Genomic DNA, 109448 nt, shown 5'->3' with positions numbered 1-109448 from the left:
ACATGATTCCTCCTTATGTTCTCGGTCAACACACCCACTCTCCTTGTGCATACAGGGTCAAAAGCCCTTGGCTACCGTCCAGTGTTTGGTATGGTGTGGGAACGAGGTGAAGGGCTTAATCTACCTTCCAAGGTCGAGCCTTAAGGGTGGGCTCAAGCTGGTCTTCACCTCAATTGGTGGTAGCTAACCACCAATGAGAACAAGATACAAGGGTGGGCGGGGTGATTTCGGCCAATGGCCGGAATCACAAGCGCCCACGCGTTGATAGTTGCGATATGAACAGCCGCACGGGCTGCAGTACTGTGATTTGACCGCGTGGGCGGGAGACCCGCCCACCCTACGGATGCGCGGTGGCTCTTAAGTGACCGGCATAAGAGCCTGAGCGCGTGCTGCTTCCTGACATTCCGAAGCTCACACCCGGCGCTTGCCCCCGCACCGTACGACACCGGCCAGCGCAATGGCAAACAAGGCAATGGTCGAAGGTTCCGGCACATTGCCAAGTTCGACCGGGTCGGCAAGGGGCGCGGCGAATTGCAGCCCTTGCGTGCCGGCCACGAAGTTGCCGTCGGCGCCGATCGCGCCGACAGTCGCCGTGAACGTGTTCATCGCATCGACGCCGGCGCCGAATTTGGCCCAGATACTGAAATAGGCCTCGACAAAATAGGTCCGGTCTTTTTCCAGCGAAAATTCAATGGTCCAGTCGAGCGGATCGTCGAGCCACTGGTAATAGTCGCTGCCGTCATGGCGGTAATCTGCACGCTTCGACGCTGCCAATTCGAAGTTCGGATAACCCCTGGACGAGGGCTCGTAGCTGAAACTGTTGCTTGTCAACGAAAACACCGATATCACAGCCAGGACACGGCTCCCCGGCTCCCAGGGATCGAACTCAAATGGGTCCTTGAGGTAGGTCGCGTCAAAGTGCAGGTGGCCGCCGATTGCACGCTTGCTGTCGCCGCTGCCGTCCCAAGTAAAGCTCTGCAGGGCAACTGCCTGGGTGGATACCCGAGCGTAGGGCGTATTGGAAAAGGCTGCCTGCTTCACCACCAATGTGCCCGCAGCGCCCGATGCATCGATGACTCCCTGCGTTCCGCGTCCCAGCGGATTGTGCGTCACCACGCTCGCATTGAACCCGCCATACTGGCTGTCGAAGCGTTGGTCGACGATCGTGCCTTCCATGTCGGTGCCGGTGTAATCGTTGCAGCGTGTCGGCACCGGACTGCCACTGGCACGCGCGTCGGCGGTACGGCAGTCGCGAACGGTCACTGCCGTGTACGCCGCATTGGCGATCTGGATAGGCGCCGCACCGGCCGTGCCGGCGAGGATCGAGAACGTCAGGACGAACAGGGATTTCATGCTGCGTTTCATGGTCAGCTCCAGGCAAATGCGATGGAGTGTGCCAAAGCAAGGGCCATACCTGCCAAGAAAATCAAGCAGTTAGCCTGTCTCGGCGCGGCGCTTGTAAGAAGTCTCGACAGCGCCCGCCCGCCTGCCGTGGCCTGGCTTACACCCAGACCCAGCTCGCCACAGCGGCGGAGCCGTCGCCGGGCGCCAGGTAGCTGCCGTTGCGCACCTCGAAGCGATTCTCCTGGAACGTGATGCCGGTGCCGCCGTGTTCGACGCACCAGGCCCCCGCGGCCTCGGGGGTGTTCTCGTGCGGGGGCTGCTTCGGATCGTAGCCCTCCGGGTATTCGCCCAGATGGTAGCCGACGATATCCTTGCTGAAGCGACTCTTGTAGCGTAGGCGGCGCAGGTTCAGGCGCAGCAAAGTATCGGTGGTGCCCCCGCCCGTGCTCGATCGCACGATGTCATAGCCGGCAGTGATCAGCCGTGCGATCAGCTTGTGCACGGTTTCCTGGTCCGACAGGATGTTCGTCTCGAAAAGCAGCTCGTGCGGCCATTGCACCCGCTCGGCACAGTTGAAGAAATCATTGAGGATCACAGTGTCGTGGCCTTCGGTGTCGGTCTTGAGCAGATAGACGCCGTCGACATCGTGCTGGTCCATCAAGGTCTTCAGGCGCAGGCAGGGAATCGGCTGTTCAACCACCACGTCCTCCCTGCGCAGGCCGCGCTCGCGCAGCATGATGTCGATCGAGGCGTGCGGGGCGCCGATGGCGTTGCAGCCGCGCACCCAGGCTGGGAGGCCGAGGGTCGCGATACGCTCGGGTGGAATATAGTAGGCAAGTGTCTCGCCATCGTGGTTCGAGATCGCCGCCGCCAGTTTGGTGCACTTGGCCGGCTGGGGCAAGCGGTCGAGATAGAGCTGGATCGGGTCGACCGACAGGCCCACGGTATGGTCGTCTGCCTGCTGGATCAGCGTATCGAAGTCTGAGGTGCCGATCTCGATGAAGTCATGAAACATATGGGTCCCTTGCTGGATGAACGCATCAATAATTAATCGTTCGATTGTACAGCGGAGGAATGTTGATGAGATGCAATAAATTGTCGTGGCCGAATGAAATGCGGCCCAGAACGGACAAGGCCAGATACGCTGTCGCTGTATCTGGCCTTTCGAATTCTGTGGTCGGGGTGAGAGGATTCGAACCTCCGGCCTCTACGTCCCGAACGTAGCGCTCTACCGGGCTAAGCTACACCCCGACGGTTCGAGACTTCGTTTCCGAAATCTCGGGAAGGCATTACTATAGTTGTCTCAATGGTTCCTGTCAACAGCGAAACCGCAGAGCTGGAGCAGGCTCGCCTTGTAGGCGCTGTCCGGCAAATCCGCGATGGCCTCGCTTGCGCGCGCGGCGGCTTGTTCCGCCTGGTGGCGGGTGTAATCCAAGGCGCCGCTCGCGCTCACGGCCGCCAGCACCGCCTCGAACTTTTCTGCGTCGCCATGTTCGATGCAGCTGCGCACCAGCTGGCGCTGTTCCGGGGTGCCGTTTTCCATGAGCCAGATCAGCGGCAGGGTCGGCTTGCCTTCGCGCAGGTCGTCGCCCAGGTTCTTGCCGATCTCGGCGGCGTCGCCCGCGTAGTCCAGCACATCGTCGATCAACTGGAAGGCCGTGCCCAGCGAACGGCCGTATTCGCCGGCCGCGGCGATCTGCGCCTCGCTGGCGCCGCCCACCAGGGCGCCCAGCTCGGCCGCCGCCTCGAACAGCTTGGCCGTCTTGGAGCGGATCACGGTGAGGTAGCTTTCGTGGGTCACGTCCGGGTCGTGCATGTTCAGCAGCTGCAGCACTTCGCCTTCGGCGATCACGTTGGTGGCGTCGGACAGGATGCGCATCACGCGCATGTCGTCGAGGCTGACCATCATCTGGAAGGAACGCGAATACAGGAAGTCGCCCACCAGCACCGAGGCGGCGTTGCCGAACAGGGCGTTCGCCGTCTGGCGGCCGCGCCGCATCGAGGATTCGTCGACCACGTCGTCGTGCAGCAGGGTCGCGGTGTGGATGAACTCGACCACCGCCGCCAGTTCGTGGTGCGCCCTGCCTTTGTAGCCGTAGGCATTCGCCAGCAGCAGCACCAGCACCGGGCGGATCCGCTTGCCGCCCGCGCTGATGATGTACTCGGCGATCTGGTTCACCAGGCTCACTTCCGAATGCAGCCGCTGTCGGATCACCGCATTCACGGCCTCCATGTCGGTGGCGATCGATTGGGCGATGGTGTTCTGGGCGTGTTGGGTAGCGGCTGACAAGGCGAACCTGCGATAAACGGTGGGTATGTGCGCAAAGGCGTGGATTTTGTGGCGCGATTATACGTCATGCAAGAGCTGGGCGTCCCACAGATGGCGCCGGGGGAGCCCGATTGGCCGGACCGCATGCCTGCCGGGAATGTTGGCATTACTTTACTCCTGCAACATGGCCAGCCGGAATCGTCAAGGCCTTTTGACGCCCTGCCGCAACTTATGTATAATCGCCTGTTCCCCGGCTTCCTCACAGTTCAGCGTTTCGACGCCGGTGGGAATCTTTTAAACATTTGATGAGGTTTCAATCATGTACGCGGTCATAAAAACCGGTGGCAAGCAATACAAAGTTGTCGCTGGCGAAAAACTCAAAGTAGAACAGATACCTGCTGACATTGGTTCCGAACTCACCATCGATCAAGTTCTCGCGCTCGGCGCGGGCGACAGCATCAAGTTTGGTGCTCCGCTGGTCGAAGGTGCCTCGGTCCTGGTGAAAGTTGTTTCTCACGGTCGCCACGACAAGGTCCGCATTTTCAAGATGCGCCGTCGTAAGCACTACCAGAAGCGTCAGGGCCATCGCCAGAACTTCACCGAAATCCAGGTGGTGTCGATCAACGGCTAATCCCCGTTCGATTCACCAAGTTCATTCATCAAGGAGCAAATAAATGGCACACAAAAAAGGTGGCGGTACTACCCGCAACGGCCGTGACTCAGAAAGCAAACGCCTTGGCGTGAAAGTCTACGGCGGCCAGGCGATCAACGCCGGCGGCATCATCATCCGTCAACGCGGCACCCCGGTGCGCGCTGGCACCAACGTCGGCACCGGCAAGGATCACACCCTGTTCGCGCTGGTCGACGGTACCGTCAAGTTCGTCAAGCAAGGCGTCGGTTCGAAGCAGTACGTGACCGTCGTTGCTAGCGAAGCAGTCGCTGCTTAATCGCACTTGCGCCGCTTTGATGCGGCGCTTCTTTGCAAGGCGCAAGCCTTCCATCGAAAGGCTCTGCCCACGGTAGGGCCTTTTTAGTTTTTATCGGTCACCATCATGAAGTTTATCGACGAAGCAAGAATTGAAGTCATCGCCGGCGACGGCGGCAACGGGTGCGCCTCGTTCCGCCGCGAGAAGTTCCGCCCATTCGGCGGCCCGGACGGCGGCGACGGCGGCAAGGGCGGCTCGATCTACGTGGTGGCCGACCGTAACATCAACACCCTGGTCGACTTCCGCTATTCGAAGACCCACCACGCCCGCAACGGCGAACCGGGCCGCGGATCGGACTGCTACGGCAAGGGCGCTGAAGACGTCACCATGCGCATGCCGGTGGGCACCCTGATCATGGACGACGTCAGCGGCGAGATCATTGCGGACCTCACCGAGCACGGCCAGACCGAGCTGCTGGCCCAGGGCGGCGAGGGCGGCTGGGGCAACATCCACTTCAAGACCTCGACCAACCGCGCGCCGCGCCAGAAGACCGAAGGCAAGGAAGGCCAGCGCCGCACCCTGCGCCTGGAACTGAAGGTGCTGGCCGACGTGGGCCTGCTGGGCATGCCGAACGCCGGCAAGTCGACCTTCATCACGGCCGTGTCGAACGCCAAGCCGAAGATCGCCGACTACCCGTTCACCACCCTGCATCCGAACCTGGGCGTGGTGCGCGTGTCGCACGAGAAGAGTTTCGTCATCGCCGACATCCCGGGCCTGATCGAGGGCGCCGCCGAAGGCGCGGGCCTCGGCCACCAGTTCCTGCGCCACCTGGCGCGCACCGGCCTGCTGCTGCACATCGTCGACCTGTCCTCGTTCGACGCCAACGTCGATCCGGTCAAGGAAGCCAAGGCCCTGGTCAAGGAGCTCGAAAAGTACGACGAAGAGCTGCTGAACAAGCCGCGCTGGCTGGTGCTGAACAAGCTCGACGTGGTCGAGGAATCCGAGCGCAAGAAGCGCGTCAAGGATTTCGTCAAGCGCATGGCCTGGAAAGGGCCGGTGTTTGAGATCTCGGCATTGAATCGCGAAGGCTGCCAGGACCTGGTCAACGCCATCTATCTGCACCTGGAAGAGAAGCGCCACAGCGAACAGCGCGCCGAAGAAACCTCGATGACCGAAGAAGCGCGCGGCATCAGCTCGATCGACCCGGACGATCCACGTTTCAAGATCCAGGAAGATTAAGTGGCTGCAGCCGCTGTAAGGCGCGGCTGGCTGCGCAGCCAGCTGCTGCAAGTGCTCGCCACCGCCAGTTCGCTGGCGGCGCTGGCGGCCATGCTCGATCCCGACCGCATTGCGTCGGCGATGGGCATCTTTCTCGTCGGCGTGAATGGCTACAGCCAGTTCTACGCCGTCTACGTGGGCATGCGCCTCGCTACCGCGATGCTGGCGCTGCTGGCAGCAAGAGGCGGCGACCAGCCCCTCCTTGTCGACCTTACCGCATTGTTCCTCCTGGCCCAACCGGCCGGGCGCCTGGCCGCGGCTTTCGCGATCGGCTTGCCGAAGGGGGTATTATTAGCCGTCTGCGCGGTCGAGTTGTTGGCAGGACTTTCCCTGCTGGCCTTACGGCCGCGAGGAAAATTCCTGTCGCCATGAACTCTGTCCTGCAACAAGCGTCCCGCATCATCGTCAAGGTCGGTTCCTCCCTCGTCACCAACGAGGGCAAGGGCCTGGACCAGTCCGCCATCGCCCGCTGGGCTGCACAGATCGCCGCCCTGCGCGGCCTCGGCAAGGAAGTCGTGCTCGTGTCCTCGGGTGCGATCGCCGAAGGCATGCTGCGTCTCGGCTTCGGCGCGCGCCCGACCGACATCCACGAACTGCAGGCCTGTGCCGCCGTGGGCCAGATGGGCCTGGCGCAAATCTATGAAACGAGCTTTCGCCGCCACGGCATCGGCACGGCCCAGGTGCTGCTGACCCACGCCGACCTGGCCGACCGCGAACGCTACCTGAACGCGCGCTCCACCCTCACCACGCTGCTGCGCCTGGGCGTGGTCCCGATCATCAACGAGAACGATACCGTCGTCACCGACGAGATCAAGTTCGGCGACAACGACACCCTGGGCGCCCTGGTGGCCAACCTGATCGAGGCCGACGTGCTGGTGATCCTCACCGACCAGCGCGGCCTGTTCTCCAGCGATCCGCGCAAGGACCCGGACGCGCGCCTGATCCAGCAAGCGCAGGCGGGCGATCCGGCGCTGGAAGCAATGGCCGGCGGCGCCGGTTCCAGCATCGGCCGCGGCGGCATGTTGACCAAGGTGCTGGCGGCGCGCCGCGCGGCCCGCTCGGGCGCCCACACCGTGATCGCCTGGGGCCGCGAGGACGAGGTCTTGAGCCGCCTGGCCGCCGGCGAGGCGATCGGCACCCAGCTCAGCGCGCCCACCGGGCGCCTGACGGCGCGCCGCCAGTGGATGATCGACCACCTGCACACCACCGGCGAAGTCGTGATCGATGCCGGCGCCGCGCAGAAACTGACCAATGAAGGCAAGTCGCTGCTGCCGATCGGCGTGCTGGCCGTGCGCGGCGAGTTCGGCCGCGGACAGGTGATCACCTGCCTCGACGAGGCGGGCAAGCCGCTGGCGCGCGGGCTCACCAATTACACCAGCAGCGAAGTGCGGCGCATCATGCGCCATTCCTCGGCCGAGATCGAGCGCATCCTCGGCTATGTCGAGGGACCCGAGCTGGTGCATCGCGACAATCTGGTGCTGTTGTGAGCCGATGCGCTCCACGGTAGTGCGCACGTTGCTGATGAGCTACATTCACCGCTAAGTCACTCGCCGCATACTGCGGGTAGGTTTTGCTTGGCGGCTACAAACCACGTAAACTACCGTGCCCTCGCAGCGCTATCTGCTGCTCACATGAAAACCGCCCATGAAACTCAGTCGTAAGCTTCCTCTCGGCTTTGCCGCCGTCACCCTGGTCGTCGCCTGCGCCGGATTCTTCGGCATGAGCCGGATGAACCAGGCGCTGGACACCTACAACGCCGCCGTGCTCCAGTCGCAGCATGCCCAGCGTGTGGAAGGCCTGCTTTCGCAGTTCCGCCTGCAGACGCAGGAATGGAAGAACACCCTGTTGCGCGGCAGGGACGAAGAGCAGCGCCTCAAGTACTGGAACGCGTTCCAGAAAAACGAGGCCGCGCTGGCAAGGGAAGCAGGGGAACTGACCGCCGCCATGCCGGCCGGCGAAGTGCGCGAGCTGCTGAGCCGCTTCGCCCAGGCCCACGCGAAGATGGGCGAAGGCTATCGCCGCGGCTACGCGAATTTCACGGCAGCGGACTTCGATCCGGGCGCCGGCGACAGTGCGGTCAAGGGCATGGACAGGGCGCCGGCCGAGCTGCTGGCCCGGGCGCACGACGCCATGGCAAAACAGGCGCTGGCCACCGTCGCCGACGCCGAAGCGGTCGGCAAGCGCGCCACGCTGCTGAGCTACGTGTTGATGGTGCTGGGCGCTCTTGCCGCCGTGATCGCCGGTGCCTTCGTGTCGCGCTCGATCACGCGTCCGCTTGGCGAAGCCGTCGAAGCGGCGCAGCAGGTTGCCGCAGGCGACCTGCGCGCCGCGATCGACGTGCGCACGGATGACGAAACCGGCCAGCTGCTGCGGGCCCTGCACGACATGACCGGCAGCCTGCAGAACATCGTGGCCCAGGTGCGCAGCGGTACCCAGCACATTGCCGAAGCATCCGATGAAATCGCGCGCGGCAACCTCGACCTGTCGAGCCGTACCGAGCAGCAGGCCGGCGCGATCGAGGAGACCGCCTCGTCGATGGAGGAGATCACCTCGACCGTGCAGCAGAACGCGGAGAATGCGCGCCAGGCCAACCAGCTTGCCATCTCGGCCTGCGAGGTCGCGGCCAAGGGCGGCCGGATGGTCGAGCAGGTGGTGGGCACCATGGCCTCGATCAGCGAGTCCTCGCGCAAGATCGTCGAGATCATCAGCGTCATCGACGGCATCGCCTTCCAGACCAACATCCTGGCGCTGAATGCGGCCGTGGAAGCGGCGCGCGCGGGCGAGCAGGGCCGCGGCTTCGCGGTGGTGGCGGGCGAAGTGCGCACCCTGGCGCAGCGCTCGGCGATGGCCGCCAAGGAGATCAAGGAACTGATCAACGATTCGGTGGCGCGCGTCGATGCCGGCAACCGCCTCGCCGGGGACACCGGCGCGACCATGGACGAGGTCGTCACCAGCGTGCGCCGCGTGATGGACATCATTGCCGAGATCAGCACCGCCAGTGTGGAGCAGGGCGCCGGCATCGCACAGGTCAACGTCGCCGTCGGCGAAATGGACACGGTCACGCAGCGCAACGCGGCCCTGGTGGAGGAAGCCGCGGCTGCCGCACAGCACCTGCGCGAGCAGTCGCAGGCCCTGAACCAGCTGGTCGCGGTGTTCAGGCTCGAGGATGCACCGCAGGGGCGCAAGGCGCTGCCCGGCCGGTCTCCTGCACGGCTGAGCGCGTAGGGTGTTCGGCTTTGCCGAACGCGCGTTCAGCCACATCATGCGCTGGCACTACGCCTCAGGGATTGAACGCGCGGTCAGCGCAGCTGGCCACCCTGCGGTAAGATGAAAAACGCGCCAATTATCGGCGCGTTTTTTCCATCACCCCACGGAGACCATGAACACGACTTCCCCCCTCGCCGTCGTCCAGGCCCAGCTCGACGCCTACAATGCCAAGCACATCGACGCCCTGATGCAGACCTATGCCCCGGACGCCCAGCAGTTCGCACTGCACGGCGCGCTGCTGGCGCAAGGTCACGAGCAGATCCGCCCGCGCTACCAGGAACGCTTCCTCGAACCCGACCTGCACGCGCGCCTGCTCACGCGTTCCGTCGCAGGCAACTTCGTCACCGACCTCGAGATCGTTACCCGCAACTTCCCGGAGGGGCGGGGCACCGTGGAGATGTTGTGCGTGTACGAAGTGGTGGACGGGCGCATCGTGCGCGCCTCGTTCGCGACCGGGGAAAAACGCCTCGGCTAGCCGAGTTCCGCCGCCTGGCTGGCCAGGTCGGCGGCCGGATCCATCGCGCCGGCAGGGGTTGGCGTCTTGTCCCTGAATTCGCACAGGTCATTGATCAGGCAGTTCCAGCACTTGGGCTTGCGCGCCACGCAGGTATAGCGGCCGTGCAGGATCAGCCAATGGTGGGCATCAATCAGGAAGTCCCTGGGCACGAACTTGAGCAGCTTCTGCTCCACGATGTCGACGTTCTTGCCGGGCGCGATCCGGGTGCGGTTCGATACGCGGAAGATGTGGGTGTCGACCGCCATGGTCGGCTCGCCGAAGGCCGTGTTGAGCACCACGTTGGCGGTCTTGCGGCCCACGCCGGGCAGGGCTTCCAGCGCCTCGCGCGAGCGCGGCACGTCGCCGCCGTGCTGCTCCACCAGGATGCGGCAGGTCGCCATCACGTTGGCGGCCTTGGTGTTGTACAGGCCGATCGTCGAGATAGTGGACTTGAGTTCGTCCAGGCCCAGGTCGAGGATCGCTTGCGGCGTGTTGGCCACCGGGTAGAGGCGGCGCGTGGCCTTGTTCACGCCGACGTCGGTCGACTGCGCCGACAGCAGCACCGCGATCAGGAGTTCGAACGGCGTCGTGAATGCGAGCTCGGTGGTCGGCTTCGGATTGGCGGCGCGGAAGCGCGTGAAGATTTCCAGGCGTTTGGCGGAATTCATGGGTGTCGCTCAGGTTTTGTCCGGCGGGCTGTCGGGCGCATTCGCCGCAGCCTTCTGGCGTGCGCGTTCCATCGCCGCGGCGATGATGGCGCGCTTGCGCTCTTTCTCCGCCAGTTCTTCCGGGGTATTGGTGACTTCGGCCGTGACCGCGCGCATCTTCTCCAGCGCCTTGGCGGCCAGGCGCGCGTCGTTTTCTTCGCGTTCGCGGCGCAGGCGTTCGGTGCGGAAGTCGTGGCGGGCACGGGCCGCGTCGGCGGCTTCCTGCGACCACGCGGCCCAGCCGGTCGCGGTCGTCACCGGCAGCATCGAGATGCAGTCGACCGGGCAGGGCGCCACGCACAGGTCGCAGCCGGTGCACAGGCTCGGCAGGATGGTGTGCATCTGCTTGGCCGCGCCCATGATGGCGTCCACCGGGCAGGCCTGGATGCACAGCGTGCAGCCGATGCACAGCGACTCGTCGATGTAGGCGACCGGGCGCGGGCGCTCGATGCCGTTGGCCGGATTGATCGGAATCACCGGGCGGCCCGTGACGCTTGATAAGCGCTGTACCCCCTCCATGCCGCCGGGCGGGCACTGATTGATCTCGGCTTCGCCGCGCGCGATCGCCTCCGCATACGGACGGCATGCGGGATAGCCGCATTTCGTGCATTGCGTCTGGGGCAGCTGGTCTTCGATCTGGTCGGCGAGGGTCTTGGTCACGGCGCAAAAATAGGTGTAACCGCGGGCGGTCAAAGCCGACATTATCCGCCAAAACCGGGGGCGGTGCGAAGCTGGGGCATCCGTGCTGGAGCGAACAGACTGCGCCGTGCGCGCGTGGTGTACTGGGGCCTCGACGCTGACTCAGGAGCTCACATGAACAAACTCATCGTTCCGGTGCTGGCCGCCGCGGTGCTGGCCGGTGGCGCCGCGGCCCAGGCGCACCAGCGCGGCGAACAGGAAGCCCGCGCGCAGCAGGCCAGGGCCGTCAAGGCCGGGCCCTACCGCAGTGTGGAGGCAAGCGGCCAGCTCAAGCGCGGCGAACAGCTGCCGCCGCGCTATCGGACGCATCACTACGTGGTGGAGAACTGGCGTACGCACCGTCTGACGGAACCGCCGCCGGGGCACCAGTGGGTGCAGGCGGGCAGGGATTATGCGCTGGTGGGGATTGCCACCGGGGTGGTGCAGGAGGTGCTGGTAGGGCGCTGAAGACCGGCTGCCCAAACAAAAATGCCGGAGCAAGCTCCGGCATTTTTACGCGCATCAGGCATGCGCCCGGATGAACTCCCCGATTTTCGGGCAGATGATCTCGCGCCAGCGGCGGCCCGAGAAGATGCCGTAGTGGCCGCACTTGGGCGCCACGAAATCCAGGTGCTTCTCTTTCGGGATGCCGCTGCACAGGTCGTGCGCGGCCTGGGTCTGGCCTGCGCCCGAGATGTCGTCCAGCTCGCCCTCGACGGTGAACAGCGCCACCGTTTTGATGTCCTGCGGACGCACCAGCTGGCCGCCGACTTCCCAGGTACCCTTCGGCAGGCGGTGTTCCTGGAACACCGTCTTGATGGTCTCGAGGTAGTACTCGGCCGGCATGTCGAGCACGGCGTTGTACTCGTCGTAGAACTGGCGGTGCCCCTCGGCCGAGTCGTCGTCGCCCCGCACCAGGTGCTGGTAGAACTCGCGGTGGCTCTGGGCGTGGCGGCCCGGGTTCATCGCGATGAAGCCGGCATGCTGCAGGAAGCCCGGATACACCTTGCGCCCGAAGCCCGGATAGTTGCCCGGCACCGAGTAGATCACGGTGTTCTCGAACCACGAGAACGGCTTCTCGACCGCCAGGTCGTTGACCGCGGTCGGCGACTTGCGCGGGTCGATCGGGCCGCCCATCATGGTCATGGTCTTGGGCAGCTTCGGATCCTTGTTGGTCGCCATCAGGGAGATGGCGGCCAGCACCGGCACGGTCGGCTGGCACACCGAGATCACGTGCACGTCCGGGCCCAGGTGGCGGATGAAGTCTTGCACGTAGTAGACGTAGTCGTCGAGGTGGAACGCACCCTTGGACAGCGGCACCATGCGCGCGTCGATCCAGTCGGTGATGTAGACGTCGTGCTCGACCAGCAGGGCGCGCACCGTATCACGCAGCAGGGTGGCATGGTGGCCCGACAGCGGCGCCACCACCAGCACGCTCGGCTGCTTCAGCGCAGCGAAGTCCTTGTCGTTCAAGTCCTTCTTGAAATGGATGAGTTTGCAGAACGGCTTCTCGACCACGGTGCGCTCGACGATGCCGACCTCGCTACCCTGGATGGCTACGGTCTTGATGCCGAAGGCCGGCTTTTCGTAATCCTTCCCGAGGCGGTACATGAGCTCGTAGCCGGCGGCGATACGCTGCGAAAAGGGAGTGTGCGCAAAGGGCGACACGGGATTCGAGAACAGTTTCGAGGACGCATCTGCCCACTGCATCAGCGGGGTCAGGAAGGAGCGTTGCATCTCGTGCAGTTGGTAAAGCATAAAGTATTCCTTCGGATGGACTAGCGTCGCAATGGTTTGTGCGTGCTCTCAATTGATTATAGGGTATAGTGATTTACTTGTGGAAACATCCGTTTTCACTTCCCTTACTGCATAGGTCAGTTGTAGCATATTTGTGCACAACCGTTCGGTGAGGCGGACCACATAAACAGGTAGGCCTTGTCTGACAGGAGATTTCCGTTGCATGGCACTAACTGAACACCACCCGGATGTCATGCTGTGCCTTTAATGAAAAATGCCGCCAGGCTTGCACCAGGCGGCATTTTTTTACCAGTCGGTAAAATTAATCGAAGACCGGGGTCTCGACGCCGAGGATCTTGTGCAGTTTCGGCGAGGTCGTCGTGTACTGCATGTGGATCTTTTTGTCCGGGAAGATGTAGGGCGCAGCGCCGAAGGCGGCCAGCGCGGCTTCGTGGAAGCCCGACAGGATCAGCTTCTTCTTGCCCGGATAGGTATTGATGTCGCCCACCGCGAAGATGCCCGGCACGTTGGTCTCGAACTTCTCGGTGTCCACCACCTTGAGCTGCTTGCGCTCGATGTCCAGGCCCCACTCGGCGATCGGGCCCAGCTTCGGCGACAGGCCGAAGAACACCAGCAGCATGTCCAGCGGCACGCGGCGGGTGACGCCGTCGGCGCCGGTGACCTTCACTTCGCTGAGCTGGCCGGCTTTTTCTTCGAAGCCGGTGACCTGGCCGATGATCAGCTGCATCTCGTATTCGTCGCACAGGGCCTTCATCTTGGCCACCGAGGCCGGGGCCGCGCGGAAGTCCTCGCGGCGGTGCAGCAGCACGACCGACTCGGCCTTGCCGACGAAGTTCAGGGCCCAGTCCAGGGCGGAGTCGCCGCCGCCGCAGATCACCAGGTTCTTGCCTTCGAACAGGACCGGATCCTTGACGCGGTAGAACAGCTGGGTGTTGTCGAACTTCTCGATGCCGTCGACCTTCATGGTGCGCGCCTGGAACGAACCGACGCCGGCGGCGATGAAGATGGTCTTGGTGATGAAGCGGGTCCCGAGCGAGGTCTCGACGTTGAAGCGGCTGTCTTCGCGGCGCTGCACGGTGGTCACTTCCTGGCCCAGGTGGAAGGTCGGCTCGAAGGGCTCGATCTGCTTGAGCAGGTTGTCGGTCAGTTCCTGGCCGGTGCACACCGGCACGGCCGGGATGTCGTAGATCGGCTTGTCCGGATACAGTTCCACGCACTGGCCGCCGACGGCCGGCAGCGAATCGATGACATGGGCCTTGATCTCGAGAAGGCCGAGTTCGAAGACCTGGAACAGGCCGACCGGACCGGCGCCGATGATCACGGCATCGGCTTCGATCGCGCCGGCGAACGAGCTGTTGGAAGCGATGCTGCCCGCTTCGTGGGAGGCACTGATAGTCATGCGCTTGTACTTTCTGAAGATAGTGTGGAGACGAATGGGACGATGGCCGCTAGTGTGCCATGCTCGACGAACCCGTGCCGACGGCAGCCCCGGGCGGGGCCGCGCGCGTCACGCTCAGCGGGCCAGCTGGTCCAGCTTGTCCTTGACGTCTTTCCACTCGTCGGCGTCCGGCAGCGCCGGCTTGGTCTTGGTGATCGACGGCCAGAAGCGCGCGAGTTCCACGTTGAGCTTGATGAACTGCTGTTGATCCGACGGCACGTCTTCTTCCGCGTAGATCGCGTTCACCGGGCACTCGGCCACGCAGACGGCGCAGTCGATGCACTCGTCAGGATCGATGGCGAGGAAATTCGGGCCTTCCCGGAAACAATCTACCGGGCATACATCGACGCAGTCGGTATAACGACAACGGATGCACGATTCGGTGACAACGTGGGTCATAACAGTCCTATTAGTTGGTGTAGTGTCGCTGCACAGGCGCTGAATGGGCCGGCGGGACTTGCAAAGCACTGTATTTTAGGGCAATTCGGGTTTTCCTACAAATCAGGCTTATACACAATATATATAAGCAAATGTGGCCCGTGGCGGCGCGGCGCAGGGCGGCGACGGTCCTGCACTGCCCTGCAGGGTTCAGGCGCGCATCCTCAAGCGGTCGAGCAGGGCCTGCCAGTCGCCGCCGCTGCCGTCCTCGCGCAGGAACACGGTATGGCAGCGTCCGCCATCTTCGACCGTGATTTCCCAGCGCGGCAGGTCGGCCCCGAGCGGGCAACTGGGCGCCGCCGCAAAGAAGTCGAGCCGCCGCAGGAGGTCCTCGAGCTCGCCGCCGCCCGGATCCACGGCGGTGTCGAGATCGTAGGCCTCGGCCAGCCCGGCAAAGCCGCCGCAGGCGCGTGCGCTGATCTTCATGCCCCGTCCGCTGCTACCGGCAGCACGCCGGCGGGCGGCGCGACGCACTCGCCGAGGCGGCCGTTGGCAGCGCACCAGCGCGCCAGCGCCCGGGATTCGCCGTCGAGCACCCGGTCCACCCGGTAGTACTCGGGCAGGTTCATGGTGCCGCAGCAGGCGCGCCGGTCCTGGCGCGCGCCGGGCGCGTCGCATACCTTGGCGGCCAGCGGCACGCAGGGCGCCAGGGCGTCGGGCGCGGCGGCCGGGACCGGGGTGGGTTGCTCGACCACGTCGCGGCGTGCGAACTGGTTGCGGATGAAGGCAGCGTAGATGGGCGGCTTGCCGTCGTCCTGCACGATGCGCAGCATCGCGTTGGCCACGTCCACGAAGCTCGCCGCGCTGTCGGGCGCGGCGATCAGGGCGCGCAGCAGCAGGCTGCGCAGGTAGGCGGCCACCCGGTGCAGCACGGCGGCGCAGTCGTCGACGTGCGGATTGCGTTCGTAGGCGAACATGTCGGCCAGTACGTCGTACATGGCGCCGGTGAAGACCTGCGAGATCGCATGCACCTGGGCGCCGGCCTGTCCGAGGGTCAGGTCGTTGTCGGCGTTGCGCAGGCCGCTACTGCCGCCCAGCGCCATCCCGAACTCTTCGGCGATGTCGGCCAGGTAGGTCTTGTCGTGCAGGTGGGCCTTGGTCTGGGCCACCACCGCTTCGCACTGGTCGAGCTGGGACAGGGCCAGGAAGATCGCGGTGAGGTCGCCGAAGGCTTCGTGCAGGCCGCCGGTCTGGGGCGGGGCGTCGGCCAGCAGCCATTGCGGCTTGAGGCCGTCGAGCACAGCGTGGGCCGCCTCGTGGGCCACGATGTCGAAGGAGCGGCAGGTGTACACGCGCGCAGCCTCGCCGCCGTCGCCCCCCGCGCTTGTCCCGGTCGGAATGAAGTCGCCGAACTTCAGGCAGGCCTGGGTGCGGCTGTAGAAGGCGTTCATCACGTTCGGCAGGCCATGGGGATAGACCGCCAGCGGACGGGTGTCCATGCTGGTGTTCCACTGCCAGGGCAAGGGCATGTCCATGCCGGCGTTCAGCAGGGCGCGCTGGTACATGGTCAGGGTCTGGCGCACCACGGCGAAGGTGTGCACCGCGTCGAACTGCGGGGTGTCGGGCCGGGTGACGAAGTCGCCGAAGGCGTTCGGCTCGACCGGGTCGATGCCGGGGCTGCCCGGCGCGATGCGGGCGTCGCGCGGACCGGCCAGTACCGGGCCGGGCAGGTAGGCGCGGCGGGTGCCGATCTCGCCCACGGAAGGGTCCTGCTTCCACATCAGCACCCGGGCGCCGAAGGCATGCGGCAAGGGCGGCGCTTCGGCCGATGCGCCTTCGTCGGCGCCCGGTTCAGGCAACCCGGCAGGGGCCGACTCGGCACCGGCCGGCCCGGCAGGCTGCGCGAGCAGGCGGGCCAGGCGATGCTGCTGCTGGTCGGGGGCGCTGGGCGTGGGGATGAAGCGGACCGGCGGCTGGTCACTGTCGGGCGTGGCCAGTTCGTCCGGCAAGAGGGCACCTGGTTCCATGACGGCTCCTTGCGAAATGTCGGGCGGCAGCTCCATGGTCGCGCGCCCGGCAATGCTGGCATTGACTAAAATCAATTGATTTGGAACGGACGGAATCCGCCGCGAGACTGGCCTACTCAGCCGTCAGCTGGCATCATGGCGGACTTCATTGCAACCGCCAGAAACGAATAGAAAGAAGGATTGCCCAGCATGTCGGAAATCAGCATCGTCCAGGAACACAACTTGAGCCCGCAGCAGGCGCGTGAAGCGGCCCAGCAGGTGGCGCAGCGGATCGCGGCCGAATACGGCCTGGCGTGCCAATGGGAGGGCGACGTGCTGCGTTTCGAGCGCAGCGGCGTGGAAGGCGCCCTCAGCCTGGAAGGCCAGCGCGCGGCCATGCGGATACGGCTGGGATTCTTCATGGGCGCATTCGCCCCGGCCATCGAGGCCAAGGTGGCGGAAAAGATGCGCAAGGTGTTCGCACCCGCTTGAACGGCAGGGAGGGGCCGCCCTGGGAGGGCGGCCGGGGAGGGCATCAGCCCTTCAGTTCTTCGATCAGGTCGATGTACTGCTGCATTGCGTCTTCCTGCGAGGTGCCCTTCAGGGCCGCCCACGCGTCGAACTTGGCGCGGTTGACGAAGTCGGTCATGCCCGGGCGCTCGCCGGTGGCGTCGCCGCTCGAGCCCTGCTTGTACAGCGCGTAAATCTTCAGCAAGGTCATGTTGTCCGGGCGTTCCGGCAGATTCTTGGATTCGGCCTGGGCCTGGGCGAACTGTTCCTGCAAGCTCATGAAAACTCCTGTGTGGGTTGCGTTGGCATCTTGGTCATGCAAGAGGCGATCTTAGCGCAGGAGGGGCGTGTCCACCGCCAAATGGCGCGAACTTTAGAGGGGATGCTCGGGCGTAGGGGTGGTCCAGTCCAGTGGACTGGACCACGCTCTGCCGACCGCGCGTTCAAGCAGTCGCCGAAAAATCGCGCTGCATGCCGGCATACGTGATCTGGACGCGCGGTCGGCGAAGCCGACCACCCTACGTTTGGCGAAGTGCTGCGGTTTAGACCGCCAGCAGTTCGACGTCGAAGATCAGCGTCGCATTCGGCGGGATCACGCCGCCGGCGCCGCGGGCGCCGTAGCCGAGGCTGGCCGGGATGGTGAGGCGGCGCTGGCCGCCGACCTTCATGCCCTGCACGCCTTCGTCCCAGCCGCGGATCACGTGGCCGGCGCCCAGCGCGAACTGGAACGGGTCGTTGCGGTCCTTGCTCGAATCGAACTTGGCGCCCTGGCTGCCGTCGTCGTTGCGCAGCCAGCCCGTATAGTGGACGGTAACCTGCTGGCCGGCTTTCGCCTCGGCGCCGCTGCCGGCGACGGTGTCTTCGTATTGCAGGCCGGAATCAGTAGTAATCGTGGACATGGTTTTCCCTGTTGTTCAAGTTGAACGGCGATTGTAGTGCATCGCTCCGGGGCACGCCAAACGGCAACACCTGGGGCCTTGTGCGTAGAATGGCAATATTGAATCCAAACAAGGAGCCGCGATGCCGTGCAATGAACGCCCCGACTTCCCTCGAGACTTCGCGACCGGCCGGGTGCGCGCATGAACGGCGTCGGCCTGGCCTACCGGCGCGCGCTGCGCGCCCAGTTCTCGCGCCGCATGCTGGTGCTGTCCAGCGCGCCGCTGGCGCTGTCGCTGCTGCTGTGGGGCGCCGTCCTGTGGACCGGCCTGCAGCCGCTGCTCGACTGGTTGCAGGGCGCGTTCGCCGACTACGGCCTGTTCCAGTCGGGCGGCAGCATGCTGGCGATGCTGGGCCTGGGCGTGCTGAAGGTGATGGTGGTGCCGCTGGTGGCCATCGCGCTGCTGCTGCCCCTGATGATCGGTTCGGCGCTGCTGTTCATGGGCGTGATCGCGATGCCGGCCATCGAGCGCCACGTCGGGTTGACCCAGTATCCCAAGCTCGAGAAGAAGGAGGGCGGTTCCTTCATCGGCAGCATTGCGATCAACGTCGGCAGCACGGCCGTGTTCGCCGTGTTGTGGCTGCTCACCTTGCCGCTGTATGCGGTGCCGCCGCTGGCCTGGCTGGTGCAGGCCTGCTTGTGGGCCTGGGTGACCTCGCGCGTGATGAGCTACGACGCCCTGGCCGCGCACGCCAGCGCGGACGAGCGGCGCGCCCTGATGCGGCGCCGCCGCGGCGCGCTGCTGGGGATCGGCTTCGCCTCGGGCCTGGCCGGAGCGCTGCCCGGGATTGCCTGGATGGGCGGAGCGCTGCTGTCGATCGTGCTGTTTCCCTTCCTGGCCATGCTGTCGCTATGGCTGTACATCATGATCTTCCTGTTCGCCGGGCTGTGGTTCCAGTATTACTGCCTGGGTGCGCTGGAAGAGTTGCGCGCGGGCACGCCGCAGGCCTGAGCCGTTCATTTATTTCGAGTCACTGTCCACCTGGAACGCACCCTGAGCGTTGATAAACAGGTGGAGCCTGCCTTCCCCGCGATGCAGGTCGTACTGCAGCGCTGCATGGTTGGATTCCGACCTTTGTAGGACTGCATGCCGTCCTGCTAACTCAGCCGTTGTTTTTTTGCGAAAATACATCGCGCGCATCAAAATTGTTAAACCCTGTCTCGCGCGTGTCGTGTTGATGTGGTGGAATGATACCTGTGGAGGTGCAATCCTGAGTGAGTTTGCACCGCGCATTTTTGCAAGCTGACGAGGACAAATCACTCGAACACACCAGGGCAAGGATGGCGGGCAGGTCGGCAGGGATTGAGCGCGTTTTGATTCGAACCAGTTGAGCCATCATGGAAAGTATTCGCCGCAACCAGCGGCCCAGTAATGTCATCCGCGCCTTGGGCGAGTGGTTGCGGCGGCCTGCCCAGGCCATGGCCGGCGGCGCACCCGTCCTCGCGTCTGCGGGCGCCAATGACCTTCCCCTGTACGAAGCCTATCCGCACCTGGCGGCCGGCGGCGGTGCGCCCGGCGGCGCCCCACGGCCGCCGCAGCGTCCGGACGACACGCCCGAAGATGCGCCCGAAGATGCGCCCGAGCCGGCGCCGCGCAAGCGCCGCGCCAGGACCTGGTTCTACCTCGGCCTGCTGATCGCGCTGGTGCTGCTGGCCGGCTGGGGCGCCCTCGAGATACGCAGCTCGCGCCTGCAGGCGAAGATCTTCGCCGAGATGGCGGACGACCTCACCTACCGCATGGAGAAGGGGCCGAGCAATGCGATCCGCTTCCCGGCCGCCAGCCCCTATGACACCCGCCTGGGCTACGCCAACCTGCCGGCCTACCTGCAGAAGCTGCAGTCGCGCGGCTACCATATCGACGCCCAGGCGCGCATGTCGCCCGAGATGGTCGAGATGGCCGACCGCGGCCTGTACGCCACCTACCACGAGAAGACCAAGGTCGGCCTCGAGATCCTGGACTGCCGCGCCCAGCCCCTGTTCGCCTCCCGTTTCCCCGAGCGCTTCTATCACAAGTTCGACGATGCGCCGCCATTGCTGGTGCAAAGCCTGCTGTTCATCGAGAACCGCGAGTTGCTCGACCCGGCCTATCCGCACCGCAACCCGGCCGTCGAGTGGGACCGCTTCTCGAAGGCGGTGTTCGACAAGACCCTGAGCAGCATCGGCCTGGGCGGCGAAGGCCGCGTGGCCGGCGGCAGTACCCTGGCGACCCAGATCGAGAAATACCGCCATTCGCCGGAAGGGCGTACCGGTTCGTTGGGCGACAAGTTGATCCAGATGGCCTCCGCCACGCTGCGCGCCTACCAGGATGGCGAAGACACCACCGGGGCGCGCCGCCAGATCGTGCTCGATTACCTGAATACCGTGCCGCTGTCGGCCAAGCCGGGCTACGGCGAAGTCAACGGCATCGGCGACGGCCTGTGGGTCTGGTACGGCCGTGACTTCGACCGCACCAGCCGCATGCTGAAGGGGCCGATGAACACCCCGGACGCCGTGATGGCCTACAAGGAAGCGCTGTCCCTGATGATCGCGCAGCGCCGTCCCGCGTATTACCTGGGCGATGGCGAACAAGACCTGGAAACGCTCACCAACAGCCACCTGCGCGTGCTGGCCCAGGCCGGCGTGATCACGCCGCAGCTGCGCGATGCCGCGCTGAAGCTGACGCTGCATCCGGCCCAGGGCTCGGGCGTGGCTCCGCCGGGCGCCGATGCCTTCGTCTCGCGCAAGGCCGCCAACGCCGTGCGCAACCACCTCGGCTACCTGGTGGGCGACAACCGCCTGTACAACCTCGACCGCCTCGACCTGTCGGTGGTCTCGACCCTCGACGCCGGGGTGCAGAAAGCCGTGACCGACACGCTGCGCCAGCTGTCCGACGCCGAGGTCGCGAAAGCCGCCGGCCTGACCGGCAAGGGCCTGCTCGGCAATGGCGACCCGTCCCAGGTGGTGTACAGCTTTACCCTGTATGAACGCGGCGAGCACGTGAACTACCTGCGGGTCCAGACCGACAACTACGACCAGCCGCTCGACATCAACGAAGGCGCCAAGCTCGACCTGGGCTCCACCGCCAAGCTGCGCACCCTGGTGACCTACCTCGACATCGTCGACCAGCTGCACAAGCGCTTCGAGCCGATGGACGAGATCGGCCTGATGGGGGTGGAAGTCGATGCGAAGGACCGCATGTCGCAATGGGCGCTGGAATACTTCCGCACGCTGCCGAAGGGCGCCGACCGCGGCCTCAAGCCGATGCTGGACGCAGCCATGGAACGCAAGTATTCGGCTAACCCCGGCGAATCCTTCTTCACCGGCGGCGGCCTGCACACCTTCGGCAACTTCAGCAAGCTGGACAACAGCAAGATCATGACGGTCACCGAGGCCCTGCGCCAGTCGACCAACCTGGTGTTCGTGCGCATGATGCGCGACGTGGTGCGCTACTACATGTTCCAGCTGCCGGGCTCCTCGGCCCAGCTGCTGGCCGATGCCGACGACCCGCGCCGCCAGATGTACCTGGCCCGCTTCGCCGACAACGAAGGCAAGGTGTTCATGGCCAAGTTCTGGAACAAGTACAAGGGCAAGACCCCGGCCGAGATCGAGGCGCTGCTGTTCTCCGGCGTGCGTCCGTTCGCGTCCAAGCTGGCCGCCGCGCACCGTACCGTGTTCCCGGGCGCCACGCTGGCGCAGTTCGGCGACTTCATCACGAAGTCGCTGCCGGCCGGGAGCGACATGGACCCGGAGCGCATCCCGAAGATGTACGAGATGTACGACCCGCGCAATATGTCGCTGGCCGACCGCGGCTACGTGGCTTCGGTGCACCCGCTCGAGCTGTGGCTGGCGGGCTACCTGCGGACCCATCCGAAGGCCGGCTGGACCGAGGTGACCAATGCCAGCGTCAAGGAGCGCCAGGAAGTGTATTCGTGGCTGTTCAAGACCCACCGCAAGCACGCGCAGGACAACCGCATCGCCGGCCTGCTCGAAGTGGAAGCCTTCCTCAAGATCCATGCGCAATGGAAGAAGATGGGCTACCCGTTCGACTCGCTGGTGCCGTCCTACGCGACCACGCTGGGCGCCTCGGCCGACCGTCCGGCCGCGCTGGCCGAGCTGATGGGCATCATCGTCAACGGCGGGGTGCGCAAGCCGGTCGAGCGCATCGACTCGCTGCACTTCGCCAAGGCCACGCCTTACGAGACCCTGGTCAAGCGCAGCAAGGGCGGCGGCAAGGAGCAGGTCCTCTCGCCCGAAGTTGCTCGTGTTGTGGCCGACGCCATCCAGGGCGTGGTGACCGACGGCACGGCCAAGCGCGTCAAGACCGCGTTCACGCAGGCTGACGCCAGCGTGATCGCCGTGGGCGGCAAGACCGGTACCGGCGACCAGCGCTTCGAAGTGTATGCGCGCGGCGGGCGGGTGATCGAATCGCGCTACGTGAACCGCTCGGCCACCTTCGTCTTCAACATCGGCGAGCGCTACTTCGGCAGCATGACCGCGTACGTGGCAGGGCCGCAGTCGGGCAACTACGACTTCACCAGCGCGCTGCCGGTGCAGTTGCTGACCAACCTGGCGCCGAGCCTGATGCCGATGATCGAACCGCCTCCGGGCAGCGTGGCCGCCCAGCGCCAGTGCGTCCGGTAAAACCGGATGGCGCGTCCGGCGCCGGCGCTGCCCGGGGTGGCAGCATCCTGCGCGCCGTGACCCGGGTGCGCCAGTTCAGCATCGTGTCCCTGCGCGACCTGCTGGTGGCGAGCGGGCCGACGCTGCTGGCGGCGATCGCGGTGGCGGTGCTGGCCTATATCTGGGTCGATCCTGCGCCGCCGCGCCAGCTCAGCATGGCCACCGGCCAGTTCAATAGCGCCTACGAGGAATTCGGCCGCCAGTACGCGGCCCGCCTGGCGCGCGACGAGATCAAGCTGAGCCTGCAGCCTTCCCTGGGCTCCCATGAGAACCTGGAACGCCTTATCGAAGGCAAGGTGGATGCTGCCTTCGTGCAGAGCGGCTCGACCGAGGACGGGCAGGCTGTCCGCGCCGGCCTGGTGTCGCTGGGCAGCCTGTTTACCGAACCGGTCTGGCTGTTCCTGCGCGAGTCGGCCGGGGTGGCGCAGCTCACCGACCTGCGCGGCAAGCGCATCAACCTCGGGCCCGAAGGCACTGGCGTGCCGCGCCTGTTTCGCCAGGTGCTGGACGCGAACGGCATCGACCCAAGCGAGCTGCAGGTCGGCGCCCTGGAGAACACGCCGGCGACGATGGCGCTGCTGGCCGGGAGCATCGATGGCCTGGTGTTCAGCTCCGCACCGGAAGCGCCGCTGATCCAGATGCTGCTGCAGACGCCCGGTATCAAACTCTTCAACTTTGCCCAGGCCGACGCCTATACACGGCGCCTGCCGTTTCTCACCCACGTCGTGCTGCCGCGCGGAATCGTCGACCTCGGGCGCGACATCCCGGCCCAGGACTACCACCTGATCGCGCCCACCGCCACGCTGGTGGCGCGGGAAGACCTGCATCCGGCCCTGGTGGGCCTGCTGGTGAGGTCGGCCGGCGAGATCCACGGCAAGGCGGGATGGTTCCAGCAGCAGGGCCAGTTCCCCTCGCCGAAGTACACCGAGATCCCGGTGGCCGATGCCGCTGCGCGCTACTACCGCGACGGGCCGCCCTTCATGCAGCGCTACATGCGCTTCTGGCTGGCCAACCTGTTCGAGCGCCTGTGGGTGGTGGCGGTGGCGCTGGCGGCGCTCCTGATCCCGCTGTCGCGGATCGTCCCGCCGATCTACGTGTGGCGCGTGCGCTCGCGCGTGTACCGCTGGTACGGCGAGCTGCGCAAGGTGGAACAGGAACTCGAAGCGATCCCGCTGGACGACCGCGAGGCTGCACGCGAGGGCCTCCTGCACCGCCTCGACGACATCGAGGAGAGCGTCAACCACATCTCGATTCCGCTCGCGTATGCGGAGGAGCTGTACCGCCTGCGCAGCCACATCAACTTCGTGCGCGAACGGGTGCGCGGGACCATCGACCGCAACGGCATGGCGGTGCCGCGCACGACATGATCGTGCAGGAATAGTAATTCCAGTTGGAAACGGATTACACTGGCGGTCTTTGTCCGTCTTTCCGGGAACAACCATGATCCGTCGTCCTTTTTCCGCCATCGCGCTGGGCATGATGCTGGCCTGCAGCGCAGGCGTCACGGCCAGCAGCCTCGCAGCCCAGGCCGATGCACCTGCCCAGAAGCGCAGCCCGCGCGAGGCCTACACCAAGTACGAATACCGCATCCCGATGCGCGACGGCGTGAAGCTGTTCACGACGGTGTACGTGCCCAAGGACGGCGCCAGGCCCTATCCCTTCCTGGTGCAGCGCACCCCGTACAGCGCCGGCGTGCACGCGCAGGGCCAGCAACGCTACGGCGTGGACTGGTATCCCGAATCGCTCGGCCCCTCGCGTGAGCTGGAAGATGCCGGCTACATCTTCGTGACCCAGGACGTGCGCGGCCGCTACATGTCGGAAGGGGCGTGGCAGGAGATGACCCCGCACGCCAAGGCCAAGCGCGAGAAGGGCGAGGGGCAGGAGAGCGAGGATATGTACGACACCGTCGAGTGGCTGCTCAAGCACGTGCCCAACAACAACGGCCGGGTCGGCATCTGGGGCATCAGCTACCCGGGCTTCTACACGGCGGCCAGCATCATCGACTCACACCCGGCGATCAAGGCGGCCTCGCCCCAGGCGCCGATCGCCGACCTGTACATGGGCGACGACTCTTACCATGGCGGCGCCTTCATGCTGTCGGCGAACTTCGATTTTTACGCGTCCTTCCTGCCGCAGAAGAATCCGACGCCCGGCAACAAGGAGCGTTCCCGCTTCGAGTACGGCGAGGCGGATGCCTATGATTTCTTCCTCAAGCGCCTGACCCTGCCGAACATCCTCGCCACCATGAGCGCGGAGCAGCGCGCGCTGCTCGAGCCGACCATCGTGCACGACACCTACGACGAGTTCTGGCGCTCGCGCGCGATCACCCCGCACATGAAGAACGTGAAGGCGGCGGTGCTCACGGTAGGCGGCTGGTTCGACGCCGAAGATCCGGCCGGCCCCTTCGCGATCTACAAGGCGGTCGGCAAATACAACCCGTCCACCCCGAACGCGCTGGTGATGGGGCCGTGGGTGCACGGCGGCTGGGCGCGCGGCGACGGCGCCCGCCTCGGCCATGTGAGCTTCGATGCGAAGACCAGCGAGTACTACCGCCGCGAGATCCAGTTCCCCTTCTTCGAACAGCACCTGAAAGGCGTGAAGCCGGCGCGCGCGCTCCCAAGCGTGACGGCCTTCGAGACCGGCACCAACGTGTGGCGCAGCTATGCGGCCTGGCCGCCGGCCCCGGCAAAGGCGCGCACGCTGTACTTCGGTCCGAACGGCAGCCTCGGCTGGCAGCAGCCAGCCGAAGGTGGCAAACATGCAGGCGCCGGCTACGACGAGTACGTGGCCGATCCTCGCAAACCGGTGCCCTTCATCGGCTACCCGGCCACCGGCGTGCCGCGCGAATACATGGTGTCGGACCAGCGCTTCGCGGCCACCCGTCCGGACGTGCTGGTGTACCAGAGCGAGGTGCTGGAAGAAGACGTGACGGTCGTCGGTTCGGTCGTGCCGAAGCTGTTCGTGTCGACCACCGGGACGGACGCCGACTGGGTGGTCAAGCTGATCGACGTGTACCCGAACGAGTATCCGACACCGGCAGCCGAGCGCAAGGGCAACGACGTGGGCCCGCCCAGCGTGAACCTGGGCGGCTTCCAGCAGCTGGTGCGCGGCAATCCGCTGCGTGCCAAGTTCAGGAACAGTTTTGAAAAGCCGGAGCCGCTCACCCCGGGCAAGCAGGAAGCGGTCAGCTTCGACATCGGCGACGTGAACCACACCTTCCGCCGCGGCCACCGCATCATGGTGCAGGTGCAGAGCTCGTGGTTCCCGCTGGTCGACCTGAATCCGCAGACCTTCACCCACATCCCGAAAGCGAAGCCTGAAGACTTTATCAAGGCGACCCAGCGCGTGTACCGCGCGCCGGGCGCGGCCTCGGGCCTGCAACTGATGGTAATGCCGTAGGGTGGTCGGGGGAAAACAGTCCAGTGGACTGTTTTCCCGACCGCGCGTTCAAATCACATATAACGGCCTGCGCGATGATGCTTTCGCTAGCTGAACGCGCGGTCGGCCGAGCCGACCACCCTACGTTGCAAGCATTCAGCGGCGCTTCAGGCGCCGATCCAGGGCAGTCCCGCCTTGCACCAGCCGCCAATGGTCTTGCGGTGCCCCTCGGCATCGCGGTCGCCCTCGAAACCTTCCAGGATGTCGTAGGACTCGGCAAACCCCCGTTCCGTGGCCACGCGTGCGCTGTGGCGCGAGCGCACGCCCGAGCGGCACAGGAACAGCAGCACCTCGTCCTTGCGCGCCACTTCCTCGAGCTGGTCGCCGAATTCCGGGTTAGGCACGCCGCCAGGGTAGGTGGCCCATTGGACTGCCACATGCTGGGCCTCGGGCAAGGCGACCCGCCCGACCCAGTCGCGCTCGGCATTGGTGCGCACGTCGACCAGCTTCACGCGCGGATCGCTCCGCAGGAGCGCATACGCTTCGTCGGGCGTGACGGCGCCGGCATAGGGCTGTCCGGAGGCGCGCTGGCGCGCGGCGGCAAGGATCGATTCGATGGTGGTCATGGCGTTTTTCAGTCCAGGCAAGCGATTAAAGGCAAAAGAGAGCGTTGCACCAACTTGGTTCGGTGTATCCTGCGCTGCGATGGTGCATTGCGCATCGGCTTGCACCAAGTCGGTGCGACTGTGCGACAGTGCACGCGCATGGTGAAGGTCGATTGTAGGACCAAAATCCAGTGCTTTCCAAGGAAGCATTGTGCATTTACTCATAACCGCAGGTTGGCACGGTTCATGCTTTGAAGTAAAGCAAGTTGCTGCGCTGTGGTCTTCCCGGCGCGGCACCCCCTTTTCACTCAGGAGAGATACGAATGGCAAAGACGGCTGCAGACGTAATGCAATTGATTAAAGACAACGAAGTGAAGTTCGTTGATTTACGCTTCGCGGATACCCGCGGCAAAGAGCAGCACGTGACCGTTCCTGTCTCGCACTTCGACGAAGACAAGTTCGAGTCGGGCCACGCCTTCGACGGTTCGTCGATCGCCGGCTGGAAGGGCATCGAAGCTTCCGACATGCTGCTGCTGCCCGACCCGGCCACCGCCAACCTCGATCCCTTCATGGAAGAGACCACCCTGTTCATGCAGTGCGACGTGATCGAACCGTCGGACGGCAAGGGCTACGACCGCGACCCGCGCTCGATCGCCAAGCGCGCCGAAGCCTACCTGAAGTCCTCGGGCATCGGCGACACCGCCTTCTTCGGCCCGGAACCGGAATTCTTCATCTTCGACTCGATCCGCTGGAAGATCGACATGTCGGGCTGCTTCGTGAAGATCGACTCGGATGAAGCCTCGTGGTCGACCGACAGGGAAATCGAAGGCGGCAACAGCGGCCACCGTCCGACCGTCAAGGGCGGCTACTTCCCGGTCCCGCCGGTCGACAGCTTCCAGGACATGCGCTCGGAAATGTGCCTGATCCTCGAATCGATGGGGATCCCGGTCGAAGTGCACCACCACGAAGTGGCCGGCGCCGGCCAGAACGAAATCGGCACCAAGTTCTCGACCCTGGTCGAGCGCGCCGACTGGACCCAGAACATGAAGTACGTGATCTGGAACGTCGCCCACAGCTACGGCAAGACCGCGACCTTCATGCCGAAGCCGATGAACGGCGACAACGGCTCGGGCATGCACGTGCACCAGTCGATCTGGAAGGACGGCAAGAACCTGTTCGCCGGCGACGGCTATGCCGGCCTGTCGGACACCGCGTTGTTCTACATCGGCGGCATCATCAAGCACGCCCGCGCCCTGAACGCGATCACCAACCCGGGCACCAACTCGTACAAGCGCCTGGTGCCGGGCTACGAAGCGCCGGTCAAGCTGGCCTACTCGGCCCGCAACCGCTCGGCCTCGATCCGCATCCCGCACGTGGCCAATCCGAAGGGCCGCCGCATCGAGACCCGCTTCCCGGATCCGCTGGCCAACGTCTACCTGTGCTTCGCCGCCCTGATGATGGCCGGCTTGGACGGCATCCAGAACAAGATCCATCCGGGCGAAGCCGCCACCAAAGACCTGTACCACCTGCCGCCGGAAGAAGACAAGCTGATCCCGACCGTGTGCGCCTCGCTCGAGGAAGCACTCGAGGCCCTGGACAAGGACCGCGAGTTCCTGACCCGCGGCGGCGTGTTCAGCGACAGCATGATCGACGCCTACATCGAGCTGAAGATGCAGGAAGTGCAGCGACTGCGCATGACCCCGCACCCGGCCGAGTTCGACATGTACTACTCGTCGTAATCGAATGGTCAACAGAACCGTTGCGCACATGCATCAACCTGCGTAAGGGTCTGTAACAAAGGCGGGGAAAGCGAGGGCTTTCCCCGCCTTTTTTCATCCTTGCTGTACACTCGGCCCGTTCTACAATACGTGCACGTTTATTGTGCAGATCGATTCCTGATGCGTACGACAATTAGCTATCTCCGCCACCTTGCTGCAGGCTGCGCGGCCATGCTGCTGCTCCAGAACGGGGCGCAGGCACAGGGCGCCGTCTACAAGTGCGTGGACGACCAGGGCCGCGTCGAATTCACCGATACGGGCCGCAAGGGCTGCAAGTCCCTCGACCTGCCGGGTTACGCGCCGCCTCCGCCGCCGCGCGCCTCGGCGCCGGTCCCGGCCGTGGGTACGCCTGCCGTGCGGCCTGGGAACGGCCCGGCCCCGGTCGCCAGCCCGGCCAGCTTCCCGCGCGTCGACACGGCCCAGCAGCGCGCGCGCGACGACGACCGCCGCGAGATCCTCAACGACGAACTGCGCATCGAGCAGAAGAAGCTGCAGGAGCTGCGCCGCGACTTCAACAACGGCGAACCGGAACGCCAGGGCAACGAGCGCAACTACGCCAAGTACCAGGAGCGCGTGGCCTCGATGCGCGACGAGATCGGCCGCACCGAGCGCAACATCGAGGCGCTGCAGCGCGAGATCACCAGCATCCGATGACGGCGCCGGCGACCCCTGCCGCCCACGGGCGTTTCGCCGGCCTCGACCTGCTGGCGTCGAGCGTGCTGCTGCTGGGGCCGAACGGCGAGGTGCACTACGCGAACCCGGCTGCCGAGAACCTGCTCGAACTCTCGCTCAAGTCGCTGCAGCGCGCGCCGCTGCCCGAGCTGTTTGCCAACGGCGCGGAACTCGCGGCCCTGTGCGCCCAGGCGCTGGCCCACCAGTACGCCGACCTGCGCCAGGACCTGACCCTGCAGCGCACCGGACGCGAACCGCTGCACGTCAACAGCATCGTCAGCGCGCTCGGGGAGGGCGAGCTCCTGATCGAGCTGCGCGAGAACGTCCAGCAGCTCAAGCTCGACCGCGAGGAACGCATCCTCGACCAGAGCCAGGCCAACAAGGAGCTGATCCGCAACCTGGCGCACGAGATCAAGAACCCGCTTGGCGGCATCCGCGGCGCGGCCCAGCTGCTCGAGCTGGAACTGCCGCCGCAGCACCCGGCCGACCTCACCGAATACACGCAAGTCATCATCAAGGAAGCCGACCGCCTCCAGACCCTGGTCGACCGCCTGCTGGCGCCGCACCGCAAACCCCACATCGTCGGCGACGTCAACATCCACGAAGTCTGCGAGCGCGTGCGCAGCCTGATCCTGGCCGAGTTCCCCGCCGGGCTCACGATCCGGCGCGACTACGATGCCTCGATTCCCGAGTTTCGGGGCGACATGGAGCAGCTGATCCAGGTGGTGCTGAACATCGCCCACAATGCCGCCCAGGCCCTCAAGGGGCGCATCGCGGCGGGCGACGCCGAGATCGTGCTGCGCACCAGGGTGGCGCGCCAAGTCACCCTGGCCAAGGTCCGTTATGGGCTGGCATTAGATTTGCATATCATCGACAATGGACCGGGCATCGCACCCGAGATCCGCGACCGCATCTTCTATCCGCTCGTGTCCGGGCGCGAAGGCGGCAGCGGCCTCGGATTGACGCTGGCGCAGACCTTCGTGCAGCAGCACCTGGGTGTGATCGAGTGCGAAAGCCGGCCTGGACTCACGGATTTCCGCATCCTGCTGCCCCTGCCATAAGCGGGGACCACGGGGGTGGAAGATAAAAGACGAGTTCCCGAACCAGCCTTATTGCGGGAAGCACGAACACATGAAACCAATCTGGATTGTCGACGACGACGCATCGATCCGCTGGGTGCTGGAAAAAGCCCTGGCGCGCGAAAGCCTGGAGACCCGCAGCTTCGCCAACGCGCAGGATGCCCTGGCCGCTTTCGAAAGCGACACACCGCAGGTGCTGGTGTCGGACATCCGCATGCCGGGCGAATCCGGCATCGAGCTCCTCGGCGCCGTCAAGGCGCGCCATCCCGGCCTGCCGGTCATCATCATCACCGCCTTCTCCGACCTCGACTCGGCGGTCGCCTCGTTCCAGGGCGGCGCCTTCGATTACCTGGCCAAGCCCTTCGACATCGACAAGGCGGTGGCACTGATCCGGCGCGCCCTGGAAGAAAGCCTGCGCGAGGCCAGCGTGGAAGCGGCGCCCGCCGAGACGCCCGAGATCCTCGGCCACGCCCCGGCCATGCAGGAAGTGTTCCGCGCCATCGGCCGCCTGTCGCAATCCAACGTGACGGTCCTGATCACGGGGGAGAGCGGCACCGGCAAGGAGCTGGTCGCGCGCGCCCTGCACAAGCACAGCCCGCGCGCCCAGCAGCCCTTCATCGCGCTGAACACGGCGGCGATCCCGAAGGACCTGCTGGAATCGGAACTGTTCGGCCACGAGCGCGGCGCCTTCACCGGCGCCCAGGCCATGCGGCGCGGCCGCTTCGAGCAGGCCGAGAACGGCACCCTGTTCCTTGATGAAATCGGGGACATGCCATTTGATTTACAGACCCGTCTTCTGCGCGTGCTGTCCGACGGCCACTTCTACCGCGTCGGCGGGCACCAGCCGGTCAAGGCCAATGTGCGCGTGATCGCCGCCACCCACCAGAACCTGGAACAGCGCGTGCGCGACGGCCTGTTTCGCGAAGACCTGTATCACCGCCTGAACGTGATTCGCCTGCGCCTGCCGTCCCTGCGCGAGCGCAGCGACGACATTCCGATCCTGGCGCGCCACTTCCTGGTGCAGAGTGCACGCCAATTGGGCGTCGAACCGAAGCGCCTGTCCGAACCGGCGATGCGTTTCCTGGCCGGCCTGGAACTGCCGGGCAACGTGCGCCAGCTCGAAAACCTGTGCAACTGGATCACCGTGATGGCGCCCGGCCAGACCGTCGAGGTCAAGGACCTGCCGCGCGACCTGACCCAGGGCCAGCCGGCGCCCTCGACCTTGCAGGAACCCGGGGCCAACGCCACGCCGCAGCCGGCGCCGGCCGCATCCGCGCCGGCGGCGGACGCGCCGGCCACCCCCGGGAGCTGGATCGCGCTGCTCGAACTGCAGGCCGCCGGCATGCTCAGCGCCGGCCAGACCGACGTCATGGACACGCTCGGGCGCCAGTTCGAATCGGCCCTGATCAAGACGGCGCTGCGGCACACGCACGGCCGCAAGAACGATGCCGCGGTGCGGCTCGGGATCGGGCGCAATACCATCACGCGCAAGATCGTGGAACTTGGGATAGATGGCGCACGGGAAGAATGATTCCGATGGTGTAAGCTGGCGGATCATTTCGTTTCGCCTTTTACGCCATCGTCCATGCTGATCAACTGTGTCGCCTACCAGGAAGGCAAGAAGCTGTCCGACATCCCCGTCGAGGACATCAGCGAATACCTGAAACAACCCGAGACCTTCGTCTGGGTCGCCCTGCGCGACCCCGGCAAGGAAGACATCGCCACCATGCAGGAAGAGTTCGAGCTGCACGAACTGGCGGTGGAAGACGCGACGCGCGGGCACCAGCGCCCCAAGATGGAAGAGTACGGCGACAGCGTCTTCATGACCCTGCACATCATGGAGCTGGGCGGCGACGAGCTCTCCGCCGGCGAGCTGGCCATCTTCGCCGGCCCCAACTACGTGCTGTCGGTGCGGCGCGACGCCAACCAGGGATTCCTCGGCGTGCGCGCCCGCGCCGAACGCGAGCCGCACCAGCTGCGCAAGGGCTCCGGCTTCGTGCTGTATGCGCTGGTCGACGCGGTGGTGGACCGCTACTTCCCGGTGGTCGACATGCTCGAATCCGAACTGGAGTCGATCGAGGACCATATCTTCGGCCAGACCGGCGGGCAGCGCGCCAACGTCGAGCGCCTGTATGCGCTCAAGCGCAAGTCGCAGGTGCTGCGCCACGCGGTGGTGCCGCTGATGGATGCGATCGGGCGCCTGCACGGCGGGCGCGTGCCCGGCGTCGTGTTCGAGACCCAGGACTACTTCCGCGACGTGCACGACCACCTGCTGCGCATCCTGGGTCGGCTGGACACGGTGCGCGACACCATCAACACCGCGATCCAGGTGACGCTGTCGATGGTAGCGATCGAAGAGAACGACATCAGCAAGAAGCTGGCCTCGTATGCGGCGATCTTCGCGGTGTTCACGGCCTTCGCCGGCATCTGGGGCATGAACTTCGAATTCATGCCCGAGCTGAAGTGGAAGTACGGCTACCCGGCGGCGCTGTGCACGATGGCTGGGGTGTGCGGCTACCTGTACTGGCGCTTCAAGAGGTCGGGGTGGATTTGACGCGGCGGATGCCGGTCGTAGGGTGGTCGGCTCTGCCGACCGCGCGTTCAAATCACCTGTGCATTGTGGCGACGTGTATCCCTGCTCGAAGCTTAGCTGAACGCGCGGTCGGCTAAGCCGACCACCCTACGACTTCTTGCCGGCGGTCGCCGCCGCGCCGCCACAGGCCACGATCACCAAGGCAATCGCCAGCCACTGCATGCCCGTGAGCCGTTCCCCCAGCACGATCCACCCCGCCAGCGCCGCAAAGGCCGGCCCGGCGCTCACCAAAATTCCGAACACGCGTTGCGGCAGCCGCGCCAGCGCCACCATCTCGAGCGAGTAGGGCAGGGCGCTCGACAGCAGCGCCACCGCCAGGCCGCCGGCCAGCACGGCGGGCAGCAGCAGGCCAGCGCCGGCATGGGCGACGCCGACCGGCACCGTAAACAGCGCCGCCGCCAGCATGCCCCAGGCCACCGCATGGCCGCCGCCAAGGTGAGACACCCGCTTGCCGAACACGATGTACATCGCCCAGCAAAAGGCGGCGCCCAGCGCATAGGCCACGCCGACCGGATCGAGCGGCTGTACGCCTTCGTGGACGGGCGCCAGTAGCCATAGCCCGAGCGCGGCCAGCAGCACCCAGCCGAAGTCGCGCGCACGGCGCGAGGACAGCACCACCACCGCGAGCGGGCCCACCACTTCGATGGCGACCGCCACCCCGATGGGAATGCGCGCGAAGGCGCCGTAGATCAGGAGGTTCATACAGCCCAGCATCAGGCCGTACACGAGCAGGTTGACGGCGTCGCGCCGCGAGGGCAGGCGGCGCCAGGGCCGCACCACGGCCAGCATGATGAGCGCGGCCAGGCCGACGCGCACGGCGGTCACGCCCTGGCTGCCCACCAGCGGGAACAGGCCCTTGGCCCAGGCGGCGCCGGCGTTCACCGACACCATCGAAGCCAGGATCGCCAGGCCTGGGCCGAGCGGCGTCCCTCCCGCGCCGCTGGCAGGGCTCATGCAGGCATCCTCACGCAGCCATCGCCATCGCCACGGCTTCCGCCACGCGGATGCCGTCCACCGCCGCCGACATGATGCCGCCGGCGTAGCCCGCGCCTTCGCCGGCCGGGAACAGGCCGCGCGTGTTCAGGCTCTGCAGGTCGTCGTCATTACGCTTGATGCGGATCGGCGACGAGGTGCGGGTCTCGACGCCGGTGAGCACCGCGTCTTCCTTGTAGTAGCCCTTGATCTGCTTGTCGAACGCCACGAAGGCTTCGCGCATGGCGACGATCGCGTAGTCGGGCAGCGATGGCGCCAGGTCGGTCAGGTGCACGGCCGGCTTGAACGAGGGAAGCACCGAACCGAACTCGGTCGAGGCGCGGCCCTTCACGAAGTCGCCCATCAGCTGGCCCGGCGCGTCGTAGTTCGAGCCGCCCAGGACGAAGGCGCGCGATTCCAGCTCGCGCTGGAAGGCGATGCCGGCCAGCGGGTGGCCCGGATAGTCTTGCGGCGTGATGCCGACCACGATCGCGCTGTTGGCATTGCGCTCGTTACGCGAATACTGGCTCATGCCGTTGGTGACGACCCGGCCTTCCTCGCTCGACGCCGCCACCACGGTGCCGCCCGGGCACATGCAGAAGCTGTAAACGGAGCGGCCATTGGAGGCATGGTGCACGATCTTGTAGTCGGCCGCACCCAGCAGCTTGTTGCCGGCGTTCGGGCCGAAGCGGCAGACGTCGATCAGGGATTGCGGGTGCTCGACGCGGAAGCCGATCGAGAAGGGTTTCGCTTCGATGTAGACGCCGCGCTCGAACAGCAGCTCGAAAGTGTCGCGCGCGCTGTGGCCGATCGCCATCACCAGGTGGCGGGTGGCGATCTCTTCGCCGCTGGACAGGCGCACGCCCTGGACCTGGCGCACCCCGTTCTCTTCGCCCACGTAGACGTCGTCCACGCGCGTCTCGAAGCGGATCTCGCCGCCCAGGGATTGAATCTCGGCGCGGATCTCTTCCACCATCTTCACCAGGCGGAAGGTGCCGATGTGCGGCTTGCTGACGTACAGGATCTCTTCCGGCGCGCCGGCCTTGACGAATTCGGTGAGCACCTTGCGGCCGTAGTGCTTCGGGTCCTTGATCTGGCTGTACAGTTTGCCGTCCGAGAAGGTGCCGGCGCCGCCTTCGCCGAACTGCACGTTCGACTCGGTGTTGAGCTTGCGCTTGCGCCAGAAGCCGAAGGTGTCGACGGTGCGCTCGCGTACGATCTTGCCGCGCTCGAGCACCAGCGGATTCAGGCCCATCTGGGCCAGGATCAGGGCCACGAACATGCCGCAGGGACCCATGCCCACCACGACCGGACGCGGCGTGCCCGGCGCCGGCCTGGCGGCCGGGACGAATTTGTAGCTGGTGTCGGGCGAGGGGCCGACGTGCTGGTCCTTGCTCAGGCGCGCCAGCACGGCGGCCTCGTTGCGCACGTCGACGTCGACCTGGTAGATCAGCACGATGGCCGACTTCTTGCGCGCATCGTAGCTGCGCTTGTAGACGGTGAAGTCGACCAGGTCGCCGGCCGGAATGCCGAGGCGCGCCAGGATGGCGTCGCGCAGGGCGGATTCGGGGTGGTTCAGGGGGAGTTTGAGTTCGCTGATACGGAGCATGGCAGTGGTTGCTAGTGAGGCAACAAAAAGAGGAAGGCAAACCGCTATTTTACCGGAGTCATCGTCCAGCCTCTTCATCCAGATAGCGCCTACATGCCGCCCCACAGCCCGCCGAGCATGGCCATGGCCGCCAGCGCCGCCGTCTCGGTGCGCAGCACCCGCGGGCCGACCGACAGGGCCAGCGCGCCGGCGGCGAGGGCGGCGTCTTCCTCTTCACTGCTGAAACCGCCCTCCGGTCCCACCATCAGGGTCAGCGCTTGCGGACCGTGCTGCCGGGCCCAGCCTGCAAGCGATTGCTGGGCGCGGGGGCTGAGCAGGATGCGCGGGCTGGAAGAGGGCGCCGCAATCCAGCGCCCGAAGTCGGCGACGGGGCTCAGGCGCGCCAGCCGGTTGCGCCCGCACTGTTCGGAAGCGGCCTCGATCACGCCCTGCCAGTGCGCATGGCGCTTTTCAGCGCGCTCGCCGGACAGGCGCACCACGCTGCGCCGGGCAGCCAGCGGCTCGACGGCCGCCACGCCCAGCTCGACCGCCTTCTCGATGATCCAGTCCATCTTGCTGCCCTCGGGCAGGCCCTGGGCCAGGGTGAGGGCGTAGGGCAGCTCGACTTCGACCGCCTCGTGCGCCTCGACCCGCACCGAGGCCCGCCGCTTGCCGCTCTCGAGCAGGGTGGCGCGCACCTGGCCGCCTTCGCCGTTGAACAGGGTCAGGGCCTCGCCCGGCTGCAGGCGCACCACGTGCAGGTGGTGGGCGACGGCTTCCGGCAGGTCGACGGTACTGCCTTCGATCAAGGGCTGGGGACAGTAGAAACGGGGCATGCGGCACTCTTGGAGATGGACGAACCTGCATTTTAAAGCGGCAGCAGGCTGCTCTGGTAAAATACCGGGTTACGGCCAGCTGCAACGCCACTGCTTTCCAATCAAGACCACCGCATCCACGGTAATTCTCATGAAATCTACGCAAACCACTACCCTGATGGCCAACGCGATCCGCGCGCTGGCGATGGACGCCGTCCAGCAAGCCAACTCGGGCCACCCGGGCATGCCGATGGGCATGGCCGAGATCGGCGTCGCGCTGTGGGACAAGCACTACCGTCACAACCCGGCCAATCCGGGCTGGTTCAACCGCGACCGCTTCCTGCTGTCGAACGGCCACGGCTCGATGCTGCACTACGCGATGCTGCACCTGGCCGGCTACGACCTGACGATGGACGACCTGCGCGGCTTCCGCCAGCTGCACTCGAAGACCGCCGGCCACCCGGAAGTGGGCATCACCCCGGGCGTGGAAACCACCACCGGCCCGCTGGGCCAGGGCATCGCCAACTCGGTCGGCATGGCGCTCGCCGAGTGGCTGCTGGGCTATGAGTTCAACCGTCCCGGCTACGACGTGGTCGACCACCACACCTACGCCTTCCTGGGCGACGGCTGCCTGATGGAAGGCATCTCGCACGAAGTGGCCTCGCTGGCCGGCACCCTGCGCCTGAACAAGCTGATCTGGCTGTACGACGACAACGGCATCTCGATCGACGGCCGCGTGGAAGGCTGGTTCACCGACGACACCCGCAAGCGCTTCGAAGCCTACGGCTGGAATGTCATCGGCCAGATCGACGGCCACAGCGTGAGCGCGGTATCAAGCGCCATCGAGCAGGCCAAGGGTTCGGATCGTCCGACCCTGATCATGTGCAAGACCATCATCGGCAAGGGCGCCCCGAACCTGGAAGGCGGCGACAAGGTCCATGGCGCCCCGCTGGGCGACAAGGAAATCGCGGCCGTGCGCCAGCACCTGCTGTGGGATCCGATTCCGTTCGACATCCCGGGCGAGATCTACGAAGCCTGGGACGCGAAAGCACGCGGCGCGCAGGTGGAAGCCGAGTGGAACGCCAGGTTCGCCGAATACCGCGCCGCCCATCCGGCGCTGGCCGCCGAATTCGAGCGCCGCATGAAGGGCGAGCTGCCCGGCAACTTCAATGAAGTTCTGGACGCCGCCATCGCCGCGTGCGTGGAAAAGAAGGAAACCATCGCTACCCGCAAGGCCTCGCAGAATGCGATCCAGGCCCTGGCCGCGACCCTGCCGGAATTCCTGGGCGGCTCGGCCGACCTGACCGGCTCGAACCTGACCAACTGGAAGGAATCGGTGGCGGTGCGCTCGGGCATCCCGGGCAACCACATCAACTACGGCGTGCGCGAGTTCGGCATGGCCGCGATCCAGAACGGCGTCGCTTTGCACGGCGGCTTCATTCCTTTTGGTGCGACCTTCCTCACCTTCTCGGACTACAGCCGCAATGCCCTGCGCATGGCGGCGCTGATGAAGATCCGTTCGCTGTTCGTGTTCACCCACGACTCGATCGGCCTGGGCGAAGACGGCCCGACCCACCAGTCGATCGAGCACGTCTCGTCGCTGCGCCTGATTCCGAACCTGGACAACTGGCGTCCATGCGACACCGTCGAGTCGCAAGTGGCCTGGGGCGCGGCCGTGCAGCGCAAGGATGGTCCCTCGACCCTGATCTTCTCGCGCCAGAACCTGCCGTTCATGGAGCGCGACGCCGCCGCCATCGCCAACGTCGCCAGGGGCGGCTACGTGCTGCGCGACGCCCAGGACGCGAAAGTCGTCTTGATCGCCACCGGTTCGGAAGTCGAGCTGGCGATGAAAGCCGCCGACGCGCTGGCAGGCGAGGGCATCAATGCGCGCGTCGTCTCGATGCCGTCGACCGACGTATTCGAGCGCCAGGAGGCCGCCTACAAGGCAAGCGTCCTGCCACGCGGTATCCCGCGCGTGGCCATCGAAGCCGGCGTGACCGACTTCTGGTACAAGTACGTGGGCCTGGAAGGCGCCGTGGTCGGCATCGACACCTTCGGCGAATCGGCGCCGGCGCCGGTGCTGTTCAAGCACTTCGGCTTCACCGTCGAGAACGTCGTGGCCAAGGCCAAGGGCGTCCTCGCGGCGTAACCTGTTTCCAGCGGGCTGCCTCACGGCGGCCCGTTTGTTATCTGCGTTATCTGCGGTACGAAAAAAGTTTTTTTCTATAATCAGGAGCTAAGCAATGACGATCAAAGTTGCAATCAACGGTTATGGCCGCATCGGCCGCAACATCCTGCGCGCGTTCTACGAAGGCGGCAAGAAGCAAGACATCCAGATCGTGGCGATCAACGACCTCGGCAACGCCGAATCGAACGCCCACCTGACCCGCTACGACACCGCGCACGGCAAGTTCCCGGGCACCGTCACGGTCGAAGGCGACAACATGATCGTCAATGGCGACAAGATCCGCGTGTTCGCGCAGCGTAACCCGGCCGAGATCCCATGGGGCGAGCTGGGCGTGGACGTGGTGCTCGAGTGCACCGGCTTCTTCACCACCAAGGAAAAGGCCTCGGCCCACCTGAAGGGCGGCGCCAAGAAGGTCATCATCTCGGCCCCGGGCGGCAAGGACGTCGACGCCACCATCGTCTTTGGTGTGAACCAGGACGTGCTCAAGAGCTCGGATACCGTCATTTCGAACGCCTCCTGCACCACCAACTGCCTGGCCCCGCTGGTCAAGCCACTGCACGACGCCATCGGCCTGGAAACCGGCCTGATGACCACCGTGCACGCCTACACCAACGACCAGGTGCTGACCGACGTGATGCATGAAGACCTGCGCCGCGCCCGTTCGGCCACCCAGTCGATGATCCCGACCAAGACCGGCGCCGCCGCCGCGGTCGGCCTGGTGCTGCCGGAACTGAACGGCAAGCTGGACGGCTTCGCGATCCGCGTGCCGACCATCAACGTGTCGATCGTCGACCTGTCCTTCATCGCCAAGCGCGACACCACCGTCGACGAAGTCAACCAGCTCATGAAATCGGCGTCGGAAGGCGCCCTCAAAGGCATCCTGACCTACAACACCGATCCGCTGGTCTCGGTCGACTTCAACCACAACCCGGCGTCGTCGAACTTCGACGCGACGCTCACCAAGGTGTCGGGCCGCCTGGTCAAGGTGTCGTCGTGGTACGACAACGAGTGGGGCTTCTCGAACCGCATGCTGGACACCACCGTTGCCTTGATGAATGCAAAATGATGTAACAATGTGCGGCGGCTGATGTTCAATTAAACCAGTCGTTCGTAAATACAGAAATTTGCCAAAACGCCCCGAAAGGGGCGTTTTTTTTCTTATTACCGTCTTTACGCTGAAGAATATTCTGCGTTGATGAAAAACAACGGAACTGTAGCTTTTCTGCCTTTTGGTAGAAAAATTGTTTCTTTCGTCAATTGTCTCTGCGAGACTCTACCCCGTATGCATGGGCATGCATATCGGAAGTATTGAGCACTACATATAAATCGTAGGGACAGGAAACAACGTGAAACAACCAATCTTGAAACACAGTGTCGTCGCAGTCGCCCTGGCAATCGGCGCCGCTCCGTTTGCAGTTGCACAGAATTCCGGCTCGGAAGCGCCGGCTACCGTCTATGTGACGGGCTCGAACCTGAAGCGCACCGACAAGGAAGGCACCCAGCCGATCCAGACCATCACCGCCAAGGACATCCGTGAGTCCGGCGCAGCCACCGTCACCGAACTGATCCGCCTGGTGCCGGCGATGGGTACCGACAACAACCTCGACACCAACGACGGCGGCTTCTCGCGCGGCGTCTCGACCGCCTCCCTGCGCGGCCTGTCGTCGACCTCGACCCTGATCCTGCTGAACGGCCGCCGCATGGCCCCGTCGGCCTATGCCGACCCGAACAACGGCAATTCGACCCTGTACGACCTGAACCAGATCCCGCTGAACGCGCTCGAGCGCGTCGAGATCCTGAAGGATGGCGCATCGGCCGTGTATGGCTCGGACGCCATCGGCGGTGTCATCAACTTCATCACCAAGTCCTCGTTCCGCGGTTCGGAAATCAGCGCCCGCATGAGCACCAACGATGACGGCGAATTCACCCGCAAGGGCGTGACCTTCTTCACCGGCCTGGGCAATGTGGAAGAGGACGGCTACAACGTGTTCTTCACGGCCGACCTGTCGGACCGCGACCGCACCCAGCGCGACAAGGTGCGCGATATCAAGTTTGACGAATACAAGCGCCTGCAGAACCGCTATGCAAGCCCGTACGGCAGCAACATCTCGCAGGCGCCGCTGTTCTACCGCGAAACCGGCCCGAACACGCGCTTGTTCAGTGCGACCCCGGCCAATGCCGCCGAACGCTTCCGCGCACCGCTGGACAACTGCCCGCAGGACCGCCGCCTGGTGGGCGACGCCTCGATGGGCTTCACCGCGTCGAGCGTGTTCTTCGGCCGCACGTTCTGTAACTTCGACACCAGCAAATACCTGGAAGGCACCAGCGCCGGCAAGGACGGCAGCTTCCTGACCCGCGGCGTGATGAAGCTGGGCGAGAACGTGCGCGCCTTCGCCGAAATCGCCTATGCCCGCACCGAGCGCCAGTACACCGCGTCGCCGATCGCGATCAGCACCGGTGTGACGACCAACTTCACCGCCTCCGGCGTGGCGCCGACCTACCAGAGCATCCTGCCGGTCGGCCACCCGGACAACCCGTTCCCGAACGCGCGCGCGTCGTTTGCCTACCGCTTCGAGAACGCCCCGATCGGCACCGAAACCACCAACCAGACCGGCCGTTTCCTGACCGGCCTGTCGGGTACGAACTTCAACTGGGACTGGGAAACCGCCTTCCTGCTGAACGAAGCGCGCAAGGAAGACGGCTACAACGGCCGCCTGTACCTGCCGACCCTGCGCAAGATCAATGCAGGCTCGACCATCGCGTCGGTTGCCGCCGATCCGACCCTGTTCCGCAGCACCCGTTCGGACGACCGTTCGCGCATTGCCCAGCTGGACGCGAAGGCAAGCACCCAGTTCGGCTCGCTGCCGGGCGGCGCCATCGGCGTGGCAGTCGGCGCCGAGTACCGTCGCGAATCGCTGAAGATGAACCCGGACGCCGAACTGGCAGCCGGCAACATCTTCGGCCTGGCCAACACCATCATCGACGGCGAGCGCGACGTCAAGTCGGGCTTCATCGAGTTCCGTACGCCGTTCCTGAAGAACTTCGAGATGGACTTCGCTGGCCGCTGGGACAAGTACGAAGGCATGAAGACCAACTTCGTACCGAAGGTCGGCGCCAAGTGGAACGCCACCAAGACCCTGGCCTTCCGCGGCACGTACGCCGAAGGTTTCCGTGCGCCGGCACTGTCGCAGGTGACCCCGGGCGGTGCCCAGTTCTTCCTGCAGAACCTGTACGATCCGAAGCGTTGCGAACTCGACGAGAAGACCCCGAAACCAGGTGCGAGCGAAGTCGACTGCGCCAAATCCGCATCGGGCACCGGCGGCGCCAACCCGGACCTGCAGCCGGAAACCGCGAAGTCCTACTCCTTCGGCATCCTGTTCTCGCCGACTGCGAACTGGGACTTCGGCCTGGACTTCTTCAAGATCCGCAAGGAAGGCGAAGTGGCCCTGGGCTCGGCCTTCGACGCACTGCGTAACGAAGACAACAATCCTGGCCTGATCGTGCGCGACCAGAACCCGGCGAACTTCGTGCTGGATGCACAGGGCCGTCCAATCCCGGGTACCGGTCCGCTGCTGGCCGTGCGCGAGCCATGGATCAACCAGGGTGCGATGGAAACCCGCGGCGTCGACATCGACGTGGCCTTCCGCAAGAACCTGGGTGCGATGGGCAACTTCAACGCCAAGCTGACCTCGACCTATACCCATGGCTACTACCTGGCGCAGAAGGCGGGTGATGTCGAGCACAACATCGCCGGCTACAACGCAGGCCTGATGGACTGGGCCCTGTCGAGCGGCATCGACATCCCGCGCTGGAAGACCAGCATCTCGGCGTCCCTGACTCGCGGCGTGCACTCGTTCAGCGCCAACCTGAACTACACCGGCCAGGTCTCCCTGCGCCGCAAGGTTGACGGCGACAAGACCTACGCGATGCCGTTCTGCCATTACGGTCCGGTCGCGAACAGCACCACGACCGCGAACTTCCCGAGCGTGAACGGGACGATCCCGGGCTACCTGAACGCGTTCCCGGATTGCGCAGTCAGGGAATGGGTCCGTGTCGGCGTGGGCTACACCTACACCGGCATCAAGAACCTGGCGCTGACCGCGAACATCCAGAACCTGTTCGACGAAGCTGCACCGTACGACCCACGTTACGGCGCGATCGGCGGCAGCGGCTACAATGCGGGCCTGCACAACCCCTACGGCCGTTACTTCAGCCTGTCGGCAAAGTACTCGTTCTAAGCGTTCTATCGCCTAGTAAAAAACCCCGGCTGTGGCCGGGGTTTTTTTTCGTCCGTCGATCAGGACGGGGAGGAGGGCCCCGGAATGCCGCGCCTTCACGCGTCCGGCCAGGGCGTCAGGATCTCGACGCCGTTCTTCGTGACCGCCACCATGTGTTCCCACTGGGCCGACAGCGAGCCGTCGGCGGTCACCACGGTCCAGCCGTCCTCCAGCTGGTCGACGTCGGCGCCGCCCAGGTTGATCATCGGCTCCACGGTAAACGTCATGCCTTCCTTGAGCAGCAGCCCGGTGTCCGGGCGGCCGTAGTGCAGCACCTGCGGTTCTTCGTGGTAGACGCGGCCGATGCCGTGGCCGCAGTATTCGCGCACCACCGAAAAGCCGGCGCCCTCGGCCAGCTTCTGGATCGCGTGGCCGACGTCGCCCAGGCGCGCACCCGGGCGTACCTGGCGGATCCCGGCCATCATGGCCTGGTAAGTCGTGTCGACCAGCTTGCGCGCCTGCGGCGCCGGTTCGCCCACGAAGTACATGCGGCTGGTGTCGCCGTGCCAGCCGTCCTTGATCACGGTGACGTCGATGTTAACGATGTCGCCTTCCTTCAATACATCCTGCTCGCTCGGGATGCCGTGGCAGACCACGCCGTTGACCGAGGTGCACAGGGTCTTGGGAAAGCCATGGTAGCCGACGTTGGCCGGCGTCGCCTTCTGCACCTTGCGGATGTATTCGTGGCAGCGGCGGTCGAGTTCCTCGGTGGAGACGCCCGGCACCACGTATTCCTTGATCATGGCCAGCACTTCGGCGGCGAGGCGGCCGGACACGCGCATCTTGGCGACGTCCTTGTCGTTCTTGAGTTTGATTGCCATTACATACTCGTGTGAGGCAGCCAGGACGGCTGCCGAAGGCGACATGATACGCGTGGCCAACGAAAAATGCCCGCCAGGCGAACCTGGCGGGCATGTGGTCTTCTTCAGCGCACGCCCCGAAGGGCGTGTTCATCAGAACGACTGGTTGTAGCGCACGTAGAAGAAGCGGTCGATCGGGTAGTCCGCATCCACGCGCGACGACGAGGCGGCGCTGGTGGTGATCAGGCGCGGCTTCTTGTCGAACACGTTGTTGACGCCGACCATGACCTGGCCGTTCCACGCAGTCTTGTAGCCGACGCTCAGGTCGCTGTAGGCCACGCCGCCGAGCTGGTTGTAGTTCTTGCCCCAGCTTGCTTCGCCGCCGATGTTCGAGCACTCGGTTGCATTGACCTTGTAGCAACGGTCCTTCACGCCGCCGTGGTAGCGGGTAGTGACGGTGGCGTTCCAGTTGGCCAGGCTCCAGTCCAGCGACAGGTTCGACTTGGTGCGGTTGTAGAAGTACTCACCCGCTTCGTCGATCCAGTCGGCGCCGGCGGTCGCCTGCTCGCGCAGCTTGTCGACGTAGGCGGTTTCCGAACGGATGGTGAACTGGCCGTACTTGGTACGCGGCAGGCGGTAGGCGATCGACAGGTCGACGCCTTCGGTTTCCTGGGCGCCGATGTTGGCGTTGCCGCGGTTCAGCGAGGTGATCTGGCCGGTGATCGGATCACGCTTGAGGGCCGCGCAGTACGGCGCCAGGCCCTGCACGTAGCAGTACTCGGCCACGTCGGTTGCGCTGATCTCGGTGATGCGGTTGTTGATCCGCACCTTGAACCAGTCCAGGCCCAGCGTAAAGCCCGGCACGAAGGATGGGCTGTACACGAAGCCGGCGGTGCGGGTGATCGCGTTTTCCGGGGTCAGGGCCGAATTGCCGGCCCCGGCCATGAACGGGAACGGGCTCTGGTCGCCGGCGGCGCTGGTGATCGGGCCGGTCTGCGCCAGCTGGCGGAACGGCTGGCCGGCGCGCGGGCCGGCGCCTGCCGCGGCGCAACGCGCCGCCACGGCCGGGTCGCTGGCCTGGCCGTACAGCGCATCGCACGGATCCAGATAGTCGTCGAAGGTCTGCTGGCCGCCGCCGAAGGTATCGCCGACCGACGGCGCGCGGAAGCCTTCCGCCCAGGTGCCGCGGATCAGGAGGTCCTTGGCCGGCTTGTACATGAAGCTGGCCTTGCTGTTGTTGGTAACGCCAAAGTTGCTGTAGTCGGAGTGGCGGGTCGCCAGGTTCAGGCTCAGCAGTTCTGCGAAGCGCTGGCCTTTCAGCAGGGGTACGTTGACCTCGGCATAGGCTTCACGCACGCTGTAGCGGCCGCGGGTCGGGTTGCCCGCCAGGTCGGTCGAGTAGCCCGATTGCTCGAACTGGCCCGGCACGTCGTAGCCGCGCACTTCACGGTGCTCGAGGCCGACCGCGACGCCGAGGCCGCCGGCCGGCAGGGTGAAGACTTCACCCGAGAGGTCGGCGGTGGCGCTGTTGATGGTGCTGCCGTAGGTCGCCTGGCCGGTCGACATGACGTAGTCCAGCACTTCCTTGTTGGAAGCGGTCGGGCCGCCGATGATGTCGAACGGACGGCATTCCGCCAGCGCGACCGGGTTGGCGGCGGTGCCGCACTGGACCACGCCGGACGCGTTGCGGAACGACGGGCCGAGGGCGCGCTTCAGGTTCAGCAGGTTCAGGTTGCCGGTGCCGTAGGTCGAGCCGCGCAGGGCGCTGTGGTTGTAGCCGACGCTCCAGTTCCATGGCAGCGAGCGCACCTCGAAGTCACCCGACAGGGTGGCGTCGATGTGCAGGGTACGGTTCTGGTTCTCGGTGACGCGCGGACGCTCGATGGTGCGGCGGTAGAAGACCAGGTCCTGGCCATTGCCGGCGCCGAGCACCGAGCTGCCGTACGGATTGAAGTAGCTGTCCTTGTCGATGTAGACCGGGAAGGCAGGCTGGCTGAAGCTGTTCAGCGGGTAGCCGGCGATCTGGGCCACGCTCTTGCGCTGCGAGTACATCGCGGTAGTCTGGAACTGCATGCCGTAGGGCAGTTCGACGGTGCCCTTGGTGAACAGGGTGTCGAGCTTGGTCGGCATCGCGAACATCATCTGCGAGGCGCTGTTGAAGTTGTCTTCAGGACGGCCGTCGTAGTCGTGGTAGTTGGCCGGGTTGCGCGAATCGGCACCGACGCCGTCGCCCAGTGCACCGCCGGTGTGGTTCAGGACCTTGTCGAAGGTATAGTCGATGTCGGTGATGTTGCCCCATGGGCCGATGCCGAAGCCTTCGGTCGGGTATTGCGGACCGCGCGGGAAGCCGGTGACCGGACGCTTGTTGGCCCAGACCACGCCTTGCTCGGTGTGCGACAGGCCGAACATCAGCGAGGCCTTCTCGCCGTTGGCGCCATAGCTCAGCGAGAAGTCCTTACTCTTGCCGTCGCCTTCCTTGTTGGCGCCCAGGTAGACGCTCAGGTTGCCGCCTTCCATGCGCTTCTTCAGGATGATATTGACCACGCCTGCGATCGCATCCGAGCCGTAGATCGACGAGGCGCCGTCCTTCAGGACTTCGATACGGTCGATCATCGAGGCCGGCACGGTCGACATGTCGGTGTAGCCGTCGACCGACTGGGTCCAGCGCTTGCCATCCACCAGCACCAGCAGGCGGTTCGAGCCCAGGTTGCGCAGGTTGATGAACTGGCCGCCGTTTTCACGGTTCGAGGTCAGCGAGCCGCCCTTGCTGAAGTCGGGGGAACCGACCGAGGACAGCTGGTTCAGGACGTCGCCGACGGTGATCAGGCCGGTCTTCTGGATCTGTTCCTGGGTCATTACCTGGATCGGCTGGGCCGTTTCGAGGTCGACCTGGCGAATACGCGAACCGGTCACTTCAACGCGCTGCAGCGGCTGCGCCGCTTCCTGCGCGAATGCGGCGCCCATGCTCAGGGTCATGCCGCCGAGGCAGATCGCGCGGACCGAACGGGACAAGATTGTTTCCATCATGTTGCAAACTCCTTGGGTGAAAACGTGCCCGGCCTTGTGGGCCGGCCATCGGGATAGGCGCTAAGGCCACCTGAAAGTACTGAATTTTTAATCGTCTCTTACTTTCAAGTCAGCAATCAGAGCACTTGCGACGCCGGAGTGTCAATTGAATCAACCTTAGTGAACTAACAAATGTTGCAAATATGTGTCTTTACTTGGCGATTACAAGTTCACTATTGACAAGTGAAGATGCTAAGTTTGGACGAAAAAAAACCCACCTGGCTTGCGCCAGGTGGGTTTGACACGCAATTAAATTGCGCTAGATCGACTAAGTCTAGTCAGCTGCTCAGGATCAGAAGTTCTGATTGTAGCGGACGTAGAAGAAGCGGTCGAGTGGCAGTTCCGGATTGGTCGAACCCGAGGAGTTCGGACCGCCGAAGCCGCTGTTCGCGCTGTAGTTGATGATCGGGCCACGGTTGAAGACGTTGTTGGCGCCGACCAGCAGCTTCGCGTTCCACGGCAGGTTGTAGCCGACCGACAGGTCGCTGTACCACATTTCCTTGGCCTTGTTGTAGCCGGTACCCCAGCTCACGAGGCCAGTCGGGTTCGAGCACTCGACGGGAGTTGGCGAAACGCTCCAGCAACGGTTCTTCTGGCTGCTGTAGAAGCGGTTGCCCAGGGTGGCGCTCCAGTTGCCCATGCTCCAGTCGAAGGCGACGTTCGACTTCCACTTGAAGATGTCGTACTCGCCCGCGAACTCGACGAAGTTCGCCGTGTTGGTGCTCTTGCTGCGGTAGGAATCCACGTAGGTGGTTTCCGAACGGAAGCCGAACTGGCCGTACTTGGTACGCGGCAGGCGGTAGGACAGGCTCAGGTCGTAGCCCTCGGTTTCCAGCGCGCCCAGGTTGGCGTTGCCGCGCGACAGGTTGACGATCTGGCCGGTGATCGGATCACGCTTGATCGCATCGCAGAAGCTCTGGGTGCCATTGACGTAGCAATTGTTGACGACGAAGGTGGCGCTGATCGCGGTGATGCGGTTCTCGACCTGGATCTTGAACCAGTCGAGGCCGACCGACAGGCCAGGCACGGCGGCCGGGCTGAACACGATACCGGCAGTCCGGGTGATCGCGGTTTCCGGTTGCAGGGCCGAGTTGCCGGCGCCGGTCTGGAACGGGGTCGGGGTCTGGGCGCCGCCGGATGCAACCGGAGTGCCTGCCTGGTTGACCTGGCGGAAGGTGAGCGGCACGCCGGCGGCGGTGCAGCGCGCCTTGACGGCTGGGTTCGATGCTGCTGCGCCGTGCAGGCTGTCGCAGGCGTCCAGGTAGTTGTCGAAGGACTGCGAGCCGCCGCCGAAGGTGTCGTTCAGGGTCGGGGCGCGGAAGCCCTCGGCCCAGGTACCGCGCACCAGCACGTCACGGACCGGCTTCCACATGAAGCTGGCCTTGCTGTTGGTGGTCGAACCGAAGTTCGAATAGTCCGAGTAGCGCGACGCCAGGTTCAGGTTCAGCAGCTGGGCCATCGTCACACCCTTGAGCAGCGGGATGTTGGCTTCCAGGTAGGCTTCACGCACGGTGAAACGGCCGGTGGTCGAATTGCCTGCCAGGTCGGTCGAGTAGCCCGACTGCTCGAACTGGCCCGGACGGTCGTAGCCGCGCACGGTGCGGTATTCCATGCCGCCCGCCACGCCGACGGCGCCGGCCGGCAGGGTGAAGATTTCACCGCTCAGGTCGGCGTTGGCGTTGCTGATGGTCGAGCCATAGCTGGCCTGAGCCACCGACATATTGTAGGCCAGGGCTGCCGGAGTCGAGGTCGACGGACCACCCAGGATGTCCCAAGGCACGCATTCCGCCAGTGCGATCGGGTTGGCCGCAGTGCCGCACTGGACCACGCCCGAAGCGTTAAGGAACGACGGACCCAGGGACTTCTTCAGGTTCAGCAGGTTCAGGTTGCCGTAGCCGGTGTTGCTGCCTTCAACCTTGTTGTAGTTGTAGGCGAGCGACCAGTTCCATGGCAGGCTGCGCAGTTCGAAGCTGCCTTCGAGGGCGGCGTCGAGGTGCAGGGTGCGGTTGGTGTTGTCGGTGACGCGCGGCACTTCGATGGTGCGGCGGGCGAAGAACAGGTCCTGGCCCTTGCCGGCGCCGGCCACCTGGTTGCCGAACGGATTGTAGTAGTTGTCCTTGTCGATGTAGACCGGGAACTTCGACTGGGCGGTCGAGCTCAGCGGATAACCGGCGATCGCGCGGCTCGAATCACGCACGGCGTACATCGCGGTGCTGGTCAGGCGCAGGTCGCCCGGCAGCGCGACTTCGCCCTTGGTGAAGATCGAGGTCAGCTTGTTCGGCGACAGCAGGTGCATCTGCTGGGTCGCATTGAACACGTCCGCATCGGCCGCCGCGTAGGCGTGGTAGTTGTTCGGGTTGCGCGAATTAGAGCTGACGCCCACGCCGTCGAAGGTGCCGGTGTGGTTGATCATGCGGTTGAAGCCGCCGTTGGCCGCGACCGTGTTCGAGGCGCCGGTGGCGGTCAGCGGGGTGATGCGGCCCCAAGGTGCGCTGCCGAAGCCGGCGTTGTAGTGCGCCGGACCGAAGGTGAAGCCGGTCAGGTTGCGGTCCTTGGCCCAGACTTCGCCCTGGGTGGTGTGGGTCAGGCCGAACAGCAGGCTGGCCTTTTCGTCGCCGGCGCCATAGGACACCGAGAAGTCCTTGTTCTTGCCGTCGCCGCTTTCGTTCGCGCCCTGGTAGATGCTGGCGGTGCCGCCCTGCATGGTCTTCTTCAGGATGATGTTGACCACACCTGCGATCGCGTCCGAACCGTAGATCGAGGAAGCGCCGTCCTTCAGCACTTCGATGCGCTCGATCAGTGCCGACGGGACGGTCGACATGTCGGTGAAGCCCGCAACCGATGCGGTCCAGCGCTTGCCGTTGACCAGCACGAGCAGGCGCTGCGCGCCCAGGTTGCGCATGTTGATGTACTGGCCGCCCTGTTCGCGGTTCGAGGTCAGGACCGAGCCGCGGCTGAACGCCGGGGTGCCGACCGAAGACAGCTGGTTGACGATGTCGCCAACAGTCACCAGACCGCTTTTCTGAATTTGTTCCTGGTTCACCACCTGGACCGGCTGTGCGGTCTCGAGGTCAACCTGGCGGATACGCGAGCCGGTGATTTCGACGCGTTGCGGAGCCTCTTGAGCTTCGACAGCGGAAATCATCAAGGTCTGGAGGGCGACGGCGACGGCCACCGCGATCTTGGTTCGTTGTTGCATGTGTTCTCCATCTTGCACCCCGGGAGGGGCGTTTCTATGTTTTCAAAAATTGCAACCTGTGCGGGCCGGGCGAGCAGCGGGTAGCGGCATGCCGACGTGCATACACCATACATATCAAAGCATTCCGCGTTGATTAGTGTCAATTGTGTCAGGTGTAAATCTGTTTAAAAAACAACAGTTGCAGGGCACAATTCTCTGACCCGAAAGTCAATAGACCTGCGCTGCACATTTGTCGTGCATACAACATGCCTGATGCATTGAAAGTGGGCGGCTGCACTGGCGGGATGCAGCCGAGAGGTATGGCGTTCAGTTGCCGAAACAGGCGTTCCACAGGCGCCGGACCTGGGCTGGATGTTCGCCTAGCAACGGGGGATCGACACGGGCTTTTTCCTGGCCCTGCAGGCGCACCTGGTGCTGCAGGCGGCGCATCGCGCGGTAGGCGTCGGCGACCGCCGCAGCCATGCCGGCATCGATCAGCCCCAGCTCGCCCGATAGTTTTAATAGGGCGATGTTGCCGGTATTTGCCGTCAATTGCGGATACTTCGATGCATGGCGCAGTACCAGATACTGCACCATGAATTCGATGTCGATCATCCCGCCTTCGTCCTGCTTGAGGTCGAACAGGGGTGTGGGATTGACGTTGGCGTCGCGCATGCGCCTGCGCATGGCGCAGACCTCGTCTTTCAGCTGCCCTTGCTGGGCGCTCCTGTCCTTGCGCAGCACCTCGATGCGAATGCGTTCGAAGCGCTCGCCGATGGCGGCGTCGCCGGCGCAGAAGCGGGCCCGCGTCAGGGCCTGGTGCTCCCAGATCCAGGCGCTGGCGCCCTGGTAGCGCTCGAAGGCGGAGACCGTGGACACCAGCATGCCGCTGGCGCCGTCCGGCCGCAGCGCGGTGTCGATGTCGAACAGGATGCCGGCCGCCGTGTGGGCGGTGTTCCAGGTGATGAAGCGCTGCGCCAGCTTGGCGTAGTTGGACGGCGCCATGTCATCCTCGTCGTCGTACAGGAAGATCACGTCGAGGTCGGACACGTAGCCGAGTTCCTTGCCGCCCAGCTTGCCGTAAGCGATGACGGCGAAGCGTGGCTCCTCCCGGTGACGGCTGGCGATCGTGCGCCAGGCATGGCGGATGGTGGCGCCGACGATGGTGTCGGCCAGCAGCGACAGGTGGTCGGCCAGGCGTTCCACCGACAGCTCGCCGGCCAGGTCCAGCGCCAGCAGCCGGAACAGCTGGGCATGGTGGGCTTCGCGGAGGATGTCGAGCTGGCGTTCGGTGTCGCCGGCCGCGGCATCGAGCTGTTCGTCGAGCTCCCTGGCCAGCTGGCCGACATCGGCCGCGCCTTCGTTGCGGTCGTCCAGCAGCTCGTCCAGCAGGATCGGGTGCTGGGTCAGGAAGGTGGCGGCCCAGCCGCTTGCATTGATCATGCGGATCACGCGTTCGAGCGTGTGCGGATATTCGGTCAGCAGCGACAGGTAGGCCGAGCGCCGGGCGATGGCCTCGAAAAAGTCGAGCAGGCGCCCGAGCGTGGCGGCATGGCTGCCGATGCCGGCCTCGCGCACCACGGTGGCGATCTGGCCGAGGGCGGCGTCGACCAGGGCCAGCAGCCGGGCGCGGCTGGCATCGGGCAGGCTGGTCAGGCGCGGCCCCTGCAAGGTGGCGACCAGGCGGCGGCTGGCGGGCTCCGGGTCGTCGTAGCCGAGCTCGCCCAGGCGGGCGGCGATCGCCTCGCGGTTTTCCGGGTCGTCGGCCAGGGTGCCCGCTTCCGGATCGCCGCTGTCCGCCTTGTCGGCGAAGATGGCGTCGAACTGGGCGGCCACGAAACTGCGCTGTTCCTCGAGGCGGGCGAGCAGGGTGGGCACGTCCGGCAAGCCCGTCATCTGCGCCACCACGAGGCGGTCGGCGTCGCTGGCCGGCAGGGTATGGGTCTGGGCGTCGTCCAGGTATTGCAGGCGGTGTTCCAGGTTGCGCAAGAAGGCATAGGCATCGAGCAGGCGCGCCACCGTGTCCTGGGACAGCAGTTCGCGCTCGGCCAGCAGGCGCAGCGTGGCCCGGGTGGAGCGTTCGCGCAGCGCCGGGTCGCGCCCGCCGCGGATCAGCTGGAACACCTGGGCCAGGAACTCGATCTCGCGGATCCCGCCCCGGCCCAGCTTGACGTTGTGGCTGCGTTCGGGATGCAGGCGCTCCTGGCGCTTGACCTCGGCGCGGATCTGGGCGTGCATGTTGCGGATCGCATCGATCACGCCGAAGTCCAGGTAGCGCCGGAACACGAAGGGGCGCACGATCGCATCCAGCGCCGCAATGTCCTGCGGGTCGCCGGTGACCGCACGCGCCTTGACCCAGGCATAACGCTCCCATTCCCGGCCCTGCACAATGAGGTATTCCTCGACCATGGCGAGGCTGGCCGCGAGCGGGCCCGAATTGCCGTTGGGACGCAGCGCCATGTCGACGCGGAAGGTGAAGCCGTCCTCGATGATTTCCGACAGGGCGGCGTTCAGGCGGCGGCCGAGGCGCACGAAGAATTCGTGGTTCGACAGCTGGCGCTGGCCGGGGCCGGCGGCGGTCTCGCCATCCTCGGGGTAGACGAAGATCAGGTCGATGTCGGACGAAACGTTCAGTTCGCCGCCGCCGCCCTTGCCCATGGAGAGCACGATGAGCTGCTGGGGGCGGCCGGATTCCTCGCCCGTCGGCATGCCGTGGGTGGCCTCCAGTTCCTCGGCAAGGGCGCGGGCGTGGGTCTGGATGGCGAAGTCGGCGAAGCGGGTCATGGCCGTGACCACCTCGTCGAGGTCGGCCAGGCTATCGAGATCGCGCCGGATGATGGTGCAGACCAGCAGGTTGCGCAGCCGGCGCATGGCGCGCGGCAAGGGCAGTCCGCCGTCCAGCTCGCGCTGCAATAACGCGCCGAGGTCGGCGCCGGCCAGCGATAATCCGGACAGCTCGTCGAGCTGGGCCTGGCGGGCGGGATCGGCGCCGAGCCAGCGCTGGAGGAAGCGCGAACCGTCGGCCGGCGAGCCGGCGGCCGGCGATCCGGATGCTGGAGAAGCAGGGGTCATGGTGGAATCCGGTGTGTGTTTTGCCGTCCGGCAGGCATTCGTGCGGTAGAATTGCCCGCCGTGTTGCCCCCGGGAGTCTGCCGACCGGACTCCCGGGGGCAACACGATGGTAAGGTAGACGCCGCGACTGTTGCAAGCGATCTGTTATTAGAGAATCAAATTTACGGCGAGCCTTTTTGAGCACCTTGATGGACAACCAGGAACCGCAGGCGGCCTGCGAGCACCTGCCGCTGGCCGTGCGCTGGCAGCGGCTGCGTGCAGCCTATCGCTACGCCAACCTGGCTTCCCACCATTTCCTCGGCTTCGCCATCAAGCTGGTGCTGCTGCTGTATTTCGGCCTGGCGCTGCTGTTCCTGGCGCTGCGCTACGCCATCCTTCCCAACATCGACCTGTATAAAGGCGACATCGAAACGGCTGCCGGACGCGCGCTCGGCAACCGCGTCACCATCGCGCGCCTGGACGCTTCCTGGCAAGGCATCCACCCGGTGTTGACGCTACGCGACGTGCGCCTGATCGACCGCACCGGGCGCGAGGCGCTGGCGCTGCCGCGCGTGGAAGCCTCGCTGTCGTGGTGGAGCCTGGCCGCCTTCGAGCCGCGCCTGCACGCGCTCGAGATCACCCGTCCCCGGCTGGACGTACGGCGCGGCGCGGACGGCGTGCTCAGCGTGGCCGGCGTGCGGCTCGACCCGGCGAAGAAAGACGAGGGCCGCGGCGCCGACTGGCTGCTGCGCCAGCGCGAGATCGTGATCCGCGAGGGCCGCGTCGACTGGACCGACGAACTGCGTGGCCGGCCCACCCTGGTCCTGACCGACGTCACCATGGCCCTGCTGAACCGCTTCGGCGGCGGCCACCGCTTTGCGTTGCGCGCCACGCCGCCGCGCGTGCTCGGCCAGCCGCTCGACGTGCGCGCGCGCTTCCGACATCGCTTCGGCGCCCGCCCGTCCGATATCACGCGCTGGAAAGGCGAGCTGTACGCCGACCTGCGCGACGCCGACCTGGTGGCATGGAAACGCCACGTGGACCTGCCCCTGCAGCTGGCCAGCGGGCGCGGCTCGGTGCGCGCCTGGCTCAACCTCGACCAGGCGCGCCTGGCCGGCTTCACCGCCGACCTGGCGCTGGCCGACGTCAATGCGCGTCTCGGTCCCGGGCTGGCGCCGCTCGAGCTCGCACGCGTGACGGGGCGCCTGGCCGCGCGCGAAGAGATGCTCCCCGGGAAGGACGAGGGCAAGCCCACCTTCGGCGCCCATGGCCACACGGTCAGCCTGAGCGGCTTCACGGTCACCACCCGCGACGGCCGCGCGCTGCCGCCCGCCACGCTCGAGCAGAGCTGGCGCCCGGCGCAGGGCGGGCGCCCGGAACAGGGAGAACTGAGCGCGCGCCAGCTCGACATCGGCGCACTGGCGGCGCTCGCCGGCTACCTGCCGCTGCCGCCCCAGCAGCGCCAGATGCTGCTCGACTACGCGCCGCGCGGCCGCCTGCTCGACGTGTCGGCCGAGTGGGAAGGGCGCTATCCGGCGCTGCGGGCCTTCCACGTGCGCGGCGAGGTCGCCGGCCTGACGGTCAACGCGCTGCCGGCGCGTCCGGCCCGCGTCGCCAGGAACGGCCAGCCGGCCCTGCCGGCGCGGCCCGCCACGCCCGGCTTCCAGAACCTGAGCGGCAGCGTCGACGCCACCCAGGAAGGCGGCAGCGTGAGCGTCGACGCCAGCGCACTGGCGCTGCACATGCCCGCCTGGTTCGCCCAGCCGACCATGCCGCTCGACCGCCTCGACATGAAGGCGCGCTGGACCATCGATCCCGGCCGGCAGTTGCTGGTCGAGGTGGAACGGCTGGCCTTCGCCCAGGGCGCGCTCAGCGGCACGCTGTCGGGCCGCCACAGCCTACCGCTGCAGCCGCAGGGCGGCCCCGGCACGGCCGACCTCACCGCCACGCTCGACGGCTTCCCGATCGGCGAGGTGGAACGCTTCCTGCCGCTGGCCACCCCCGAGCACCTGGCCCACTGGCTGACCGGCGCACTGCAGGGCGGCACCCTGCGCGACGCGCGCCTGCGCCTGCGCGGCGACCTGTCCGGCTTTCCGTTCCGCGCCAGGGAAGGGATCAATGCGGTCATCGACCGTGCGCGCGGCGAATTCAACGTGGCGGGCCGCCTGGAGAACGCGCGCCTCGAATACGCGCCGGGCCAGCGGCGCCCGGACGGCACGCCCCAGTGGCCGCTGGCCGAGAACATCAACGGGCGCATCGAATTCGACCGCGCGCGCATGGAAATCCGCGGCGACACCCTGCGCACCATGGGCGTGGCGCTGTCGAACGTGAAGGCGGTGATCCCCGACCTCGGCGCGCGCGAACACATGCTGCTCGACATCGACGGCAACGCGGCCGCGCCACTGCAGGAATTCCTGCGCTACGTGGCCGCGAGCCCGGTGCCGGACTGGATCGGCCATTTCCTTGATGATACCCGCGCCGGCGGCAACGCGCGTCTTGGTCTCAAGCTGCGCATGCCGCTGGCGCATCTGCCCGACACCAAGGTGCAGGGCAGCCTGCAGCTGCTCGGCAACGATGTCAGCCTGTTCCCGGAACTGCCGCCGCTGCACGATGCACTGGGCCGCATCGAATTCTGGGAGCGCGGCGTCGCCCTGAACGGCGTCAACGCCAGCTTCCTGGGCGGACCGCTGGCCCTGTCCGGTGGCACCCAGCGGGAGGGCGGTGTCGCGATCCGCCTGGCCGGCACGCTCTCGGGCGACGGCATGCGTCGCACCGCGCCGGCGCCCGCGCTGGGCCGGCTGGCGGAGCGCCTGTCGGGCAGCACGCCCTACACGGGCAGCGTGGTGGTGCGCGAGGGGCGGCGCAGCGTGACGCTCGAATCGAACCTGGCGGGCCTGGGCCTGGAACTGCCGGCGCCGCTCAACAAGCCCCAGGCCGACAGCCTGCCGCTGCGCTTCGTGCTGGCCGGCGAGCCGACCGTGAACGGCGTGGCGCGCGACGAGATCCGGGCGAGCCTGGGCGGCAACGTGGCGGCGCGCTATCTGCGCGAAAAGCAGGGGCGGGGCCCGTGGAGCGTGCTGCGCGGCGGCATCGGCGTCAACGTGCCGGCGCCGGAACCGGACGAGGGCATGATGATCCACGTGAACATGCGTGCCCTGAACGTGGACGGCTGGATCGCGGCCGGCAGGGCGATCGCGGGCGCGGGCGGCGATGGCGCCGGCGGCGCCGGGGCAGGCTCGGGCGCAGGCCCGGACTTCACGCAATATGTGCTGCCGACCGTGATCGCCGGCCGCGTGGGCGAACTGACCATTGGCGAGCGGCGCCTGGCCGACGTCGTGCTCGGCGCCACCCACCTGAAGGACACCTGGCAGGCCAACCTGCACTCGCGCCACGTGAGCGGCTACCTGACCTGGGCAGAATCGGGGGGCCACGGCGGCGTCCAGGGCAGCGCCCAGGGGCTGGGCAAGGTGACGGCGCGCCTGGCTTCGCTGGTGATCCCCGAATCCAGCGAGGCCGAAGTCAAGCATCTGCTGGAATCGAACCGCGGCGCCACGGCCAGCATTCCGTCGCTCGACATCGTGGCCGAGCAGTTCCAGCTGTTCGACAAGCGGCTCGGCCGCCTGGAACTGCAGGCGAGTAACGTGCAGGCGCTGGCCGGGCGCGAATGGCGCATCAACCGCCTCACCCTCGACAATCCGGACGGCCAGCTCAGGGCCAACGGCCGCTGGTTGCACAAGGACGGACGCAGCAACACCAGCCTGAACTTCCTGCTCGACATCATAGACGCCGGCAGGCTGCTAGACCGCCTCGGCTTCCCCGAGACCCTGCGCCGCGGCAAAGGCAAGATGTCGGGCGACATCTCGTGGAGCGGCTTGCCGTATGCGATGGACATTCCCAGTCTGTCCGGCCAGATCGAGATGAACGTGGAATCGGGCCAGTTCCTGAAGCAGGACCCGGGCGCGGCCAAGCTGCTCGGCGTGCTGAGCCTGCAGGCGCTGCCGCGCCTGCTCAAGCTCGATTTCCACGACGTGTTTTCCGAGGGCCTGGCATTCGACGGCATCAGCGCCAACGCCATGATCCAGCGCGGCGTTCTGCGCACCGACAATCTCAAGATGCACGGCGTGGCTGCCACCATCCTGATGGATGGCACAGCCGACATCGCCAACGAAACGACCAACCTGCACGTGGTCGTGATCCCGGAATTCAACCTCGGCACCGGGCCGCTGGTGTACGGCCTGGCGGTCAACCCGATCATCGGCATCGGCAGCTACCTGGCCCAGCGCTTCCTGCGCGCGCCGATGATGAAGGCGCTGACCTACCAGATGCGGATCGCGGGACCGTGGAAGTCCCCGACCATCACCAAGCTCGACAATCCGCCGCCGCCCCCGGTCCAGGCCCCAGCGCCCGCCGGGGCCGGCGCGCGTTCCAATGCGAAGAAGGAGTGACATGGACATGACCAAGGTAGCCGCGGTGCAGATGGTGTCCACCCCGCGGGTGGAAGACAACCTGGCGCGCGCGCGCCGGCTGGTGGCGCAGGCGGTAAGCGCAGGCGCGTCGCTGGTGGCCCTGCCCGAGTACTGGCCGATCATGGGCATGAGCGACACCGACAAGGTCGGCCACGCCGAGCCGGAAGGCGCAGGCCCGATCCAGGCTTGCATGGCGGAGCTGGCGCGCGAACACGGCATCTGGCTGGTGGGCGGCACGCTGCCGCTGGTCTCGCACGACGCCGGCAAGGTGCTCAACACCACCCTGGTCTACGACCCCCAGGGCAGGCAGGTGGGTCATTACGACAAGATCCACCTGTTCGGCTTCAACAAGGGCGCCGAATCCTACGACGAGGCGCGCACCATCGTGCCGGGCCAGGCGGTGGGCAGCTTCGATGCGCCGTTCGGCCGCGTCGGGCTGTCGGTGTGCTACGACCTGCGCTTCCCCGAGCTGTTCCGCGCGATGGGCGAATGCGCGCTGATCATCGTCCCGGCCGCCTTCACCCACACCACCGGCCTGGCGCACTGGGAAGTGCTGCTCCGCGCCCGTGCGATCGAGAACCAGTGCTACGTGCTGGCCTCGGCGCAGGGCGGCGTGCACGAGAACGGCCGCCGCACCTTCGGGCACAGCATGCTGATCGATCCGTGGGGAGAAGTGAAGGCGGTGCTGCCGGAAGGCGAGGGGGTCATTACAGGCACCCTGGACGACGCCTTCCTGGTCAGCGTGCGCGAAAGCCTGCCGGCGCTCAAGCACCGCAAGCTCTGACAAGCTTCGCGCATACCTGGCTACGGCGCTGCCAGCGCGCCGGCATCCACGCCGAGGTGCTCGGTGCACGCCGGCCTGCCTGGGTAACTTCCGTCCGCAAGCGACTGGGCGAGCCCGACGCCAATGGACAGGACCTCGACATCGGGAGCGAAGGCCACCCGTTTCAGCGTCTCTTCCACAACGGCTCGGTCTTTCCCGGTCGCCCCATCCTTGAACCGGACAAGGAACTGCGTCTTGCCGTGCGTCGTGATACTGCTTACAGGACCCGCGCCCGGCACCAATGTCAGCGCTTTCGACACCGGCTCCTGCACGTATCGCCCAACCCGCTTGACGTCCTGTTCCGTGACACACACGTCGACGGAGACCGCCTGGCGAGGCGACGGCTCGGCACGCCACAGCGCTTTACCGCCCAGCAGCAACAGCGCAATCAGCAGCGCCGGCAATAGCCACCGAGTCGCAATCATGTCATCCCTTCCAATCATGAGGGTCATAGTCGAATTATTCGACAAGATCCCTTTGTTTATTAATAGTAAGCCATGTTTCATGACACTATTCAAGTGTAGGGAGGACCGAGCTCAATAATTCCAGTCTGACCCTATTTGGGGTGCGTGACACGCGTCCGGTAGGGAGGGACGGGATATGGCACAATGCGTCATCCAACCGAACGACCGAACGCAAATGAAACCATTCGAACCGAACCTTTCCTCCCTGGCTGTCGCACGCGACGTGCTGCTGACGCCATTCGGCCTCGACGAGGGCAAGCTGCTGAACGCGCTGGGCTCGATGTTCACGCACAAGGTCGATTACGCCGACCTGTATTTCCAGTTCACCAAGAGCGAAGGCTGGAGCCTGGAAGAGGGCATCGTCAAGACCGGCAGCTTCTCGATCGACCAGGGCGTGGGCGTGCGCGCCGTCTCTGGTGATCGCACGGCCTTTTCGTATTCCGACGAGATTTCCGAAGCGGCGCTGCTGGACGCGGCGGCTGCCACCCGCACCATTGCCCGCGCAGGCGCGGGCAAGATGAAGATCGCCACCGCGGCGCGCCCGACCGGCGGCCGCTCGCTCTACCTGCCGCACGACCCGCTCGCTTCGCTCGATGCGACCGCGAAGGTGAAACTGCTCGAGCGCGTCGAGAAGATGGCGCGCGCCAAGGATCCGCGCGTGGTGCAGGTGATGGCCGGCCTGGCCGGCGAATACGACGTGGTGCTGGTGGTGCGCAGCGACGGCGTGCTGGCGGCCGACATCCGTCCGCTGGTGCGGGTGTCCGTCACCGTCATCGCCGAGCAGAACGGCCGGCGCGAAGTCGGCTCGTCGGGGGGCGGCGGCCGTTACGATTACGGCTATTTCAGCGATGAGCTGCTCGACAAGTATGCGACCGAAGCGGTGAACTCGGCCTGCGTCAACCTGGAGGCCCGTCCGGCCCCGGCTGGTCCAATGACCATCGTGCTCGGCCCGGGCTGGCCCGGCGTGCTGCTGCACGAAGCGGTGGGTCATGGCCTGGAAGGCGACTTCAACCGCAAGGGCTCGTCGGCCTACGCCGGCCGCATCGGCGAACGGGTGGCGGCCAAGGGCGTCACCGTGGTCGACGACGGCACCCTGCAGGACCGCCGCGGCTCGCTCAACATGGACGACGAAGGCAACCCGACCCAGTGCACCACGCTCATCGAGGACGGTATCCTGAAGGGCTATATCCAGGACACGATGAACGCGCGCCTGATGAAGATGCCGGTGACCGGCAATGCGCGCCGCGAGTCCTTCGCCCACCTGCCGATGCCCCGCATGACGAATACCTACATGCTGGCTGGTGATAAAGATCCGGAAGAAATCCTGGCGTCGGTGAAGAACGGCCTGTACGCGGTCAATTTCGGTGGCGGCCAAGTCGACATCACCAACGGCAAGTTCGTGTTCTCGGCCAGCGAAGCCTACATGATCGAGAATGGCAAGATCAGTTATCCGGTGAAGGGCGCGACCCTGATCGGCAATGGCCCGGAAACGATGAACAACATCTCCATGATCGGCAACGACATGCGCCTGGATTCGGGCGTGGGCGTCTGCGGCAAGGAAGGCCAGAGCGTGCCGGTCGGCGTGGGCCAGCCGACCCTGCGCATCGAGGGCGTCACCGTGGGCGGGACCGCCTGAGGGGCACCTTGCCCAATGGAAAGCCGGCCTGTGCTGAAAGCAGGTCGGCTTTTTTTTGAGCATGAATGCCCAGAGTACGCATCCGGGGCCAGCCAGCGCGCCGCCCGCCCCGGATGGCCGCGGGCTGGGTCAGAAGGTGTAGCGCGCTCCCAGGGTAGCGAAGCGGCCGATCGCGCCGTAGTAGTCGAGCGGGTTGTACGACACCGCGCCGTAGGTGAGCGGATCGAGCGGAGCCTTCTTGTCGAACACGTTCTGGATCGAGCCGAAGATTTCCCAGCGCTGTTGCGGCTTCCAGCGGAACACCAGGTCGACGGTCGTGAACGAGGCCAGTTCGCAATCGGTCGGTGCATCGTTACCGTTGGCGAAGTGGGTGGCGCAGCCGGCCGGGTCGTCCTTGAACAGCGTGTTGTCGATGCGGCCGCGGTAGTTCACGTTGGCCGACACGCGCCAGTCGCTGCGCTCCCAGCTGGCGCGCAGGTTGACTTTATGATCGGGCGTGCCGACGCAGTTGGTCACGTCGCAGTTGCCGTGGGTGCCGGCGTAATCGCGCGTGCTGCCGTCCTGCTCGGTGCGTTCCCACTTGTCGAGGTAGGTGTACTTGGCGTCGAACACCAGGTTGCCATACCCGCCCGGCAGCGGGAAGCTCTGGCGCGCGTCGAGGTCGATGCCGCGCACCTTCGTGCTGGCCGAGTTCACGTAGCGGGCCAGCACGGCGGTGATGGCGCCGGGGTCGCCCGGAATGGTCGGCACCGCGGTGCTGGGGTCGCGCGCCACGCTGCCGGCGGCGATGGCGGCGTCGATCTGCTCCTGGTTGATCTCGTTCTTGCGCTTGATCTGCCAGAAGTCGAGCGAGATGCTGGTGCGCGGCAGCGGATCCCAGATCACCCCCACGTTCCAGCTCTTCGAGCGTTCCGGGCTCAGGGCCTGGTTGGGCGAGGTGATGATCGCGATCGAGGCCGGGTTGCAGGCCGCCTGCACGCCCAGGCTGCAGCGCAAGGGGTCGCCGGCGGTCGAGAACGCCGCCAGGCCGCCGACGCCGTTCTCGGCCGGGCTGGGCGCGCGGAAGCCGCGCGCGAAAGTCGAGCGCAGGGCGAAATTGCGCACCGGCGTCCATTTGACGCCGGCCTTCGGCGTCCAGGCGTCGCCCACGTCGGTGAAGTGGTCGTAGCGCATGGCGCCGGTGATCTCGACGCCGGGCCACACCGGCGCCAGCACTTCGCCGTACAGGACAGCCACGTTGCGCTGGCCGTCGTAGGCGGAGTAGCCGAGGCCGATGATGTTGCCGCGTTCGGTGCCGCTGGTCGGCTCCAGTTCGGCCGACTCGTGGCGGAACTCGGCGCCGACCGCCACCCCGAGTGCGCCGCCCGCCAGCTTGCCGAACTCGCGCGTGGCCTTGAAGTCGACCTGGGCGATCTCGGTGTGGGCGTCGTTGCTGATCGTGGGAGACAGCGCGGCGTAGATGGCCGGCGAGTTCAGGCCGGCATTTTCCCCGATCCGCCAGTAGCTGCCGACCGGCAGCGCGCGGTAGGCCGGATTGTTGGCGATCGCCGCCGCCACGTTGGCCGCGCTCGGGTCGAGCAGGGCGAAGGTGGCGTCGCGCGCGAGATAGCCGGTGCGCTCGTTCTGCACCTTGCTGCGCGAGTACAGCAGCGAGGTATCCCATTCCCAGTCGTAGCTGGTGCCGCGGATGCCGAGCAGGGCGCGGGTAAAGAAGGATTCGATGTCGGAGCGGCGCGGCCCGACGTCGGCCGCCAGGTAGCGCAGGCGCGCCGGCGTGCCGAAATACGGGTTGTCGGGGTGGGTGGCGCCGAACTGCACGCCGGCGTTGCTGACCGGCCCGCCGGGGTAGCCGACGTTGGCGTTGATGCCCGACGGCGTGGTGGCCGACTGGGTCAGGTTGCTGTACAGGTTGAGTTCGCCATAGGCCTCGAGCCCGGGGCGCACCATGGCCGTGCCGCGCCCGAACAGCGAGACGTATTCGGTCTGCGGCTGCATCTGGTTGTACAGGAAGGCTGCGTCGACCACGCAGCCGCCGCCCGGGTCGCCCTGCGGGTGGTTGGTGAAGTTGCCGCAGGCCGCGCCGGGGAAGGTACGGGTGAAGCCGACCCCGGCCGGATTGCCGCGGTTGGTGTAGTCGAGCGTGGTAGGGTTGCGCACGTTGCCGTTGATCGCGCTGCCGGCCGCGTTGTTGCCGGTGATGGCGCCAGTGCCGCCCAGCCCTTCCTGGGCCGAGAAACCCCAGGGACGCAGGTCGGCCTTGCCGATGTAGTCGCGGTTGCCGCGCTCGCGGTTCCAGACCTCGTCGGTGCGCTTGTACTCGAAGGTCAGCAGCGCATTGTAGCGGTCGGCATCGATGTCGCCCTTGCCCCAGGTGACGGCGACGTTCTGGTGCTGGCCGTCGCCGGCCTCGGCGGTGCCGACCATGGCGCGCACCGTGCTGCCCTGGAAGTCGCGGCGCAGGATGATGTTGACCACGCCGGCAATCGCGTCGGAGCCGTAGATGGCCGAGGCGCCGTCCTTCAGGATCTCGACCCGCTCGACCGCGTCGGACGGGATGACGTTGAGGTCGGCGAACACCTTCTGGCCGTCGTCGGCCAGGCCGTAGGGCGCCATCCGGCGGCCGTTGAGCAGCACCAGGGTCGAGGCGGTGCCGAGGCCGCGCAGCGAGATGCCGGAGGCGCCGGCGGCGAAGCCGCTGCCGAAGGTGACCGGCACCGAGCCCTGGTTGTCGACGGCGAGCGTCTGCAGCAGTTCGGCGACGGTGGTCTTGCCGGAACGCTCGATGTCGGCGCGGTTCACCGTCAGCACCGACGAGGCGGTTTCGGCCTGGGCGCGGCGGATGTTCGAGCCGGTGATTTCGACGCGGGCGACCGGCTTCGGCGCGGCCTCCTGCGCCTTCAGTTGGGAAGGCGCCGCCAGCAGTGCAAGGCCGACCGACATGCAGCCGGCCGACATGCAGCCGAGCGACGTGAGGCCGACGGCGCTGCCGCCGGCGAAGATGCGCCGCAGGGCGCGCGAGAGCAGGGTTTCAGTCATGTCCGGACTCCAGTAGTTGGGTTCGTTCCCGCCATGTCCGCTCGAGCCGTCTCTTGAATTTAATCAAATGCCGTAAAGACTTTTCTTGCGAGAACACAAGTACGGCGCGGAGAAATCGGGGGCTTGATGCGACTTTTGCACCGCTGCTCGAACGACGACTGATCCCGATCAAGGTGTGCGGAAAGGATGTGAATTCCTGTGGGGTTCCTGCAACCGCTCGCCAAATCAGCCCGTCACACTCGGCGCGGCCCGGTCCGCCGGCAGGCCCAGGGCTGCGCACAGCGTGGCCGGCGGCCGCCCGGAAAAGGCTTGCCAACCGTTACACAATGGCGTTATAGTCAGGCGAACAAGGTCTCCAGGACCATCCGGACTTTTCATGCACCAGCACGTTTTCTTTACCTGCTACTTTTACTTTAGCCATTCCAGCCCCGTGGCGGTGGAGTAGCGGCAGGTTCACGCGATTCAAGAACAGTCCGACGCAATCCAGACAAACCGCCAGCGATGGCGGTTTTTTCGTTTTATAGCCCAGGTAAAACACAATACGGAGTACAGCATGCCCCGCACCGACGATTTACGCATCCGCGAAATGAAGGAATTGACGCCGCCCTCGCACCTGATCCGCGAGTTCCCGGTCACCCCGGCGGCCGAGCAGACCGCGGCGGGCGCGCGCGTGGCCCTGCATCGCATCCTGCATGGCCAGGACGACCGCGTGATGGTGGTGGTGGGCCCGTGTTCGATCCACGACCCGAAGGCGGCGCTCGAGTACGCACGCGGCCTGGCCGAGCAGCGCCGTCGCTTTGCCGGCGAGCTCGAGATCATCATGCGCGTGTACTTCGAGAAGCCGCGCACCACGGTCGGCTGGAAGGGCATGATCAACGACCCGTATATGGACAATAGCTTCCGCATCAACGACGGCCTGCGCATGGCGCGCGAACTGCTGCGTGACGTCAACGAAATGGGCCTGCCGGCCGGCACCGAATTCCTGGATGTGATCAGCCCGCAGTACATCGCCGATCTGGTGAGCTGGGGCGCCATCGGCGCCCGGACCACCGAATCGCAGGTGCACCGCGAGCTGGCTTCGGGCCTGTCCTGTCCGGTGGGCTTCAAGAACGGCACCGACGGCAACATCAAGATCGCGGCCGACGCGATCAAGGCGGCCTCGCAGCCGCATCACTTCCTGTCCGTGACCAAGGGCGGGCATTCGGCGATCGTGTCGACCGCCGGCAACGAGGACTGCCACATTATCCTGCGCGGCGGCAAGGCGCCGAACTACGACGCAGCCAGCGTCGACGAGGCCTGCCGCCAGCTGGCGGCCAACGGACTGGCCAGCCGCCTGATGATCGACGCCTCGCATGCCAACAGCAGCAAGAACCCGCAGAACCAGGTGCCGGTGTGCGCCGACATCGCAGCCCAGATCGCGGCGGGCGACGACCGCATCGTGGGCGTGATGATCGAATCGCACCTGGTGGGCGGGCGCCAGGACCTGGTGCCGGGAAGGGAGCTGACCTACGGCCAGTCGGTGACGGACGGCTGCATCGACTGGGAAACCAGTATTGGAGTGCTGGAGGGGCTGGCGGCGGCGGTGCGCCAGCGCCGGGTGCGGCAGGAGTAGGGTGGTCGGCTTGGCCGACCGCGCGTTCAAATCACATCGATGCTGCCCGCGCGGATATTCTTGTGCTGGTTGAACGCGCCGGCGTTTGTAATTCCGGGCATTGCCCGAAATTACCCCGACCACCCTACGTTATGACGAGGCCACGAAAAAGAATGGCCGAACCCGCCATTTCGGGTCGGCAACGCGGCAGAATAAGCGCTTCAACCATCCGGGAGTTCCATGCTTAGCTTTATCGTCCGCCGGCTCTGGCAGATGCTGCCGACCATGCTCGGGGTGGTGGTGCTGGTGTTCGTGCTGTTCAACTGGGTCGGCGGCGACCCGGCCTACCTGCTGGCCGGGAAGATGGCCGATACGGCCGCCATCGAGAACATCCGGCGCCAGCTCGGCACCGACCAGCCGTATCCGGTGCAGCTATGGATCTTCATCCAGCAGATCCTGAGCTTCGACTTCGGCAATGCCTGGAGCACGGGCGAGCCGGTGTCGCACATCATTTCCAGCCGCCTGGGGCCTTCGCTCACGGTGCTGGTGCCCCTCACCATCCTGGAAACCGTGCTCGGCATCGCCCTGGCGCTGGCCATCGCCTTCGTGCGCGGCTCGCTCACCGACCGCGCGGTGATGGTGGCCTGCACGGTCGGCATGTCGATCTCGATCCTGGTCTACATCATCGTGTTCCAGTACGTGTTCGCCTACGAGCTCGGGCTGTTCCCGGTGCAGGGCTGGGGCGACAGCCTGGGCGAGAACCTGCTGCGCTACGCACTGCTGCCCATCATCATCGGGCTGGCGGTGTCGATCGCGCCCACCCTGCGCCTGTACCGCAGCTTCGTGCTGGACGAGGTGGGGCAGGACTACGTGCGCACCGCGCGCGCCAAGGGGCTGCCGGAACGGCGCGTGGTCTGGGTGCACGTGCTGCGCAATGCGGCGATCCCGATCATCACCCACGTCATGGCCAACCTGCCGGCGCTGCTGATCGGCGCATTCCTGCTGGAGCGCTTCTTCGGCATCCCGGGGATCGGGCGCGAAGTCATCCTGGCGGTGGAGCGCAGCGACTTCCCGGTGATCAAGGCGATCACGGTCTACGTGGCCGCCGCGACCATGGTGTTCAACCTGCTGGCCGACCTGCTGTACCAGGCGGTGGACCCGAGGGTGCAGCTGAAATGAGGGACGGATTGAGCCCGAACCTGCAGTCGCCCGGCCTGTGGGCGCTGGCCTGGCGTCGCCTGCGCGCCGACCGCATCGCGATGGTCGCGCTGGCGACCGTGGCGGGCTTCCTGCTGATGGTGGCCCTGTCGGCCGCCGGCCTGGTCGCGGCCGACTGGGAAGACGAAGTGGCGGTCAATTACGCGCCGCCAGGTTTCGTCGGCGCCGACGCCGGCGTGCGTGCGCTCGCCGCAGCCCAGTTGCCGCGCGAAACCCCGCCCAACGCCTTCGATCCCCTGGCGCAGGACCTGGCCGAACTCAAGGCGCAGGTCCGCGCCAGCCATCCGCCGGTGGCGAAGACGACCACGCTGCCTTTCGGGGCCGACAAGTGGGGCCACGACATCGTCAAGAAAACCATCAAGGGCGGCGAGACTTCGATCGTGGTGGGCCTGGTGGCGGCATTCGTCGCGGTGGCGCTGGGCACCCTGTTCGGGGCCTTGTCCGGTTTCTATGGCGGCCTGGTGGACGACCTGTTTAACTGGTTCTACAGCATCTTCACGTCGATCCCGTCGATCCTGATGATCCTGACCGTGGCCGCCGTGCTGCAGCAGAAAGGCGTCATGACGATCGTGCTGATCCTGGGCCTGACCGGCTGGACCGGGCCCTACCGGCTGATGCGCGCGGAGTACATCAAGCACAAGGCGCGCGAATACGTGATGGCGGCCGACGCCATCGGCGCCTCCAGCCTGCGCCGGATGTTCGGCCACATCCTGCCGAACGTCTCGCACGTGGCCCTGGTGCAGATGTCGATCCTGGTGGTGGGCTTCATCAAGGCCGAGGTGATCCTGTCCTTCCTCGGCTTCGGGGTGCCGGTCGGCGTGGTGTCCTGGGGCAGCATGCTGAACGAGGCGCAGAACGAACTCATCCTCGGCAAGTGGTGGCAGCTGGCCGCCGCGGCGGGCGCCATGGCGCTGCTGGTGACCGCCTTCTCGCTGTTTGCGGACGCCCTGCGCGACGCGCTCGACCCGAAGCTCAAATGACGATCGACCAGACTCCCTTGTTGCAGGTGCGCGAGCTGCGCATCTCCTTCCGCGTCGACAGGAAGCACACGGCCGAGGCGGTGAAGGGCGTGTCCTTCGACGTGCCGAGGAACAGCACGGTCGCCCTGGTGGGCGAATCCGGCAGCGGCAAGTCGGTCAGCTCGCTGGCCGTGATGGGCCTGCTGCCGGCCGACACGACCATCATCCATTCGGGCTCGCGCGCCATCTTCGAGGGGCGCGAGCTCCTGGGGCTGCCCCTGGCCGAACGGCGCAAGCTGTGCGGCAAGGACATCGCGATGATCTTCCAGGAGCCGATGTCCTCGCTTAATCCGGTGTTCACGGTCGGCTTCCAGGTGGGCGAGGTGCTGCGCCGGCACATGGGCATGAACGCCAGGCAGGCGCGCGCGCGCACGCTCGAGCTGCTGGCGGAGGTCGGGATTCCCGACCCTGCCGCCAAGATCGATGCCTATCCGAGCCAGATGTCGGGCGGCCAGCAGCAGCGCGTGATGATCGCGATGGCGATCGCCTGCGAACCGAAGCTCCTGATCGCCGACGAGCCGACCACGGCGCTCGACGTGACGATCCAGAAGCAGATCATGGACCTGATCGCGCGCCTGCAAAAGAAGCACCAGATGGCGGTGCTGTTCATCACCCACGACCTCGCCCTGGTGGCCGAGATCGCCGACCGCGTGATCGTGATGCGCCATGGCGAGGTGCGCGAGGAGGGCGAGGCAGCCCAGGTGTTCGGCGCCCCTCTTGACGCCTATACCCGGGCCCTGCTGCACTGCAGGCCGAGCCTGGACCAGCGGCCGGTGCGCCTGCCCGTGATCGACGACTATCTGGAGGGCCGCTTCACGGCCGATACCCGGCTGCCGCAGCGCACCCGCGGCAGCGCACCAGGCGACGAACCGGTGCTGGTGGTGAAGAACCTGGCCAAGAGCTTCTGGCTGCGCGATGGCCTGTTCAAGAAGCGCGAGTTCAAGGCGGTGAAGGACGTGTCGTTCACGCTGGCGCGCGGCAAGACGCTGGGCGTGGTGGGCGAGTCGGGATCGGGCAAGACCACGGTCGGACTGACCCTGCTGCGCCTGCACCGCGCCACGGCGGGGAGCGCCATGTTCGAGGGCCGCGACCTGCTCGGCATGGCCGACCGCGACTACCAGGCCTACAAGCGGCGCATCCAGATCATCTTCCAGAACCCCTATGCTTCGCTGAACCCGCGCTTCACGGTCGGGCAGATCCTGCTGGAGCCGATGCGCATCCACCGCATCGGCCTGGATGACGCCGAACGGGTGGGGATGGCGCACACCCTGTTGAAGCGGGTCGGGCTGCCGGAGGGGGCTTTCCACCGCTATCCGCACGAGTTCTCCGGCGGGCAGCGCCAGCGCATCGCCATCGCGCGCTGCCTGACCATGAAGCCGGACATCCTCGTGTGCGACGAGTCGGTATCGGCGCTCGACGTGTCGGTGCAGGCCCAGGTGCTGAACCTGCTGCAGGACCTGCAGGACGAGTACGGCATGAGCTACATCTTCATCTCGCACGACTTGTCGGTGGTGAAGTACATTGCCGACCAGGTGATGGTGATGCACCACGGGAGCGTGGTCGAGATGGCGGACTCCGACGAGCTGTACCGCAATCCGCAGCACGCCTACACGCGCAGCCTGCTGGCGGCCATTCCGGGCAAGGGAGGGCGGACTTAAACAAGTATTTAATTTGAATCTTATGCTAAGATGAAACCCTGTCCTTAGAGAAAGGTTCATCGTGAATATCGATAAGTTCAAACACCAGCACATCGACATCCTGTCGAGCATCGCGCGCCTGCGCCAGCTGTCGCGCGCGGGCGTGCCTGAAAACGCCGCGGCAATCGCGGCGCAGATCGTGCAGGTCAGCGGGCTGGTCAAGCTGCACCTCGCCGGCGAGGACCGCAACCTGTACCCGGCGCTGGAAGGCAGCGGGGATGCGCGGCTGGCGCACATGAGCCGGGCCTACCGTGACGAGATGAAGGACATCGCGCAGGCCTACCTCGGCTTTGCCGCCAGGTGGAACACGGCGCGCCAGGTGACGCTGGACCCGAGCGGGTTCCGCACCGACGCCAACCAGGTGCTGCGCCGCCTGTTCGAGCGGATCCAGCGCGAGGACCGCGACTTCTATCCCGCCATCGATACCGCCGCACTTGCCGCCTGAAACCCGGCAGACCCCGTGTGAGGGGCGCTTTTTTGCAGTACTATGCAACGATGAGCCAACTTGTCGAACTGATCCAGAATTACGGCGTGCTGATCGTATTCGGCATCGTCCTCGTCGAGCAGTTCGGCCTGCCCATTCCCGCCTTTCCGATCCTGATCGTGGCCGGTGCGCTCTCGGTGGGCGGCGCCGTCAGCTGGCAGCTGTGCCTGCTGTCCGCGGTGCTCGCCTGCCTCATCTGCGACGTTTTCTGGTTCCGCGCCGGGCGCTTCTACGGCAAGCGCATCCTGCGCCTGCTGTGCAAGATCTCGCTGTCGCCTGACTCGTGCGTCAACCAGACCGAGGACCGCTTCCGCCGCTTCGGCGCGAAGTCGCTGCTGGTGTCCAAGTTCGTCCCCGGTTTCAATACCATCGCGGCCCCGCTGTCGGGCGCCATCGGCACCCGTTCCCGCCCCTTCCTGGCCTATGCCATGACCGGCGCCGCGCTGTGGAGCGGCACCGGCATCCTGCTGGGCATCCTGTTCCACGACGGCGTCGAAGAACTGCTCGGCTGGCTCGAGGCCGCCGGCGGCACCGCGCTGTCGGTGCTGGCCACGCTGCTGTTGCTGTTCATCGCGGTCAAGTATGTGGAGCGGCGCCGGCAGCGATCCCGCAGCGCCGTGCCGCGCATCGAGATCGCCGAACTGATGGCGCTGATCGACGGCGGCCACGATCCCCTCATCGTCGATGCACGCAGCCTGACGGCGCAACAGCTCGACGCCGCCATTCCAGGCGCGCTGGTATTCCAGTCCTGCGCCCCGGGCCAGCTGATGCCTGCCCTGGACAAGGAGCGCCATATCGTCGTCTATTGCAGCTGTCCGAACGACGTGACCGCGGCCGAGGTGGCGAAACAGTTTCTTGACAATGGTTTTCACCGGGCACGTCCGCTGAAGGGTGGGCTCGAGGCCTGGCGCGACCATGAAGGAGCAGGGCCGGAGATGGCGCCAGTGAGCTGTTAAGTTGAGGTAGTTCGACTACTTCAATCCGATATTTTCATCACGCCTCCAGCAAGATCATTCGTGGCTTGATGTACCTAAACTACAAAATCTGCTTGTAAGACTACTACAAAGTTTAGTAAGCTTGGTCATCGCTCCTTTATTAGCTGCAATGACCGCCTTTCCTTCCAGCCTCGATACCGATTCGCGCACCCACGCCGGCGGCGCGCGCCTGCTCGCCGACATCGGCGGCACCAATGCGCGCTTTGCGCTGGAGACCGCCCCGGGCCGCTTCGAGGTGATCGAGGTGCTGTCCTGCCAGGGCCATGCGACACTGGCGGACGCCATCCGCGCCTACCTGGCGCTGCCTGGTGTGGCTGCCCTGCACGCTGGCATCCACCATGCGGCTATTGCGATCGCCAACCCGATCACCGGCGACCAGGTGCGCATGACCAACCACCACTGGGCCTTCTCGATCGAAGCGCTGCGCCGGGAGTGCGGTTTCGACACGCTGGTGGTGGTGAATGATTTCTCGGCGCTGGCCCGTTCGCTGCCCCACCTGGGCAGGCAGAAGCGCCAGGTCGGCGGCGGCGTGCAGGTGGCGGACGCGCCGCTCGGCCTGCTGGGCGCAGGCACCGGGCTCGGCGTATCGGGCCTGATTCCCTGCGCGAACAGCTGGACCGCGCTGCGCAGCGAGGGCGGCCACGTGAGCTTCTCGCCCGCCAACGAGCTCGAAGTCGCCATTCTCCAGTACGCCTGGCGCGAGTACGAGCACGTCTCGAGCGAGCGCCTGCTGTCGGGCGCCGGGGTGGAACTGATCTATCGCGCACTGAGCGACCGTGCCGGCCGCCCGGACAGCCTGGCCGCACCCGAGATCTCGCGCCGCGCCCTGGCGGGCGAGTGCGCGCTGTGCGACGAGGTGCTGGAAGCCTTCTGCGGCATGCTGGGCACCGCCGCCGGCAACCTGGCCATCACCCTCGGCGCGCAGGGCGGCGTGTATATCGGCGGCGGCATCGTGCCGCGCCTGGGCGAGCGCTTCATGAATTCGTCGTTCCGCCGCCGTTTCGAGCAGAAGGGCCGGTTCAGCGCCTACCTGGCCGAGGTCCCGACCTATGTGATCACGGCCGACTACCCGGCTTTCCTCGGCGTGTCGGCGATTTTGTCGGAAAAACTGTCCGCCGCTTGATCAAATCCGGTCTTCCGGTGCGCCGCGGCGGCTGCCCCTTGTCCGTTCGCGTGTTTTATCGGTTACAATGGCCGGCAATTGTCAGAAACGCCGTCGTCTGTTCGCGTCGTCCGCCCGCGCCTTGCGCTCCAGGAACCGCCTCCCTGCGATGCGCCCGGCAGTTCACAGGGCCGCGTTTCGCCTGAAAGACCGACCGTTACCGCCCGCCTGGCACGCGGGCAGCAGTAATGGGCACCAGGCCCGTTACCTTTGCCAGCCCGGCGCATTCCAGCCCGGGCCCACGGATTCCAGAGTTTGCGCGCAGCACCTTCGCACCGCGGCCGTTTGGCCAGCGGCTGGCATCCGCCAAACGTACTTGTTTTGATGTTCTTGCATTCGAAGCGTGACCACATCGCGATATGAATACTGACGAGGCCAAGCGTGTCCTCGAGACCGCCTTGCTTTGCGCGCGCGAGCCGATGACGATCCACGGCATGAAGAAGCTCTTCGCCGAGGTCGATGCGGGCGGCCGCCAGCTGAATGCCGGTGTCGGTAGCGACACGATCAAGATCTTGCTGGAAGAATTGCGCCAGGACTGGCAGGGCCGCGGCATCGAGATCGTCAGCCTGGCCTCCGGCTGGCGCTTCCAGAGCCGGCCCGAGATGAAGCCGTATCTCGACCGCCTGTCGCCGGAGAAGCCGCCGAAGTATTCGCGTGCGACGCTCGAGACGCTGGCGATCATCGCCTACCGCCAGCCGGTCACGCGCGGCGACATCGAAGAGATCCGCGGCGTGGCCGTGAATTCGCAGACGATCAAGCTGCTCGAAGACCGCGGCTGGATCGACGTGCTCGGCCACCGCGAAGTGGTAGGGCGCCCGGCGCTGCTGGGCACCACCAGGCAGTTCCTGGACGACCTCGGCCTGGCGTCGCTGTCGCAGCTGCCTCCGCTGCAGCCGGTGGCCGAAGGGCCCGACAGCCGCAGCCTCGAGGCGCTGGAGGCGGCGCTGAACGACAATTTTGACAGGGCGGCCGCGCTTGAACCGGCGGACGCCGGCGAGACAGACACTGAGGCCGGCGCGCTGCCGGTCGAAGTCCCGATTTTTGACCAGGAAACGGCAGCCGCCGCTGGGCCGGGTCAGCACAATAAAGATATGAACGATGAACCCAACTGAACCGAACGACAAGCCCGTCGAGGCCGAAGGCACTCCTGCCGCCAAACCGAAGCGCACCCGCAAGCCGGCTGCCGCAGCCGCTCCCGCCGATGCCGTGCCCGTGACCGGTGCCGAACCGCCGGCCGCCGCCAAGCCGAAGCGCACCCGCAAGGAGCCGGCCGCGGTCGCCGGCGCCGACGCTGCAGCCGAGTCGCCGGTAGCCGAGGCCGCAGCCAAGCCGGCGCGCAAGCCGCGCGCCCCGAAGGCTGCTGCAGTCGAGGCGCCGGCCGCCGAGGCGCCGGCTTCGGCGGCGCAGGCCGCCGTCGCGTCCGAAGGCGAGCAGCGCAAGCCGCGCGGCCCGCGCCAGATGCGCGAGAAGCGCCAGGAACGCGAGGCGCGCCAGCAAGAAGAGCTTGCCGCCCAGGCGCCGGCCGAGGCAGTGCCGGCCGAGGCTGGCGCGGCCAGCTCCGCGCCTGACGCCGGGCAGCCGCAGGTCGAGGGCAAGCGCGAAGGGCGCGGCCGCAACCCGCCGCGCAACAAGCAGAACCCGCATGGCCTGCAGAGCCAGCGCCCGCAGCAGGGTGCGCAGCCGGCCGGGAAGGGGGCAGGCAAGCCCGGCAAGCAGGGCAGGCCGCAGCAGGGCAAGCCGCAGGGCGGCAAGGTCAATGACGCCGATGCCGTGTTTTCCTTCGTCACATCAAGCGATTTCGACGCCAATGAAGGCGGCCGCGGCAAGGCGCCGGCCAAGCCGGCGCGCCGCGACCTGACCGCCGACGACGACGCGCCGAAGCTGCACAAGGTGCTGGCCGAAGCCGGCCTGGGCTCGCGCCGCGACATGGAAGAACTGATCGTGGCGGGACGCGTCTCGGTGAACGGTGAGCCGGCCCACATCGGCCAGCGCATCCTGCCAACCGACGCGGTGCGCATCAACGGCAAACTGATCCAGCGCCGCGTGAACAACAGCAAGCCGCCGCGCGTGCTGGTGTACCACAAGCCGGCCGGCGAGATCGTCAGCCACGACGATCCGGAAGGCCGTCCGTCCGTGTTCGACCGCCTGCCGACCATGAAGACCGGCAAGTGGCTGGCCGTGGGCCGCCTCGACTTCAACACCGAGGGCCTGCTGCTGTTCACCACCTCGGGCGACCTGGCCAACCGCCTGATGCACCCGCGTTACAACATCGACCGCGAATACGCGGTGCGCACCCTGGGCGAACTGGAAGAAGGCATGCGCCAGAAGCTGCTGGCTGGCGTCGAACTCGACGATGGCCTGGCGTCGTTCTCGAAGGTCCAGGACGGCGGCGGCGAAGGCATCAACAAGTGGTACCGCGTGGTCATCGGCGAAGGCCGCAACCGCGAGGTGCGCCGCATGTTCGAGGCGGTCGGCTTGACCGTCTCGCGCCTGATCCGCACCCGCTACGGCGCCATGACCCTGCCGACCGGCCTCAAGCGCGGCCGCTGGGAAGAGCTCGAGGAGAACGACGTGCGCAGCTTGATGGCCGCGTTCGGCGTCGAGAAGAAGGGTGGCGCCGAGCCCAAGGGCAAGGGCGGCAAGCCGCCGCGCGACGAAGCGCGCCGCACTGACGGCAACCGCATCGACCGCACCGACGCCAACCGCAACGTCGATCCGTTCGGCCCGCCGGTAGTGCGCGCCGGCGTGCCGCGCCAGCAGGGACCGGGCGGCTTCGCGGGCGGCCGTCCGCAGGGGCCGGGAGCGAAGGGCGCCGGCGGCCAGGGCGGCAAGGCGCGCGGCGGCAACAATGCCGGCGCGTTCGGCGGCGGCAAGGGCGGCGGCAGCCGTCCGAAGCAGCCGGATCCGCTGCAGACCACCTTCGGCTTTGCCGGCACCGGCGGCGGCCGTCGCGGCGGCCAGGGGCCGCGCGGTTCGGAGCATGGCTTGCCGCGCCGCGGCCGCCGCGGCTGAGTGGATTCGTAGGGGTGATCTGGTCCAGTGGACCGGATCACGCTTCGCCGACCGCGCGTTCACATCCCATATGAACAGGCGATCCGTCGACTCATATACCGCCTGAACGCGCGGTCGGCAGAGCCGACCACCCTACGTAAAAGCAGAAATATCCCTTGCCGGCGGGCGCGCCATGCTGCAATGCAGTAGAATGCAGTCCATGCCCCTTGTGGTTATCCTGCCAACTGTTGCTTTTTTCTCCAACATCTGCCCGATTTTGCCCCGGCGATTGCGAGAGAGGCGGGATCGCTGTATAATTTGCAGCCTAATCGAAGTTCTTCCCAGTATTTACTTGGTGCAAGTGCTTTCATCTGGTTGGGTTGTGAATACAAAAAGATGGGCAGATGCCCATTTTTTTTTTGTTATTTTCGTTTTCGAGTCGTGGAGAAGCGTCGTGCAGCAGTTTGAACTCATCGCCAAGACAGTGGGTGGCCTCGGCTACGAGCTGGTGGACGTCGAACGGGGCGAGCGCGGCATCCTGCGCGTCTACATCGATTTCCCCGCGGACGTCGTGGAAGAGAAGGGCCTGATCACGGTCGAGGACTGCGCCACGGTCAGTCATCAGTTGACGCACGTGTTCACCGTCGAGAACGTGGATTATGAACGGCTGGAAGTGTCGTCGCCGGGCCTCGATCGTCCGGTGCGGACCCTGGCCGATTTTGCGCGCTTTGCCGGCCACGAATGCACCGTGAAACTGCGCGTCGCCATGCCTGGCAGTGCGAACAGGAAGACCTTCACCGGTATCCTGCGCGGCGTCGAAGGCGACAAGGTTGGTCTGGAATTTGATAATAAAGATGGTTCGGCGTTGTTGGAATTTACGCTGGCCGAATTGGACAAGGCACGCTTGGTGCCGCAGGTGGATTTTAGGAGTCGCAAAGCATGAGTCGCGAAATTTTGTTACTGGTGGATGCGCTTGCGCGCGAAAAGAACGTCGATAAGGAAGTGGTTTTCGGAGCGCTGGAGTTCGCGCTCGCGCAAGCCACGAAAAAACGCTATGAAGGCGAGGTCGACATTCGCGTGAGCATCGATCGCGACACCGGCGAATTCGAGACTTTCCGCCGCTGGCACGTCGTGCCGAACGAAGCCGGCCTGCAGCTGCCCGACCAGGAAATCCTGCACTTCGAAGCCATGGAACAGATTCCGGACATCGAAGTCGACGAATACATCGAAGACCCGATCGAATCGGTCGAGTTCGGCCGTCGTTTCGCCCAGGATACCAAGCAGGTCGTCCTGCAGCGCGTGCGCGATGCCGAGCGCGAGCAGATTTTGCAGGACTTCCTCGAGCGCGGCGACTCGCTCGTCACCGGCACCATCAAGCGCATGGAGCGCGGCGATGCCATCGTGGAATCGGGCAAGATCGAAGCGCGCCTGCCGCGCGACCAGATGATCCCGAAGGAAAACCTGCGCATCGGCGACCGCGTCCGCGCCTACATCCTGCGCGTGGACCGCAACATGCGCGGCCCGCAGGTGATCCTGTCGCGCACCGCGCCGGAATTCATCATGAAGCTGTTCGAACTCGAAGTACCCGAGATCGAGCAGGGCCTGCTGGAGATCAAATCGGCTGCCCGTGACGCCGGTGTACGCGCCAAGATCGCGGTGTTCACCGCCGACAAGCGCATCGACCCGATCGGTACCTGCGTCGGCATGCGCGGTTCGCGCGTGCAGGCCGTGACCGGCGAGCTGGGCGGCGAGCGCGTGGACATCGTGCTGTGGTCAGACGATCCGGCCCAGTTCGTGATCGGCGCCCTGGCGCCGGCGAATGTCTCCTCGATCATGGTCGACGAAGACAAGCACGCCATGGACGTGGTGGTCGACGAAGAGAACCTGGCGATCGCGATCGGCCGTTCGGGCCAGAACGTGCGCCTGGCCTCGGAACTGACCGGCTGGAAGATCAACATCATGACGGCCGAGGAATCGGCCAACAAGGTGGAGCAGGAAACCGCCGCGATCCGCGCGCTGTTCATGCAGAAGCTGGACGTCGACCAGGAAGTGGCCGACATCCTCGCCGATGAAGGTTTCTCCAGCCTTGAAGAAATCGCTTACGTCCCGATCTCCGAAATGCTGGAAATCGAGTCGTTCGACGAAGACACCGTCAACGAGCTGCGCACCCGCGCCCGTGACGCGCTGGTGACCGAAGCGATCGCTTCCGAAGAAGGCCTCGAAGGGATGGAAGAAGCCCTCGTGAACCTGGAAGGCATGGACCGCACCACCGCCGGCAAGCTCGGCCTGGCCGGGATCAAGACGGTCGACGCCTTCGCGGCGCTCGCCTACGACGAATTCGGCGCCATCCTGGCGCTGTCGTCGGACCGTGCCCGCGACCTGATCAAAAATGAATTTAGTGATGTGACCGACGAAGAGATGAAGCTGGTCGACAGCAAATACGATGACCGCGTCAAGGCTTTGCAGGCGAAAGCCTGGAGCCTGGCAGAAACGGTTAAGGCGTAATTTGCAAATCTTTATCATCTCAGCGACACATAGAAAAGAGGACTGAATGGCGAGTAACAACGTAGCCCAATTTGCCACCGAACTGAAGATGCCTGCAGACCTGCTGCTGACACAGCTGCGCTCGGCCGGCGTCGAAAAAAGTTCGACGTCAGATCCCTTGTCGAAAGATGATAAGGACAAGCTGCTGAACCATCTCCGCCGTACCCACGGTGCGCTTGAGACCGGCGAGAAGAAGAAGATCACGGTCACCCGCAAGGAAACCACCGAGATCAAGCAGGCTGACGCCAGCGGCAAGTCGCGCACCATCCAGGTCGAAGTGCGCAAGAAGCGTACCTTCGTCCAGCGTGACGACCTGGTCACCCCGAAAGCGGCCGAAGCGGCCGCCCCGGTGATCGATCCCGCCGAGCAGGCGCGCCGCGAAGAAGAAGCGCGCCGCCAGAACGAGCTGATCGCCCGCCAGGAAGCGGACCTGCGTGAAAAGCAGGAACGCCTGGCCAAGCTGGAAGCGGAAGAAGCCGCCAACGCGAAGGCTGCGGAGGAAGACGCCAAGCGCGAAGCGGCCGAGCAGGCCAAGCGTGAGGCCGCCGCTGCCAAGGCTGCGGCTGCCGCCGCTGCGACCAGCGCCGCAAGCGCGAACGCTGCCGTGGACGAAAAAGCCCAGGCAGCTGCGCTCGAGGCCAAGAAGCGCGCCGAGGAAGCCGCCAAGGAAGCGGCCGAACGTGCTGCCGCTACCGAGCGCGCACGCAAGGCCGTGGCCGACGAAGTGGCCCAGATCAAGCTCATGATGAGCCAGCCGCGCCGCGTCATCAAGGCGCCGGAACCGGTTGCCAAGCCGGCTGCTCCCGCAGTGCCGGCCGGTACCCTGCACAAGCCTGCCGCCAGCGCCGACAAGAAGCCGGCGGACGCCAAGCCGGGCGACAAGAAGCCGGGCGACAAGAAGTCGATCAAGTCGGCCAATGTCTCCTCGACCTGGTCGGACGACGCCAAGAAGCGCGGCGCACCGGGCGGCGGCAACAAGGGCCGCGGCGCCCCTGCGAGTACCGGCCGCGACGGCTGGCGCAGCGGCGGCCGCAGTGGCGGACGCCGTTCGCACAGCGATGACCGCGAAACCAATTTCCAGGCCCCGACCGAGGCGATCGTCAAGGACGTCCACGTGCCGGAAACCATCACCGTGGCCGAACTGGCCCACAAGATGTCGGTGAAGGCGTCGGAAGTCATCAAGCAGTTGATGAAGCTGGGCCAGATGTGCACCATCAACCAGGTGCTGGACCAGGAAACCGCGATGATCCTGGTGGAAGAGATGGGCCACAAGGCCTTCGCTGCCGCCGAGGACGATCCGGAAGCGCTGCTGGCGGACCAGGGCGAGCACGCCGAGTTCGAATCGACCTCGCGCGCCCCGGTGGTCACGGTCATGGGTCACGTCGACCACGGCAAGACCTCGCTGCTGGACTACATCCGCCGTGCGAAGGTGGCAGCTGGCGAAGCCGGCGGCATTACCCAGCACATCGGTGCATACCACGTGGACACCCCGCGCGGCATGATTACCTTCCTGGATACCCCGGGTCACGAGGCGTTCACGGCCATGCGTGCCCGCGGTGCGAAAGCCACCGACATCGTCATCCTGGTGGTGGCGGCGGACGACGGCGTGATGCCGCAGACCAAGGAAGCGATTGCCCACGCGAAAGCTGCCGGTGTGCCGCTGGTGGTGGCGATCAACAAGATCGACAAGCCGGGCGCCAATACCGACCGCGTCACCCAGGAACTGGTTGCCGAAGGCGTGGTGCCGGAAGAATACGGCGGCGATTCGCCGTTCGTCCCGGTGTCGGCCAAGATCGGTACCGGTATCGATGACCTGCTCGAGCAAGTCCTGCTCCAGGCCGAAGTGCTGGAACTGAAGGCGCCCGCCGATGCACCGGCCCGTGGCCTGGTGGTCGAAGCCCGCCTCGACAAGGGCCGCGGTCCGGTCGCCACGATCCTGGTGCAGTCGGGTACCCTCAAGCGCGGCGACGTCGTGCTGGCGGGTTCCTCGTTCGGCCGCGTCCGTGCGATGCTGGACGAGAACGGCAAGTCGGTCAGCACCGCTGGTCCGTCGATCCCGGTCGAGATCCAGGGCCTGACCGAAGTGCCGAGCGCCGGTGAAGACGTGATGGTGATGGCCGACGAGCGCAAGGCGCGTGAAATCGCCCTGTTCCGTCAAGGTAAGTTCCGCGACGTCAAACTGGCGAAGCAGCAGGCCGCCAAGCTGGAGAACATGTTCGACCAGATGGCCGAAGGCGAAGTCAAGAACCTGCCGCTCATCGTCAAGACCGACGTGCAGGGTTCGCAGGAAGCGCTGGTGGGTTCGCTGCAAAAGCTGTCGACCTCGGAAGTGCGCGTGCAGATCGTCCATGCGGCGGTCGGCGGCATCACCGAGTCGGACGTCAACCTCGCGGTGGCATCCAAGGCAGTCATCATCGGCTTCAACGCCCGTGCCGACGCCCAGGCGCGCAAGCTGGCGGAGGCCAGCGGTGTCGACATCCGTTACTACAGCATCATTTACGATGCGATCGACGAGATCAAGACGGCACTGTCGGGCATGCTGGCGCCGGAGAAGCGCGAGACCATTACTGGCCAGGTGGAAATCCGCCAGGTCATCCTGGTGTCGAAGGTCGGCGCGATTGCGGGTTGCCTGGTTACCGACGGCGTGGTCAAGCGTTCCTCTTCGGTTCGCCTGCTGCGCAACAACATCGTCGTGTGGACCGGCGAGATCGACTCGCTCAAGCGCTTCAAGGACGATGCGAAGGAAGTCCGTGCCGGTCTCGAGTGCGGCCTGTCGCTGAAGAACATGAACGAAATCCAGGTCGGCGACGTCCTGGAAGTGTTCGAAGTCACCGAAGTGGCGCGTACGCTGTAATTTCGACATTGGGCGTACCATGAGGGCCAGGACGCTTCGCGGCGAATGCCGCGGGGGCCTGGCCCTTGTTTTTGGCCGCGGCCCGGCCCGACATTCACAAGAACAACACAGCACCATCATGGCAAAACACAGCAAAAGCATCCCCCAGCGCGGCTTGCGCGTTGCCGACCAGATCCAGAAAGACCTGTCTGAACTGATCGCCTTCGAACTCAAGGACCCGCGCGTCGGCATGGTCACCATCAGCGAAGTCAAGCTGACGCCCGACTACGCCCACGCCAAGGTCTACTTCACCCTGCTGAAGGACAGCCCGGAAGAAGTGAAGCAGACCCTGGAAGGCCTGTCCAAGGCAGCCGGCTACCTGCGCAACCTGCTCGGCAAGCGCCTGCACATCCACACGCTGCCGCAACTGCACTTCGTGCACGACACCTCGACCACGCGCGGCCTGGCCATGTCGGCCCTGATCGACCAGGCCAACGCCACCCGCGCCGCCGACTTCGGCAAAGACGAAGAGCCGGATTCCGAGTGAACGCACGTCTACCCAAGAAGCCGCGCGACCTCGTCGACGGCGTGCTCCTGCTCGACAAGCCGGTCGGCCTGTCCTCGAACGACGCCCTGATCAGGGCGAAGCGCGTGCTCAACGCCAAAAAGGCCGGCCACACCGGCACGCTGGACCCCTTCGCCACCGGCCTGTTGCCGCTGTGCTTCGGCGAAGCGACCAAGTTTTCGCAAGACCTGCTGGAAGCCGACAAGACCTATGAGGCGATCGTCCACCTCGGCATCATGACCACCACCGGCGACACCGAAGGCGAGACCATCGAGCAGCGCGCCGTCGAGGTCACGCGCGAGCAGATCGAGGCCGTGCTGGCGCGTTTTCGCGGGCCCATCTTCCAGGTCCCGCCCATGTATTCGGCGCTCAAGCGCGACGGCAAGGCGCTGTACGAGTACGCCCGCCAAGGCATCACGCTCGAACGCGAGGCGCGCCCGGTGACGATCCACGCCCTGTCCCTGGTCGACTATACGGCGCCTTACCTGAAGATCCTGGTCACCTGCAGCAAGGGCACCTATGTGCGCGTGCTGGGCGAAGACATCGGCGCGGCGCTCGGCTGCGGCGCGCACCTGAACGGCCTGCGCCGGGTGCAGGTGGGCGCGCTGTCGGCCGAAGGCATGATCACGCTGGAAGATCTGCAGGCGCATGCCGACCCGCTCTCGCTGCTGGCCCCGGTCGATGCATTGCTGTCGAGCTTCCCGTCGGTGGAGCTGACGCCCGAACTGGCAAAGCGCTTCCTGAACGGCCAGCGCCTGGCGCTCGGCAAGGACTCCGTCATGGTGCCGGCCGAACTGGGCCGGGTGCGGGTCTACCATGAGGGCAAGCTGCTCGGTACCGCCAAGCTGCAGGAATACGCCATCCTGGCGCCGGAACGCCTGATCGCGGCTGCCCGGTAGGGGGTGTTGCATTCCGGTCGCTCGGCGTCGCGCACCGCTCGGCGCTGGCGATCCTGCGCGACAAGGCGACGGACGCGACCCTGCGCGCCAGCCTGGCCAGGCAGATCGACGCGCTCGACAAGACTTGAAGCCGAGACAATCCTCTTCGAAACCCGCCTGGTCGGGTCTTGAAATCCGCCGGGCCGCTTTCATATTGCTAGCTGTACCGGGAGCGGCAGCCCCATGCTGCCCAGCGGCGCCCGGACCGTCATTCTCCTGCAATACCTTGCCGCTACCATCGACGGCGGCATTCCGTTAATTTTCATCGCATTCCCGCTCGCTGCAGCGCAGCAAGGGCCATAAGCATGCTATAGTAGCGGGTTACGGAAATCGGTAATGCGTTCCATCGTCACCGCCTTCATCCATCACGCAACATTCACTGTTGAATACACACATGTCAGACACCAAACGCGCAATTCGTAATATTGCAATCATCGCCCACGTTGACCACGGCAAGACCACCCTGGTCGACCAGCTGCTGCGCCAGTCGGGCACCTTCCGTGAAAACCAGGCGGTGGACACCCGCGTGATGGACTCGAACGACCTCGAAAAAGAACGCGGCATTACCATTCTGTCGAAGAATTGCGCGGTCGAGTACGAAGGCACCCACATCAACATCGTCGACACCCCGGGCCACGCCGACTTCGGCGGCGAGGTCGAGCGCGTGCTGTCGATGGTGGACTCGGTGCTGCTGCTGGTCGACGCCCAGGAAGGCCCGATGCCGCAGACCCGCTTCGTGACCCGCAAGGCGCTGGCCCTTGGCCTCAAACCCATCGTCGTCGTCAACAAGGTCGACCGTCCGGGCGCGCGCGCCGAGTGGGCGATCAACCAGACCTTCGAACTGTTCGACAAGCTGGGCGCAAGCGATGACCAGCTCGACTTCCCGATCGTCTACGCCTCGGGCCTGAACGGCTACGCCGGCCTGACCGAAGACGTGCGCAGCGGCGACATGAAGCCGCTGTTCGACGCGATCCTGCAACACGTTCCGGTGCGCGACGACAATCCTGACGGCCCGCTGCAGATGCAGATCACCTCACTGGACTACTCGTCCTACGTGGGCAAGATCGGCATCGGCCGCGTCAACCGCGGCACGGTCAAGACCGGCCAGGACGTGATCGTCATGAACGGCCCGGACTCGACCCCGATCAAGGGCCGCATCAACCAGGTGCTGAACTTCAAGGGCCTGGAACGTGTGCTGGTCGATTCGGCTGTCGCCGGCGACATTTGCCTGATCAACGGTATCGAAGACATCGGCATCGGTTCGACCGTATGCGCGGTGGACACGCCGGAAGCCTTGCCGATGCTGACGGTCGACGAGCCGACCCTGACCATGAACTTCATGGTCAACAGCTCGCCGCTGGCCGGCCGCGAAGGCAAGTTCGTCACCAGCCGCCAGCTGCGCGAACGCCTGGAGCGTGAGCTGAAGGCCAACGTCGCGCTGCGCGTCGCGCCGACCGACGACGATACCGTGTTCGAAGTGTCGGGCCGCGGTGAACTGCACCTGACCATCCTGCTGGAAAACATGCGACGCGAAGGCTTCGAGCTGGCAGTCTCGCGTCCGCGCGTGGTGTACAAGATGGTCGATGGCGTGCGTCATGAGCCGTTCGAGAACCTGACCGTCGACGTCGAAGAAGTCAACCAGGGCGGCGTGATGGAAGAGCTGGGCCGCCGCCGCGGCGACCTGCAGAATATGGAATCGGACGGCAAGGGCCGTGTCCGTCTGGAATACCTGATCCCGGCGCGTGGCCTGATCGGTTTCCAGGGCGAATTCATGACCCTGACCCGCGGCACTGGCCTGATGAGCCACGTGTTCCACGAGTACGCGCCGGTCGACAACAGCAAGGGCGAAATGGCCGGCCGCCGCAACGGTGTGCTGATCTCGCAGGACGACGGCGCCGCCGTGGCCTATGCGATCTGGAAGCTGCAGGACCGCGGCCGTATGTTCGTGTCGCACAACGATCCGGTGTACGAAGGCATGATCATCGGCATCCACTCGCGCGACAACGACCTGGTCGTGAACCCGATCAAGGGCAAGCAGCTGACCAACGTGCGTTCGTCGGGTACCGACGAAGCCGTGCGCCTGGTGCCGCCGATCCAGATGTCGCTCGAATACGCCGTCGAGTTCATTGAGGACGATGAACTGGTCGAGATCACCCCGAAGTCGATCCGCCTGCGTAAGCGTTTCCTGAAGGAACACGAGCGTAAGAAGGCGAGCCGCGAAGGCGCGTAAGCAGCCAGTCGAGCTTGTCCGAAGAAACCCGCTGCTTGCAGCGGGTTTTTTTATTCCTCGAACTAGTCGAGTCTGCCGGTCATGCCGGCATCGTCGGTCTTCTGGCGCACATAAGTGCGGATCTGGTCTTCATTTTTCATCTTGTTACAGTTCTCGCAGGGCGTTCGCTTGGGCCTTGCGAGGCATGATGCTATTGTGGCTACACGACGCGATTCATTGGGAATTGCGGCACAGTTGAAGATGAATACAAGGAGTTCGAATGAAAAAGCTGATGATTGCACTGATCGCTACCGTCGCTGTGAGCGCGACCGCACAGGCCCAGACCAATGCCGGACGCGGCTATGTGGGCGCCGCCGCCGTGAGCGCCAAGAACACCACCGTCGATGCGTACAAGGCGGACGGAAAACTGTTCGGTGGCTACCAGTTCGATGAGCGTGTCGGCGTCGAAGTAGGCGCGACCAATCACCACAAGACCGATTTCGCGAATGGCGGCGTACGCGGCAGCGTCGAAGGCTACGGCGCCTATGTGGCTGCGAAGTACACCATGCCGGTCAACGAGCAGGTGTCGGCCTACGGCAAGCTGGGCATCTCGCACAGCATGCGCGAGCTGAACACCAACGTGGGAAATTTCAAGCAGAGCGATAACGGCGGATATGCCGGCATCGGCGTGGAGTACAAGCTGAACCAGGCCACGGCACTGGTGGCGGAATATGAGCGTTATGGCAAGAGCAAGGATTACGGCGCCAAGGCGGACGTGTGGAACGTCGGCCTGAAGTACGGTTTCTGATCCGGTTTCGGTAATGAAAAAGCTCCCACCGCGCCATGGCGCGGGGGAGCTTTTTCAATGCGGGGCAAGAAAAATCAGCGCAGGCCGAGCAGCGCCTGTACCCGTTCGCGGCTCACGCCGACGAGGGCCGAACTCATGGCCAGCAGCGATTCGTAGTCGTGGCTCGTGGCCGTGGCCGCGAAGTCGCCCGTGATCACCGCCAGTTCCGCCTCGGGAACGGCCGGCTGCGCGGTGCGCGCCATGGCTGCGCTCAGCGCCGCGCTGGCGGCGTCCTGCGCGCGGCGCACCCGGGCCAGGGCCTGCAGCACTTCGCGCAGGCTCTGGCGCAAGGCGTCCGGGTTACCGATGTTCCATTGTGCCGGCGCGAGAGCAGCCGGCTCTTCCGCCACCTCGACACGGCCGCGGCCCGAGATGGCGATCGACTCCCTGATGCCTTCCCATTCCGCTTCCGGCGCGCTGAACACCAGTTGCTGCTTGTTGTCGAGCGCCACGCGCACCTTGACCGGAGACAGCGTGCGGTCGAGGCGCGCGGCGATCTCGTCCGGCGTCATGCCCGGCTCGATGGTGGCGGTCAGCTGCGGGCCGCCGCTGCTGCCGACCGAGAAGGCATAGGTCTGCTGGCCGGTCGATTGCAGGGCCGCCAGGTCGAAGCCGCGGATGCGAAAGCGCGCCATGGCCGGCTGGCCGTCGGTAAACGAGAGCTGGGCGTCGACGCCGCCGCCGGCCTGCTTGCGGCGCGCTTCCAGCGCACTGGCGAGCTGTTGCGAGCGCGCCTCGATCTGGCGCGCCGGGTCGGCGCGGCCGGAGATCTTGGCGCTCAGGTCGGCCTTCAGCGCCTCGAGCTGCGAGGCCACACGCTCCAGGTAATCGAGCGCCTGCTGGGCGCGCGCGACGTCGCCCTGCAGTCGGGTATCCCACGTGATGCCGCGCTGGAGCGGGGCGGAAGTCGGGGCGACCGGGGGCACGACCCGGCTGTCCGGGTCGGCAGGCTTGGTGGCCGTAGGGCGCACCGGCGCGGCGCCGGCGCTGACGGCGGCTGCATTGCTCAGGCCGGGGCTGTTGGGGCGAAGACTTGTTTCCATGATGATGAATTACAACACCGAGAACAGGGACATCGAGCCGATACGGCTATAGGCTTTGTAGGTGGATTGCAAGGCCATCGAATAACTCGCGAGCGCAGTCGCCGCCTCGCCGACGTCGAGCGCGCCGATATCGGTGATCGCCATCTTGTTCGAGAGACTGATGCTGGCGTGGTTGGCATCTAGCGTCTTAATGATGTTCTGCGCGCCCCCCAGGGTGGCCACCTTGCTGGTCACTAGGTTCAGTGCATCGTCGAAGCTGTTGAGGGTGTTGCCCAGCACCACGCGCAAGGCCGGATCGTTGGCCGAGGCGCCCGATGCCTTCAGGCCGTTGATGGCCATGTCGAGGTGGTTTAGCAGCTGCTCGATGCTTTGCAGATTTTGGTTCGCCGCCTGGGTGATGCCGTTGCCGACCACGACGTTCTGCGAATTCGTATTGCCGACGTAAGTATATCGCGAACCGAGTGCCGCCGCCGGGTTGTGGGCGACCGGCGCGGTCTTTGTCAGGGTGCCTGAGAAATTGTAGTTGCCTTCCTGGTCGATCGAGTTGGCGCTGTAGAAAATGCTCTCCCGTAGCGATTCGAGCGGTGACACCATCGAATTCAAGTCGCTCGGAGCGTTGGTTCCGTCCGACGCCCAGACCAGTAGGTCGCGGCCAGGTATCATCTCGTCCACCATGTTCTTCAGCATGCCTTCGCTCTTGTTCATGCGGATTCTGAGCGAGGCGATATTGTCGCGGTACTGCTGCACGGTCGCTTCTTCACGCCCCAGGCGCGCTAGGCGTACGCTATCGACCGGGTCGTCCGACGGCACCTGGATGCGCTTGTTGGTCGCAAGCTGTTGCGTCAGGTAGGTGATGCGCTCCTGATTGTGCTGGATCGACTGGTTCATCGTCGATTGGTACTGGGAAGTCGCGATACGCATGGTCGTTCCTTTAGCCCATCATCGCCAGCGTTGCGTCGAAAAGCTGGTTGGCGATGGCAATAACTTTCATGTTCGCCTGGTACATGTTCTGGTACTCGACAAGGTTGACGGCTTCCTCGTCCTGATTGACGCCGCTGGTCGACTGCCAGTCGTCCACTGACTGGGTACGCACGGTCTGGGTGGTCTTTAGGCCGGCCTTGTTGAGCTGGCTGTCGACGCCGAGCTTGCCGACCAGCTGAGCGTCGGCATCGCTCAGCAGCACCGTGCCGATGGTTGTAACCGATATAGACTGGCTCTTAATGGCGACCAGATTCTGTAGATTGCCGGTGTCGCCCGGATTACCGTCGGCCGAAAAAGCGAGGTCGTCAGCTTCGAAGCTGCTGACGAGCTTGAGCATGTCGGCGCCGCGGCCCGGGGTGTACACGAACAGTGGTTCGCCAAGCGACGCGGTGAGCGGTGGACCGGCCACGCCGTTCGCCTTGTAGCCGAGCGCCAGCTGGGAATTGACCTTGGTGGCGATCTGGTTCGCCATGTCGGCGATGCCGGTTTGCAGCGGCACCAGCTTTTCGTTCTCGTATTTGGTCAGGCCGCCCAGCTGGCCGCCGAGCTTGCCGGCGTCGAGCACATAGCTGGTGCCGGCGAAGCTGAGCGAGAATTCTTGCGGATTGGTGGCGGTCGGCGCCGCCTTCAGGCTTCCGTACATGCCGCCCAGGACCAGGGCCTGCCCGGTCTTCAGTGACACGTCGCGGGTGCCGTCGCCGTTGTCGGAGACTTCCAGCGCCATCTTGCTGGCCAGGTCGTCGATCGCCTGGTCACGCGCGTCGATCATGGCCGAGGCGCTAATATTGCCCGCCTGGGCTTCGATAATCTGCTGGTTTAGGCGCGCGATGGTGGCGATCTGGGCGTTAGCAGAATCGACGATCGCGCTGCGCTGGAAGCGCACCGACTGCAGCTGGGCGTTGAAGACGTTGTTCAGGCCGTTGAACCGTTCAGCCATCAGACCGGCCGAGGTCAGCACCTGCTGGCGCAGTGGGGTCGAGCCTGGATCGCCGGCAACCGCGTTGAGCGCGCCGAAGAACTGGTCGATGCCGGCCGACAGGCTGGCGGTCTCGTCGCCCATGACGTTCTCGAGTTGGCTCAGGTATGGCTGGGTCTGGGAATGCGCGCCCAGGTCGGCGGCCGCGCGCCACATGGCCTGGCTCTTGTACCCGTCCGAGAACCGCATCAGGGAGCTGACCTGCACGCCGTTGCCGGGCGAGAGCCGGCTCGCGTCCGGACCGACAGCGCTCAAGAGCGCTGCCTGGCGCGTGTAGCCTTTGGTTTGCAGGTTCGCGACGTTCTGGCTGCTGGTGGTCAGCGCCACCTGGGCGGCAAGCGCGCCGGACAGGGCGTTGTTGATGATGGCCATGGTGCGTGATTCTTCCTCGAGCGGGGTATACCTTGTAAAGGCGACCGTTTACTGGTGTCTGTTAAGCTCTGCACGCAAAGCTTTGCGCATCAGGCCTTGCGCATCAAGCCTTATTACCCGGCTTGGCTCCTGGTTTGGCCTCGGGGACCAGTTGGCGCAGGATGGCGTCGGCAATGCCGAAGGCGCGCTGGCCGGCCATGTTCCCGGCCAGCAGGTCGTCGGCCATGTCCTGCATGTCCTGGTTGACGCGGTTGTTGAAGACGCTGTCCTCTGCGGCCATGGCGCGGGTCGAGGAGCGCATTTCCTTCAGCATGTGCGAGATGAAGAAGCGTTCGAACGCGACCGCGGCCTGGGTTGCCTTGGCAACGTAGGCGCCGTCCACCGCTGCAGGGGCGGGTTGCGGCGCTGCCGGCGCGACGGGGGCGTCGGCGCCGGGCTGTAAGGGAATCGGCTGCTGTTGCTCGATCTTCATCAGATCACCACCAGTTCGCCTTCGATCGCGCCGGCCTGGTCGAGGGCCTGCAGGATCGCCATGATGTCGTCGGGCGAGGCGCCCAGGCTGTTGACGACGTCGATGATGCTTTGCAGCCTGGCGCCGGACGGCCAGCGGAACATCTGGCCCGAGCCCTGGTCGACCGACAGCTTCGATTCCGGCGTCACGGCGGTCTGGCCGCGCGAGAACGGACCCGGCTGCGACACGCGCGAGCTTTCCGAAATGATCACCTTGAGCGAGCCGTGGGTGACCGCTGCCGCCTTCACGCGCAGGCCGTCGGCGATGACCACGGTGCCGGTGCGCGAGTTGAACACCACCTTCGGGGTTTCGACGCCGGCTTCGATCGGCAGGTTGTTCAATCTGGCCATGAAGGCCACGCGCTCGGTCGGGTTGGCGGGGGCGATGACCTCGACGCTGGTGCCGTCGCTGGTGGTGGCGATCGGACCGTACTGCTTGTTGATGGCGTTGACGACGTTGGTGGCGGTCTCGAAGTGCGGCTGGCGCAGGCGCAGCATCACTTGCGGGCGGGTGGCGAAGTCGCTGGCGATCTCGCGTTCGATCATGGCGCCGTTCGGGATGCGGCCGGTGGTCGGGGTGTTGACGGTAACCGAGGAGCCGCTTTTTCCCGTGGCGTTCAGGCCGCCGACCACCAGGTTGCCCTGGGCCAGCGCATAGACTTCGTTGTCGGCCGCGCGCAGCTGGGTGAGCAGCAGGGTGCCGCCGCGCAGGCTCTTCGCGTCGCCCAGCGACGACACGGTGATGTCGATCGCCTGGCCGCGCCGGTAGCCCGGCGGGAACACGGCCGAGACCATGACCGCGGCCACGTTCTTGTTGCGGGCGTCTTCGCCTTCCGGCAGGCGCACGCCAAACTGCTTGAGCATGTTGACCACCGACTGGCTGGCGTACTTGACCTGGGTCGAATCGCCGCTGCCGTTCAGGCCTACCACCAGGCCGTAGCCGACCAGCGGGTTCTCGCGCACGCCTTCCACGCTGACCAGGTTGCGCAGCGCCTGGGCCGCCGAGGCCGGCAGGGGCAGGGCGGCGGCAGGCAGCACACCGGCGCACAACATGATTCGGAAAACTCGGGATGCCTTGAAGATTTGAATCATGTTGTCCTCAGAACGGCATCAGGGGGCTGTTGAAGAAGCGGGTCAGCCAGCCAGGCTGGTTGGCGTCGGCCAGCGCGCCCTTGCCGGAGTAGGCGATGCGGGCATTGGCCACGCGCAGCGAGGACACCTGGTTGTCGTTGTCGATGTCCTGGGCGCGGATGAAACCCTTCAGGCGCACGAATTCCTCGCCCTGGTTCAGCGTCAGGTTCTTCTCGCCCGACACGCGCAGCAGGCCATTGGGCAGCACTTCCTGCACGATCACGGTCAGCGCGCCGGACAGCGCGTTCTGCTGGGTGCTGGTGGCGTCGCCCTCGAAGTTGCGGTCGGCCGAGATGTCGATGGCCGTCTTGCCGAAGGTCTTGCCGAGCACGGCGATCGGCGCCACCGAGGCCGACGAGCCCTTCGAGAAGCTGGTGCCCGCGCGCTTGCTGGCCTGGGTGGTTTCCTGGAGGATCACAGTGACCGCGTCGCCCACGCGGTAGGCGCGGCTGTCCGAGGTCAGCGACACGGCTTCACCCGTGAACACGCCGCCGGACACGCCGCGCGACGCCGTGCGCTGCATCGGCACGTCGTCGTCGTCGTTTGGCACCTGGCGCGGCGGCGCGGAGGCGCAGCCGGCGAGGAGAATGGCGGCAAGGGCCGCGGTCAGGTATTTCATGGGATCGAATCGCTTAGCGCGCCGCCTGGGCCAGGTACTGGAGCATGTTGTCGGCAGCCGACAGCACCTTGGTGTTCATTTCATAGGTGCGCTGGGCGGCGATCATGTCGACCATTTCCTCGACCACCTGCACGTTCGAGCCTTCCAGCGCGCCTTGCTTGAGCTTGCCGAAAGCGCCGTCGCCCGGGCGGCCTTCGTTGGCGTTGCCCGAGGCCGCCGTTTCCTGGAACAGGTTCTCGCCCAGGGCCAGCAGGCCGGCCGGGTTGACGAAACTGGTCAGGGTCAGCTGGCCCAGTTCGGTCGGGGCGGTGGAACCGGCGACAGTGGCCGAAACCATGCCGTTTTCGCCGATGGTGACGGCGGTGGCGTTCTGCGGGATGGTGATCTGCGGCACCAGCGGCAGGCCCTGGGCATTGGTCAGGGTGCCGTTGGCGTCGACCTGCAGCTGGCCGGCGCGGGTGAAGGCCGGTTCGCCGTTCGGACGGCGCACCTGCAGGAAGCCGGCGCCGTTGATGGCGACGTCCAGCGGCTGGCTGGTCGTCTGCATGCTGCCGTTGGTGAAGACCTTCTGGGTGCCGACGATGCGGGTGCCGTTGCCGAGCTGGACGCCGTTCGACACGGTGTTGTCCGCACTCTGGGCGCCCGGCTGCGCGTCGACCTGGTAGAACAGGTCTTCGAACACGACGCGGTCGCGCTTGAAACCGACCGTGTTCACGTTGGCCAGGTTATTGGCGATCGCCTGCAGCTTGGCATCCTGTGCCTGCACACCGGTCTTGCTGATCCACATTGCGGGATTCATGGGTACTCCTTAAATTGGGGTTTAGCCGCCGATCAGGCGGTTGCCGACCTCGTTCATGCTGTCGCTGGCCTTGAACAGCTTCATCTGCATCTCGAAGCTGCGGTTCAGGCTCATCACGGCAACCATTTCTTCCACCGCCGACACGTTGCTGCCCTCGAGGGCGCGGCCGCGCACGGTGACGTTCGGGTCCGCTTCCAGCGGGTTGCCGTCGCGCGAGACGATCAGGCCGGCTTCGTTCTTGGCCAGTTCCATGCCTTCCGCGTTCACCAGGCGCAGCTTGTCGACCGCCTGCATCGTGGTCGCGCCTTCGGTCAGCACGGAGATCGTGCCATCAAGGCCGATCTCGACCGCCTGGTGCGGCGGCAGCACGATCGGACCGCCTTCGCCCAGCAAGGGATGGCCGTGCACCGAAAGGGCGCCGTCCGGGCCGATGTCGATCGCGCCGGCGCGGGTATAGGCTTCGCCTTCGCCATACTGCACCGCCAGGTAGCCGTTGCCGTTGAGGGCGACGTCGAGCGGGCGGCCGGTCTCGCGCACCGCGCCGGCGCGGGTCGAGATAGTGTTGGCCTCGACCTTGGACAGGTGCACGCTGTCGTAGCCGAAACCGCCCTGCAGGGCCTGGGTCGCGGCCAGCTCGAGGTTGGCGCGAAAGCCCGAGGTATCGATGTTGGCCAGGTTGTTGGCGCGCACCTGCTGCGCACGCAGGGTGCGCTCGGCGCCGCTGACGGCCGTGAAGATCAGTTTATCCATGCTGGTCGAGGGTCTGCGTCGGCTTACAGGGCTTGCAGCAGGGCTTGCATCATCTGGTTCTCGGAGGTGATGACCTTCGAGTTGGCCTGGTAGTTGCGCTGCGAGGTCATCAGGCCCACCAGTTCCGAGGTGATGTCCACGTTCGAACCTTCCAGCATGCCGGTCGACAGCTTGCCCGCCAGGCCCACGCCGGCAGTGCTGTACAGGGCGGCGCCGGAGGCGGCATTGGCCGTCCAGCTGGTGTCGCTGGTGGACACCAGGCTGTCCTCGTCCGGGAAGGTGGCGATCGCCAGGGTGCCGACCACCTGCTGCTGGTCGTTGCTGTACTTGGCCACGACCGAACCGTCTTCGGCGAGTTCCACGCCCACGAAGCTGCCCGAGGCATAGCCGTCGGTGCGGTTGGTGGTGGTGGTCGATTCGCCGGCGAAGCGGGTCATGCCGGTGTAGTCGACGACGAAGCTGATCGGCGCCGCGCCGTTGGCCGGGGTCAGGGTCAGGGCGGCGCTCTTGGACGACGCCACCGGCAGCTGGCCGCCTGCGGTGAAGGGCAGGGCGGTGGTGGTCGCGAGCGGCGCGGCGTTGTCGAGGGAATAATAAACGGTCACGCCACTGGTGTCCGGCAGCGCGTTCTTGACGAAGTACTGCGACACGGTATGGCTGGCGCCGAGCGAATCGTACACGACCGACTGCTTGACCAGGTTGTAGCTGGTGGGGTCGCCCTTGTCGAAGGTGGTCGTGACCGGCGGCTTCCAGTTGGCGTCGAGGTTGCCGACATAGCTGATGCCGGTGCTGGCCTTGGCCGGGACCTGGCCGGTCGACACCTTGATGTCGCCCATCATGCCCATCACGCCGGCCACGGTCGGGCCGTAGCCCTGCACCTTGCGGCCGGCCGAGTCGACCAGGAAGCCTTCGTTGCTGGCCGAGAAGATGCCGACGCGGGTGTATTCCATCTGGCCCTGGGCGTCGCGGGTGGCGAAGAAACCACGGCCCTGGATCGCGGCGTCGAGCGCGCGGCCGGTGGTCTGCAGGCTGCCGTTCTTGCTGATGTTCTGGGTGAGCGAGGCGATTTCCACGCCGTTCGCCTGCTCGCCCGAGTACACCGAGGCGAAGTTGGCGCGGCTGCTCTTGAAGCCGTAGGTGCCGGCGTTGGCGATGTTGTTCGAGACCGTTTCCAGCTGCTGGTTGATGGCCTGGATGCCGGACAGTGCGATATTGAAGCTCATGGGTATTCCTTTCAGTTATCCGTGGCGGCCAGGGCTTGTGCCTTGCCGTTGAAGCCGATGACGCTGGATGGCTCGACTTCGCCGATGCCGGCGACCTGCAGCAGGATGCTGCCGGCTGCCGACATGCGTACGCTGTCGAGGCGGCCGGTGATTTCGACCGCGGGTTTGGTGCCGTCCGACGCTTCGGCACGAATGCTGTAGTGGCCCGCCGGCAAGCCGAGGGCGGCCGGGTCGATCGTGAACGCCTGGCCGCCGGCGCCGTGCGCAGGCAGGCCGATGCTGTGTTCGCGGCCGTCGATGCCGGTCAGGACCACGTTCGTGACGCTGCTCGCGCCGCCGAGCTGGACCGTACCTTTGATCTTGTCGTCATCCAGGCGCACGCGCCCGGTCTCGACCGAGACTTCGCTGCCGACCTGGGCGCCCATCGCCAGCACCTGCAGGCTTTGCAGCACGCTGGCGCTGGCGCTGGTGGTCTTGGCCAGTTGCTGCAGCGCTTCGGTCTGCGACAGTTGCGACAGCTGGTTGACGAACTGGCTCGGGTCCGAAGGCGCGAGCGGGTCCTGGTTGCGGATCTGGGCAACCAGCAGCTTGGTGAACATGTCCTTGTTCTCGCTCATGGCCACGCCCGGCGCGACCTTGTCGCTCGTCGGGGTGGTCGAGGTGGAGAAGCCGAAGGCGCCGTTGGCGGCGGTGGTAGTGGTCATGATCAGCCCTCGCCCATCTTGAGCAGCGCGGCCTGCATGTTCTTGATGCGGCCCATCACTTCGACGTTGGTCTCGAAGGCGCGCGAGGCGGCCATCATGTCGGCCATCTCGGCCACTTCGTTGACGTTGGCGTAGTAGACCATGCCGTCGGCGTCGGCCACCGGATTGTCCGGCTCGTACATCTTGCGCAGCGGCTCGCTCGACTGGACCACGTCCAGCACCTGCACGCGGGCGCCGCCGTCCTCGCCGATCATCGAGGCGAATACCGGCTTGCGCGCGCGGTAGCCTTCGGTTTCCGAGCCGGCCACGGCATTGGCGTTGGCCAGGTTGCTGGCAATCGTATTCAGGCGCACGGTCTGGGCCGCCATGGCGGAACCGGCAATATTCGAGATGTCCTTGAAGCCCATGTTCTTACTCCTGGTTACTGGCCTGCATTACTGCCCATTGATGGCTTTGGCCAGGCCGCGCAGCTTCATGTTGATGAAGGTGAGGCTGGTCTGGAAATCGGACGCGTTCTGCGAGAACGCGGCCTGCTCGACGCCGATCTCGACGGTGTTGCCGTCGGCGCTCGGGTGGTAGGGCACGCGGTACAGCGGGCCGTCCGACGGCAGGGTCGGCTCGCCGGCTTCCTGGTCGATCTGCTCCTGCAGGGTCGAGGCGAAGTCGATGTCGCGCGCGGCGTAACCCGGCGTGCTCTCATTGGCGATATTTGCGGCAAGCACGCGGGTGCGTTCGGCGCGTAATTGCAACGCGTCGGCATGCACGCCGAGGGCGTCCTTGAAATTAATCGTCATGGCGATCCTCTGTCGTTGGTCTGCAGTTTGTTTGTTTCTGTAAAATGGCCGCTCATTTATTTCACTCGCGACCCGCTATTTAACAATGATTGCTTTCCGCGCGGCAACCCTCGGCATTGTAACCTGTCTTTTGTGCGCCACAATCGACGCCGCGCAACCTATTTCCTTAGAGATAGAACGCGCTGCACGGAGCCAGATCGACAAGCAACTGCTGAGCAGCGGCCTGTCCGAACCGGAGGTCGCGCTCAGCGTCCTGAGTGCGCGCCCCGCGCCCGCGTGCAGTGCGCCGGTCGAGGTCGAGGCGCTCGACACCCGCCAGTTCGCGCGCATGCGCTTCGTCGCGCGTTGCCCGGCCTCTCCCGGCTGGCGCCACGAGTTCGTGGTGCGCGCCCGCGTCAGCGCCCAGGTCGCCGTCACCGCCATGCCGCTCAAGGCCGGCGAGGCGCTCACCAATGAACACATCACGCTCGAGCGGCGCGACGTCACCCTGATCGGCGACGCCATCGGCGCGCCGGAGCTTGCCCTCGGCCAGACCAGCCGGCGCAGCCTGCGCGCCGGTGAAGTCCTGCGTTCCGGCCAGCTGGCCTCGCCCGTGATGGTCAAGCGCGGCGACCAGGTGCTGATGGTGGCGCGCAGCGAAGGCATCGAAGTGAGCATGGCCGGCGAGGCGCTCGACGCCGGCGCGCACGGCGCGGTGGTACGGGTGCGTAACGCGGCGAGCGGGCAGGTGGTGCGCATGCGCGTGGCGGGTGCGGGCACGGTCGAGCCGGTCGATGCGCCGGGCCGCGCCCGCACGCCCTGAGCGCACCCGCGCGCCTTAATTTCCGTTCCCCTGCAATTGCGTGGCCAGGCGCTCGAGCTTGGCCGCGTAGGCCGGATCGGTCGCATACCCGCCCCGGGCCAGTCCCTGGGCGAATGCGCGCGCATCGGCGCCGACTCCGATAGCGCCCTTGTAGCGCGGGTTATCGATCAGCATGTGCGCGTAGTCGCGGAAGGCCGCGCCTGCGTCAGGGTAGGCGCGGAAGCGCTCTCGGGTGCGGATGGCGGCGCCGCCCATGTACTCGGTGGTCGCCGATTCGCTTACCGCGCCGTCCCAGTTGCCGCCCGCCTTGATGCCGAACAGGTTGTGGCTCGACGCACCGCCTGCGTTCTTCAGGGGGCGCTGGCCCCAGCCCGATTCCAGCGCGGCGTGGGCCGCCACCAGTTCCGGCGCCACGCCCAGCTGGTGGGCGGCCTGCTGCGCCCACGGCGCGATGCTTTCCAAAAAGGCGCGCTGTTCCGGCGTGTTGACGCCGGCGTTGCCCAGGCCTTCCGGACCCTCTGCCGCATTGTCGCCGCCGATCAGGCCGGCGGCGCGGGCGCGCCACATCGCGCCCTCGGCGCTGAGGCCGGCGCCGGCGCCGCCGGCCAGGTCCTGGTCCTGGTCGCCGTTCTGGATGTAGGCCGCGACTTCTCCCTGCACGTCGCCGAACATGCGGCCGAAGCCGGACCCGCTGCCGCCCAAGCCGGCGGTGGGGCGGGTGGCGGCGGTCGGGGCGGTGGGCTGCAGCGCCTGGATCGAGAAATCAGCGTGGCGCATAGGTGTCGTCCTCGCCGTGCAGCACGCGCTGCATCACCGTGTATTGTTCCGCCAGCAGGCTGCCGTTGCGCTCGGTCGCCGCCTTGCAGGCCTGGACCGTGCTTTCCAGGTCGGCCCAGGCGCCTGCCAGCGCGCGGCGCGCCGGTTCCGCCAGTCCGGCGATGTACTGCGCCATTCCCGCGCCCTGGCCCAGCAGGGCGCGCACCAGCGACAAGCGTTGCTGGCGCCGCGCTTCCATCGCGTCGAGCAGGGGCGTCAGCTGTTCGGCCAGCAGCGTCAGCTCGGCGCTGCGGTGGCGCAGGGCGGCTTCGAACTGGCGCTCCAGCAGGGCCAGCACTTCGGCGCTGTCGCGCACGTCGGCCTGCACGCCGTCGGCAAGCAGCGTGTTGGCCTGCTGGCGCGTCAGGCGCGGGGCGGTCGCACTCATCCGCGGCCTCCGCCGTGGAAGCGCTGGATCAGGCCGGCCAGGCGGCCCGCATCGAAGGGCAATTCGCCCTTGGACAGGGCGTCGCGCAGCTCGGCCACGCGAGCGGCGTCGAAATCCGGCATCGCCCGCATGGCATCGGCGGCCGGCTGCAGCACGGCGGATTGCAGCGCGGTTGCTCCGTGCTGGGCGGCATGGGCCGGGACCGCCTCGGCGGGCGCCGCGACCGTAATGGCCTGGGCGCCGACGTTGACGGTCTGGGTGATCGCGCCGGTGATTTTCATGCGGGGTCCTCGTTTCGATTGGATACTCATGGCGTGGGCCTTACCTCGGCAGCTGGCCGCGCAGCTTTTCCAGGGCGGCAGCGTCGGGCATCCCGATCGACGCCTCCGTCCCGAACGGGATGGTGGCGCCGGGTTTGCCGAACATTGCCGCGACCAGGCGCGACTGGCCGCTGGTCAGGATCATCAGTTCGATGCGGCGGTTCACGTCCGCCAGCGGTTGCGCAGCATCGATCGGCGCGCGCTCGGCCATGCCGACCACCTGCAGCACGCTTGCGCTGCGCATGCCGCCGTCGAGCAGCTCGGCGCGGGCCGACAGCGCGCGGTCGGTCGACAGCGCCCAGTTCGAGTACCCGCCCTTGTCGGAGCCGGCGAAGCGCGACGAATCCGTATGGCCGACGATCAGCATCTGGTTTTCCATCTGGGCGAACAGCGGACCCATATTGCGCAGCAGCCTGGCGAAACGGCCGGTCGGCAGGGCGCTGCCGCGCATGAACATGCCCTGCTTGTCGGTATCGTGCAGCATCACCCGCAGTCCGTAGGGCGTGACCACGGTGTCGAGGTTGGCGCTCAGGCCGGCTTCCCGGCTCATCTCGCCCAATGCCTTCGACAGCGCCGCCAGTTCGGCCGGCGATTCATAGGCCACCCGCGGCTGGCTCGGCGCGCCCGGCGCATTGCTGCCGCTGCTGCCGTTGATCGGCAGCGTAAAGCGCTCGATCAGGCTGCCGCTGGGCTCGGTGGCGATCTGGGGCTTGTGGCCTCCCTCGAGCATACCGCTGTCGGTGGCCTCGCGCACGATTTTCTTGAGATTCTGTTGTTCCCGCGCGGCAATCAGCCACAGGACCAGGAATAGGGCCATCAGCGCCAGGCAGAAGTCGGCGAAGGCCACCTTCCAGGCGCCGCCATGCTCGTCGTGCGCGTGCTTGCCGCCGCCGCGCTTGACGATGGTGGCTTCGTGTTTGTCCTTGGTGCTTGCCACGATCAGCCCGCCATACGGTCAGCGTTGCGGCGGCGCTTGTTCTGCGATTCGTCTTCGCCGCCCATGGCCGTGATCCACTGTTCCAGCTGGGCAAAGCTGGGCTTGGTGTTCAGCTGGATCAGGCGGCGCCCGGCATCGATCGCCAGCAGCGCCGGCTTGCCGGCCACGTGGGTGCATAGCACCACCTTGACGGTTTCCATGGTCGAGGCTTCGGAATTGACCAGCTGCTTCATCAGGTTGGCCAGCGGTTCCAGCACGCCGTAGCAGAAGAAGATGCCAATGAAGGTGCCGACCATGGCCGCGCCGACCTTCTCGGCGATCTCGCCCGAATCGGCGCCGCCCGACACCGAGAACATCGCCATCACGATGCCCAGCACCGCGGCCAGGATGCCGAAACCAGGCATCGCCTCGGCGATCTTTTGCAGCGACTTGGACGGCTGGGTGAGCTCTTCGTGGATGGCTTCCAGTTCCTGTTCCAGCACGCCTTCGAGCTCGTGGGCGTTGATCTTACCCATCGCCATCAGGCGGAAGTTGTCGACGATGAAAGCCAGCAGCTTCGGCTCTTCCAGGATACGCGGGTAGCGCTGGAACAAGGGGCTTTCGCTGGGGGCTTCGACGTGGGCGTCGAGGGCCTTCAGGCCGCCGGCGGCGGTCTGCAGCAGTTCGTACATCAGCAGCAGCAACTGGCGCTGGAATTCCGAATCGTGCTTCTTGCGGGCCGCCACCTTCTTGAGCTGGTGGCCCATCTCGCCCAGCACGTGCTTCGGGTTGCCCAGCACCAGGGCGCCGAAAGCGGCCCCGCCGATGATCAGGAGCTCGATCGGGTGGAAGATCGAGGCGAAGGTGCCGCCCATCAGGGAGAAGCCGCCGAAAACGGCTCCGAGCACGATCGCGATACCGAGTAGTTGCTGCATGACGTACTGCCTTTCTTGTTGGCTTGCTTATCTGGTTGACTGCGTGATTCTCAGGGGCGCTGCAGCGCCGCCTTCATCTTGGCCAGGGCGCTCTTGTTCAGCTGGCAGACGCGCGCGTCCGACAGGTCGAGCACGGCGGCGATTTCCTTGTAGCTCAGCTCGAACTCGTAGATCATCTGGATCACGCGCTGTTCCTTCTCGTTCAGGCTGCCCAGCACCTGCTCCAGGCTGCGCCGCACCAGGAAGGCTTCCTCCGGGCTGGGGGCGCTGTGCGCATGCTCGGTCGCTTCCTGCAGCACTTCGTCGAAGCTGAGCATCTCTTCGGCGCAATCGTCCAGCACGTGCTGGCGGAATTCCTCCGCCGTCATGCCGAGCGCGGCCGCCGCCTCCTTTTCCAGCGGCTCGCGGCCCAGCTTGCGGGTGAGCTCGCGCAGCGCGTCGCGCACGCGGTGGCTGTCCTGGCGCACGGCGCGGGGACGCCAGTCCTGGCGGCGCAGCTCGTCGAGGATGGCGCCGCGCACCCGCAGGCTGGCATAGCTGCCGAAGCCGGTGTCCGGCGTGCCGTAGCGGCGCAGCGCTTCAAGCAGTCCCATCAGGCCGATCTGTTCCATGTCCTCGCGCGAGACCGAACCCGACACCTGCGAATTCAGCTGGCGCACGATGCGCTTGACCAGCGGCGCATAGGCCAGCAGGTGGCGCTGCTCCTCGCCCGGCGTCATCCCGGCGTTGGCAGGCGCCTCGCCATACAGGGCGCCGGCGTTGGTATCGGCATAGTCGGCTAGATAGGCCACGATGTCCCCTGCGCGCTGCTTACTCGATGATCAGCTTGCCGATCATGACTTCGGAAAACGGCTTCTCGTGGTTTTCCTTTTCATAATTGGCGCTGAAGGTCTTGTTCAGCAATGCCGCGTACTGGTCCACGGTCATGGCGTTGGCTTCGGCCAGCGTGTAATTCGAGAGCGAGGCCACGGCGATGCTGCGCAGCAGGGGCAGGTGGGACTGGGCTTCCTTCTCGCGCTCGGGGGTGGTGGCCATCACCAGGTCCACCGACAGGTAGTGCGCCGCCACTTCGTTCGGCGCACGGCGCAGCATGACGATCACCTTGTCCAGGGTGACGTACTTGGTGAGTTTCTTTTCCGGCGCTTTCTTCGCCACGGCGCCGGCCTGGGCCGGGGCCAGGTACCACATGGCTGCACCGGCGGCGCCGGCGGCGAGGATGGCAACGCCGAAGAAGGCGGCGGTCAGTTTGGCTTTGCTGGTCATGGTGTCGGCTCAGTCAGGCTCAAGCGCGTCCGTTCAGGGAGAACGCGGTGGTGGATTGGTTGGCTTCGGCCAGGGCCGCGCCCGGGGCGCGTTCGTCCTGGTCCTGGCCCTGTTGGCGCCCGCGCCCCTGCGCATCGGCGCCGAAGCCGGCGCCGGATTGCGCCGCGGCCTGGGCGCGCGGCGCGGCCTGGCTGATGTTCACCGAGACATCGACGTACTGGCGCTGGGCGAGGTCGCTGCGCAGGTTGTCGCTCACGGTGTTCAGCTGGCGCAAGACTTCGCTGTGGGTGGCGCTGATGTTCACTTCCAGGCTGCCTGCCGCGTGGCGGATCGAGATCTCCACCCGGCCCAGCATCGGCGGGTCGAGGCGGATCACCGCCTGCTCGGCGTTCTTGCCGAGCTGGAGGTTCAGGCGCTCGCCCAGGGCGTCCTGCAGGCTCTGGCGCCATGCGGTCGGCGGACCGGACAAGGCAAGCGTGCCGCCATCGCGCGCGGCGGCGCCCGCGGCGGCCGGGGATGCGACGCCGAAGCTGCTGCCGGCGGCGCCGGCGGCAGCCACGCCCTGGTCGGCTGCGGCGGACGGTTCACGCGCCGGCGTGGCCGCGGGAGTCTGCTGTGCGGGGCTGCCGCCCTGTGCCGGCTGCACCTGCTGCAGCGCGCTGGCGCGGGCCAGTTGCGCGCTCGTCGATTCGGCAGCCTGGCCCGGCTGCGGCGCCTGCGCCGGAGCGGACGTGGGAGCGGGGGGGGGAGCGGCGCTGCCGGTGCGCGGCTGCGCCTCGACGGCAACGGCGCGCGCCGATCCTTCGTCGGCGGCGTGCGGCAGCGGATCGGCGCCGGACGCGTGGGCTGCGGATGCGGGTGCCGGCGCGGGGCGCGGGGCCGCCTGCTGTACGGCAGCGCCGAGTGCGGCGCCGTGGACGGTGGCGGCAGGCTGCAGCGCGATGGCGCCGGTAGCAGCGGCGGCAGGGGCGCCAACAGGGCCGCCAACAGGGGCGCCGGGCGCGGCAGCAGGGGCCGGCTCGGCGGCGCGCGCGGCCACCTGCAGGCCAGCGGCGGCGCGTGCCGCAGCGGGCAGGGCGGCGGGCATCGCCATCATCGAGGGCATCATCGGCATGGCCATGGCAGCCGGCAGCGCGTCGCCGGCGGCATGCGGGTCCTGCGGCGCGGCCGCTGCAGGCATGCCGGCGTCGGACGCCGCGGCGGCGCCAGTCTCGCCGGTCTCGCCGGTCTGCCCGGCGGCATCGGCCGGCATGCCATCGGCCAGTCCCGCGGCCGATGCCGGCGCCGGCAGGGTGTCGGCCGCCGCGCCGGCGTCCAGCTGCAGGAACTGCAGGAAGGCCAGCGGAGCGCTCGTCGCGGACTGGGCGGCGGCGAGTGCCGGGTCGAGCGGCAGCGCGTCCGCCGGGGCGGCGCCGGCGACCGCGCCGGATTCGCCGGAAGCCGGCAGGGAAACGCTGTTCATCGTGATGTTCATTATTCGCTCAAATCGGATTCGGGTTCGCCCGCGAGGGCATAGGCCATCCAGCCTTCCTTGTTGACGAGCATGTCGTCCATGCGCGCCTGCAGCTGGGCGCCGGCCACGGCAACCGCCGAGGCCGCGCCCGCGTGGGCGCTGCGCAGGCGGGCCAGCGCGGCGCGCTCGGCGGCGCTCCAGGGACCGGTCTTGGCCAGCGCCTGCAAGGCCGGCGCCAGCTCGTGCACGGCGCGGCCCAGCACATCCCAGTCGGCGCGCGCGCCGGCGTCGGCCAGCACCCCGGCAAGGCGGTCGATGGCGCGCGACCTACCCATTGCGTTCCTGGACACCCTTCCAGCCCTGGCGGATCGTGGTCAGGATGCGGACCACTTCATCGACCATGGCCGGGTCCATCTTGATGCCGGCCCCGTGCAGGTGGTTGGCGCAGAAATCGTAGATGCGCGCCAGGTTGGAGACGGTTTCACCGCCCTGCTCGAAGTCGAGCGAGCTCGACAGGCCGTTGATGATCTCGACGCACTTGTCGATGCTGGCCGCCTTCTCTTCATAGCGGCGGGCGGCAATGTGGGCGCGGGCGCGCGCCAGCTCATCGAGCAGGCCGTCAGTCAGGAGCAGGACCAGCTCCACCGGCGAGGCCCGCGAGGTCTGCGCATCCAGGTTGACGGCGTGGTAATCGCCGTAGGCTTCTTGATAGGACATGGTGGGCCTCACTTAATCTCGGGTCATTTGTTTAGTCCTTGTCGCTGCCGAATATGGCGTCGAACATTGACAGATTGCTGGTCATGCTGCTCTGCAATGTCTGCAGGGCGGTAAACTGGCGCAGATAGCGCTGGTAGGCCGCGTCGTGCTGCTTGTCGAGGAACTCCTGGCGCTGCGTCAGCGACGACTGCTCCCTGATGATTGCGTCTTCGCGCCGCTTGATCTTTCCATTGCTGGCATCGCCCCAGGTGTCGAGGAACTTGTCCATGGCGTTCGCAATGCCGCTGGGTGCCGTGTCCGAGGCGCTGCCAATCAGGGTGTCGAGGCCGGTCGGGTTGACCTGCAGCTGGCGCAGCAGCCGGTCGGTGCGCAACTCGAGCTTGCCTTCCTTGGTGGCGATGATGCCGTACGAAGCCAGCGTGTTGCCGGTCGACGAAGGGCGCAGCATGCTTGCCAGGCGCTCGCTCAGCGCGCGGATGCTGGCGTCGCCGGCAAAGGTGCCGCCGGGGACGCCTTTGGCTGGATCGCCGGAAGACGTTAGGCGGTTCAGTACGTCCTTGAGCTTGTTGAAGGCATCGATGAAGGCCTGGACGTTGCCAATCGTCGCGGTGGCGTCGGGGCCGACCGTGAGTGAGACCGGGATTCCACCCGGTACATGGGCCTTGGTGAACGTCATCGTGACGCCGTCGATGTTGCTGAAGGTATTGCTCGACTGAATGATCGGTGTGCCGGCTTCGGAACCAATTCGGATTTCCGCATCCTGAGCGTTCACGAGCGTCCGTACCCGTAGCGGGTCGGCATTCGCGTCTTTCAGGCTCGAGGCCCCGTTGATCCCGGACGTGTTGAGGGAAATGGTCGAATTCGCGCCAGTGTTCTTTGCAGTCAGCACCAGCTCAGCGGTCGTGCCGGTCGTGACGATCGATGCCGTCACCAGCGAGCTGTTGCCGGGAGAGGCGTTGATCGCCGCGGCCAGTTCTCGCGACGTCAGGATGCCGTTCTTGTCGGCATCCGCGGCGACCATGTCGATGCTGAACGCCGGGGCGCCGTTCATGTTCAGCTGCAGTGTGCCGGTCACGGCGCTGTCGTCGGTCAGGCCCTTGTACGTCACCTGACCGGCGCTTGCGAGACGTGCGACAAAGAACGAATAGCTGCCCGGTGCTGCGGTCGCGCTGGCGGTGGCGCTGCCGAACGCCGTGTCGCCGAAGGTCGCCGACTGTGCGAACATGCGCTTGTTCGTAGCCGTCACGGCGGACAGGCTGGTCTGGAATGCGCTGATCGCGCTCCGGAGTTCGCCCAGACCTTTCTGGTTCGCCGCGGCGGCTCCGGACTGTGCGTTCAGGGCTTGCTGGCGCGCCATGACATACTGGTCTGCCAGCGCCGTGGCGGTGGTAATCGGGTCATAGGTAGGTGCGGTGATCGCCATGCTGTTTTCCTCGTTTTCGTGTCTGCTGTGCCGTTATGCGCTTGCGCTTCGCGTTATGCGCCCCGCCCCGCCATCCAAGATTGCGTGGCGATGTCGTCTTCGTGCTTGCGCTGTGCGCGCTCCTGCTCGCGCGCCAGCGCGCTTTCCTGCACCTCCAGTACCTTGCCCAGCAGCTCGCGCCCAATCCATGCGTCGGCCAGCTTGCGCTGGGATACCGCCATATTTGCTTCGTGCAGGCCCAGGTCGGTGCGGTGCAGGTCAGCCATCGCCATGACGTTCTGCTTATAGGCCCCGCAGTTCAGGGCTAGCGCCAGCGGCAGTGCTCCCGTGGGGCCGCTGTCAGTCGCCAGGGCATCCAAACGCGCCAGGTTGTTCTGGTAGCGCGTGCGGGTGGCTTCCTCGCGGTTCAAGTCGGCCTGCAGGCGGTCGACGTCGAGGCTGCGCATCTGGACCAGGGTGCCGAGGCTGGCGATCATGTGTTCACGCTTCATGTCATCATCGCTTTCAATTGTTCGACGCAGCCGTCCAACGGGGCTCCCTCGCGCGTGCCCTGGCACAGGAAGGCTTCGATATGCGGATGCAGGCGCACCGCCTTGTCGGTTTCCGGATCCGCCCCCGGCACGTAGGCGCCCAGCGGGATCAGGTCGCGGATGCGCGCGTGCCTGGCCAGCGCCGCCTTCAGCTTGCGCGCGGCGAGCACGTGTTCCTGGCCGGCCACCTGCGCCATGCAGCGCGAGATCGACTGGGCGACGTCGATCGCCGGATAGTGGCCACGTTCGGCAAGCTCGCGCGTGAGCACGATGTGGCCGTCGAGGATCGCGCGCGCCGAATCGACCACCGGATCCTGCTGGTCGTCGCCTTCGGCCAGCACGGTGTAGATCGCGCTCATGCTGCCTTTCGGGTTTTCGCCGTTGCCGGCCGATTCGACCATCTGCGGCAGGTTCGAGAACACCGAGGGCGGGTAGCCGCGCGTGGCCGGCGGCTCGCCCAGCGACAACGCGACTTCGCGCAGCGCCATCGCATAGCGGGTCAGCGAATCGCACAGCAGCAGCACGTTCTGTCCGCGGTCGCGGAAGTGGGCGGCGATCGAGTGGCACAGCTCGGTCGCCATCACGCGCATCAGGGGCGACTCGTCGGCCGGCGCCACCACGAGGACAGCGCGTTTCAGGCCGTCCGGGCCGAGCGACTTTTCGACGAACTCGCGCACCTCGCGGTTGCGCTCGCCGATCAGGCCGACCACGATCACGTCGGCCACGGTCTGGCGCGTGATCAGGCCGAGCAGCACCGACTTGCCGACGCCGGAGCCGGCCATCAGGCCGACGCGCTGGCCCTTGCCGATGGTCAGCATCGCGTTGATCGCGCGCACGCCGACGTCCAGCGGTTCTTCCACCGGCGTCTTCTTCAAGGGGTTGACCTTGGGAGGGGTGGTGGACAGCGCCTGGTCGCCGCCCAGCTTGCCGAGGCCGTCGATCGGTTCGCCCATGCCGTTGACCATGCGACCCATCCACGACGGGCCGATCATCAGTTCGCTTTTCTCCTGCACCGGCAGGACGCGCGCACCCGTGACCAGGCCGCTGGCCTTCTTGAACGGCATCAGGTAGGAGATCTTTTCCTTGAAGCCGACCACCTGGGCATCGAGCCAGCCGCTGTCGACCGTCTCGATGCGGCAGCGCTGCCCGGTGTGCAGCGGGCAACCGCTCGCCTCGAGCAGCAGGCCCTGGGCCCCGACCAGGCGGCCGGTCGGGGTCGCGACCGGGACCGCTCCCAGTTCGACCGCGCGCAGCCTGGCGGCAAGGGCCGTCATCCTTCGTCCTCCTCGTCGAGGAGCTGGGCGCGCACCTGGTCCATGACCGCCGTCAGGCGGCCCTGGCAGCCGGCGTCGACTTCATTGTCGCCGGAACGCACACGGCATTCGCCCGGCTCGAGCGCCGGGTCGGGCAGCAGGGTCCATTTCTTGGCGCGCTTCGGGTCGAGCTCGAGCACGCGGCGCAGTTCTTCCGGGTTCAGGAACACTTCGACCGCGTCGCGCGAAGCCGGCATCACGCTCAGGGCTTCCTCGACCAGGGCGAGCAGCTGCACCGGCTGCAGGGCCAGTTCGGCGCGGATCACCTGGCGCGCGATCTTGCCGACCAGGTCCACGACTTCCTTGCGCTGGGCCGCGCGCATGTCCAGCTTGAGTTTCTTGAGGCCCTTGAGCATGGCGTCGATCGGCTTGGCCAACTGCTCGAATTCGGCGAGCGCCATGGCGCGGCCTTCCTCGATGCCGCGCTGCAGGCCCTCGTTCTGACCGACCGGGAAACCATCGGCGCGGCCCTGGTCCAGGCCCGACTCGTAGCCTTCGCGCTGGCCCTGGCGGTAGCCGTCGGCCAGCGCCGCCTGCCATTCCTCGGCCGAGTCCGCGCCGGCGCCGCCTCCGCCCTTGGGCAGGGCGCTGGTGAGCTGGTACAGGGGAGGGAAGTGATAGGGCCGGAATTGCTTCATTCGGCGGTTGCCTCTGCAAACAGCTGGATGTCGATCTCGCCGCCGTCGGCCAGTTCCTTGACGGTGGCCATGATCTCGCGGCGGGTCTGCTCGATGCGCGACATCGGCACCGGGCCGGAACGGCGCATCAGGTCTTCGAAGCTCTGCGCCTGGCGCTTCGGCATCGCGCTCAGGATGGTATCGCGCAGCGCCGGCTCGGCGCCCTTGAGCGCGATCGCCCACTGCTCGAGCGGCACTTCGTCGAGCAGGCGGGTAATGACCTGTTCGGTCTGGCGCGACAGGATGAAGAAGTCGTACATCGACAGCTCGATCTGGGTGACCACGTCCGGGTCATGGGCGCGCAGCAGCTCGACCATGCCGGCGCGGTTGTCCTGCAGGCGGTTGAGGATCTCGGCGACCTGGCGCACCCCTTCGACGCTCGCGCTCTGGGTGTCGAGCGCGGACAGGCAGCGGTTCACCAGTTCTTCCAGTTCGTGCAGCACGTCGCGCTCGATCTCGTCCAGGTGGGCCATGTTCAGCAGCACCAGTTCACGACCGTCCACCGGCAGCGCTTCCAGGATCTGGGAGGCCAGGACAGGCGGCAGGAAGGCCAGGAACACGGCCTGCATCTGCACGTGCTCGGACGCGATGAACTCGGCCAGCCACTTGGGCGAGGCGTACTGCAGGCGCGCCATCATTGGACGGATCTCGTCGCCGTAGATGGTGTTCAGGACGCTGTTGGCGATGTCGCTGCCGAGCGCCAGGTCGAGCGAGCGCTTCAGGTAGCTGCGCGAGGCGCCGTGCAGGCCGCTCTGCTGGCGGTAATCGTCGAAGAAATCCTGCAGCGCCGATTTGACTTCGCCGACCTTGATGCCGCTCATGCGCGACATGACCTGGGTCAGTTCCAGCAGTTCGTCGCGCTCGAGGCAGCGCAGCACGGACGCGGCGCCCTCCTCGCCGATCGACAGCAGCACGATGGCGGCCTGCTCGACCGGAGTCAGGACGGCGTCTTCGCCGTCGGCGTTATTCATTTCGGCCATGTTTTTTCTGTACCCATTGTTTGACGACTTCGGCAACGCGCTCAGGCTCCTTGCCGGCGAGGACCTTCAAGTGGTCGACCATCACGTCGACGGCCGACCCGGCCGGCGGCAGGTCGTAGTTTTCCAGCAGCGGAACCACCGGCATCTTGCGCGGCGCCGCATCGGCGCCGGCTGCAGCGGCCGGATTCGGCGCGGCCAGGGCCGCGGCGCCCGCCGGCAGGGCTGGAACGGCGCCGTCCGCAAGTGCGGCCGGGGAGGCGGCCGCGCCGGGCGCGCCCGGCAGGGCGGGCGCCGCGGGCAGGACCGGCGGCTGCGGCGCCAGGCGCGAGGTCGCGGCACGCAGCAGCGGCCGGGCCAGCAGCAGGTAGGCCAGCAGCGCGCCGAGCGCATACAGGCCGTACTGGGTCATGTCGACCACGTTGTCGCGTTCCTGCCACCATTCCTGGGCTGCCGGGGCGGCCGGGAAGGTCAGGCTGGACACGGTCAGCACGTCGCCGCGCACGGCGTCGATACCGAGGCCGCCTTTCAGGATCTTTTCGATGTTCGCCAGCTCGGCCGGGGTGTAGCCCAGCTTCGGATTGGCGGCGCTGGCATTGTTCAGCACCACCGCCACCGACAGCTTCTTCAGTCGCCCGCGCGAACGCTTGATCTGGGTGATCGCGCGGTCGTAGGCGTACTGGCGGGTCGTGGCGTTCTTGCGCGCACTGCCGTTGTCCTTGGCGTCGGGGTTCTGCGCATCGGCCGGATTCGCGCTTTCCGCCGCCGGATCGGCCTGCGGCGGACGGTTCGACAGCGTGCCCGGCACGCCCAGCGCCATGCGGCTGCGCTCCATCTCTTCGCGCATCGCTTCGCTCGTGACCTTCGGAGCTTCACCGTACTTCTCCTGCGTTTCCTCGATCTTGTCGTTGTCGACGTCGGCCGTGACGGACAGCTTGAAGTTGTTCACGCCCAGCACCGGGGCCAGCAGTTCATTGACGTTGTTGCGCACTTCGTCGGTGTAGCGCTTGGCGGCGCTGTTGTCGCCCTGTCCCTGGGCCAGGCCGTCGTAGCCATCGCTCAGGTCGACGCGCGCGGACAGGTAGTTGCCGGCCTGGTCGACCAGCGACACGCGGGCCGGCGCGAGGTTGGCGACGCTGCTCGACACCATGGTGACGATGGCGGCGATCTGCTCGTTCGACAGCGAGCGGCCCGGCTTGACCGCGACCACCACCGATGCCGAGGACTGGTCGCCGGCGCCGGCCACGAAGGCGCTCGTCTTGGCGATCGCCAGGTGCACCCGCGCCGAAGCGAGCGCGTCGATGGTCAGGATGCTCTGCGCCAGCTCGCCCTCGAGGCCGCGGCGGAAACGCACGTCCTGGACGAACTGCGACACGCCGAGCGGGTCGCTGCGGTCCATCAGCTCGAGGCCGGCCGGCAGCTGCGCGGCGACGCCCTTGGCGGCCAGCAGCATGCGCACCTTGCCCAGTTCGCCGGACGGCACCATCACCTGGCCGCTCTCGGGATGGATGCGGTAGGGGATGGCTTCGGCTTCGAGCACGCTCATCATGTCGCTGGCAGCGACCTTCTCGCGGGCGCCGAACACCGGCTTGTAGTTCGACTGGTCCTGCCACAGGAACAGCATGACGGCGGCCGTGATGGCCACAGCCAGGCCGAGCAGCAGGGTCAGGTTGTTGCGTAGTGCCGGTGGCAACGCCGGCAGCGCCGGTTTCTTGCCACCAACGGCGGCCATGAGGGAGGAAATCACGGATTATTCTCTTCGCGTCTCTGCAATATGGGAGAGGTCAGACCGGCAGCTTGATCAGTTCGTCGACGGCGCCCATGACCTTGTTGCGTACCTGCATCAGCATCGAGAACGACAGGCTGGCCTGCTGGCTGGCCAGCATGGCGCCTACCAGGTCGTCGCTCTTGCCGGCATCCACGGCGGCCATGCGTTCACCCGCTGCGCGGTCTTCGTTATCCACGCTGGCGATCGCGTCTTTCATCGTCTGCGTGAACGAGAAACCAGCGGCCGGTGAATTGTTAAATGCGTTTCCTGCGGACAGGTCCGTCGAGGGGGCGATGGCGAGGCGCTTGGCTTCATTGGTCAGTGCTGCAAGGTCAGCTTTGATCAGACCGGCAAGTTCAGTTCCCATTGCTTCGTTCCAGTGCGAGAGTGCGTGCTGCGCGTGTTGTTTGAAGGCGACAAAATGTGTCTGTTTTTGTCGACGTATAGCCCATCAGCGGGGTTGCAATTGTTAAATCGATGTCTACGAACGGCCGTTTTATTCTTGAGCCTTTTACTGGGGTTTCCCTCTTGCGAGCCGCGAATCGGCGTATTTATCGAATGCGCCAAGAGTGATCTTACCGTAGGGCAAGTAGGAAATCAAAGCTGAATCTCAAAGTCTTTACGGCAAATCTCCATGTATAATAGTTTCCTTGAGGAATGAAAAAAAGTCATTCGCCATTTCCAAGTGACCAATAAAGCATGCCGATGAATCCACTCGACCGATCGCGCAAGGACCAGGCCGGGCGCACCAGCACTTACCAGGTGCTCGATCCCAGCCTGCTGGGCCGGCCCGTGCACCTGCTGCCCAAGTTCGCGCGGCGCTTTGCCGATGCGCTCGGCACGGTCATGGCCGGACCGGGCGGACGCCGCTATTGGGGAGCCTACCGGCTGGCGGAACTCGCTTTCGAGCGTGCCCCCGACGAAGACGGCCTGCGCTGGCTGGCGGTGACGGGGCCGCTCGGCACCGCCGCGGTCGCGTTCGAGCGCGGCTTGCTGCTGGGCCTGCTGGAAGGCCGCTATGGCCGCAAGAATGCGGCCC

The 109448-nt window shown here is 65.9% G+C and carries 93 protein-coding genes and 1 tRNA gene (1 of these 94 only partly in view); 42 read left to right on the top strand and 52 right to left on the bottom strand.

All coding sequences use genetic code 11. The features are described from left to right. Positions 1-411: 411 nt before the first annotated feature. From AC56KL_RS14315 to ispB, 4 genes are all read right to left on the bottom strand, one after another. Positions 412-1365, bottom strand: a complete 954-nt coding sequence (locus AC56KL_RS14315; RefSeq protein WP_497180827.1) for a PEP-CTERM sorting domain-containing protein — start codon at positions 1363-1365, stop codon at positions 412-414. Positions 1366-1501: 136 nt separating this feature from the next. Then, a complete protein-coding gene (locus AC56KL_RS14310) occupies positions 1502-2359 on the bottom strand; it encodes an FkbM family methyltransferase (RefSeq protein WP_497180826.1) in 858 nt (285 codons plus the stop codon). A gap of 159 nt (positions 2360-2518) precedes the next feature. Next, positions 2519-2595 (bottom strand) — tRNA-Pro (locus AC56KL_RS14305). A 52-nt stretch (positions 2596-2647) separates the two neighbouring features. Next, positions 2648-3634, bottom strand: coding sequence for an octaprenyl diphosphate synthase (gene ispB / locus AC56KL_RS14300; protein ID WP_497180825.1), 987 nt, complete (start codon positions 3632-3634; stop codon positions 2648-2650). A 298-nt stretch (positions 3635-3932) separates the two neighbouring features. On the opposite strand from ispB, the gene rplU reads away from it, so the two are divergent. From rplU to AC56KL_RS14265, 7 genes are all read left to right on the top strand, one after another. After that, complete coding sequence (rplU, locus tag AC56KL_RS14295) at positions 3933-4244, top strand: 50S ribosomal protein L21 (RefSeq protein ID WP_027865917.1); 312 nt, start codon at positions 3933-3935, stop codon at positions 4242-4244. 43 nt (positions 4245-4287) lie between these two features. Beyond that, the gene (rpmA, locus tag AC56KL_RS14290; RefSeq protein WP_497180824.1) at positions 4288-4560 is read left to right on the top strand and encodes a 50S ribosomal protein L27; all 273 of its coding nucleotides are present in this window, start codon (positions 4288-4290) and stop codon (positions 4558-4560) included. Positions 4561-4665: 105 nt separating this feature from the next. Then, positions 4666-5778 (top strand): GTPase ObgE, encoded by a 1113-nt coding sequence (obgE, locus tag AC56KL_RS14285; protein ID WP_497180823.1) that lies wholly within the window; start codon positions 4666-4668, stop codon positions 5776-5778. Beyond that, complete coding sequence (locus AC56KL_RS14280; RefSeq protein WP_497180822.1) at positions 5779-6189, top strand: hypothetical protein; 411 nt, start codon at positions 5779-5781, stop codon at positions 6187-6189. Further along, the gene (gene proB / locus AC56KL_RS14275) at positions 6186-7304 is read left to right on the top strand and encodes a glutamate 5-kinase (protein ID WP_497180821.1); all 1119 of its coding nucleotides are present in this window, start codon (positions 6186-6188) and stop codon (positions 7302-7304) included. Before AC56KL_RS14280 ends, proB begins: the two co-directional genes overlap by 4 nt. 157 nt (positions 7305-7461) lie before the next feature. Then, positions 7462-9042: a methyl-accepting chemotaxis protein gene (locus tag AC56KL_RS14270; protein ID WP_497180820.1), complete on the top strand. Its 1581-nt coding sequence runs from the start codon at positions 7462-7464 to the stop codon at positions 9040-9042. Positions 9043-9196: 154 nt separating this feature from the next. Then, complete coding sequence (locus AC56KL_RS14265) at positions 9197-9559, top strand: nuclear transport factor 2 family protein (protein WP_497180819.1); 363 nt, start codon at positions 9197-9199, stop codon at positions 9557-9559. Here the strand turns inward: AC56KL_RS14265 and nth are convergent. Beyond that, positions 9556-10248: an endonuclease III gene (nth, locus tag AC56KL_RS14260; protein WP_497180818.1), complete on the bottom strand. Its 693-nt coding sequence runs from the start codon at positions 10246-10248 to the stop codon at positions 9556-9558. The genes AC56KL_RS14265 and nth overlap by 4 nt on opposite strands. A 9-nt stretch (positions 10249-10257) precedes the next feature. Beyond that, positions 10258-10989, bottom strand: a complete 732-nt coding sequence (rsxB, locus tag AC56KL_RS14255) for an electron transport complex subunit RsxB (RefSeq protein WP_497180817.1) — start codon at positions 10987-10989, stop codon at positions 10258-10260. A 111-nt stretch (positions 10990-11100) separates the two neighbouring features. On the opposite strand from rsxB, the gene AC56KL_RS14250 reads away from it, so the two are divergent. Beyond that, positions 11101-11433 carry an RcnB family protein gene (locus AC56KL_RS14250; protein ID WP_497180816.1) on the top strand — a complete coding sequence of 111 codons (333 nt, stop codon included), beginning with the start codon at positions 11101-11103 and terminating at the stop codon, positions 11431-11433. Positions 11434-11487: 54 nt separating this feature from the next. Here AC56KL_RS14250 and AC56KL_RS14245 read toward each other — a convergent pair whose 3' ends face one another. The 5 genes from AC56KL_RS14245 to AC56KL_RS14225 form a co-directional block, all read right to left on the bottom strand. Continuing rightward, positions 11488-12723 carry a polyhydroxyalkanoate depolymerase gene (locus AC56KL_RS14245; protein WP_497180815.1) on the bottom strand — a complete coding sequence of 412 codons (1236 nt, stop codon included), beginning with the start codon at positions 12721-12723 and terminating at the stop codon, positions 11488-11490. Positions 12724-13024: 301 nt separating this feature from the next. Further along, a complete protein-coding gene (locus AC56KL_RS14240; protein WP_497180814.1) occupies positions 13025-14122 on the bottom strand; it encodes an NAD(P)/FAD-dependent oxidoreductase in 1098 nt (365 codons plus the stop codon). Between the two features lie 114 nt (positions 14123-14236). Then, positions 14237-14560, bottom strand: coding sequence for a ferredoxin FdxA (fdxA, locus tag AC56KL_RS14235; RefSeq protein ID WP_497175994.1), 324 nt, complete (start codon positions 14558-14560; stop codon positions 14237-14239). A 189-nt stretch (positions 14561-14749) separates the two neighbouring features. Then, positions 14750-15025, bottom strand: coding sequence for a protealysin inhibitor emfourin (locus tag AC56KL_RS14230; RefSeq protein WP_497180813.1), 276 nt, complete (start codon positions 15023-15025; stop codon positions 14750-14752). After that, complete coding sequence (locus AC56KL_RS14225; RefSeq protein ID WP_497180812.1) at positions 15022-16566, bottom strand: hypothetical protein; 1545 nt, start codon at positions 16564-16566, stop codon at positions 15022-15024. Before AC56KL_RS14225 ends, AC56KL_RS14230 begins: the two co-directional genes overlap by 4 nt. A gap of 189 nt (positions 16567-16755) precedes the next feature. Here AC56KL_RS14225 and AC56KL_RS14220 point away from each other — a divergent pair, with 189 nt between their 5' ends. Further along, positions 16756-17037: a polyhydroxyalkanoic acid system family protein gene (locus AC56KL_RS14220; RefSeq protein WP_497180811.1), complete on the top strand. Its 282-nt coding sequence runs from the start codon at positions 16756-16758 to the stop codon at positions 17035-17037. Positions 17038-17080: 43 nt separating this feature from the next. Here AC56KL_RS14220 and AC56KL_RS14215 read toward each other — a convergent pair whose 3' ends face one another. Both AC56KL_RS14215 and AC56KL_RS14210 read right to left on the bottom strand, forming a co-directional pair. After that, a complete protein-coding gene (locus AC56KL_RS14215) occupies positions 17081-17335 on the bottom strand; it encodes an acyl-CoA-binding protein (protein ID WP_227800198.1) in 255 nt (84 codons plus the stop codon). A 262-nt stretch (positions 17336-17597) separates the two neighbouring features. Continuing rightward, positions 17598-17954 carry an FKBP-type peptidyl-prolyl cis-trans isomerase gene (locus tag AC56KL_RS14210; RefSeq protein WP_497180810.1) on the bottom strand — a complete coding sequence of 119 codons (357 nt, stop codon included), beginning with the start codon at positions 17952-17954 and terminating at the stop codon, positions 17598-17600. A gap of 180 nt (positions 17955-18134) precedes the next feature. On the opposite strand from AC56KL_RS14210, the gene AC56KL_RS14205 reads away from it, so the two are divergent. The 4 genes from AC56KL_RS14205 to AC56KL_RS14190 all read left to right on the top strand — a co-directional run bounded on the left by AC56KL_RS14205 (position 18135) and on the right by AC56KL_RS14190 (position 26050). Continuing rightward, positions 18135-18944 (top strand): EI24 domain-containing protein, encoded by an 810-nt coding sequence (locus AC56KL_RS14205; RefSeq protein ID WP_497180809.1) that lies wholly within the window; start codon positions 18135-18137, stop codon positions 18942-18944. Positions 18945-19330: 386 nt separating this feature from the next. Next, positions 19331-22612 carry a transglycosylase domain-containing protein gene (locus AC56KL_RS14200; protein ID WP_497180808.1) on the top strand — a complete coding sequence of 1094 codons (3282 nt, stop codon included), beginning with the start codon at positions 19331-19333 and terminating at the stop codon, positions 22610-22612. Between the two features lie 56 nt (positions 22613-22668). Further along, positions 22669-24018 (top strand): TAXI family TRAP transporter solute-binding subunit, encoded by a 1350-nt coding sequence (locus tag AC56KL_RS14195; RefSeq protein ID WP_497180829.1) that lies wholly within the window; start codon positions 22669-22671, stop codon positions 24016-24018. A 73-nt stretch (positions 24019-24091) separates the two neighbouring features. Beyond that, complete coding sequence (locus tag AC56KL_RS14190; RefSeq protein ID WP_497180807.1) at positions 24092-26050, top strand: CocE/NonD family hydrolase; 1959 nt, start codon at positions 24092-24094, stop codon at positions 26048-26050. A gap of 146 nt (positions 26051-26196) precedes the next feature. Here the strand turns inward: AC56KL_RS14190 and AC56KL_RS14185 are convergent, their stop codons facing one another. After that, positions 26197-26655 carry a rhodanese-like domain-containing protein gene (locus AC56KL_RS14185; protein ID WP_497180806.1) on the bottom strand — a complete coding sequence of 153 codons (459 nt, stop codon included), beginning with the start codon at positions 26653-26655 and terminating at the stop codon, positions 26197-26199. 302 nt (positions 26656-26957) lie between these two features. Here AC56KL_RS14185 and glnA point away from each other — a divergent pair, with 302 nt between their 5' ends. The 5 genes from glnA (at position 26958) to corA (ending at position 32717) form a co-directional block, all read left to right on the top strand. After that, positions 26958-28373: a type I glutamate--ammonia ligase gene (glnA, locus tag AC56KL_RS14180; RefSeq protein ID WP_497180805.1), complete on the top strand. Its 1416-nt coding sequence runs from the start codon at positions 26958-26960 to the stop codon at positions 28371-28373. Between the two features lie 159 nt (positions 28374-28532). Further along, on the top strand, positions 28533-29066 hold the full coding sequence (locus tag AC56KL_RS14175) for a DUF4124 domain-containing protein (RefSeq protein ID WP_497180804.1): 534 nt from the start codon (positions 28533-28535) through the stop codon (positions 29064-29066). Continuing rightward, positions 29063-30145: a nitrogen regulation protein NR(II) gene (gene glnL / locus AC56KL_RS14170; protein ID WP_497180803.1), complete on the top strand. Its 1083-nt coding sequence runs from the start codon at positions 29063-29065 to the stop codon at positions 30143-30145. Before AC56KL_RS14175 ends, glnL begins: the two co-directional genes overlap by 4 nt. Before the next feature lie 70 nt (positions 30146-30215). Next, positions 30216-31694, top strand: coding sequence for a nitrogen regulation protein NR(I) (gene ntrC / locus AC56KL_RS14165; RefSeq protein ID WP_497180802.1), 1479 nt, complete (start codon positions 30216-30218; stop codon positions 31692-31694). 54 nt (positions 31695-31748) lie between these two features. After that, positions 31749-32717 carry a magnesium/cobalt transporter CorA gene (gene corA / locus AC56KL_RS14160; protein WP_497180801.1) on the top strand — a complete coding sequence of 323 codons (969 nt, stop codon included), beginning with the start codon at positions 31749-31751 and terminating at the stop codon, positions 32715-32717. A 126-nt stretch (positions 32718-32843) separates the two neighbouring features. Here the strand turns inward: corA and AC56KL_RS14155 are convergent, their stop codons facing one another. From AC56KL_RS14155 to AC56KL_RS14145, 3 genes are all read right to left on the bottom strand, one after another. After that, a complete protein-coding gene (locus AC56KL_RS14155) occupies positions 32844-33710 on the bottom strand; it encodes an EamA family transporter (protein WP_497180800.1) in 867 nt (288 codons plus the stop codon). A 10-nt stretch (positions 33711-33720) separates the two neighbouring features. Beyond that, on the bottom strand, positions 33721-35337 hold the full coding sequence (locus AC56KL_RS14150) for an NAD(P)/FAD-dependent oxidoreductase (protein WP_497180799.1): 1617 nt from the start codon (positions 35335-35337) through the stop codon (positions 33721-33723). Positions 35338-35426: 89 nt separating this feature from the next. Beyond that, positions 35427-36152, bottom strand: a complete 726-nt coding sequence (locus tag AC56KL_RS14145; protein WP_497180798.1) for a 16S rRNA (uracil(1498)-N(3))-methyltransferase — start codon at positions 36150-36152, stop codon at positions 35427-35429. Between the two features lie 130 nt (positions 36153-36282). On the opposite strand from AC56KL_RS14145, the gene tkt reads away from it, so the two are divergent. The 3 genes from tkt (at position 36283) to AC56KL_RS14130 (ending at position 42557) form a co-directional block, all read left to right on the top strand. Continuing rightward, entirely contained in the window at positions 36283-38280 is a 1998-nt protein-coding gene (gene tkt, locus AC56KL_RS14140; RefSeq protein ID WP_497180797.1) for a transketolase, read from the top strand. A gap of 94 nt (positions 38281-38374) precedes the next feature. Next, positions 38375-39385, top strand: a complete 1011-nt coding sequence (gap, locus tag AC56KL_RS14135; protein ID WP_497180796.1) for a type I glyceraldehyde-3-phosphate dehydrogenase — start codon at positions 38375-38377, stop codon at positions 39383-39385. 280 nt (positions 39386-39665) lie between these two features. After that, entirely contained in the window at positions 39666-42557 is a 2892-nt protein-coding gene (locus AC56KL_RS14130) for a TonB-dependent receptor domain-containing protein (RefSeq protein ID WP_497180795.1), read from the top strand. A 95-nt stretch (positions 42558-42652) separates the two neighbouring features. On the opposite strand, the gene map is transcribed toward AC56KL_RS14130, so the two are convergent. The 4 genes from map to glnE all read right to left on the bottom strand — a co-directional run bounded on the left by map (position 42653) and on the right by glnE (position 52712). Next, complete coding sequence (map, locus tag AC56KL_RS14125; RefSeq protein ID WP_497180794.1) at positions 42653-43417, bottom strand: type I methionyl aminopeptidase; 765 nt, start codon at positions 43415-43417, stop codon at positions 42653-42655. 132 nt (positions 43418-43549) lie between these two features. Continuing rightward, positions 43550-46423, bottom strand: a complete 2874-nt coding sequence (locus AC56KL_RS14120; RefSeq protein WP_497180793.1) for a TonB-dependent receptor plug domain-containing protein — start codon at positions 46421-46423, stop codon at positions 43550-43552. A 331-nt stretch (positions 46424-46754) separates the two neighbouring features. Continuing rightward, a complete protein-coding gene (locus tag AC56KL_RS14115; RefSeq protein ID WP_497180792.1) occupies positions 46755-49661 on the bottom strand; it encodes a TonB-dependent receptor domain-containing protein in 2907 nt (968 codons plus the stop codon). 306 nt (positions 49662-49967) lie between these two features. Then, positions 49968-52712 (bottom strand): bifunctional [glutamate--ammonia ligase]-adenylyl-L-tyrosine phosphorylase/[glutamate--ammonia-ligase] adenylyltransferase, encoded by a 2745-nt coding sequence (gene glnE / locus AC56KL_RS14110; RefSeq protein ID WP_497180791.1) that lies wholly within the window; start codon positions 52710-52712, stop codon positions 49968-49970. A 176-nt stretch (positions 52713-52888) separates the two neighbouring features. Between glnE and AC56KL_RS14105 the strand changes: the two genes are divergently transcribed. Both AC56KL_RS14105 and AC56KL_RS14100 read left to right on the top strand, forming a co-directional pair. Further along, positions 52889-57136: a YhdP family protein gene (locus AC56KL_RS14105; RefSeq protein WP_497180790.1), complete on the top strand. Its 4248-nt coding sequence runs from the start codon at positions 52889-52891 to the stop codon at positions 57134-57136. Between the two features lie 7 nt (positions 57137-57143). Then, a complete protein-coding gene (locus AC56KL_RS14100) occupies positions 57144-57941 on the top strand; it encodes a carbon-nitrogen hydrolase family protein (protein WP_497180789.1) in 798 nt (265 codons plus the stop codon). A 20-nt stretch (positions 57942-57961) separates the two neighbouring features. Here the strand turns inward: AC56KL_RS14100 and AC56KL_RS14095 are convergent, their stop codons facing one another. Then, positions 57962-58432 carry a hypothetical protein gene (locus tag AC56KL_RS14095; RefSeq protein ID WP_497180788.1) on the bottom strand — a complete coding sequence of 157 codons (471 nt, stop codon included), beginning with the start codon at positions 58430-58432 and terminating at the stop codon, positions 57962-57964. A 187-nt stretch (positions 58433-58619) separates the two neighbouring features. On the opposite strand from AC56KL_RS14095, the gene tldD reads away from it, so the two are divergent. Continuing rightward, positions 58620-60080: a metalloprotease TldD gene (tldD, locus tag AC56KL_RS14090; protein WP_497180787.1), complete on the top strand. Its 1461-nt coding sequence runs from the start codon at positions 58620-58622 to the stop codon at positions 60078-60080. A gap of 129 nt (positions 60081-60209) precedes the next feature. Here the strand turns inward: tldD and AC56KL_RS14085 are convergent, their stop codons facing one another. Beyond that, the gene (locus tag AC56KL_RS14085; protein WP_497180786.1) at positions 60210-63116 is read right to left on the bottom strand and encodes a TonB-dependent receptor; all 2907 of its coding nucleotides are present in this window, start codon (positions 63114-63116) and stop codon (positions 60210-60212) included. A gap of 553 nt (positions 63117-63669) precedes the next feature. Between AC56KL_RS14085 and aroG the strand changes: the two genes are divergently transcribed. The 16 genes from aroG (at position 63670) to AC56KL_RS14005 (ending at position 84170) form a co-directional block, all read left to right on the top strand. Beyond that, on the top strand, positions 63670-64728 hold the full coding sequence (gene aroG / locus AC56KL_RS14080) for a 3-deoxy-7-phosphoheptulonate synthase AroG (RefSeq protein ID WP_497180785.1): 1059 nt from the start codon (positions 63670-63672) through the stop codon (positions 64726-64728). Positions 64729-64947: 219 nt separating this feature from the next. Further along, entirely contained in the window at positions 64948-65886 is a 939-nt protein-coding gene (locus AC56KL_RS14075; protein WP_497180784.1) for an ABC transporter permease, read from the top strand. Next, on the top strand, positions 65883-66905 hold the full coding sequence (locus AC56KL_RS14070) for an ABC transporter permease (RefSeq protein ID WP_497180783.1): 1023 nt from the start codon (positions 65883-65885) through the stop codon (positions 66903-66905). Before AC56KL_RS14075 ends, AC56KL_RS14070 begins: the two co-directional genes overlap by 4 nt. Continuing rightward, on the top strand, positions 66902-68602 hold the full coding sequence (locus tag AC56KL_RS14065; RefSeq protein WP_497180782.1) for an ABC transporter ATP-binding protein: 1701 nt from the start codon (positions 66902-66904) through the stop codon (positions 68600-68602). Before AC56KL_RS14070 ends, AC56KL_RS14065 begins: the two co-directional genes overlap by 4 nt. Positions 68603-68663: 61 nt before the next feature. Beyond that, on the top strand, positions 68664-69086 hold the full coding sequence (locus AC56KL_RS14060) for a hemerythrin domain-containing protein (RefSeq protein WP_497180781.1): 423 nt from the start codon (positions 68664-68666) through the stop codon (positions 69084-69086). A 50-nt stretch (positions 69087-69136) separates the two neighbouring features. Beyond that, positions 69137-70081 (top strand): VTT domain-containing protein, encoded by a 945-nt coding sequence (locus AC56KL_RS14055; protein ID WP_497180780.1) that lies wholly within the window; start codon positions 69137-69139, stop codon positions 70079-70081. Positions 70082-70229: 148 nt separating this feature from the next. After that, complete coding sequence (locus AC56KL_RS14050; RefSeq protein ID WP_497180779.1) at positions 70230-71243, top strand: glucokinase; 1014 nt, start codon at positions 70230-70232, stop codon at positions 71241-71243. A gap of 398 nt (positions 71244-71641) precedes the next feature. Beyond that, positions 71642-72394 carry an SMC-Scp complex subunit ScpB gene (gene scpB, locus AC56KL_RS14045; RefSeq protein WP_497180778.1) on the top strand — a complete coding sequence of 251 codons (753 nt, stop codon included), beginning with the start codon at positions 71642-71644 and terminating at the stop codon, positions 72392-72394. After that, the gene (gene rluB / locus AC56KL_RS14040) at positions 72381-74294 is read left to right on the top strand and encodes a 23S rRNA pseudouridine(2605) synthase RluB (protein WP_497180777.1); all 1914 of its coding nucleotides are present in this window, start codon (positions 72381-72383) and stop codon (positions 74292-74294) included. The genes scpB and rluB overlap by 14 nt, the downstream gene beginning before the upstream one ends. A gap of 433 nt (positions 74295-74727) precedes the next feature. Then, the gene (gene rimP / locus AC56KL_RS14035; protein WP_497180776.1) at positions 74728-75216 is read left to right on the top strand and encodes a ribosome maturation factor RimP; all 489 of its coding nucleotides are present in this window, start codon (positions 74728-74730) and stop codon (positions 75214-75216) included. Beyond that, complete coding sequence (gene nusA / locus AC56KL_RS14030; RefSeq protein WP_497180775.1) at positions 75213-76778, top strand: transcription termination factor NusA; 1566 nt, start codon at positions 75213-75215, stop codon at positions 76776-76778. Before rimP ends, nusA begins: the two co-directional genes overlap by 4 nt. 46 nt (positions 76779-76824) lie before the next feature. After that, complete coding sequence (infB, locus tag AC56KL_RS14025) at positions 76825-79671, top strand: translation initiation factor IF-2 (protein ID WP_497180774.1); 2847 nt, start codon at positions 76825-76827, stop codon at positions 79669-79671. 118 nt (positions 79672-79789) lie between these two features. Next, a complete protein-coding gene (rbfA, locus tag AC56KL_RS14020; RefSeq protein ID WP_497180773.1) occupies positions 79790-80197 on the top strand; it encodes a 30S ribosome-binding factor RbfA in 408 nt (135 codons plus the stop codon). Then, on the top strand, positions 80194-81114 hold the full coding sequence (gene truB / locus AC56KL_RS14015) for a tRNA pseudouridine(55) synthase TruB (RefSeq protein ID WP_497180772.1): 921 nt from the start codon (positions 80194-80196) through the stop codon (positions 81112-81114). Before rbfA ends, truB begins: the two co-directional genes overlap by 4 nt. A 433-nt stretch (positions 81115-81547) precedes the next feature. Beyond that, positions 81548-83383 (top strand): translational GTPase TypA, encoded by a 1836-nt coding sequence (gene typA, locus AC56KL_RS14010; protein ID WP_497180771.1) that lies wholly within the window; start codon positions 81548-81550, stop codon positions 83381-83383. A 259-nt stretch (positions 83384-83642) separates the two neighbouring features. After that, the gene (locus tag AC56KL_RS14005; RefSeq protein WP_497180770.1) at positions 83643-84170 is read left to right on the top strand and encodes a porin family protein; all 528 of its coding nucleotides are present in this window, start codon (positions 83643-83645) and stop codon (positions 84168-84170) included. A 74-nt stretch (positions 84171-84244) separates the two neighbouring features. Here the strand turns inward: AC56KL_RS14005 and AC56KL_RS14000 are convergent, their stop codons facing one another. From AC56KL_RS14000 to flgB, 12 genes are all read right to left on the bottom strand, one after another. Next, a complete protein-coding gene (locus AC56KL_RS14000; protein WP_497180769.1) occupies positions 84245-85252 on the bottom strand; it encodes a hypothetical protein in 1008 nt (335 codons plus the stop codon). 9 nt (positions 85253-85261) lie between these two features. Continuing rightward, positions 85262-86173, bottom strand: coding sequence for a flagellar hook-associated protein FlgL (gene flgL, locus AC56KL_RS13995; protein WP_497180768.1), 912 nt, complete (start codon positions 86171-86173; stop codon positions 85262-85264). A 10-nt stretch (positions 86174-86183) separates the two neighbouring features. Then, positions 86184-87581 carry a flagellar hook-associated protein FlgK gene (gene flgK, locus AC56KL_RS13990; RefSeq protein ID WP_497180767.1) on the bottom strand — a complete coding sequence of 466 codons (1398 nt, stop codon included), beginning with the start codon at positions 87579-87581 and terminating at the stop codon, positions 86184-86186. A gap of 103 nt (positions 87582-87684) precedes the next feature. After that, positions 87685-88053 carry a rod-binding protein gene (locus tag AC56KL_RS13985; RefSeq protein WP_497180766.1) on the bottom strand — a complete coding sequence of 123 codons (369 nt, stop codon included), beginning with the start codon at positions 88051-88053 and terminating at the stop codon, positions 87685-87687. Continuing rightward, on the bottom strand, positions 88053-89144 hold the full coding sequence (locus AC56KL_RS13980) for a flagellar basal body P-ring protein FlgI (protein WP_497180765.1): 1092 nt from the start codon (positions 89142-89144) through the stop codon (positions 88053-88055). The genes AC56KL_RS13985 and AC56KL_RS13980 overlap by 1 nt, the downstream gene beginning before the upstream one ends. Before the next feature lie 46 nt (positions 89145-89190). Beyond that, positions 89191-89841, bottom strand: coding sequence for a flagellar basal body L-ring protein FlgH (flgH, locus tag AC56KL_RS13975; RefSeq protein WP_497180764.1), 651 nt, complete (start codon positions 89839-89841; stop codon positions 89191-89193). 13 nt (positions 89842-89854) lie between these two features. Next, positions 89855-90640, bottom strand: a complete 786-nt coding sequence (flgG, locus tag AC56KL_RS13970; protein WP_497180763.1) for a flagellar basal-body rod protein FlgG — start codon at positions 90638-90640, stop codon at positions 89855-89857. A 21-nt stretch (positions 90641-90661) separates the two neighbouring features. After that, positions 90662-91390 carry a flagellar basal body rod protein FlgF gene (locus AC56KL_RS13965; RefSeq protein WP_497180762.1) on the bottom strand — a complete coding sequence of 243 codons (729 nt, stop codon included), beginning with the start codon at positions 91388-91390 and terminating at the stop codon, positions 90662-90664. Positions 91391-91413: 23 nt separating this feature from the next. Continuing rightward, positions 91414-92613 carry a flagellar hook protein FlgE gene (locus AC56KL_RS13960; RefSeq protein WP_497180761.1) on the bottom strand — a complete coding sequence of 400 codons (1200 nt, stop codon included), beginning with the start codon at positions 92611-92613 and terminating at the stop codon, positions 91414-91416. An 11-nt stretch (positions 92614-92624) separates the two neighbouring features. Beyond that, positions 92625-93317, bottom strand: coding sequence for a flagellar hook capping FlgD N-terminal domain-containing protein (locus AC56KL_RS13955; protein ID WP_497180760.1), 693 nt, complete (start codon positions 93315-93317; stop codon positions 92625-92627). 2 nt (positions 93318-93319) lie between these two features. Next, positions 93320-93724, bottom strand: a complete 405-nt coding sequence (flgC, locus tag AC56KL_RS13950; protein ID WP_497180759.1) for a flagellar basal body rod protein FlgC — start codon at positions 93722-93724, stop codon at positions 93320-93322. A gap of 27 nt (positions 93725-93751) precedes the next feature. Beyond that, the gene (flgB, locus tag AC56KL_RS13945; protein ID WP_497180758.1) at positions 93752-94111 is read right to left on the bottom strand and encodes a flagellar basal body rod protein FlgB; all 360 of its coding nucleotides are present in this window, start codon (positions 94109-94111) and stop codon (positions 93752-93754) included. Positions 94112-94241: 130 nt separating this feature from the next. Here flgB and flgA point away from each other — a divergent pair, with 130 nt between their 5' ends. Continuing rightward, positions 94242-94913: a flagellar basal body P-ring formation chaperone FlgA gene (flgA, locus tag AC56KL_RS13940; RefSeq protein WP_497180757.1), complete on the top strand. Its 672-nt coding sequence runs from the start codon at positions 94242-94244 to the stop codon at positions 94911-94913. A 15-nt stretch (positions 94914-94928) separates the two neighbouring features. On the opposite strand, the gene AC56KL_RS13935 is transcribed toward flgA, so the two are convergent. Genes AC56KL_RS13935 through fliE form a run of 17 tightly spaced genes read right to left on the bottom strand, consistent with a single transcriptional unit; the run spans position 94929 to position 108776 of the window. Continuing rightward, the gene (locus tag AC56KL_RS13935) at positions 94929-95690 is read right to left on the bottom strand and encodes a glycoside hydrolase family 73 protein (protein WP_497180756.1); all 762 of its coding nucleotides are present in this window, start codon (positions 95688-95690) and stop codon (positions 94929-94931) included. After that, entirely contained in the window at positions 95677-96117 is a 441-nt protein-coding gene (gene flgN / locus AC56KL_RS13930) for a flagellar export chaperone FlgN (RefSeq protein WP_497180755.1), read from the bottom strand. Before flgN ends, AC56KL_RS13935 begins: the two co-directional genes overlap by 14 nt. Then, on the bottom strand, positions 96114-96398 hold the full coding sequence (gene flgM / locus AC56KL_RS13925) for a flagellar biosynthesis anti-sigma factor FlgM (RefSeq protein ID WP_497180754.1): 285 nt from the start codon (positions 96396-96398) through the stop codon (positions 96114-96116). Before flgM ends, flgN begins: the two co-directional genes overlap by 4 nt. A gap of 40 nt (positions 96399-96438) precedes the next feature. Then, positions 96439-97374, bottom strand: a complete 936-nt coding sequence (locus tag AC56KL_RS13920; RefSeq protein WP_497180753.1) for a flagellar motor protein MotB — start codon at positions 97372-97374, stop codon at positions 96439-96441. Positions 97375-97376: 2 nt separating this feature from the next. Continuing rightward, a complete protein-coding gene (motA, locus tag AC56KL_RS13915; protein ID WP_497180752.1) occupies positions 97377-98288 on the bottom strand; it encodes a flagellar motor stator protein MotA in 912 nt (303 codons plus the stop codon). A 50-nt stretch (positions 98289-98338) separates the two neighbouring features. Then, a complete protein-coding gene (locus AC56KL_RS13910) occupies positions 98339-99079 on the bottom strand; it encodes a FliA/WhiG family RNA polymerase sigma factor (RefSeq protein ID WP_497180751.1) in 741 nt (246 codons plus the stop codon). Positions 99080-99098: 19 nt separating this feature from the next. After that, positions 99099-99551: a flagellar basal body-associated FliL family protein gene (locus tag AC56KL_RS13905; RefSeq protein WP_497180750.1), complete on the bottom strand. Its 453-nt coding sequence runs from the start codon at positions 99549-99551 to the stop codon at positions 99099-99101. Positions 99552-99570: 19 nt separating this feature from the next. Then, positions 99571-101013 carry a flagellar hook-length control protein FliK gene (locus tag AC56KL_RS13900; RefSeq protein ID WP_497180749.1) on the bottom strand — a complete coding sequence of 481 codons (1443 nt, stop codon included), beginning with the start codon at positions 101011-101013 and terminating at the stop codon, positions 99571-99573. A gap of 11 nt (positions 101014-101024) precedes the next feature. Continuing rightward, positions 101025-101339: a hypothetical protein gene (locus tag AC56KL_RS13895; protein WP_497180748.1), complete on the bottom strand. Its 315-nt coding sequence runs from the start codon at positions 101337-101339 to the stop codon at positions 101025-101027. Further along, a complete protein-coding gene (gene fliS / locus AC56KL_RS13890) occupies positions 101332-101721 on the bottom strand; it encodes a flagellar export chaperone FliS (protein WP_497180747.1) in 390 nt (129 codons plus the stop codon). The genes AC56KL_RS13895 and fliS overlap by 8 nt, the downstream gene beginning before the upstream one ends. Positions 101722-101752: 31 nt before the next feature. Next, on the bottom strand, positions 101753-103144 hold the full coding sequence (fliD, locus tag AC56KL_RS13885) for a flagellar filament capping protein FliD (RefSeq protein ID WP_497180746.1): 1392 nt from the start codon (positions 103142-103144) through the stop codon (positions 101753-101755). A 53-nt stretch (positions 103145-103197) separates the two neighbouring features. Further along, positions 103198-103635 (bottom strand): flagellar FliJ family protein, encoded by a 438-nt coding sequence (locus tag AC56KL_RS13880; RefSeq protein WP_497180745.1) that lies wholly within the window; start codon positions 103633-103635, stop codon positions 103198-103200. Continuing rightward, complete coding sequence (gene fliI, locus AC56KL_RS13875; RefSeq protein WP_497180744.1) at positions 103632-104948, bottom strand: flagellar protein export ATPase FliI; 1317 nt, start codon at positions 104946-104948, stop codon at positions 103632-103634. The genes AC56KL_RS13880 and fliI overlap by 4 nt, the downstream gene beginning before the upstream one ends. Continuing rightward, a complete protein-coding gene (fliH, locus tag AC56KL_RS13870; RefSeq protein ID WP_497180743.1) occupies positions 104945-105625 on the bottom strand; it encodes a flagellar assembly protein FliH in 681 nt (226 codons plus the stop codon). Before fliH ends, fliI begins: the two co-directional genes overlap by 4 nt. After that, a complete protein-coding gene (locus AC56KL_RS13865) occupies positions 105622-106644 on the bottom strand; it encodes a FliG C-terminal domain-containing protein (RefSeq protein WP_497180742.1) in 1023 nt (340 codons plus the stop codon). Before AC56KL_RS13865 ends, fliH begins: the two co-directional genes overlap by 4 nt. Further along, entirely contained in the window at positions 106628-108388 is a 1761-nt protein-coding gene (fliF, locus tag AC56KL_RS13860) for a flagellar basal-body MS-ring/collar protein FliF (protein ID WP_497180741.1), read from the bottom strand. Before fliF ends, AC56KL_RS13865 begins: the two co-directional genes overlap by 17 nt. A gap of 37 nt (positions 108389-108425) precedes the next feature. After that, on the bottom strand, positions 108426-108776 hold the full coding sequence (fliE, locus tag AC56KL_RS13855; RefSeq protein ID WP_497180740.1) for a flagellar hook-basal body complex protein FliE: 351 nt from the start codon (positions 108774-108776) through the stop codon (positions 108426-108428). 338 nt (positions 108777-109114) lie between these two features. On the opposite strand from fliE, the gene AC56KL_RS13850 reads away from it, so the two are divergent. Continuing rightward, positions 109115-109448 carry the start of a hypothetical protein gene (locus tag AC56KL_RS13850; RefSeq protein ID WP_497180739.1) on the top strand. 575 nt of this gene lie beyond the right edge of the window, so the window shows 334 of its 909 coding nt (coding positions 1-334); the start codon lies at positions 109115-109117; its stop codon lies off the right edge, out of view.

This window comes from Telluria sp. ZB4P34, from assembly GCF_059686055.1.
This window is presented reverse-complemented; position numbering and strand designations above follow the sequence as displayed.

What these genes read in the sequence shown, in the direction of transcription:
- AC56KL_RS13955 (WP_497180760.1), bottom strand. Translation starts at nt 93,317, where the DNA reads ATGACCACTACCACCGCCGCCAACGGCGCCTTCGGCTTCTCCACCTCG.
- AC56KL_RS14240 (WP_497180814.1), bottom strand. Translation starts at nt 14,122, where the DNA reads ATGACTATCAGTGCCTCCCACGAAGCGGGCAGCATCGCTTCCAACAGC.
- AC56KL_RS14225 (WP_497180812.1), bottom strand. Translation starts at nt 16,566, where the DNA reads ATGGAACCAGGTGCCCTCTTGCCGGACGAACTGGCCACGCCCGACAGT.
- AC56KL_RS13900 (WP_497180749.1), bottom strand. Translation starts at nt 101,013, where the DNA reads ATGAACAGCGTTTCCCTGCCGGCTTCCGGCGAATCCGGCGCGGTCGCC.
- flgB (WP_497180758.1), bottom strand. Translation starts at nt 94,111, where the DNA reads ATGACGATTAATTTCAAGGACGCCCTCGGCGTGCATGCCGACGCGTTG.
- tldD (WP_497180787.1), top strand. Translation starts at nt 58,620, where the DNA reads ATGAAACCATTCGAACCGAACCTTTCCTCCCTGGCTGTCGCACGCGAC.
- flgC (WP_497180759.1), bottom strand. Translation starts at nt 93,724, where the DNA reads ATGGGCTTCAAGGACATCTCGAATATTGCCGGTTCCGCCATGGCGGCC.
- rbfA (WP_497180773.1), top strand. Translation starts at nt 79,790, where the DNA reads ATGGCAAAACACAGCAAAAGCATCCCCCAGCGCGGCTTGCGCGTTGCC.
- AC56KL_RS13895 (WP_497180748.1), bottom strand. Translation starts at nt 101,339, where the DNA reads ATGGGTAGGTCGCGCGCCATCGACCGCCTTGCCGGGGTGCTGGCCGAC.
- AC56KL_RS14055 (WP_497180780.1), top strand. Translation starts at nt 69,137, where the DNA reads ATGAGCCAACTTGTCGAACTGATCCAGAATTACGGCGTGCTGATCGTA.
- rpmA (WP_497180824.1), top strand. Translation starts at nt 4,288, where the DNA reads ATGGCACACAAAAAAGGTGGCGGTACTACCCGCAACGGCCGTGACTCA.
- fliS (WP_497180747.1), bottom strand. Translation starts at nt 101,721, where the DNA reads ATGTCCTATCAAGAAGCCTACGGCGATTACCACGCCGTCAACCTGGAT.
- AC56KL_RS14155 (WP_497180800.1), bottom strand. Translation starts at nt 33,710, where the DNA reads ATGAGCCCTGCCAGCGGCGCGGGAGGGACGCCGCTCGGCCCAGGCCTG.
- AC56KL_RS14250 (WP_497180816.1), top strand. Translation starts at nt 11,101, where the DNA reads ATGAACAAACTCATCGTTCCGGTGCTGGCCGCCGCGGTGCTGGCCGGT.
- AC56KL_RS13880 (WP_497180745.1), bottom strand. Translation starts at nt 103,635, where the DNA reads ATGAAGCGTGAACACATGATCGCCAGCCTCGGCACCCTGGTCCAGATG.
- AC56KL_RS14095 (WP_497180788.1), bottom strand. Translation starts at nt 58,432, where the DNA reads ATGACCCTCATGATTGGAAGGGATGACATGATTGCGACTCGGTGGCTA.
- AC56KL_RS14120 (WP_497180793.1), bottom strand. Translation starts at nt 46,423, where the DNA reads ATGATGGAAACAATCTTGTCCCGTTCGGTCCGCGCGATCTGCCTCGGC.
- glnL (WP_497180803.1), top strand. Translation starts at nt 29,063, where the DNA reads ATGACGGCGCCGGCGACCCCTGCCGCCCACGGGCGTTTCGCCGGCCTC.
- AC56KL_RS14245 (WP_497180815.1), bottom strand. Translation starts at nt 12,723, where the DNA reads ATGCTTTACCAACTGCACGAGATGCAACGCTCCTTCCTGACCCCGCTG.
- AC56KL_RS14205 (WP_497180809.1), top strand. Translation starts at nt 18,135, where the DNA reads ATGAACGGCGTCGGCCTGGCCTACCGGCGCGCGCTGCGCGCCCAGTTC.
- AC56KL_RS13935 (WP_497180756.1), bottom strand. Translation starts at nt 95,690, where the DNA reads ATGCGCCACGCTGATTTCTCGATCCAGGCGCTGCAGCCCACCGCCCCG.
- AC56KL_RS14175 (WP_497180804.1), top strand. Translation starts at nt 28,533, where the DNA reads ATGCGTACGACAATTAGCTATCTCCGCCACCTTGCTGCAGGCTGCGCG.
- AC56KL_RS14115 (WP_497180792.1), bottom strand. Translation starts at nt 49,661, where the DNA reads ATGCAACAACGAACCAAGATCGCGGTGGCCGTCGCCGTCGCCCTCCAG.
- infB (WP_497180774.1), top strand. Translation starts at nt 76,825, where the DNA reads ATGGCGAGTAACAACGTAGCCCAATTTGCCACCGAACTGAAGATGCCT.
- flgK (WP_497180767.1), bottom strand. Translation starts at nt 87,581, where the DNA reads ATGGCCATCATCAACAACGCCCTGTCCGGCGCGCTTGCCGCCCAGGTG.
- typA (WP_497180771.1), top strand. Translation starts at nt 81,548, where the DNA reads ATGTCAGACACCAAACGCGCAATTCGTAATATTGCAATCATCGCCCAC.
- obgE (WP_497180823.1), top strand. Translation starts at nt 4,666, where the DNA reads ATGAAGTTTATCGACGAAGCAAGAATTGAAGTCATCGCCGGCGACGGC.
- fliD (WP_497180746.1), bottom strand. Translation starts at nt 103,144, where the DNA reads ATGGCGATCACCGCACCTACCTATGACCCGATTACCACCGCCACGGCG.
- AC56KL_RS14050 (WP_497180779.1), top strand. Translation starts at nt 70,230, where the DNA reads ATGACCGCCTTTCCTTCCAGCCTCGATACCGATTCGCGCACCCACGCC.
- AC56KL_RS14190 (WP_497180807.1), top strand. Translation starts at nt 24,092, where the DNA reads ATGATCCGTCGTCCTTTTTCCGCCATCGCGCTGGGCATGATGCTGGCC.
- aroG (WP_497180785.1), top strand. Translation starts at nt 63,670, where the DNA reads ATGCCCCGCACCGACGATTTACGCATCCGCGAAATGAAGGAATTGACG.
- AC56KL_RS14270 (WP_497180820.1), top strand. Translation starts at nt 7,462, where the DNA reads ATGAAACTCAGTCGTAAGCTTCCTCTCGGCTTTGCCGCCGTCACCCTG.
- AC56KL_RS14310 (WP_497180826.1), bottom strand. Translation starts at nt 2,359, where the DNA reads ATGTTTCATGACTTCATCGAGATCGGCACCTCAGACTTCGATACGCTG.
- AC56KL_RS14070 (WP_497180783.1), top strand. Translation starts at nt 65,883, where the DNA reads ATGAGGGACGGATTGAGCCCGAACCTGCAGTCGCCCGGCCTGTGGGCG.
- AC56KL_RS13905 (WP_497180750.1), bottom strand. Translation starts at nt 99,551, where the DNA reads ATGACCAGCAAAGCCAAACTGACCGCCGCCTTCTTCGGCGTTGCCATC.
- corA (WP_497180801.1), top strand. Translation starts at nt 31,749, where the DNA reads ATGCTGATCAACTGTGTCGCCTACCAGGAAGGCAAGAAGCTGTCCGAC.
- nth (WP_497180818.1), bottom strand. Translation starts at nt 10,248, where the DNA reads ATGAATTCCGCCAAACGCCTGGAAATCTTCACGCGCTTCCGCGCCGCC.
- AC56KL_RS14315 (WP_497180827.1), bottom strand. Translation starts at nt 1,365, where the DNA reads ATGAAACGCAGCATGAAATCCCTGTTCGTCCTGACGTTCTCGATCCTC.
- AC56KL_RS13980 (WP_497180765.1), bottom strand. Translation starts at nt 89,144, where the DNA reads ATGTTGTGCGCCGGTGTGCTGCCTGCCGCCGCCCTGCCCCTGCCGGCC.
- flgN (WP_497180755.1), bottom strand. Translation starts at nt 96,117, where the DNA reads ATGAGTGCGACCGCCCCGCGCCTGACGCGCCAGCAGGCCAACACGCTG.
- rsxB (WP_497180817.1), bottom strand. Translation starts at nt 10,989, where the DNA reads ATGTCGGCTTTGACCGCCCGCGGTTACACCTATTTTTGCGCCGTGACC.
- glnE (WP_497180791.1), bottom strand. Translation starts at nt 52,712, where the DNA reads ATGACCCCTGCTTCTCCAGCATCCGGATCGCCGGCCGCCGGCTCGCCG.
- AC56KL_RS13865 (WP_497180742.1), bottom strand. Translation starts at nt 106,644, where the DNA reads ATGGCCGAAATGAATAACGCCGACGGCGAAGACGCCGTCCTGACTCCG.
- AC56KL_RS14100 (WP_497180789.1), top strand. Translation starts at nt 57,144, where the DNA reads ATGACCAAGGTAGCCGCGGTGCAGATGGTGTCCACCCCGCGGGTGGAA.
- AC56KL_RS14150 (WP_497180799.1), bottom strand. Translation starts at nt 35,337, where the DNA reads ATGCTCCGTATCAGCGAACTCAAACTCCCCCTGAACCACCCCGAATCC.
- AC56KL_RS14265 (WP_497180819.1), top strand. Translation starts at nt 9,197, where the DNA reads ATGAACACGACTTCCCCCCTCGCCGTCGTCCAGGCCCAGCTCGACGCC.
- AC56KL_RS13965 (WP_497180762.1), bottom strand. Translation starts at nt 91,390, where the DNA reads ATGGATAAACTGATCTTCACGGCCGTCAGCGGCGCCGAGCGCACCCTG.
- fdxA (WP_497175994.1), bottom strand. Translation starts at nt 14,560, where the DNA reads ATGACCCACGTTGTCACCGAATCGTGCATCCGTTGTCGTTATACCGAC.
- nusA (WP_497180775.1), top strand. Translation starts at nt 75,213, where the DNA reads ATGAGTCGCGAAATTTTGTTACTGGTGGATGCGCTTGCGCGCGAAAAG.
- AC56KL_RS14065 (WP_497180782.1), top strand. Translation starts at nt 66,902, where the DNA reads ATGACGATCGACCAGACTCCCTTGTTGCAGGTGCGCGAGCTGCGCATC.
- ntrC (WP_497180802.1), top strand. Translation starts at nt 30,216, where the DNA reads ATGAAACCAATCTGGATTGTCGACGACGACGCATCGATCCGCTGGGTG.
- AC56KL_RS14085 (WP_497180786.1), bottom strand. Translation starts at nt 63,116, where the DNA reads ATGACTGAAACCCTGCTCTCGCGCGCCCTGCGGCGCATCTTCGCCGGC.
- AC56KL_RS13960 (WP_497180761.1), bottom strand. Translation starts at nt 92,613, where the DNA reads ATGAGCTTCAATATCGCACTGTCCGGCATCCAGGCCATCAACCAGCAG.
- AC56KL_RS14215 (WP_227800198.1), bottom strand. Translation starts at nt 17,335, where the DNA reads ATGAGCTTGCAGGAACAGTTCGCCCAGGCCCAGGCCGAATCCAAGAAT.
- flgM (WP_497180754.1), bottom strand. Translation starts at nt 96,398, where the DNA reads ATGAAAATCACCGGCGCGATCACCCAGACCGTCAACGTCGGCGCCCAG.
- AC56KL_RS14185 (WP_497180806.1), bottom strand. Translation starts at nt 26,655, where the DNA reads ATGACCACCATCGAATCGATCCTTGCCGCCGCGCGCCAGCGCGCCTCC.
- flgL (WP_497180768.1), bottom strand. Translation starts at nt 86,173, where the DNA reads ATGCGTATCGCGACTTCCCAGTACCAATCGACGATGAACCAGTCGATC.
- AC56KL_RS14075 (WP_497180784.1), top strand. Translation starts at nt 64,948, where the DNA reads ATGCTTAGCTTTATCGTCCGCCGGCTCTGGCAGATGCTGCCGACCATG.
- fliH (WP_497180743.1), bottom strand. Translation starts at nt 105,625, where the DNA reads ATGAAGCAATTCCGGCCCTATCACTTCCCTCCCCTGTACCAGCTCACC.
- AC56KL_RS14220 (WP_497180811.1), top strand. Translation starts at nt 16,756, where the DNA reads ATGTCGGAAATCAGCATCGTCCAGGAACACAACTTGAGCCCGCAGCAG.
- AC56KL_RS14005 (WP_497180770.1), top strand. Translation starts at nt 83,643, where the DNA reads ATGAAAAAGCTGATGATTGCACTGATCGCTACCGTCGCTGTGAGCGCG.
- rluB (WP_497180777.1), top strand. Translation starts at nt 72,381, where the DNA reads ATGAACCCAACTGAACCGAACGACAAGCCCGTCGAGGCCGAAGGCACT.
- AC56KL_RS14200 (WP_497180808.1), top strand. Translation starts at nt 19,331, where the DNA reads ATGGAAAGTATTCGCCGCAACCAGCGGCCCAGTAATGTCATCCGCGCC.
- gap (WP_497180796.1), top strand. Translation starts at nt 38,375, where the DNA reads ATGACGATCAAAGTTGCAATCAACGGTTATGGCCGCATCGGCCGCAAC.
- AC56KL_RS14000 (WP_497180769.1), bottom strand. Translation starts at nt 85,252, where the DNA reads ATGGAAACAAGTCTTCGCCCCAACAGCCCCGGCCTGAGCAATGCAGCC.
- glnA (WP_497180805.1), top strand. Translation starts at nt 26,958, where the DNA reads ATGGCAAAGACGGCTGCAGACGTAATGCAATTGATTAAAGACAACGAA.
- AC56KL_RS14145 (WP_497180798.1), bottom strand. Translation starts at nt 36,152, where the DNA reads ATGCCCCGTTTCTACTGTCCCCAGCCCTTGATCGAAGGCAGTACCGTC.
- fliE (WP_497180740.1), bottom strand. Translation starts at nt 108,776, where the DNA reads ATGGGAACTGAACTTGCCGGTCTGATCAAAGCTGACCTTGCAGCACTG.
- proB (WP_497180821.1), top strand. Translation starts at nt 6,186, where the DNA reads ATGAACTCTGTCCTGCAACAAGCGTCCCGCATCATCGTCAAGGTCGGT.
- motA (WP_497180752.1), bottom strand. Translation starts at nt 98,288, where the DNA reads ATGCAGCAACTACTCGGTATCGCGATCGTGCTCGGAGCCGTTTTCGGC.
- tkt (WP_497180797.1), top strand. Translation starts at nt 36,283, where the DNA reads ATGAAATCTACGCAAACCACTACCCTGATGGCCAACGCGATCCGCGCG.
- scpB (WP_497180778.1), top strand. Translation starts at nt 71,642, where the DNA reads ATGAATACTGACGAGGCCAAGCGTGTCCTCGAGACCGCCTTGCTTTGC.
- AC56KL_RS13985 (WP_497180766.1), bottom strand. Translation starts at nt 88,053, where the DNA reads ATGAAGATCGAGCAACAGCAGCCGATTCCCTTACAGCCCGGCGCCGAC.
- rplU (WP_027865917.1), top strand. Translation starts at nt 3,933, where the DNA reads ATGTACGCGGTCATAAAAACCGGTGGCAAGCAATACAAAGTTGTCGCT.
- fliI (WP_497180744.1), bottom strand. Translation starts at nt 104,948, where the DNA reads ATGACGGCCCTTGCCGCCAGGCTGCGCGCGGTCGAACTGGGAGCGGTC.
- map (WP_497180794.1), bottom strand. Translation starts at nt 43,417, where the DNA reads ATGGCAATCAAACTCAAGAACGACAAGGACGTCGCCAAGATGCGCGTG.
- AC56KL_RS14230 (WP_497180813.1), bottom strand. Translation starts at nt 15,025, where the DNA reads ATGAAGATCAGCGCACGCGCCTGCGGCGGCTTTGCCGGGCTGGCCGAG.
- flgG (WP_497180763.1), bottom strand. Translation starts at nt 90,640, where the DNA reads ATGAATCCCGCAATGTGGATCAGCAAGACCGGTGTGCAGGCACAGGAT.
- flgH (WP_497180764.1), bottom strand. Translation starts at nt 89,841, where the DNA reads ATGAAATACCTGACCGCGGCCCTTGCCGCCATTCTCCTCGCCGGCTGC.
- AC56KL_RS14210 (WP_497180810.1), bottom strand. Translation starts at nt 17,954, where the DNA reads ATGTCCACGATTACTACTGATTCCGGCCTGCAATACGAAGACACCGTC.